We start from the raw sequence: 112,001 nt of genomic DNA on the forward strand, positions 1-112,001 counted from the left end.
CGGAGCCTGAGTACAGGAGCCGACCCAAAGATAAGCCCAGTTTGGGTGAGGGTTTGGGGTGGTACTTTTGACGGCCTCGTCAGAAGGAATGCCAGAGTTAGATTGTTTTGGCGGCAGCGTAGCGTAACGCCGTCGGGTCATTCGAGGTTGGCAGAGCGTAGACCTTCGGCCGGGTAGGCCGGATCAATAAAAGGTCAATAGGATAACGGCGACTTCTGTCGGCCGGGGATTTTATTTGTGCCCGAATTCGGGCGCAACGGCGAAGCGTTGCTTCTGGCGGAAAGCTGGCGCGATGCGAATTTGAACACTACTGCCGGGCTTTGCGGATCCGGCAGAACAACCATGGGGTCACGACCAATGATGCGACAGGCGACCGCGGGCAGGGATGACTTGGCTTTAGCTAGCGACCCCTCCTCTACTATTTTGAACAAAGGCGGCGATTCTGTTATGTCGGGCACCCAAGACTCTTCCGAAAATCAGCGCGAACTTTGGGTTCGTGTGCGTGCCCGTCTGAAGGCATCTGTCGGTGAAGACGTCTTTACCTCCTGGTTTGCGCGTCTCGAACTTGAAGAAATCGTCGAAGATCTGGTCCACTTGAGCGCGCCAACGCGTTTCTTGTGCTCGTGGGTTCAGTCCAATTATTCCGATCGTATCGTTGAGGCTTTCCGCAATGATCTGCCTGATGTTGCCCGCATCCAGGTGACCATGCGCGTCAACGGTCAGGTCAAGCGCATCATGCCGGTCGTTGAAGCGCCTGCTCCAGAAGCGCCAGTGCTGGAAATCGCCCACAGCTCAAGCGCTGCCGCATCGCCTTCGGCATCCGCTGCTGCCCAGCCGCGTCTTGTGCCGCAGAGCACAGCAAAGAATGGTGACGCCCTTTCGGGGAGCGCGATCGATCCGCGCATGACCTTCGAGACGTTTGTCTCAGGCGAAGCCAATGACATGGCCTTCGGTGTGGCCAAGCAGATTGCCAACGCTGCGATCAACAATACCGTAACCTTCAATCCGGTCTTTATTCATTCCTCGGTCGGTCTGGGTAAATCGCACCTTCTCAATGCAATTGCGCATGCTGTTTCAGAAGCCGATCCGTCCAAGAACATCGTCTATCTGACCGCAGACCACTTCATGTACCACTTCATTACTGCCGTTCAGCGCCAGTCCGCGCTCGGCTTTAAGGAATGGTTGCGCCGTGTTGATCTGTTGCTGATCGATGACATGCAGTTCCTGCAGGGCAAGTCGGCGACCGAGTTCGGTCACACGTTGGGCACTCTGCTCACCGGCGCCAAGCAGGTTGTTGTGGCGGCCGACAGCCCGCCGCGCGATCTCGAAATGCTTGATGATCGCGTTAAGTCGCGTCTGTCGGGCGGCTTGGTCGTTCCAATCCAGAATTTTGATGTCGAGCTGCGCCGCGCCATCGTTCAGCGTCGTGCTGATCAGGTCAATTCGCGCTTTGGCATGCAGTTCCCAACGGCGGTCATCGACTACATCGCACGCGCTGTGAATAGCCATGGTCGTGACCTCGATGGCGCCGTGAACCGTCTCGTGGCTGCAAATCAGCTGACCGGTGAGTTGATCACCGTACCGCTGGCCGAAAAGACCCTCGCCGATCTCATTCGTGCTCGCGATGCCAAGCGCGTCCGTATCGAAGACATTCTCAAGATCGTCTCGCGCCACTACAAGGTGCCACGTAACGAGCTTTTGTCAGCCCGTCGTTCGCGTGACGTTGTGCGTCCGCGCCAGATCGCCATGTTCTTGGCCAAGGCGCTCACCCAGCGTTCGCTGCCAGAAATTGGCCGTCGCTTTGGCGGTCGTGATCACACCACCGTTCTTCACTCGGTTCGTAAGGTCGAGCAGATGATCAAGGACGATGTGGAATTGGGTCAGGAAATCGAGCTCTTGAAGCGCATGCTTGAGGAATAAGCCTCCTCGTCTGACACGCAATCAAAAGGCGGCCTTAGGGTCGCCTTTTTTCGTAAGTGCGGGTTGTGGATGGCGAGAAAATGAAGCCCTGATCCACAGCTTGCAGAGGAGTGGTCTTGCCAATTTGCGGCGAAACTGTAAACGTCCCAGACCCGGCCATCGGCCGGTGTTTGCAGCAGCGTACCGCCAGGATTAGCCGGATATGAAAGTTACCCTCGAACGCAATCACCTGCTCAAGTCGCTGAGCCATGTGCATCGGGTGGTCGAGCGCCGTAATACCTACCCAATTCTGGCCAACGTGCTGTTCAAGGCCAGTGAAGATCACATCGAGTTGCGGGCGACCGACCTTGATATCGAGGTCACCGAAAGCGTGCCTGCCATGGTCTCGACCCCAGGGTCGACCACCGTTCCGGCTCACACCCTATATGAAATCGTGCGCAAGCTCGCCGATGGTTCAGAAGTGAAGCTCGAAACCGACGGTGGGGACAATATGGTCCTGACCTCTGGTCGTTCGCGCTTTAACTTGGCGTGCCTTTCGCCTGACAGCTTCCCCGATCTCAAGTCGGGCACATTCGCGCATGAATTCGACATCGCAGCGTCCTCGCTGCGTGAATTGATCGAACGCACACAGTTTGCGATCTCAAACGAAGAAACCCGTTATTATCTCAACGGCATCTACTTCCATGCCATTGAAAACTCGGCGACCGGCAGCCTCTTCCGCGCTGTTGCTACGGACGGTCACCGCATGGCCCGTGCTGAAATCCCAGCGCCAAATGGCGCCGAAGGCATGAGCGGCATTATCGTCCCGAAGAAGACCGTTGGCGAAGTTCAAAAACTTCTCGATGGTGTTGATGGTGACATCCACGTTGAAGTGTCGGACACCAAGATCCGCTTCACGGTCGGTCCTGTGCTGCTGCTCTCCAAGCTCATCGAAGGCACCTTCCCGGACTACGATCGCGTCACGCCAAAAAACAACGACAAGCTGATGATCGTTGATAAGGCGGGCTTTGCGACTGCAGTTGACCGTGTGTCGACCATCGCTTCGGATCGCGGCGGTAAGGCTGTAAAGCTTCAGGCCTCTAATGGCCTTCTCGAACTCACTGTGACCAATCCGGATCACGGGACGGCAAGCGAAGAAGTGGCGGTTGAGTTCGACGTCGAAGGTTTTGAGATCGGCTTCAATGCCCGTTACCTTCTCGACATCATCACCCAGATCCGCTCTGAAAGCGCCGAGTTCCTGTTTAACGATGCGAACTCGCCAACGCTGGTGAAGGAAGAGGGCGAAGCCAATGCGCTTTATGTCCTCATGCCGATGCGCGTCTAAGAGGCTTCTGCGTTAGAGCCATCTCTTGACTAACAGGACCTCTCCCGTCGGGGGAGGTCTTCCGATTCAAAGGCCTAGTGGGAAAGGGGCTAGAATTTGATCCGCCATCTTTCTCGTATTCGCCTTACCGCCTTCCGGAATTATGCGAGCGCCGCGCTCGACATTGATGAGCGCCATGTTGTGCTCACAGGCGCAAACGGTTCGGGTAAAACCAATCTGTTGGAAGCGGTGTCTGTTTTATCGCCCGGTCGCGGATTGCGCGGGGCCAGCTTTGACACGCTCCAGGGTTACGGCTCAGATCTACCGTGGGCCGTCGCCGCGACGATTGAGACCGAGCTGGGTCCCACAGATATTGGCACCGGCGCCTTGGCCGACGGCGGTCGTCGCGTGCGGATCAATGGGGCCAATGCGCGCTCCATTGAGGCCATGAGTGACTATATGCGCGTGCTCTGGCTCACCCCGGCCATGGATGGGCTTTTCTCGGGGCCCGCAGGCGAACGGCGGCGGTTTCTCGATCGCCTGGTCACGACACTCATCCCTTCACACTCCTCCGCAGTAACTGACTTTGAAAAAGCCATGCGGCAGCGCAATAAGCTGCTTGAAGAGGGCGGGGACGCGCGTTGGCTTTCGGCGGTCGAGGCGCAGATGGCTCAGTTCGGCGCATCGGTCTATCTCAACCGAACTGACAGCCTACAGCATCTTCAGGCGCTGATCGTCGAAAGTGTTGAAGAGGGTAGTTTCCCCGCAGCCCAGTTGTCGCTGACGCCCTTGTTTGACGATGTGGCTGTGCCTGAGACGTCTGCTGACCTTGAAAGTCTTCTGGCGCAACGCTGGCATGATTTGCGGGGTCTAGATCGTGCTGCAGGACGCACCACATCAGGACCGCATAGGGTGGATCTCGAAGTCGTCCACAGCCAAAAGGCGATGCCTGCCGCCTTAGGGTCTACTGGAGAGCAAAAGGCGCTCCTGATCGGGCTTATTTTGGCTCACGCCCGTTTGGTGCGACTGCGCACCGGGATTGTCCCTTTCCTGCTTCTTGACGAAATTGCCGCTCATCTCGACCCAGATCGCCGCCGGGCCCTTTTTGCAGCCCTTGATGGGCTCGAAACGCAGTGTTTTTTGACGGGTACAGACCCTATTCTCTTCGAGGCGCTCGAAGATCGGGCACAAAGAATTACCGTGCGTGATGGGCGCTTGAGCCTTCATTCGCACTAAGCTGCGAGAGGGTGCGGCAATAACGGGCTCAATCCCCGGTCAAACACCGTCAAAGTGCCAATTTCCTTGGGGTTTGCGCCCCTTTGGGCTAGTACTAAAGATATCTGAAATCGAGCGATTCGGACCTCATGAGCGATAGCGAAAACCCGACCCCGAATGAGTATGGTGCCGACAGCATTCGCGTGCTGAAAGGCCTCGACGCGGTGCGTAAACGCCCCGGCATGTACATCGGGGACACGGACGACGGTTCAGGCCTGCACCACATGGTCTATGAGGTGGTTGATAACGCCATCGACGAAGCTCTGGCCGGGCACGCCGATCTTGTGACGGTAACGCTGAACGCAGACGGTTCTTGCACCGTGACCGACAATGGTCGTGGTATTCCTGTGGGCATCCACAAGGAAGAAGGCGTTTCGGCTGCCGAAGTGATCATGACCCAGCTGCACGCTGGCGGTAAGTTCGACCAGAACTCCTACAAGGTTTCCGGTGGCTTGCACGGCGTGGGCGTGTCGGTGGTGAACGCGCTGTCAGTGTTCCTGAAGCTGCGCATTCGTCGCGATGGTCAGATCCACGAGATGAGCTTCACCCATGGCGACGCGAACGAGCCGTTGGCGGTCGTGGGCGAATATGAAGGTCGCTCGGGCACTGAAGTCACCTTCTTGCCAAGCACCGACACCTTCACCATGGTGGAGTTTGATTACAAGACGCTGGAGCATCGCCTGCGCGAGCTCGCGTTCTTGAATTCTGGCGTTCGCATCAATTTGGCGGACAATCGTCCGTCCGAGCCGATCACCACCGAGCTTTTCTACGAAGGTGGTCTTGAGGCCTTCGTGTCCTATCTCGATAAGGGTAAGACGCCCGGCATCGACAAGCCCATCTACATGATCTCGGAAAAAGACGGGATCACAGTGGAAGTGGCGCTGCAGTGGAACGACAGCTACCACGAAAACGTGCTGTGTTTCACCAATAACATCCCCCAGCGCGATGGCGGCACCCACCTTGCAGGTCTGCGCGGTGCGCTGACCCGTCAGGTGACGGGCTATGCCGAAAGCTCTGGCATCACCAAGAAGGAAAAGGTCAATCTCACTGGTGATGACACCCGTGAAGGCTTGACCTGCGTTCTTTCGGTGAAAGTGCCAGATCCCAAGTTCTCGTCCCAGACCAAGGACAAGCTGGTTTCTTCCGAAGTTCGCCCGGTCGTTGAAAACATTGTCAACGAGAAGCTCGGCCAATGGTTTGAAGAGCACCCGGCGGAAGCCAAAGCCATCGTCATGAAGGTGGTGGAAGCGGCGTCGGCGCGTGAAGCGGCGCGCAAGGCACGCGAGTTGACCCGTCGTAAGGGCGCGCTCGAAATTTCCTCGCTCCCCGGCAAGCTTGCAGACTGCCAGGAGCGCGACCCGACAAAGTCTGAAATCTTCATCGTGGAAGGTGACTCCGCGGGTGGTTCCGCCAAGCAGGGGCGTGATCGCTCCAATCAGGCTGTGCTTCCCCTGCGTGGTAAAATCCTCAACGTCGAACGCGCACGCTTTGACCGTATGATCTCGTCTGATCAGGTCGGCACGCTGATCACGGCGCTGGGCACCGGTATTGGTCGCGAAGAGTTTGATCCTGATAAGCTGCGCTATCACAAGATCATCATCATGACCGACGCGGACGTCGACGGCGCGCATATTCGCACCCTGTTGTTGACCTTCTTCTACCGCCAGACCCCAGCTCTGCTGGAACGTGGTCATATCTATATCGCGCAGCCGCCGCTCTATAAGGCAACCCGTGGCCGTTCCGAGCTTTACCTCAAGAACGAACGCGCGCTTGAAGATTACCTGCTTGAAAATGGTATTGAAGACGCTGTCTTTAACACCCGCAACGGCTCAAGCCATGCTGGCGCTGACCTGCTTTCCATTCTGCAGCAGGCCCGTGACATCACCCACGCCATCAACAATCTCAACCTGCGCTACAACCGTAGTCTGGTTGAGCAGGCCGCAATTGTTGGCGGTTTGGATATGGAAGGGCTGACAGAACCTGCAAAGATGCAGGAGACGCTGACCCGCGTATCAAACCGTCTGGATCGCATTTCGGACGAGCTTGAGCGCGGTTGGACGGGTGCGGTCAATGACGAGGACGCCCTTGTCTTCTCGCGCACTGTTCGCGGCGTGACCGAGAACCATGCGATTGACCGGGCGCTGCTTCAGTCCGCCGATGCGCGCAAGCTGCGCCAGATGGCCGAGCGTCTCGATGATCTCTACGGCGGCGTTCCGACACTGACTCGTAAGGGCGATACCATTCCCGTCTATGGTCCCGGTTCGCTGTTTAAGGCTGTCACGGACTTTGGCCGTAAGGGCCTGTCGCTGCAGCGTTATAAAGGTCTTGGCGAGATGAACGCCGAGCAGCTATGGGAAACGACGCTCGATCCAAATGCTCGTACTCTGCTGCGCGTTCAGCTCAATGAAACAGCCGGTGAGGCCGATCAGATTTTCACTCAGTTGATGGGTGACCTGGTTGAACCTCGCCGTGAATTTATTCAGGAAAACGCACTGAACGTTTCTAACCTGGACGTGTAAGGCCGGGGATAAGTTTGACGATAAAAGCGGCTCCTTCGGGGGCCGCTTTTTTGTTTTGGGCGAGCCGAAATTGTTCAGGAAATCGAACATCACTGTTCCCTGCGCGGGGGTTATCTCGGGGGCCGACAGCGCCTAGATTGGCTGTCAATGTTGCGTCATAGCGCTGAAAGGTTTGCCATGAAAAAGATTGGCTTTTTGTCCTTTGGACATTGGAGTGCTGCACCCAATTCCCAAGCGCGGAGCGCTTCGGATGTTTTGCTGCAGTCGATTGATTTAGCTGTTGCCGCAGAAGAACTTGGCGCTGATGGCGCGTATTTCCGCGTGCACCATTTTGCCCGCCAACTGGCTTCGCCTTTCCCTCTTTTGGCGGCTATTGGCGCGAAAACCAAAAAGATCGAAATCGGCACGGCCGTTATCGATATGCGCTATGAGAACCCGCTCTATATGGCGGAGGACGCTGGCGCGGCAGATCTCATTTCGGGCGGCCGTTTGCAGCTTGGTATTAGCCGCGGCTCGCCGGAGCAGGTGATCGATGGCTATCGCTACTTCGGCTACAACCCGGAAGAGGGCAAAACAGATCAGGACATGGCGCGCCAAAACGCAGAGGTATTCTGGGAGGTGTTGAAGGGGCGCGGGTTCGCGCAGCCTAACCCACGGCCGATGTTCCCAAATCCGCCGGGCCTCCTGCGTCTCGAGCCACATTCTGAAGGTCTTCGTGACCGGATTTGGTGGGGTGCAGCGAGCGATGCGACGGCGATTTGGGCTGCGCAGCTCGGGATGAATTTGCAGTCTTCGACGCTCAAATTTGATGAGAGCGGCAAGCCCTTCCATGTCCAGCAAGCCGAACAAATTCGGGCTTATCGGGCTGCTTGGAAAGAAGCGGGACATGAGCGGGAGCCGCGTGTTTCGGTGAGCCGTTCGATCTTTGCGATCACCTCTGACGAGGACCGGGCCTACTTTGGCGCAGGTCAGCGTGAGGAAGATCAGTTCGGCTATATTGAGCCAGAAAAACGCGCTGTGTTTGGGCGCGGTTATACCGGCGCGCCGGAGCGCATTATTGAAGAGCTGCGGCAGGATGAGGCGATTGCCGAAGCCGACACCCTGCTCATCACGGTGCCGAACCAACTGGGCGTCGACTATAATGCTCACGTGATCGAGAACATTCTCAAGCACGTGGCTCCGGCGCTGGGCTGGCGCTAAGACGTGACGAGATGAAGGGGCTCCGAATATTTGTGGGGCCCTTTTTGCAGCATTGGCCCGCTATGGCATTTTATGGGCGGAGTGCTGGCATTTATTGGCCTCCCAATAGGCATCTACGCGCGAAAAAGAGCCTGAGGCCAAAAATTCTACCTGCGCAGCGAAGGCCATAGCGCGGCATTCGTCTGGTCCGGCGACGACGTGAACGAGTTCATGTAAAATGGTGAGGGTGCGTAGCCCATCTGAGCCTTGCCGCGAAAACTGCGGGCAGAGGGTTAGCGTGATTGTATCATCGCGGGGCGGGGTGGTGACAAATGCCGCAAACTTACCGCAGAGGCCGCTGGTGTCGGGCTGATCGAAAATGATGAGCTCGACGGTTTTGCCCCAATAGGGTGAGGCAAAGCGGCGGTGCTCGAGGGCGTCGCTATAGGCGCGCAGATCGATGTCGAAGGCAGCGCCGTTCAGTGCGGGCGCAGCAGAGCGAAAATAGGCTTTCGCATCATCGAGCGCGCGGCCAATAGGGTCTGCTTGCGTTGGGACAACGCAGGAGAACACGGCGAAAAGAACCAAAAGCCAAAGACGCATTTGGTTGTTCTCGCCGCAAATTGTGGCAGTGACAAGCCTAGGTTTTGAGGAAGCGGATCAGGTCTGCGACCAACTCGGTTTTGTGGGTCGCAAAGAGCCCGTGCGGGCCATCATATTCAATCAGCGTCGCGTTCTTGATCCCGTCGACAGCGGCATGCGCGGAGGCTTCAATCGGCACCGTCTTGTCCTTAGTGCCGTGAATAATGAGGGTTGGAACGTTAAAGGCTGCAAGATCGGGCCGGAAATCGGTCGTGGCGAACGCCGCCGCGCAGGCTAGAGTTGGTTTTAGCCCTGCCTGCATGGCAACGGCCCAAGCGTGGTGAACTTCTTCGTCAGAGGTGGCGTTGCCGAAGAGGCCAATCCCGAAAAAGTCCTGAAAGAAGCTGGCAAAGAACTTGGCGCGGTCCTCTTTCATGCCTGCTGTCATGTCGTCGAAAACCGATTGCTGCGTGCCGTTGGGATTGTCCTCAGTCTTGAGCATATAGGGCACGACGGAGGCGACTAGCGCTGCGTGGCTGATTTTAGCGCCACCGTGGCGGGACATATAGCGGGCGACTTCGCCCCCGCCCATGGAAAAACCAACCAGGGCCGCATCATCTGCCCCGGTATGGGCAATGACATCGGCGAGATCATCAGCCAGCGTGTCATAATCATAGCCTTCCCAAGGCTGTTCGGATCGGCCAAATCCCCGGCGGTCATAGCTGATGGCGCGGAAGCCCGCCTCAGCGAGCGCCAAAGCGCCATCGTCCCAGCTGTCGGCTGAGAGGGGCCAGCCATGAAGCAGGATCACAGGGCGTCCTGTGCCCCAATCCTTGTAATAGAGCGCGGTGCCGTCACGGGTGTTGAGATAGGGCATATCAGCCTCCAGGGGTTTTCCTGAGAAGGGTGGTGGCCCCAAATTGTTCCCAAGTGTCGGCTCCTGCGCGCATGGGTTAAGCCTACTCCCTTGTTTCTACACGGATCGGTGAGCCGCTAAACGCTCTACAAAGTGCCACATTTTGGGGCGATAAGGCGCAATCGCGCTGCGAAGCAATGGGGAAGGGTGCGTTCATCTTCTCCATTCGCTCGGCCGTGGTTTCCCTCAGCTTGGGAAAGAGGTAGAAGCTGCGTAATCCACTTCTGGACAGGACTGCTTGATGGACTTCCGCATTTCGGCCGATGACCGCGTTGGTGCCCCAGCCAAATCGCAGGGTAAAGCTCAAAGCCGCACCGCGCCTAAGGGGCAGCGTCAAGAGCCGTCCCTGTCTGGTGCCAGCATGGGCGAGAGCATGAGCTTCTCGGTTGATGCCGAACCGCCGCGCGTCGGCGGTGGCTCAGGGCGCGGGGGCAATGGCGGTCGTGGCGGTTCGGGTGGCGGCAAGCCTCCGAGAGGCGAAAAGCCCGCGCGTCGCGGCAAAGCACAGCCAGCGCGTCAGAAAAAGCGTAAGAAGCGTTCAGGCGGTTTCCTGCTCGGCCTTGTGTGGTGGGGCTTTGTGGCCTGCCTATGGGGCGGCTTGGCTGTTATTGGCGTCATCGTTTATTACGGCGCGCAGCTGCCGTCGTCCGACACTTGGGCGATCCCAGAGCGTCCGCCCAATATTCGTATTCTTGCGGCAGATGGCAGCCTGATTTCAAACCGCGGTCAGACCGGTGGTGAAGCGATCACCTTCCGCGAATTGCCAAGCTATGTCCCGGCAGCGTTTATCGCTTCGGAAGACCGTCGCTTTATGAGCCATTTTGGTGTCGATCCGATCGGTCTGATGGCTGTGGCGGTGGAATCCATCCAAGCGCGCGGTGTGACCCGTGGTGCATCGACCCTGACCCAGCAGGTGGCAAAAAACCTATTCCTGACCCCAGACCAAACGCTTGGTCGTAAGGTGCAAGAAGCCATTTTGGCGGTCTGGCTTGAACAGAGCTTTACCAAGGAAGAAATTCTCGAACTCTATATGAACCGCGTCTATTTCGGCGCTGGTGCCTATGGGATCGAAGCGGCGGCACAGACCTATTTTGGTGTGTCAGCGCGCAATCTCTCGCTCGGACAGGCTGCGATGCTGGTGGGTATTCTACCTGCGCCGTCGGCCTATAATCCCAAGACAAACCCTGAAACGGCCAAGAACCGTCAACGCCTTGTGCTCAATGCCATGGCGCAAGAGGGCTATATCTCGACCGCTGAGGCCTCGGCGGCTCAGATCAACCCTGACCAGCAGGTTCGCACCGTCGTGGCTGGCGCAGAAAGCTATGTTGCGGACTGGGTTGAAAGCCTGATGACCGCCTATATTGGCGATATTTCTGGCGACGTGGTTGTGCAGACCACCATCGACTACAAGCTGCAGCGTGACGCCGAGTTTATCGTCAAGGAAGCTGTTGCCAGTGAAGGGCCAAAGCGTGGCTTTACGCAGGGCGCCTTGGTGGCCATGGATATTGATGGTTCGGTTCGCGCCATGGTGGGCGGTGTTGATTATCAGCAGAGCCAGTACAACCGTGCTGTGACGGCCAAGCGCCAACCTGGTTCGGCCTTTAAGCCATTCGTGTTCCTCGCGGCTATGGAAAAGGGCTACACGCCTGAGACTTTGGCTGAGGATGCCCAGTTTGACTACAATGGCTGGAGCCCACGCAATGCGACTGGCAAATATTCTGGCACGGTGACGCTGCGTCAGGGGCTGGCTTACTCGCTCAACACGATTGCAGCGCGTCTGGCGATTGACGTGACCCCAGAAAAGGTCGTGGAAGTGGCGATGCGTTTGGGCATCTCGTCCAATCTCACGGCCGTGCCGTCGATCGCGCTTGGCACGCAGGAAGTGAACCTGCTTGAGTTGACCAATGCCTATGTGCCGTTTGCTAACGGCGGCAATGGCGTTATTCCAAACGTGATCACCAAGATTTCCGATATGGAAGGCAAGGTGCTCTATGAAGCCTCCACTGCTGGTCCGGGCCGTGTGATCGACCCAACAACGCTCGCCTATATGAACGACATGATGGAAACCGCTGTTGAAGTGGGCACCGGTCGTGGAGCGAACCTTGGTGGCTGGCAGGTTGGCGGCAAGACCGGCACATCGCAGGAAAGCCGAGACGCGCTCTTTGTGGGCTACACCTCGGCCATGATCACCGGCGTGTGGTTGGGCAATGACGACAATAAGGGCACCAAGCTTTCGGGCGGCAATGTTCCGGCGACCATCTGGCGTGATTTCATGACCAAAGCGCTGGAAGGCAAATCGCCAAATCCAATTCCCGGTGGCAGCTACGCCGGCCAATTGGTGGCCCAGCAGATGATCGATCCAAACACCGGACAGGTCGCGATTGACCCCAATACCGGCATGCCGATGGTTCAATATGTCGATGGTGGTACAGGCCAGCCGGTTCAGACCGTGCAGGACCCGAACACCGGGCAGATTTTTGGCGTTGATCCGAACACCGGACTGCCGATTGAAGGTCTGCAGCCCTTGGCGAACCCGCAAGCGGGCGGCGGCATGATGCAGCCGGGCGTGGGTACGGATCCGGCATCAGGCATGCAGATTGATCCCAACACCGGCCTACCTTTGTCGAACCAGATTGACCCCAACACCGGCATGCCTATGGGCCAGCAGGGTGTTGATCAGGGGTTCGGCCAAGCGCCGATTGATCAGGGGTTTGGGCAGGCGCCGATCGATCCGGAAACCGGGATGCCGATGACGCTGATCGTTGACCCTCAGACGGGGCAGCAGGTTTGGGTGCCAAGTGCACCAGTGTCACAGAACCAGCCGATCCAACAACAGCAGCCCACAACCATTTGGGGTGATCAGGTGATCCAGCAAGTGCCCAATGGTGGTCAGCAATTTGCGCCACCGGCCGATCTGGGACAGCAGCCTGTCTATCAGAACGAGAACAGCCAGCGTACGCTGATGGACATGATCTTCGGCAACTGAGGATCACACACATCGTCATGCAAAAGGCCCCGGACACGTGTCCGGGGCCTTTTGTTTGGTGGCATGGGCCGATTAGATCACGACGATCTTCGAGCCCGGAATGACGCGATCATGCAGATCGATGACATCGTGGAAGAGCAAGCGCACGCAACCGCTCGATACGGCCTTGCCAATGGTGGGAACGTCCATTGTGCCGTGGATACGGTAGAGCGTGTCCTTCTGACCCTGATGGATATAGAGCGCGCGTGCACCCAGAGCGTTGTCGAGGCCAGGCGGCTGACCGTGACGGTACTTTTCGATCTCGGGCTGGCGCAGGATCATTTCGGCAGGTGGTGTCCACACCGGCCATTTGCGCTTGTAAGCAATGTGACCTTCGCCGGACCACTCGAAGCCAGCGCGGCCGAGGCCGACGCCATAGCGCATGGCGCGGCCGTTAGGCATGGTCCAGTAGAGAACGAAATTGGCCGTATCGACGACAACAGTATGCTGTGGCTGACCGGTGATGTTTTCGACTTCCTGACGCCAGAAGCGCGGGGCCATGAGGGACACATCGGCCGCCGGAATGGGGAAGTCTTCGAGCGGCAATGGGCCGTACATCATCGCCACGTCTGGCGGCACGATGGGGCGCAGTGGCTCAACGGGAGCGCTTGGGCGCGCGGTGGTGGCGCAGCCGGCCAAAAGCAAAGCGCTGGTGCTGGCGAGGCCTGCCAGCAAGGTGCGGCGCGACAGCGTCGCGTCGAGAGCGATAGTCATATGAAATCCTTGGGCCCAAGGGGCCGAGAGTATGTGCGGGAAGAAAGCGTGACGGCGAACTAGCCGTGCCGCGGTGGCCGCAAAATACTCAAACGCGTGCCTGCAGGGGCGGTCTCATCAACCATCAGAACATGATGGTCTTCGCCTTCGGTCTTAGGCAATTGCGGGACATCGGGCGCGATCGCGAGGTGCGAACCACAGGAGAGAACCAAGCCATTGCCAAGGTCGATATGCCCACAGGGCTGGATTTTGACCACGACGGGGACCGGGCGATTGTCCTCATCGACGTGGTTGAGAACCACGAGCGGCTGCACGACATCGACCACGTAGCGGTGCGAATGCGCCAAGACACTCCCCGCCATATTGGCGAAGGTGAACAGCATGGCGATGAGCACGAGCAGGCGTTTCATAGCTCGCTCCTAACCGAGACAATGAGGCGCAAACAAGACCGAACGCGGAAAGACCTGGTTTTTAAGGAGCTTGCCATGACATGAGTTGGCGGCCGTGTGTTTTTAGCCACGCCCGTCCGCGCTCCATATCGGGCAGGGTGCGCTCCACTGTCGCCCAAAAGGCTGGCGAGTGGTTCATCTCAACGAGATGGGCAACCTCATGGGCGGCCACATAATCGAGCACGTGGGGCGGCGCTAGGATCAGCCGCCAATTGTAATTGATCGAGCCGGTTGAGGAGCACGAGCCCCAGCGGCTGGCTTGGCTGCGCAGTCGGACGCTTTCCACTTTGACCCCGAGCCGCTGGGCGTGAAAGGCACTTTGGGCCGTGAGGTCGTGGAGGGCTTCGGCTTTGAGCCAATCATAGAGACGGCGCGGCAGGTGTTCGGGCGCACCGGGCACGCTGATCCGCCGGTCTGGGAGGACTTCTACCCGCCCGCGCACTTGGCCCGAGGCGATGATCTGATAGGCGAGCCCACGCACCGGCAGCTCAACCCCGGGCGCCAAGATTTGTGGCCCAGCGCCAATGGGCAGGCGTTCGGCCAGCCAATTGGTGTGGCGATGGAGAAAGGCTTCAGCGTCCGCCCAGCGCGATTTAACCGGAATGGTCAGCAGCGGCCCGGCGGGCGGCAGCGAGAGGCGAAAGCTTTTGGCGCGCGCGCTGGTTTTTACGCTCACAGTGACAACCCGCCCTGCAAACTCGACCTTGGTTTCGCTGGGAGGCTTGTTGGCACGAGCACGCAGGAACGACAGCATGGGCACTTTCAGGAGGGGTGAGTCGGTGCCGCCAGTTTAGCCAAACAGAGTGGGCAAAAGGCAAAGAAAAAGCGCCCCCAAGGGCGCTAGTGGGGAGGGATGATGATGGGGCTTAGGTGTTGTCGCTATAACCTTGGCGGGAGCCGCGGTGCTCAGACATGAAGCGATCGAACTCTTCACGGTCGCGCGCCTTATGCAGGTTCGCCATATATTCCTGGAACGCTCCAACTTCGGCGTCGAGACGGGCGCGCTCTTCGTCGAGGCGACGGAGCTGTTCTGCGCGGTAGTCGTCAAATGCGGCGTTGCCCGAGCCGCCAGCGGTGAATACTGGGCCCGAGGATTTCTTGGTCATATTGCGCACGAAGTCTGTTCCCTTGTTCACATAGCGCTGTGCCTTTTCGGCAGAGCCGCCAAAGTTTTCGCCCCACAAAATATAGGCCAGCATGGCCAAGCCGGCGGGGAAGAAGAAGATAAAGCCCAGCACCATCAACGTGATGGTGAGGGGCGACCATTGCGGTTTGATAATTGCTGTGCTCATGTTGTTGCACTCTCCTGTGTCACTGCACAGGAGGTGGTTCTGTTTTGGGACAGGATCAAGCGTGTGCCTACCGGTATTTTACTCTTGAAATCGCCACGGCACGTCCCTAAGCGCGGAAGCGAACGAGGACATTAGATGAGCGAATTCACGAGTGTTTCCCCATTAGCGCCAGAGCCTTGGCGCCCATTGCGGATGCAGACCCTAGTGCTGTTGCGCTGGCTCGCTGTGGCGGGTCAGACCGGGGCAGTGCTGTTTGTGCATTGGGGGCTGGGCTTCCCATTGCCCTTGTGGAGCTGCCTAGGGCTAATCGCTTTTTCGGCGCTCCTCAACATCTTGATGGTGCTGCGCTTCGGCTCCATGGGCCGGTTGACGGCCCGCGCCGCTGGTTGGCTGCTGGCTTTTGACGTCTGCCAATTGGCGGGATTGCTGGCGCTCACCGGGGGGCTAACCAATCCCTTCTGTATTCTTCTTCTCGCGCCGGTTTCGGTTGCAGCGACGACGCTCCCGGCCAAGCAGGCCTTTCTCATCGCCTTTATGGTTTCGGCCTGTGCTTCGGTGATTTCGATCGTTCACCTGCCCCTGCCGTGGATGCCGGGGGAGAATTTGGTCTTTGATCGCATATTTGTGATCGGGATTTGGGTGTCGATCGTCTGCGGGGCGGTTTTCATCACCGCCTATACCAATCGGGTTGCTTATGACGCGCGCCAAATTGGCGATGCGCTGGCGGCGACGGAACTGGCTTTGTCCCGTCGCGAGCAGCTTTCCGCGCTCGATGGTTTGGCGGCGGCTGCGGCCCATGAGCTTGGGACACCGCTTTCAACAATTGTTTTGGCTGCCAAAGAGATGCGTGCCGACGTCGAGCCCAAGACGCAACTGGCCGAAGATATCGAACTGATCATTGAACAGGCCGCGCGCTGTCGGGCAATCTTGGCCAAGTTGCGCAATCTTGGGTCCGAACCTGCTGAGATGTTCGCAGAGGCGCCACTGCTCGAAATCCTAGATGAAGTGGCCCGTCCGCATGAAAGCCGGGGCAAGGTCATCCTCTTTTACTCAGAGGATGTTACCGGCGACATTCCAGTGTTCCCGCGCAGTGTCGGATTGCTCTACGGCCTTGGTAACCTTATTGAAAACGCTACGGACTTCGCCAAGCAAACGGTTCGGATCGAGACCAAGTGGGATGACGAAAGAATTAGCGTCAGCATTATTGACGATGGTCCCGGTTTTGCTCCAGAACTTGCCGCACGGCTCGGAGAGCCTTATCTAACCACCAGACCGCGCGACCCCGCCGGTAGCGATGCGCATAAACCCGGCGGACTTGGGCTGGGTATTTTCATCGCGAAGACGCTTCTGGAACGAACGGGGGCTCGCCTCACGTTCGATAATGCTGAACTACATGGTCATGCGCGCGTACATATCGTGTGGCAGCGGAATGGCCAGTCGTCGCGTTAGTAGCTCCGGCTTTTTGACGGAAAGGCTGCGAGCGCCTAAGGAAGAACAATGGATACGATAGAAGATCTTTTGGCAGGAGACCCGAGCTTATTGCTTGTGGATGACGATGCCGCCTTTCTGACCCGCCTCGAACGTGCCATGGCGCGCCGTGGTTTTGAAGTACGTGTTGCCAATTCGGTTGCTGAGGGCCTTGCGGCCGTCAACGAGCGCGCGCCGGCCTATGCGGTCGTGGATATGCGCCTTGAAGACGGCAATGGCCTGGAAGTGGTTTCGGCTCTGCATCAGAAGCGCGCCGATGCGCGGGCTGTTGTGCTGACCGGCTACGGCAATATCGCCACGGCTGTGACCGCTGTTAAGCTCGGCGCGACGGACTATTTGTCTAAGCCCGCCGACGCAGACGACGTGATCAACGCACTGCTGGCGACCGGCGAAGAAAAGCCAGAGCCACCGGAAAACCCAATGTCGGCCGATCGCGTCCGTTGGGAACATATCCAGCGCGTTTATGAGCTGTGTGATCGCAATGTGTCGGAAACCGCACGTCGCCTCAACATGCACCGCCGGACACTCCAGCGCATTCTGGCCAAGCGCGCTCCGCGCTAAGCGACGCGCAAACTGAACAAGAAAATGGCGGGCCTTGGCCCGCCATTTTTATTTTAGACAGCTGCAACGCTGGCCCGGCGTGATCCGATCATGGCGACGATAAACACGACGCTCATCAGCAAGACGATTGTCGGGGCTGGAGCGCTGTCGAGAAAGAAGCTGATATAGACGCCAAGTAGGCTGCACACCGTGCCCACCACCACGGAGATGATCAGCATTGTCCCGAAGCGCTTGGTGATGATAAACGCGATAGCGCCCGGGGCAATCAGCAGGGCAATGACGAGCACAATGCCAACGGCCTGCAACGCACCCACCACCGTCAGCGAAATCAGCGCCAGAAGGCCATAGTGCAGCACTCTCGTCCGCAGACCGATGGCACCGGCCTGCTGAGGGTCGAAGATGAAGAGCATCAAGTCGCGCCATTTCGCGCCGATGATCAGGGCGACGACCAAAGCAATGACCCCTGACTGGACGAGATCAAAGGTGCTGGTCCCCAAAATATTGCCGAAGAGAATATGGGTCAGGTGAACATCGGTCTCGATGGCGGTGAAAAGAACGATGCCGAGGCCAAAGAGGCCAGCAAAGACCACGCCCATGACCGTGTCTTCCTTTATCCGGCTGTTTTCCTTGAGAAAACCAACCGAAAGCGCGCAAACCATGCCCGCGATAAAGGCGCCGACACCCAGGGGTAGGCCCACGACATAGGCCAAAACCACGCCCGGAAGCACAGCGTGAGAGATCGCGTCACCCATGAGCGACCAGCCCTTGAGCACCAGAAAGCACGAGAGCAGTGCCGCTGGAATGGCCACCAGAACCGCGATGACCATCGCTTGAACCATGAAGGGCAGTTGGAACGGCCACAGGGCTAATTCATACCAAGCCATCAGGCGTTCTCCTCGGCTATGCGGCGGCGCGCGGCGAGATAGCCATGCTTTGGTGCGAAGACAAAGGCTGTGAGGAAGACCAGCGTTTGCAGCACAACAATGATGCCGCCCGTGGCGCCATCGAGGAAATAACTCAAATACGCGCCCAAAAAGCTCGTGAGCACGCCGAGTGTAATGGCGATGAGGATCAACCGAGGGAAGCGATCTGCAAGCAGATAGGCCGTTGCGCCGGGCGTGACGACCATGGCGATGACGAGAAACGCACCAACCGTTTGCATGGCAGCAACGGTTGCAGCGCTCAGCAGCGCAAAGAACACCAGCTTCAAAAGCGTGGTGCGAATGCCGATGGATCGCGCATGGTTTTCATCAAAGAAGGTGACCATGAGGTCTTTCCAGATGACGGCCATGACCAGAAGTGTAATGGCGCAAATGACGACCAGCTGCAGCGTGTCGCTCGGGGTGATGGCCAAGATATTGCCCAGCACAATCGACTGTACGTCAACCGCGGTGGGTGAGACCGAAACCATGAACAGCCCCAAGCCGAAAAAGCTCGAAAAAATGAGCCCGATCACCGCGTCTTCGCGCAGCTTGGTGCGCTGCGTGAGAAACAGCATGGCGCCAGCGGCCAGACCTCCGGAGAGAAAAGCCCCGAGCGAGAACGGCAGGCCCAGCATATAAGCGCCAGCAACGCCGGGCACGATGGAGTGCGAAAGGGCGTCGCCAATCAGCGACCAGCCCTTGAGCATGAGATAGGCCGAGAGAAAGGCGCAGACCCCGCCGACGAGGGCGGAAACCCACATGGCATTGACCATGTAATTGTAGCCAAACGGCTCAAGCAGCACTTCGATCATTGCTTGTCGCTCGATTGCTGGTGCGTTTCATTGCCCTTCTCGCCGTAGAGAACGAGCGGGCGCTCGTCGTCCGTCAGCACCGAGAGGTGGCGCGGATCATCATCGTCATGAAGGCCTGCGCCAGACAGAACGAAATGGCGCAAGACGCCGCCAAAAGCGACTTCGAGCTTTTCGCGGGTGAAAATTTCTGGCGTGGGGCCATAGGCGAGGACAGTGCCTTTGACCAATACTGTGCGGTCGCAGAACTCGGGCACAGAGCCCAGATTATGGGTGGAGACAAGGATCACCTTGCCCTCGTCACGAAGGTCGCGCAGCAGGGCAATAATGGCATCCTCGGTTTTGACATCGACGCCGGTGAAGGGTTCGTCGAGGAGGATGACTTCGCCTTCCTGTGCGAGGGCGCGGGCCAGAAACACACGCTTCTTTTGGCCGCCGGAAAGTTCACCGATCTGCCGCTTGGCATAGGCGGTCATATCCACGCGCGCCAAAGCGGACGCGACTTTTTCCCGGTCCACAGGGCGCGGTATGCGCAGCATGTTCATGTGACCAAAGCGGCCCATCATCACCACGTCTTCAACGAGCACTGGGAAATTCCAGTCAACGTCTTCGGACTGAGGCACATAGGCGACCTTGTTTTGGCGCTGGGCGTTTTTGCCATCAATGCCCAAAATCGAAATGCGGCCGGAGACCACGGGCACGAAGCCCATGATCGCCTTAAAAATGGTCGACTTGCCCGCGCCATTGACGCCAACCAAAGCGGTGATGGAGCCGCGCGGGCTAGAGAAACTGGCCTGTTTGAGCGCCGTTGTGCCGTTGCGATAGGCTACGGTGATATTGTCGACCAGAATCCCATCAGCGTCGGTCATTTCGTCAAGCCTTGTGCGATCGTTGTCGTCGTCACGCGCAGAAGGTCCAAATAGGTCGGCACTGGACCATCAGGTTCTGAGAGTGAATCGACATAGAGAACGCCGCCATAGGCTATTCCGGTCTCGCGCGCCACTTGTTCCGCAGGGCTCGAGGAAATGGTCGATTCGGAGAAGATCACCGGAATAGAATTTTCGCGGACGGCATCGATCACATCGCGCACCTGACGCGGCGAGCCTTGCTGATCGGAATTCATAGGCCAGAGATAAAGCTCTTTGAGACCAAAGTCGCGCGTCAGATAAGAAAACGCACCTTCCGAGCTGACGAGCCAGCGCTTGTCTCCTGGCACGCCAGCGAGGGCTTGGCGGATGGGTTCGGCAGTGGCTGTGATCTGCGCGCTATAGGCTTGTGCGTTGGCGGCGTAGATTTCCGCATTGGCAGGGTCCACCTCAGCGAAGGCCTTGCGAATGTTTTCGACATAAATGAGCGCGTCGGTCGGCGACATCCACGCATGGGGGTTGGGCTTGCCTTCGTAGGGGCCTTTGCCAATGCCGATAGGCGCGATGCCATCGGTCAGCACATAGCTTGGGACATCAGGAAGATTGCCCAGGAATTGCTCGAACCATTGTTCGAGATTGAGGCCGTTCCACAAGACGACATCGGCGTCCTGCGCTGCCAAGAGGTCGCCGGGGGTTGGCTGGTAGTTGTGGATTTCCGCGCCGGGCTTGGTGATCGAGACGACGTCGGCGGCGTCACCCGCAACATTGCGCGCCATATCCGCGAGAATGGTGAAGCTCGTGACGGCCTTTATACGCTCCTGGGCAATGGCAGGCATGGTGAAGGCAGCAGTGGCGAGCAGGGTGGCGACAAGAAAACTTCGACGAAGCATGAATGTTCCTAGGATGAGACGAATAGGTTGCAGTTGCAAATCATTTGCAAGAAGCGACTTGTATGTCAACACACGTGTGGAAAGTTTTTTGAGAATGAAAAAAGGCACTTGCTCAAAGCGGAAGGGATGGGGCATATGCGGGTCAACGAACTGATGCGCCCTTCGTCTATCGGTTAGGACGGCACCCTTTCACGGTGCAGAGAGGGGTTCGATTCCCCTAGGGCGTACCAATCGTGCTTCACGAAACACGTGAAGCGAAGGCTTATGATGATCTTCGGATCACGGTATGCGCCCTTCGTCTATCGGTTAGGACGGCACCCTTTCACGGTGCAGAGAGGGGTTCGATTCCCCTAGGGCGTACCATTTTCTAAGCCTGAGATCAGCAAATCCAACTACATTGCTGAACGCTTCATTCAAGAAATGTAGCGTGTGCGTAAGAAATTGGACGCCGCCAGTTTACCGGTTTTCACGCAGTCCCGTCTCATCTAGTTTGCGCGCGTCCGGGCATTGTTGGAGCAGGGTTTGTCTTTTCATAGTCTCACGGCACGCGTTGCCACTGTCATGGCAGTCCTTGCTTGCCTCAGCATTTTTGTAGCTTGGGCGATTGTTGGAAACTACGCTGCCTACATAGGTGCGATCTTCGTTGTCCTTGCGTTCATTCCCACCGCGTTCGGGGCGCAGTGGAAGCAAGTTATGCTTGCGCCTTGGGTTTTGGCATTCGTGAGTGCGTTTTTCCTCGTAACGCTGGCTTTCAGTCTGCAGTCCGCCCACGGGAGTACGAACTTTATTGGTGACTTTGCACTTTTCGCACTCGCACCTGTCTTTGCAGTGGCCGCGCTGCCACTGGCGAAAAAGCGTTTTACGGTGATCCATCTCGGATGGATATTTTGGTCAGGCTCGGTAGTTGCGGCTGGCTGGGCCTTGTTCCGTCAATCCCAGGGAGTTTATCGCGGCACGGCCATAGAGTTGAGCCCGATTCATTTTGCGGACCTTGCAATGATTTGTGGCTTCTTGGGGTTGGTGGTGCTGTTTGACACAGCCTCGCGTTGGCGCTGGCTTGCTCTGAGCGGCCCGGTCTTCGCAATTATTGCGGTGCTGATCGCCGAGACACGGTCTGCCGTATTGGTGGGCATTTGCCTCTCTGGGGTATGCGGCGTGTTCTTGTGGCGCGCGTGGTCGATCGAAACCTGGAAAAAACTGGTCGTATTGGCTTGCGTGCCCTTGTGCATGGTTGCGGCCTTCTATTTGGCAAGCCTGCTGGGTTTCGACAGGGCATTTCAGGTGTTCGACGCCGTGGGGAAGACGCTGACTGGAGACGAAGGCCTAGATTCTTCCTCTTATGCCCGGGTTGAAATGTACCGCGCGGCGCTGATTGCTATCGCTGATTCACCCTGGATTGGGCACGGTTGGCATGAACAGATTTCCGTAACGCTCGAGTACATGTCCGAGTATGCTCAACAGCGGTATGAATTGGAGAAATGGGGTTACATCCATAACGACTTCCTGAGCTTAACAGTATCTGCGGGCCTTGCGGGTGCACTTGCATATTTCCTTGCCCTTGCGGCTCCGTTGTTGGCCGTGCGCTGGCGCTCTGGTCGTGATGAACGCCTTGTATTCGTTGCTGTGACGGCTTCTAGCGGCATTTTTCTATGTGGTATGACCGACGTGCTTTTCATGGTTGAGATCCCCAAGATCTTTTTGGTCATGACTGCGGCAGTGCTGTTTGTGTTGAGCGCCTCGAACCGGACATCAATCGCCCATGACTGACGTGATTCATATTGGCCTTTCATTCGACGATAATTTTTGGGCGCCGGCCTATGCGACGATGCGGTCAATCTGTATCTCGACGCAGCGACGGAAAGATTTGGTTTTTCATCTGCTCCATTTCCCACTCAGCGATGAGCACCGTGCGGACTTGGAAAAGATCACCTCTGAATATGGCGCCAAGCTCAACTTCTATCCACTGGAGAGCCAACCAGATTTTCTGGCTCTGGTTCAGAACTTGCCCACCAGTGCGCGATGGCCTGCCATCGTTTATGCGCGTCTCGCGCTGACAAAGCTGCTGCCAGCGGATATCAGCCGGGTCATATATCTTGATACTGACGTTCTCGTCCGCTGGCCGATCGAGAAGTTGTATGAGACGGATCTGGCCGGCGCTGACTTAGGCGCCGTGAAGGAGGCTTTGTCTCCTTTCATTCCTTTGCGTGCTGACATGCGCCAAAACGCTGATATCTTTGACGGGGCTGAGCCTTACTTTAATTCTGGGGTTCTGCTGATTGACCTGGATGCTTGGCGCAGAATTGACTTTCCTGCGGAGATCGCCGCGCTAGCCTCGAGCGGCGTACTGTCTCGCCTCTATTTTGATCAGGATATGCTCAACCTGATCTTCCGTGGTCGCTGGGCACAGCTTGAATGGCGCTGGAACACGATCGACGCTCACCCGGCACACGAGGCCCTCGATCCGGCAATTTTGCATTTCACTTACGCGACGAAGCCTTGGGCACTGCGAGCGGGCATTATGCGCTCGACGGCTTATGCGCGTTGGTATCGCCACGTCATGACCAATGAGCTTTTCTATCGTTTCGCGCGCCATCGCTGGAAGCGTTGGTGGCTAAAGCGATTGGGTATTGGGCGTTAAGGCGCAGTTGACAGCGGAATACCTATTGGTGAACAGCCATAGGCAAGCGCAAAAGCGGATGGAATGAACGATGGCTATGCACATTGCCCTGACATTTGACGAGAATTTCTGGGCCCCAGCCTTCGCAACCATGCGGTCGGTTTGTTTATTTACACAGACACCTGAAGAGCTGGTTTTTCACCTCTGCCACCGTACGCTGAGCCCGAGCCATAAGGCCGACCTTGAGGCAATACGAAAAGAGTTTGCCGTCGAGTTGCGCTGGTATGATCTCGATCAATCCGACCTTTTCCGAGACATTGCGACCCGCATGCCGGAGAACAAGCGTCTCTCCAACATCGTCTATGCTCGATTGATGATCGATAAGCTCGTTGGCCCGGACGTCGAGCGCATTCTGTATCTCGATTGCGATATGATGGTACGCGATGACGTACGCTACCTTTTTGATCTCGATCTAGAGGGTAATTCCATCGCTGCAGTACGCGATACCGCGGGTGCACTGATCACCGGCGGTCGCGATCTCTTGGGCAATCGCGACATTTTTAATCCGGCGGATTACTACTTCAACGCGGGCATGGTCCTGATCGACATTACCAAATGGCGTGAGGCGGACATTCTTGCTCGGATGGAAGAGGCTTACGCCACAGGGGTTATGCAGCGCATTTACTACGACCAGGATCTGCTCAACCTCATTTTTAAGGGCAAGTGGCAGCGCCTCAATTGGCGCTGGAACCTTATTGACGCGCGCGTGGTCCACGAAAGCTTTGATCCTGCCATTGTTCACTACACGGGCGATATGAAGCCGTGGGGCACGCTTGCGGGTCTAGTCCGCACTGTCGCCTTTGCCCGCCTCTATCGCCATGTCATGACCAATGAGCTGTTTTATCGCTTTGCCAAGCACCGTTGGAAGCGGTGGTGGAAGAAGACGCTGCGGATTGGCTGAGGCCTAGACGCTGCTGGGGTCGAAGTTCTCGGCCGCGCAAAGCTGCGCAAGGGCGCTTCCTGCTTCAGGAAGAGGCATGTCGCCGCGACCGCGATTGGTCAGCTGACTGCGCCAGATATGAATGCCCAAGGTTTCGGGGGTTACTGACGATGCGAGGCTCGACCCCGCCTTGATCAGCTCGGGAATGCCTTCATAGGGCACGGGATAGAAAGTTGCGGCAGAGCGTACCTGATCCTTAAAGCCATGCTTTTGGACGTAATAGGTCAGGGCCATCGGGCCGGTCGCGCCATATTGCATGTGCTCAGGGGTGACCCGATCGCCTAAAAGGCGGCGAATGGCCACTTCGTAGCGGCGCAGGGGCGGCAGGTGAGGCTCCAAGAGTGGACGCTTTTCCTGCGTAAAGATGGTCATCAGATCGGCCAGCAGCGGCGCGTCGGCTGGGATGTGCAACACCGCGCCATTGATCGAGCCCGGGCGCTCCCAGGCGAAGAGATAGTCTGGCGGCCCCTCGATGGCGCGGACGCAATAGATGTCGAGATCTGAATAGATGCCGAGGCCCGCTTTGAGAGCGGCGTAGCGGAAATGATCGGAGAAGACGCCCGGCGTGCCGCGGCCTTTGTAGAACACCAGCTTTTCTTGCGGCAGGACTTCATTGGCATCGTGCCACACCGCGCCTTCGGGCAGGTTCTCGACCCGTTCATAGGAATAGACCGAAACCGGATGGCCGCGGCGGCGGAAGGAGATGATGGAGAGGTGCTCCAGCCAGCTGAGCGGGCCATGCCAAAAACTGACGATCGTGGGCAGGGTCATAGCGCCTCAGCAAGTTTGTTTGCCGCGCTCTAGCATGTTTGATGGAGCGGTTGAACCGGGCAGATGGTCTCCGCCCGGTGATGCTGGTTTAGTTCGCTGCAGAGCGTCGGCGATATTCGGACGCCGCCACCATGAGAACGATGGCAACAACGACACCAATGCCCGCTTGCAGCCAATCATAGGTGGAGAGGAAGTGGGTGGTGAATTCACCCGTGTTCCAATTGGATGCGCCATCTAGCACCGAGCCGACATAGTCGGTGTCGATAGGCAATTGCGAGCGCGCGTTGAGGAACTCCCAAGTGCGGGTCGCAAAGGGATGGGGCCCGCCCAAGGCGACCCACTCAACCGATGAGATGAGGGCCGGCACAAAGAACGACAGAGGGATCGCCCAGCGTCCCACAGCGGTGGCCATAGACCCAACGAGAGCCATATAGGGCAGATACCAAAGGAGGCCCGCTGCGACGACGGCAAGGAAGAGGAGGCTCATCTGGCCAAAACTGCCGACAATCGCGCTCAGCAATTCCCCAGAGCCCAAGCCTGCGGCCATGCTGGCGACATAGGCGACGCCGTAGAGCAGCGCGAGGCTGATGAGCGCGACCGCAAAAACCGTACCGGGCAAGAGCGTGATGGCTGCGGTCAGCTTGGACATCAAAACCTTGAAGTCCGATACCGGCATGGACTTCCAAAACAACATGGCATTGTTGCGCTTGTCGGCCGCAAAGCCATCAGCGCAATAGAAGAACAGCACGAAGGCGAGGTACAGCAGCCAAGCGCCAGCCAGGCCCGCATAGCTGGCTTCAAACACCCAAGTGGGCACGACCGTGGCCAATTGGCCAGTTGTGGTAAAGTCGACGCGATTAACGCCAAAGGCAAAAAGCGCGAGTGCCAAAACAACGGCAACGAGCCCGAGCGGGGCGTAGAAGAACGCGCCCTTGTGTTCGAGAAACTCGCGGCGGATGAGGGCTACAAAACTCTTCATTTTGCGCCTCCCACACTGGTGGTGGGTCGTTCCATCATGGCAACGAAGAGATCGGAAATGGTTGGGGCGGACAGTCGGCCATAGGGTTCAAGACGATCGGCACCGATGCCATCAAAAATCATGACAGTCTGGCCAAAGCGGGTTTCCTCATACACAGGATTGAGCGCGCGGGCGGCGTCTTGATGGGCAGGATCGCTGAGCACCAGTTGGGCGAAACGGGTTGAGACCGCATCCATGGGCGCATCCAAAATAATGGAGCCGTCTCGGATAAAAATGAGGTCGGTGAGCATGAATTCGATCTCATCCACCTGATGGGTGGTGATGATCAACGTGCGTTCGCCGGTCATATAGTCTTCCAGCAGGCGCTTGTAGAACCGCTTGCGGTAGGTGATGTCGAGGCCAAGGGTTGGTTCATCGAGCACCAAGAGCTTGGCATCAATCGCCATAACGACAGCTAGGTGGAGCTGCGCCAGCATGCCCTTTGAGAGGGCTTTGATTTTTGCGTCCGGTTTGACGTCCGTGCCCTCAAGAAAGCTCTTGGCCTTCTCAACGCTGAATTTGGGGTGGATGTCGCTGAGCATGGTGAAGAGCTCGCGCACGCGCAAGAAGCGCGGCAGGCTCGCCACATCGGAAATAAAGGCAACGTCCTGCATCAGACGCGCGCGGTGAGCGAAGGGGGCCTGACCCAAGACGGTCATCTTGCCCTGATAGCTGGTCAGGCCCAGCATGGCGTTGAGCGTCGTGGTCTTGCCCGCGCCATTGTGCCCGATCAAGCCATAGATGCGGCCCGGCGGGATGTCGAAATCTAGACCGTGCAGAATTTCTCGCCCACCGAAGGATTTCTTCAGGCCGCGTGCCGACACGATTGGCACAGGGGCGACGCTCGTCGTTGTCATCAAGAATTGTCTTTCGGCTCAGAGCTGCGCCATGCAGCGGTCCAGTTATGTATCGAACGCGACACCATCGTCATGTGATGAGGGGGCGATTGCTTAGAGGATGAGGAAAGCCTAGGCGTTTAGAGGATCAGGGTTGGGGCGGCACACCGCACGCCGAGCACTTTGACATCTGCCTCGCCCAGTTTGACACCGAGCAAAGATAAAAGCCCATCTATGGTCATGTCCAGTGTTGGGGCTAAGGGCATGATAAGCGTTCTCACAAGGCCTGTTACTACGTCTACAACCCCCAAGAGCGGGAGTTGATCCACACGTAATTCTAAGCCCGTCAGAATGGCTGTGCCCAGTGAGCCGACGATGGTGCTGGTCTTGGCGGATTTAATCGTGCCGTTGGCAATCTCGGAGGACGAAAAACTCAGCGGTATGGACTTGGTTTGGCCCACGGCGAGATCGATCCTTCCACTGACACTCAGCAGCAAAACGTCGATCATCTTCGTCCACTTCGCCACGGGCTTTTTGGTGAGGTCCAATATCTGGCTTTGCGGCAGGTCAGACATGCCAACATGGGCGATGCCGGGTGTCACATGAAGCACAGCGGCACCCTTGGGGGCGGCGGAGCTGGGGCAGGAGAGCGAGCTCAATTGGGCTTCGGCGTAAGCGACGTCGATCCAAAGCGGTAGACTAACGGTGGCCCCTAAAAGGCCCAAGCCCCCCAAAAGCTCGGCTTTGAGGTAGAGTCGGATTTGCGCTGTGCGCGCAATAGTCGAGGCGGGGCCGAACTGGAACCACGGCACTGTGTTGGGTGGGTCTCCAACCGCCAAGGCGAGATGCAATGAGGCAAGACCGGGAACGCCGGCATTGAGCCCAAGGTCGATCATGCGCGCGCCATTGCTCACCGAGGCAGCGGCCCCCAGCAGCTCCATCGCGGACAGCTGTAGTCCCGCCACGCCGCGCGCATCGCCCAACGCCATATTGGCCATGCGCCCGACAGAGATGAGTTTGTTTAAAGGCACAGTGCTGCCGTCCTCGCCAGAAGCGCGAGGCTGTTTGTTCAGAACATCTAACGCCGATTTGGTGAGGCCATTGGCGGTCTGCGTCAGCGCTCGGGACAATTGCCCGGCGGTCGCGTTCATTTTTAGGAGGTCGGAATAGGTGCCGACATCGGCGTCCATCTCTTGGGCGAGCTGATCAAGGAAGTTCAGGAGTTCTATGCGCGCGCCGATCAGCGAATTGTAGTCGGCAACTTTGAGCGATACATTGGTGCCGAGCAGTGCGCCGAGCAGCGCGTTGGCAAGGCCATCATTAAGGCTCGCCAGTCGGGAGCCGACATAGAACGAGGCTTCAGGAATGCGCGTCGCGGCTCCGGAAACTTTTAGCTCCGGGGGCGCAATCAGGCTCTGACCGAAGAAGAGCGTCCCCTTTTTCGCAAAGGAGACATCGACAGCATTATAGGGCTGAGTGTCAGCAACGAAGCGTTTGGCGGGGTCGGTGATGGTGGTGTCATAGCGCCCGAGAGTGACGGTCAGCCCCGCCGTGGAGCCGGGTGCCAGCTGGCCGGAGTCGACGAGGGTCTGGTGCGCGAGAAACTGCGCTTTGGAGACGTCGGAGGCCGCAGCGATTGCGGCCAGATCGACCGCCGATTGCATCTGGCGACGCTCATAATAAAGCGACCCGGCATCGACCACTAAGGTGGAGGCCAAGAGCCCTAGGGTAATGGCGACAGCAAACATAATGCCCATGTTTGCCGAAGTGTCGCGCCAAAACCGGGACAGCATTTAGATGCCGCCGTTACGAATGGTCGCCTGATGCTCGATTATTTTGCTCGGCAAGGGGAGCGGAACGTAGAGGTTCCAGATCGGTAGATCGGAAGCGTCATAGGTCAGGGTGACGGCAAACTGGTTGGCGTCCTTGCGGGTGATCTCAAAATCATGCGCGATTGTGGAGGTGTTCAGAAGGATATAGGCCCCAGCATTTTTGATCAAAAAGCGCTCAACCAGATTGCGCCGCTCGGTATCGTTGATCCCTGCAATTGAGGTGCGTGCCGCGTCGGCTGCCAATTGTTGCAGGCTCAGCGATGCGCCGAAGTAAATTCCGTAGGCGAGCATGCCAGTGAGCAGTAGTAAAAACACCGGCGTGAGGATGGCGAACTCAACCGCCGCCGCGCCATCAGAGTTTCTACGTAGTTTTGCATAGGCTCTAAACACGCATGCCTCCGCAGCTAACACCCTAAAAACATTAGGTTGATCCGCTCACGCTACTGAACCGTTAAAGCAAACGTCCAAATACTATTGGGATTTCTACGTATTAAAATTCGCGCACAACGTGCCTTTCCAAGGCCACCATCAAAGGCTAGGTAGAGCCAACAGGAGAGTCTGACTTGACGCGCAACTTTCTTTTTGCCCCCTCCGCCGATGATATTGCGCTGACGCGCTTTATCTCGACCGCTGATACCGTCTCGGGATTTTTAAAAGGCGCACCGGGTGGCCCTTTACCGAATTGGTATCAGATGGGCGGCAATAACGTAGATTTCCTCCAGCATATGAACGCGCAATTGGCGCTTTCGTTCCCGAACGCCGGACAGCCCTTCTACGCGGTGCGGCTTTGGACCAATGTCATGTGGCAACCCGCCTATCTCGCTGTGCTGGGCGCTCATGTGGTGGGCTCGGTGCCCAATATGGCTCTGCTGTCGCAGGCGCGCCAAAACAACGACATCAATGGCTATCGCTTGGTGCCAGCGCCACAATTCTCGGGTGGTCTTGAAGAAATGATCGAGCACGCCGGGCGACAGCTGCGCGGCTTAGCCGATGTCGCCTTGGCTGAGATCAATACGGTGACCAAGCTTAAGCGCGTGCCCGCGCTGCGCCTCTTGGCCGATCGCATGCTCTCCCTGATGATCCGGCTCGGCGACTATCGGCCCGAAACCAACATTGCCGAGCAGTATCGCTATTGCGCGTTATGGTTTGAGGCCATGGGGCTCAAGGGCCAGGGCGGGCTGGAAACGCTCGATCTGGCTGACGGGCGGCAGGTGGTGATTACCGCCCGCAAGGGCTGCTGCCTTGATTATCTCGCCTTCCCAGACGCCTATTGTGCCTCTTGCCCCAAACAGGACGACGCCTTGCGCCTAAAGCGGCAGCGCGACGATGCGGTGGCAGAGCTTGATGCGCGGGATTAGTCGAAGACTTCGTTGGGATAAACGCCCCAAAGTTCTTCCTGCTTGACCCAACCATTATAGCTGGCGCGTTCGCCGGGATGGCCGGCCGACACCTGACACCATTGCCCATCACACTCACTGACCGAGACGCGCACGCCCGCCTTGAGGTGAGCGCGCGGAGCCGATTCGGCTGAGCGATTGGCGCGCATCAGCACGTCGCCATTGGCAAGCAGAGGCTGCGCGTAGCCCGCACGATTGCCGGACAAAAGGTTCTGGTGAATCCAGCCCTCTTCGCCATCGGCATCGCGGATTTTACGCCAAGTGTCGAACTCTTGGATGATCTCGACCGGAACGCCCGATACCAGATAGTTCCACGCGACTTCGTATTTGGTGCCGGGGCCAACGCGCACGTTGATCGGGTTGGAGCGCGTGGTGACGAAACGGGGCAGTGGTAGACCGCTCGGATTGTCCTGCGCCAAGCTTGGGACAGGGGACAATACGGGGACTGCACACAGCGATAGGACGGTAAAAAGAATAGGGCGCAGGCGACCCGCGAGGGCTGACACTAACAACATCACTTTGCAGACAGTTCGGAATTGCCCTATCACTAGCCCATGATCCTTAATGGTCACTGAACCTTGGCTCAATCCAAGCAGACGTGATCGGGCCCGACTGGTACGAATGACATCAACAAAACCCAAGATTTTGGTCACTCGGCGGCTGCCTGCGACGATTGAAGCGCGCATGGCCACCTTGTTTGAGACCGATGTCAACGAAGCGGATGACGCCTTGAGCGGGGCGGACATCGTGTTCGGCCTCGCGGGTAAGGATGTGTTGGTGTCCACCATCACCGACCGGATTGACGCGTCGCTCATTGCCCAACTCCCAACCAGCGTTCGGTTGATCGCCCAGTTTGGCAATGGAGTTGACAATATTGACCTTGAGGCCGCTTGGGCCGCTGGTATTACGGTGACCAATACGCCCAGCGTGCTCACTGAAGATACGGCTGATATGGCGATGGCGTTGATGCTGGCCCTGCCGCGGCGCTTGGTCGAGGGCACTCAAATCCTTCTGCGCGACCGCGCCTGGGCGGGCTGGTCCCCAACATCCATGCTTGGCCATCGCTTGCGCGGCAAAGCCTTGGGTATTGTCGGCATGGGGCGCATTGGCACGGCGGTGGCGCAGCGGGCCAAGGCCTTTGGGCTTTCGATCCATTACTATTCCCGCAATCGGCGTCCTCCAGCGGTGGAAGCGCCGCTCGATGCGACCTATTGGGATGATCTCGATGCCATGTTGGCCGAGGTGGACATTGTCTCCCTGCACACGCCATTAACCCGGGACACCAATGGGATTTTGTCCGAGCAACGTCTCGCGGCGATGAAGCCGGGGGCCTATGTGGTCAATGTCAGCCGCCCCGAATTGATTGAAGAAACCGCGCTGATCGAGCGGCTGGAGGCCGGGCATTTGGCAGGCGCGGCGCTCGATGTTTTCGACAACCGTTTTGGCATCAACCCGCGACTGCTGGAGTTGGCGCAGGACAATCGCGTTGTGCTCACCGGGCACATGGCGTCAGCAACGCTCGAAGCCCGTGTCGAAATGGGCGAGGCCGTGATCGTCAATATCCGCACCTTTATGGATGGTCATCAGCCTCCCCATCGCCTTTTGCCCGAAAGCTTAGGCCCGCGATTGTCGCGGGGCGCTTGAAAACTGTTGCGCATCGGACGCAGCACTAACGTTGCGTCAATCAGAATTTGTTCTGCTGCTTGCATGCAAGTTCGCGGGGCCATAACTCTGCAACGACTACGCTAGTGGCTCGTTGACTACTCAAGAGCCGCGCTTGGAACTGCTGCGTAGGCGAGGAGTATGCCGTTGAGACGCCCCTTAATTGCCGTGTGTTTGCTGTTTGTTGCGCCCGTTTATGCGCAGGGTCTGGGTGATGCCCCTCTCAGCGAAGTCGACGGCCAGCTGGCGCTGGATGCCTTGGGGCAACGCTTGGTCATGCCTATGCCGGATTGGGCGGCGGATACCAAAAGCCTCGTCGAATTGAGCGATAAGGCCCTCGCACGCTATTCCGAGGACGACAGCCAAGCGCATTTGGAACTCTATCGCGCGGGCGAGAATGAAAAATTCTGGACCACCATGTATGGGGCGCGTCTGAGCACGCGCGCCAGCATGAGCCTGCAAGATTTTCGCACCTCGGTGATCAATGTGTATGCGCAGGGGTGCGATCCGGACACGATCGCGCTGTTCCAGCTGGAGCCGGACGAAGGCGATGTTCTGCCGCCCCTGGGCTATGTCTGCGGCGCCTATGCCGATCACATCATCGACTTTGTCGGCGAAGGCGAAGTGATGATCATGGGCTTTTATCGCTCTGAAGTGGGCATCGGCATGGTCTATCAAGAGTGGCGCACGCCGCGCTTTGATGCGAGCAAGAGCGACACTTGGCCGATCTCGCCCGACGAGATCGAAGCGCGAATTGCCCAGCTCAAGGAACAGGTATCGCTGCTGCGAGCGGATTGACGAGAAGCCCGCAAGGGCCTATCGCAACGCTTATGAAGAAAGACAACAAGCCCTCAGGCCCGAGCCAGCGCCAGCTGCGCGTTGGGGAACTGGTGCGCCACGCAATGGCGGACGTGCTCGCGCGCGGCGAGATTGAAGACGAAGCTCTGGTTGGCACAGTCGTGACCGTGCCAGAAGTGCGTATGTCGAACGATCTCAAGCTCGCGAACGCCTATGTCATGCCGCTCGGTGGCTTGCACGCGCAAGAAATCGTTGACGCACTGAACCGCCACAAGAAATTTGTCCGCGGACGCATCGCGCCGCAGCTGAACCTCAAGTTCGCTCCGGACATTCGTTTCCACGTGGACGAGACCTTCGAAGAAGCCGGGCGCATCGATGCGCTGCTGCGCTCTGACCGCGTAAAGCGCGATCTCGAAGACAATTCTGACGACAGCGAAGACTAAGCCTTGACGCAAGCCAAGTCGAAGAAGCGTGCCATCTCCGGGTGGATCGTGCTCAACAAGCCATATGACTTCACCTCCACCCAGGCCGTTGGCAAGGTGCGTTGGTTATTGTCTGCAGCCAAGGGCGGCCACGCCGGTACCCTTGATCCGCTCGCGACCGGCATTCTGCCGATTGCCTTGGGTGAAGCCACCAAGGCTGTGCCGCAGGTGCAGGACGGGACCAAGGTCTATCGGTTCACCATCGGTTGGGGCAAAGCCACAACCACGGATGACACTGAAGGCGAAGTGATCGCCACCTCGGACGTGCGCGCTGATCAGGCTGCGCTTGAAGCGGTGCTGCCACAGTTCACCGGCCTCATCATGCAGCGCCCGCCGATATTTTCGGCGATTAAGGTCGATGGCGAGCGTGCCTATGATCTTGCGCGCGCAGGTGAAGAGGTCGAACTGGCGGCTCGCCCAATTGAAGTGGACGCGATCAACATCGTGTCGCATGGCGATAGCGAAACGGTTCTGGAAGTCACCTGCGGCAAGGGTACTTATGTGCGCTCTTTGGCGCGTGACATTGCCGAAGCACTCGGCACCGTCGGCCATGTGACAACGCTTCATCGTGCGCAGGTTGGTCCTTTCACCGACGCTGACGCAGTGACGCTCGAAGAGCTGGAAGCAGCGGAAGCGGGCGAGGTGCGCGATGCGCTGCTCAAGCCCGTACATGCGGCGCTGGTTGATGTTCCCGAGATCCGTCTCGACGCTTTGCAAGCAACAGCTGTGCAGCATGGCAATGCGGTTCTGCTGACGGGCGCTAATGCGCCGGTAAACATGGACGAATGCTGGGTCAGCTTTAAGGGCAAGGTTATCGCTACGGGCGGAGTGGCCTTTGGTCAGTTCCAGCCCCGGCGCGTCTTTAACCTCTAGACCCCATCCAATCGCGGACCCGGGTCCATCAAGGCATGGATCCGGTTCGCGCCCAAGCGCGCCAGTTTGAGCATCATTGCCTTACGGCGTGCGGGCGGAAGCGGGGTATCCGGGCTGTCCCGCAGAATTGCGCCATCATGGCCATCGGCCACGATGAGACCTTCGCTCTCCGGAAAAATCTCGCTGTCGAGTTCCGGTGGCTTGGCGAAGAAGAATTTATCAGAAAATTCGCGGTACTCGGGCCATTTCCGGTCGACCTGAAAATCGATCAGGCTCGATTTGATCTCGATGATCCAAATCTCGCCTTTGGGACCGACGGCGAGCACATCGGCACGCCGCCCATTGTTGAGAGCGACCTCAGCATAACACGCCATATCATGTCGCTCCCGCAGCATCCGCATAACCCCGCGCTGAACGCGCAGGGCTGTTGCGGATTGCCGGAGGTCAACAATGGCGGGCAGCTCGTCACTCATGCCCTGCGCTTACCCTGCCGGTTTGGCAGAACTGTGTTTGCCGCCGAGCGCAAAGCTCGACGCCCAAAGACCTGCAATGAGGAGCGGTAGGCAGACCATGTAGGAGGCGCGAATGCCGAAGAATTCCGCAACAAAGCCGAGCAGCGGCGGCGCGAGGAAGAACACCACAAAGCTCACCTGACCAAGCGCCGCCACGTTGACGGCCGCCGGACGATCGGTGCGCTGCGCGGCAGCGGACACAGCGAGTGGATAAACAGACGAGCAGCCTGCACCCATGAGCGCAAAGCCAAGAAGGGCGAGCTCGGAGTTTGGTGCGAGCCAAACCAAAGTTGCGCCAAGGCTTGCGACTGCCAGCATGACCATGGCGACATTGCGTGGACCATAACGCGCGACGACGGGGTCAGCGGTAAGGCGGACGAGGGCCATAAAGAATGCGAAGATGGTGAGGCTCATGCCGCCGACGAATGGCTCAACAGCAAAGACGTCGCGCATATAGATCGCCGACCAATCGATGCCCGCGCCTTCAACCAAGAAGGCGGCAAAGCCGATGAGGCAAAGGGGCAGCAGGCCAAGGGTTGGGAAGGCGAACTTGTGGGTGTCGCCATCGGTAGCGCGGACCGGCTTTGGGGCGTTTGTTGCGCCGTAGATCAACCAGCCAGCAATGGCGACAACGATGATGGCAATCGCCAGCAGGTGCCAATTGGTGGTGAGACCCGATTGACGGATCATCGCACCAAACAGTGCGGTGACGAAAAACCCGACGCTCCAAAAGCCGTGGGCCCGGTTCATAAATCGCCCGCCGGTTTGCGTTTCGAGGCGGTCGATTTCGACGTTGAGGTTTATCTCCAACGCGCCTGAACAAATGCCGGCCAAGAACAGAACCGCAAACATGAAGGGTGCGGAGGGCAACCAAGGAATGGTTGCGAACAGCAATGATGGTCCCAAAACCGTGATGAAGGCCGTGGTGCGGAAGCCCATTTTCTCGATGATCGGCGCGCCAAAGGTCAAGGACAGGAGCGAGCCGATTGCCATGCCGATCATGGTCAAGCCGAGCTGGCCCTCGGAAAGGCCAAACTGGGTTTGAAGGTCTGGCAGGCGCGCCATCAGCGCGCCCGTTGTCAGCGCAAAGAAGAAGAAGCTGGCGTAGATGCGGTGTTGTGGAGCGATCATCGGGGAACAGTCGTAGAAACGGGCTTAGGCGCCAGAACGTGAGAGGTGAGGAGGCTGATCAGGATTAGGGGCAGGCCCACACCGAACGTCCACTGAATGCCCCAATGCTCGGCGATGAAGCCAAGAAGCGGTGGGCCAAGCAAGAAGGCTGTAAAGGAGAACTGGGCGAGAGCTGCAACATTGATCGCCGCGGGGCGGTCGGTTTGCTGCGCGGCGGCCGACATGGCCAGTGGGAACAGTGCTGAGGAGCCGACACCAATCAGAGCAAAGCCGAGATAGGAGGCGATTGCCGATGGAGCCCAGAAGACGATGAGGGTGCCGATGAGCAATATGGTCAGCAGAACGCGGGCGACCCGAACCGGGCTATAGCGTTCAACAAAGCTATCGGCGACGAAACGGGTCGCAGCCTGGCTGCCCGCCACAAAGGCAACGGCTATGCCGGCCCAGAACGGCTCAACACCAAACAGGTCCTTCATATAGATCGCAGACCAATCAATGCCCGCGCCTTCCATCAGCATGGCCGAAAGGCAGACGCCGACCAGAGCCATAATGGTCATCGTCGGGCGTGCAAACTTTGGTCCGCTCTCCGCGCTGGTCTGGCGATGGGGAGCAGCCTTGAATTGACCCAAGAGCAGCAAGGTCGCGACCAGCACCACGGGAACCATCAGCATCAGATGTAGCTGAGGCGATAGGCCGGTTTGCGCAACGGTGGCTCCGACAATGCCAGCGGCAAAGAACCCAAGGCTCCAGAAGCCGTGGGCGCGGTTCATAATCCGACGGCCGATCAGATGCTCGACGCGATCGGCCTCGATATTGATGATAATCTCAATGGCGCCAATGGTGAGGCCCACCGGCACGAGCAACAAGAAGAACGCCAGTGGTGTCTGGGCCCACATGGAGGCGGCGTAGAGCACCGAAAGTAGGGGAATGGCGATCAAGAGCACGCGCTTATGGCCATATTTTTCGATGACCGGGCCTGCGAAGGTCAGTGAGATCAGCGTGCCAACAGCGGAGCCGATAAGGGCCAAGCCGAGCATGCCCTCAGCGACATTCATGGCAGAGCGAATATCGGGCAGTCGGGGAAACATGCTGCCCATGCAAAAGGAATATACAAAAAATGCCCCGAAGACGGAAATCTGGGGCGGCAGGCTTAGGCCGAATCGCATGGTCAAAGTGCTCGAACTCGAAGTTGAGCTAAGCTAGGCCAAGCAGATCACTGAGAGAATAGTTGGCGGCCGAAATTATATCGATTTCGAGGCGCGCAAGAAAAAGGCCGCCCGGAGGCGGCCTGAACGTCTCAGCCCTCAGAGACGGTCATTTTTGCGCGATGCAAACCGAAGTAACACCAGCGTTCTTAAAGCCAAGAGCGCTTGCTGCAGCCTTGGACAGATCGATGATGCGCTTGCCATGGAACGGACCACGGTCGTTGATGGTGACTTCGATTGATTTGCCGGTGCGTTGATCTTCAACTTCCACGACGGTTCCAAATGGAAGCGTGCGGTGCGCAGCGGTCATTGCATTTTCGTTGAACACTTGGCCAGAAGCAGCAGTTTTGCCGTGGAAGCCAGGTCCGTACCAAGAGGCGCCGCCGCATTGGGCGTAGGCTGCTGGGACGAAGGCGAAGAGTGCCGCAGCCGAGGCAGCAACAATGAGGACTTTCTTAGTCAATGATCTAGAGCTCGCAGTAGTTGTCGTTGCCGACTAACTACCCCGTGGCGCGGACAAGATTGTGGGCAAGTTGCCACACTTGGGTAATTGGGGGTCCTGAATGGGCGAATTTGGCGCATTCACGCGGGTTTCACGCAAAGTTGCGAGTCTAGCGATCGGCTGATTTAGAGATTCAGAATCTCAGCTTTTTTCTCGATTGCTGATCTGGAGCAAGTTGAAGAACTGAATCCGGATTCATTTTCTCCCTGTGGGAAATGTGCAACGGTTCCCGATAAGGTGGCATTTTTCTCCGGATATAGCCCGTGGAGAATGTGGAAAAAGCCCTTGCAGGCGCCAAAGCCCCTGCATTTGTGGCGTGATTTGGGCGGGAGAGGCCGAATTTCGCGGCCTTACGCGCAAGAAAAAGGGCGATGACAAGGTCACCACCCGAAGGTCAGTCAGGGAGAAAACAGGGTGCCGTTAGTTCTTCGGCTGAGGAACAATGCGCAGATATGGCTTTAGTTCCGTCCAGCCCTCAGGATATTTGGTTTTGGCTTGTTCGTTGGAGACAGCAGGTACGATGATCACGTCATCGCCGCTCTTCCAATTGACCGGCGTCGCCACCTGATGCTTGGCGGTGAGCTGGAGACTGTCGATGACGCGGATGACTTCATCAAAGTTCCGGCCGGTTGACGCTGGGTATTCAATTTTCAGCTTCACCTTCTTGTCCGGGCCGATGACGAAGACCGAACGCACGGTGAGGGTGTTGTCCGCATTGGGGTGGATCATATCGTACTTGCGTGCGACTTCACCCTTGGTGTCAGCCAGAAGCGGGAAGTTAAGAGCCGCGCCCTGAGTTTCCTCAATGTCGCTGGCCCAGCCTGCGTGATCTTCGAGCTTATCGACCGAGAGGCCCAAAACTTTGACGCCGCGCTTTTCAAACTCAGGCTTGAGCTTGGCGGTGTAGCCCAGTTCGGTGGTGCAGACCGGTGTGAAATTCTTCGGGTGGCTGAAGAGAACGGCCCACGATCCTTCGATGAAGTCGTGGAAGTGGATGGTGCCCTCAGTGCTTTCGAGGGTGAAATCTGGTGCGGTATCGCCGATCAGGATCGCCATTGTCTATTCCTTCGCCCAAGCAATGGGCTCTGTGCTTGTTTGTAGAATATCGTGCCCGTGATTGCCGATTGAAGTGGGGGCGCGGGGAACGCTTTTGCCAATGCGGGGCGGTTTGGATGCGTTCCTTGCGCAAACCAAACTGAAAAGGAAATGAGCGTTCTAGTCGCCCGAAATCATGACGGAGCCCTGCATCGGCGTGGTGGCTGGAGCGCCATTTTCCCAAGTGACATCAAGCCCGTTAAGGGGAACCACCGAGAGGCTCATTTTGCCAGAGCCCTGGTTCACTTCGCGCGCGTGGGCGAGATAAATGAGGGCGTTATTGGCGCTGTCGTAAATGCGGGTGACGCGGAGCGACTTCCAAATCAGAGAGCGGTTCTGTTTGAAAATCTCTTCTCCACCCGAGCTGGTGCGGATGTTGCCGATGTTGATTGGGCCCACAGCGTTGCAGTCGAGGGCGGAATGGGAGGGGTCTTCAAACCAATTGCCCTGACTCACGCGGTCAATGAACGAGCGGTTGAAATAGGAGAGGTGGCAGACAATGCCTTGCACATTGGGATCGGCGACAGCCTCAATCGAGATGTCATTGCCTGTCCAGTCGACGCCAACACTGCCCACTTCGGATTGACGCCCACAGGCGACCAGGGCAAGCGCAGCAGTGGCGAGAACGGCAACTCGGGCAATAGCGTTCATCAACTTCTCCATTCGTGTCTCTATGAGATTGGGAACGATCTGCCGCGCTACAAGGTTTCGCGGAGCCTTAGCGCAAGTTTTGTCGGTCCATGACTTTTTCGAGCCATCGCACCAGCAGCGAAAGCGACAGCGTCATGGTCAGATAGAGAAAGGCCACAACGTTATAGGTCTCGAAGAATAGGAAGCTGTTCGAGGCGGACAGCTTGCCCAGCTGGGTAATGTCCTGAACGCCGAGGGCCGAGACCAGCGCGGAATCTTTGACCATAGAGACAAAGTCATTGCCGAGCGGTGGCAGGACTGTGCGGAACGCCTGCGGGAAGATGATGTGTCGGAAGCAATTCCAACGCGACAGACCAAGCGCGCGCGCGGCTTCGATCTGGCCCTTGTCGACGGACTCGATACCGGCGCGGAAAATCTCGGCGATGAAGGCCGAGTAGCAGACCGTGAGCGCGAAGATGGCGCGCCAGACGAAATCAAAGCCGCGCACAGTGGCCGGAGCGAGCCAGCCCTGCTCGATCACAGGCGAGAAGAGCCAATTAAAGCCGGACACCATAGCTGGGGCGGCAACGAAGGCGATGTAAAAGAGGAAGACGAGGATGGGAATGCCGCGGATCAACTCGACGTAAAATGTTGCGATCTCGCTCAAGACCCGAATGCCCGAGGTGCGCGCTAAGGCCACCAAAAGGCCGAGCACGATTGCTGCGGCAAAGGCGAGCAGCGTTACCCAGAGCGTCGTGACCACGCCACCCGACACCGTGTCGAAGATTTTCGAATAGGTTTGATCGGCCGATATCGCCCAGAAGCCAAGAACGAAGATCAGGGCAAGGGTTACCAGCCACCAAGGCGTGCGGCTCATAAGAGAGGGGCGGCGGGGTTCATAAGTCATCAGACGCCAGTATTTTCTTTCGCCCTATAGGGCATAGCAAAGGCCCACTCGGCAAGCCGGAGTGGGCCTTTTTCAGTCAAAGCTCGCTCGGGAGCGTGCAGACTATTCGGCGGCGTATTCGAAGAACCAATAGTTGATGCGCTCATCGAGCCAGCCATCCTCGCGCATGCTGTCGAGGGCGGCATTGAACGGCTCAACCAGATCGGAGCGTGGGGTCAAAATGAAGCCCAGAGGGTCGGATTTGAGCGTTTCATCAATCTGCTTAAAGGCGCCGGGATCAGCGCCCATATAGCCGGTCGCCGCCGCCTGATCGGCGATAATGGCGTCGACGTCGCCAGCCTTTACGGCTTGAACGGCAGCGCCAAAGCTATCGAAGGTTTTGACGCGCGGATTGGCTTCGTCGCCGTCAAGCACGTCATAGATCGCGGTATAGAAGGAAGAAGTGCCTGCCTGCGCGCCAAAGAGGAGATCGGCGTTTTCGGCAAAGCTCTCAGCGCCCGTGATGCGCTCTTCATCAGCGCGGACGAGCAGATATTGCTCAACGGTGATGAATGGATCGGTGAAGTCGATCACCTCATCACGCTCTTCGGTGATGGTGATGCCATCGGCACCGATGTCAAACTGGCCGGAGCGGACCGCTTCGATCATCACGTCCCAAGCCGACAGATCCCACTCGATCTTGGCATTGAGGCGCTTGGCCACTTCGTTGATGACATCATATTCAAGGCCAATGCCGTCGCCGGTCTTCGGATCAGCAAAGTTCAGCGGGTAATAGGCGTTCTCGGTCACCGCATGGATGGTGCGGCCATCAAGGTTCGGCAGCTCGGCCGCAAAGCTCTGCGCGCTCAGCGCCAAAGCCAGTGCAGATACCGCTGCGCCGGTCAAAATCGTCTTCATGGAATTGTGTCTCCCAAGTCTCTGGGAGAGAGACTAGCTGAGTGCGCGAAATCTGCAAATATGTGGCGAGGAAACGCTTGGCTCAGGAGCCGCTTGAATTCAGAAAATTCGCTCGCCCTCAGTGGGTTTGAGCAGAGGCGTGGCGCTAGCGCACCGGTCCCATCTCATGCAGGAGCCATTGGCGGAAGGCGCGAATTTTGCGTGTTTCGCGACGCCCTTTGGCGGTGACCAGATAATAGGCATTATTGCCGGTGGCCGCACGGTGGAAGGGGCGAACCAAGCGCCCCATTTCCACCAACTCATCCGTCATCATGTCGACGGCGAGCAATAATCCTTGACCCGATAGGGCGGCATCGAAGGCTAGCGAGGCGTCGGAAATGACCGGGCCGTGCCCATGCGCGAGCGGAGATTTGCCCGCAGCTTTGGACCAGCTGGGCCAATCGAGCATGCTGGTCGTATCGATAATGACCGGTAGTTCGGCGTAGGGCCGATCTTTATGTGTTGCCCAGAAGTCCGTGGAACAGACCGGCTGGAAACTCTGGCCGCCGATTTTGGTGGCGTTGACACCAGGCCATTGTCCCGATCCAAACCGCACCCCGCAATCAATGTCGCGTCGGTTGAGATCGGTCATCGCGGCAGTGACGCACAAGCGCAGCTCGATGTCAGAATGCGCTTGCGCAAAATTGCCCATGTGCCAGATGAGCCAGCGAGACGCAAAAACGCTGCCGACTGTGAGATTGAGCACGCTATCGTCGTCGCCCGTGACTTGCGCCAAAGCATCGCCGAGCGCAGCAAAGCCCGAGCTTAGTTGCGGCATGATCTCCATCAAGACTGGCAATGGGCGCAGGCCGTCACTGGTGCGTGCAAAGAGCGTCACGCCCAATCGCTCTTCTGCGCGGCGAATATGCTGGCTCACCGCCCCGACGGTGACGCCCAACTCATTTGCTGCGGGCGCGAGCGCACCGAGACGGGCCACGATCTCAATGGCCCGTAGCGCGTTCAGCGGAATAGGAAATTGCGCAATCATATAGTTTTTCTATACTCGGCGGCAGGTCTTGTCGATTGGATAGGTGCAGTCGTTGGCGCAAAATGAAGGTCATTCATTTTGTGAAAGGATACAAAATGTCTATTCTTGTTCCCGCGCTGCGCCGTCTCAAACTGCTTTTCAAAAAGCTTGTGACGCCGCTTAATTGCGATGAGCCTGAACCACGCGACTGGGCCGATCTGCCGCCGCACCACCCCAAGTGCGAGTGATTTACTGACAATATCTCCCCGCGCAATCGTCGCCACGGCATTTCGCGTCGACGTGGAAGTGATTGGCGTGGGCGGCATTGGCATCGGGGCCAAGAACGGTGTTGAAGCGTTCGCAGGCTGCTTGCTGCGCAAACCTCAGGAACTGGCCCTCAAGCGCATCGCTCGGGCGCCAATCTTTTAAAACGTCTATCACCCGGCCATCGCCGAGGATAAAGCCGTGGATGTCGAGCGCATTGGCAAAGCTGTGCTCCGATACGCCGCCAGAGCGTGTGCCAATGCGGGCTCGGCACACCATGGACCCGCCTGAGGTGACGCTGGCGAGCGGGCTGTCCGTGAGTTCTTGGGCTTGTGCGTCCAGCACTGCGACCCAATCGGCGACGGCGGTGGCGACGCCGCAGGTCACGGTTGCTGGCATGGCCAGCGGAATATCGCGCCGTCCCACTTTCACCCCTGTCATCAGAATGGGCGAGGCGGTGCCGCAGCGGCCTTCGGAGATCGGGGCGATCATCTCGCCGATCACCGTGCCATTTTTCAAAGCGGGGCAGGAGGCCCGTTCGGCCACGGGGGCGGGCTCTGTTTCTTCGGGCTTTTCAGTGGGCTGGTCGCTGGTCGGCGCGACGGGCCGAACCTCTGGCCTTGGCGTCGGCATTGCGAGTGCCGTCGGTTCGCTCTTGCCGTTGTTGAGAATAGTGATTTGGGACGCGAAGGGGGCCGGCGCAGTTTGCGCATTGTCTTGAGCCGGACTGGCGGCGGAGAGAAGAATGAGCGTTACAAGGGCGAGACTGGGGCTTTGCATCGCTCGCTAACGTCGACTTAACGAAAGAGTTGCCGCAAAACCCACCTTTACTGCGCTGAAACCATCTTCTCGCCCTTGTTTGCATCTGCTATCAGCGCGCTCATGACAACGCCGCTCAAAAACATCCGCAATTTCTCCATCGTCGCGCACATCGACCATGGGAAGTCGACTCTTGCTGATCGCCTGATCCAGTTCACCGGGGGCCTAGAAGCCCGCGAGATGAAGGAGCAGGTGCTTGACAATATGGAGATTGAGCGCGAGCGCGGGATCACCATCAAGGCACAGACCGTGCGCCTCAACTATAAGGCGCAGGATGGTGAGGACTATGTTCTCAACCTTATCGACACGCCCGGACACGTTGACTTTGCTTATGAAGTCTCGCGCTCCATGTCGGCGGTTGAAGGTTCGCTGCTCGTCGTTGACGCCTCCCAAGGTGTGGAAGCGCAGACGCTCGCCAACGTCTATCATGCGTTAGAAGCCAACCACGAAATCGTCCCTGTCCTGAACAAGGTCGATCTGCCCGCAGCGGATATTCCGCGCGTAAAGACGCAGATTGAAGACGTTATCGGCATTGATGCTTCGGACGCGATTGAAATTTCGGCAAAGACCGGCCTCAACATTGAGGGCGTTCTGGAAGCCATCGTTACCCGTCTGCCAGCGCCGAAGGGCGATATCGACGCGCCGCTGAAGGCACTGTTGGTTGATAGTTGGTACGACACCTATCTCGGCGTTGTCGTTCTGGTTCGCATCATTGATGGTGTGATGAAGAAGGGCCAGCGCATCCGCATGATGGCCTCTGGCGCCGTCTATGATCTCGACCGCGTTGGCGTGAACACGCCTAAGCTGGTTGAAGTTAAAGAACTGACCCCAGGCGAGCTTGGCGTTTTCACCGCTTCCATCAAGGAAGTTGCGGACACCAACGTTGGCGATACCATCACCGACGACCGTAAGCCGACCGCTGAGCCGCTGCCAGACTTCCGTCCGGCGCAGCCCGTGGTGTTCTGCGGTCTCTTCCCGGTTGATGCCTCGGACTTTGACGAGCTGCGCTCTGCCATGGGCAAGCTGCGCCTCAACGATGCGTCCTTCTCGTTTGAAATGGAAACCTCGGCCGCGCTCGGTTTCGGCTTCCGCTGTGGTTTCCTTGGGCTTTTGCACCTCGAAATCATTCAGGAACGCCTGAGCCGCGAGTTCGATCTCGATCTGATCGCGACGGCGCCATCCGTGGTTTACGAGATGGAGCTGACCGACGGCACCTCCATGCTGCTGCACAACCCGGCAGACATGCCGGACGTGATGAAGATCACCGAAATCCGCGAGCCATGGATCAAGGCGACCATTCTCACGCCTGACGAATACCTCGGCTCGATCCTCAAGCTTTGCCAGGATCGACGCGGCATTCAGACCAATCTGTCCTACGTTGGTTCGCGCGCCATGGTCGAATATGACCTGCCGCTCAACGAAGTGGTGTTCGACTTCTACGATCGCCTCAAGTCGATCTCGAAGGGCTATGCGAGCTTCGATTACCACCTCGACAACCATCGCGAAGGTGATCTGGTAAAGCTTTCGATCCTCGTCAATTCTGAACCGGTAGATGCACTGTCCATGCTCGTTCACCGCACGGTGGCTGAATCGCGCGGTCGTCAGATGTGCGAAAAGCTCAAGGAACTGATCCCGCAGCACCTGTTCGTTATCCCGATCCAGGCGGCCATCGGCGGCAAGGTTATTGCCCGCGAAACCGTTCGCGCCATGCGTAAGGACGTGACGGCGAAGTGCTATGGCGGTGACGCGACTCGTAAGCGCAAACTGCTGGATAAGCAGAAAAAGGGTAAGGCCAAGATGCGCCAATACGGCAACGTCAACATCCCGCAGGAAGCCTTCATCAAGGCCCTCAAGATGGGCGACGAATAGTTATTTGGGGCCTTTGGCTCCGTGAAGACAAAGACCCCGGTGCGGACGCGCCGGGGTCTTTTTGTTCGGGGATTAGCTGCCAGGCCGTTTTACGAGGGGCGCTGTGAGGATGTCTGGATTGACGAGCGGCCGAGCGATGACGCGATCTCGGGTAAATCCCACCATGGCCACCCAACCTTGCAAGCCATCGGCCGTGGTTGAGAAGCAATAGTCGTCCATGCAATCGCCCAGCTCAAACCGTGTTCCTTTCGGCATGAGGTAGACTTTAGGGGCCAGGCTCGTTGGCAGCATGCGGACGTTGAGGTCCGTATGTGCGGTCGCGACGCCTGCCGTTGGCTGGTTGGGCACACTGTGCCTTACGGGCCAGACGCGCAGGTCATTGAGGACATAGCCAGTCAGGCGCGTGCGCAAATGCACGACGCGACAGAAATTGCCAGCGCAGCCCATGTTGTAAACCGCGTCACCAGCAAGGATCGTGACGAACTCAGCGCTTGTACCGTTTGGTTCCAGGCTGAGCCTTTCGTGATGGTCGGTAAATTGGAAAACGACCGGCAGTTCTTCCGCGCTATTGGGAGATACTGCTAGTAATGCAAATAAAGGAGCCACTAGCGCGGCTTTGATATTTTGAAACGCCATCATACCCTCCTCGATATGACGTTGCGCTAAGACGATCTTCCTGAATGAGGAATGATTAGTGCTGTGGAACTAGCAAATGTGATGCGGTGTGTGGAATAAGTGCTTTGACCAACTGAGGACTAGTCTCTGCGCGGTAAAAGCCTGCGGAGAACCCCGGCAGGGTTGCCGGGGTACAATGTTGAGCGCGGTCAGCTAGGCCGCGACGCGCCAGCTGCTGGTGTTATTCATGTCGAGATAGAACATGGTGCGGTAGCCGTTGGAGAAGCCATTGAGGCTGTCGAGCGTGATGATGCCATTGTCGGTCTTAACGCCGAGCACCGCATGCCATTCGCCCGAGCGCAGCTGGCCAATCTTGATGCGCATTGCCGAAACCGGATATCCCGCTTCGCTCAGTGCCATGATCTTGGCGAGCACATAGTCTTCGCAATCGGCGACGCCTCGCATCGGTACAGTCCAGTGGTCGCTCACCCCATAGGCGCGGCTATCGGACGAAAAGCGGTAGCGGGAATTGATCTGCTGGCTGATGCTCTGCAGCGTCGCTTCGAGCTCGCGCGAATAGGCGATAGACGAAGGGCCCGCAAAAGAGCTGCAAAAGTTCATGGGCTGGTCGCCGCGCATGCACATGTCCTCCCAACCGGCCTGCCGAACGGAGGAATAATCTACGGCATAAGCGGACAGTGGCTGAGCGAAGGTTAGAGCAGCCAATGCGATGCCAGCGACGCGGCGAAGCGAAGTAAAAATCTGCATGGTTCATCACCGAAAACGAGCGGACGCGTGGCCTCGCCAAGCAGCCGATTCCGCGGGTCACAACATGGATCTAGGGTTGCGTTGACCGCTCACATAGAGGGTGATGTTGGCTGGGTTAATACCGCTCACGAGAACGTAAATAACCAAGTTGTTATAAGTGGTTAGCTGCGATTGTGCTCGTGGCGGCGCAAATCTCGGCGCAATTAAACTTGCCGTTATCCCGATCAAACTTTTGAATATAGCGCTAAGCTAGTGGTTTAGAATTGCCTGTAATTGGCAATTTGAACGCATTGGGGCGCAATAATCGATTGGCCAGATTGAAGTCTAAAGCGATCATTGAGTGACATGTCGCTGTCGGCTTTGTGATCGCTGACTGCGTCCGGTGCGCTGTGAACGAGCGGTAGATTTTGCATTTCAACGGCGCAGGCTTGGGTTGAGGTAGAAGAACTGTGTTCTAGTAAAGCCAGTTGCTGATAGAACTGCGTCTTCCTCTGCGGGTGAGAGGCATGGGTTTGCGCCATAGCACCGGAGGATGGCCTTGCTGATGGTTCAGGCAAGGCGATCCTCCGGTGGCTTATCGCCGGCTTTTCTTATGGACGCGGATGGTGCTGCAACTGCCCACCCTTGGTGGCATCATCAATGGCCGCGATCTCTTCGGCGCTCAGGTCGATATTATTGAGCACACCAAGATTGTCCTTGAGCTGCTCAAGCGAACGCACGCCGATGAGGGCCGAGGTCATCTCCTTGCGGCGCAATACCCAGCTGAGCGCAAGCTGCACCATGGTCTGACCGCGGGACTTGGCAATTTCACCCAGTTTCTCGACGGCATCCAAAACGCGCGGTTCAATCTGATTGGCGCGCAACGACCCATTGGGGTTTTCTGCGCGCGTGCCCGCCACACCGCCCGAATTATATTTGCCGGAGAGCACGCCCTGCGCAAGCGGCGAGAAGGCGATAACGCCAATGCCCAACTCGCCGCAAGCGTCGATGGTTTTGTCGTTTTCAATCCAGCGATTGATCATCGAATAGCTGGGTTGGTGAATAGTGGTGGCGACGCCCATGTCCTTGAGGATGCGATGGGCTTCTCGGGTTTCTTTCTCCGGATAGGAGGAGATGCCGACGTAAAGCGCCTTGCCGGATTTCACAGCATGCGCCAGCGCGCCCATGGTTTCTTCAAGTGGCGTTTCGGGATCGAAGCGGTGCGAATAGAAGATGTCGACATAATCGAGCCCCATGCGCTTAAGGCTCTGATCAAGGCTGGCGAGCATATATTTGCGGCTTCCCAATTCGCCGTAAGGGCCTGGCCACATATTGTAGCCAGCCTTGGTCGAGATGATCATTTCATCGCGATAAGGGCGGAAGTCACGGGTCATGACCTGCCCAAAGAGCTCTTCTGACGAGCCTGCTGGCGGGCCATAATTATTGGCTAGGTCGAAGTGGGTAATGCCCTGGTCAAAAGCGTAGCCCAAAATCTCCATGGCGCTCGGATAGTCGCGTGTGCCGCCAAAATTTTGCCAAAGGCCGAGACTGACGACAGGGAGTTTCAGACCCGAATGGCCCGAACGACGATAATGCATCGTGTCATATCGAGCAGGGTCGGCGCGGTAGGTCATCTCAGTCTCCCAAACAAATCTTGCCTGCCCGTGACGCCGGGCTTTTGTGGTGCTATGAGCGGGTCAACGAAGACGTCCGCACCCAGCTCAGATAGTACAGTGTCCCAGCAAGATCATCCATACAAGGTATTGGCCATCTACAAGTTTGCCTCTCTGCCCGACGCGGCGGAGATCAAGGCGCAACTTGCGGAATTTTGTTGCGCGCGCGGTATTAAGGGGACGCTGATCCTCGCGCCTGAGGGCATCAATGGCACTGTCGCCGGTACGCCGGACGCGATCGACGCGCTATCCGATTATTTGTTTGTTTCCGGGCCTTTCGGCACACGTTTGGCTGGTGCGGAAGCAAAGTATTCTTTTGCCGATAGCGAGCCGTTCCTGCGCATGAAAGTGCGGCTCAAGCCCGAGATCGTCACCCTTCGCGCGCCGCAGGTCGATCCCAACCGTGAGGTTGGCACCTATGTTGAGCCAGAAGACTGGAATGCGCTGATCGAGCGTAATGACGTCATCCTGATCGATACGCGCAACGATTACGAAGTCGATATCGGCACCTTCCAGAGGGCCATCGATCCCAAGACCGAGAGCTTTGTCGAGTTCAAGGACTATGTCGCCAATAACCTCGACCCCAAGCAGCACAAGAAAGTCGCCATGTTCTGCACCGGCGGTATCCGGTGTGAAAAGGCGTCGAGCTATATGCTCAGCCAGGGTTTTGAAGAGGTGTTCCACCTCAAGGGCGGGATCCTCAAATATCTTGAGAAAGTGCCGGAAGAGAACAGCCGCTTTAACGGGGAGTGCTTCGTGTTCGACGAGCGCGTGTCGGTTGGTCATCGACTTGAAATCGGTACGGCAACGCTCTGCCGTTCATGCCGTCATCCGCTGACCGAACAGGACCGCGCTCATGAGCACTATGTTGAAGGCGTAAGCTGTTCTCATTGCATCAACGATGAAGGTAAGCGCAAGGCCGCGGCTGAGCGTCAGCACCAGATCGATCTCGCTGCAAAGCGTGGCTTGGCGCATATGGGTGACGCGGCAGTTGAAGCTGCACGCAAGGCCCGTGAGGCGAAAAAACAACGGGCTGAGCAATCGCGAGCGCTCAATGCAAAGGCGGCTGCCAAAGCGGGTCACTAAGGCCGTCGCACTAATTTGAATTCAGGAGGGGGCCACTTGGCCCCCTTTTGCGATTTAGAGCGTGAGGCCTGCCGCTTTGACAGCGTCAGTATAGCTCCGGCTAACCGGCACGCGCTTCCCTGTCTCAAGTTCGAGCAGCAGCTTACCATTTTCCCGGACACACCCGCGGACAGCATCCAACGCTACCCAATGGGAGCGGTGTACCTGTAGCCCGGCGATTTGGGCAGTTTCCCGCATGGCATCGGACAGGCGCAACAGCAGCAAGGCTGTGCCGCGATCGGTGGAGACCTCAACATAGTGGTCAGCCACAGCCAAGTGAAGCAACCGACCTCTCTGGTGCAGCGGCATGCGGCTGAGTAGGGCTGGCGTCGCATCGGCCAAGGCAGTGGGCGCTTCGCGCGGTGTGAATACTGCACTCAGCACTGTGACAGCGGCCGAAATTGCTATGCAATAGAGCGTTAAACTCGCAGCTTCTCTGGTCGGGAAGGACCAGCCAAAAGCGAGTTGATTGACACCGATGACGCAGGCGACGACCGGCAGCCCGGCAATGCTTCCAGCGACAAGGGCTCGCGGCACGGGCGGCAAGCGGGTGCCGAGCAATAGCTCAAAAAAACTTGCGGTCGCGGTGCCAATGATTGCGGTGACGACGACCACTGCCGCCCAATAGGGCAGGCGAATATGAAGCGGTAAATCGAAGGAGCCGAAAGGCCCAATCATCCCCACCAGTAAGGCGATGATCGTGAGCGTTATCCAACTGCGCGCATCACCCGCAAGGGTGCGCATTTCACGAAGCGTAGACTGCAGGATGGTGTGGTTCACGTAGGGGAGCGGCCATTGGCGAAATGGAGGTTGTACGGGGCGAGCTTATAGAGCCATGGCGAAGAGGCAAGCAAGATCAAGGTCTCCCATGTCGCTCACTCCTCTGCTCAATGCTGGTCTCGTGATCCAAATTCATGTCATTGCAGCCATTGCCGCATTCCTGCTGGGCGCCTTGGTGCTGTGGCGTCGCAAGGGGACGCGCCTGCACAAGGCCTTGGGCAAGGTCTGGGTTGTGCTGATGCTGGTGGTGGCCACCAGTTCGTTGTTCATCCATGAGGGCCGGTTGTTCGGGCCGTTCAGCCCGATCCACATTCTGACGCTTGTTACCTATATCGGGATTGGCCAAGCCCTATGGGCGATCAAGGTGCAGCGCGACGTGGTGGCACACCGTGCTGGCATGCAGGGCACCTATATTGGCGCGCTGTTGCTTGCGGGCGCATTCACCTTCTTGCCGGGTCGTCGCATGCACGCGGTCTTGTTTGGCGCAGAGGCGGGGTGGACCCCGTCTCTCGTGATTATCGCTCTGGCGCTGAGTGTGGCCGCGTTGTCGTGGTGGCGACTGCTGCGCGGCGCACATTCTGTCCAGCGCTAGGCGTTGCCGATGAGAATACCGGCGGCGAAAACCAAGGCGCCGCCGAGCACCACCTGCAATACCGCGCGCCAGAACGGGGTCTGCATATAGCGCTTTTGAATGTAAGCGATGGCCCAGAGCTCGAGAATAACGACGGCTGCTGCCACCCAGGTCGCAACCCAAAAGTCAGCGATGAGATAGGGCAGAGCATGGCCCAGGCCGCCTACAGCAGTCATGATCCCTGCAGCAAAGCCGCGCTTGATCGGCGAGCCACGCCCGGTCAGCTTACCGTCGTCAGACGCTGCCTCGGTAAAGCCCATGGAAATGCCCGCGCCAACGGCTGCGGCAAGACCAACCAAAAATGTCTGATGCGTGTCGCCCGTGGCGAAGGCGGCGGCAAAGACCGGGGCCAGGGTCGAGACCGAACCATCCATCAGGCCAGCAAGGCCGGGCTGGACATAGGTGAGCAGGAACTGACGATGGGTTTCATTCTTCTCGCTCTCGTGCCCGTCGGCGCCGAGATGGGTCTCGTCAAGGTCAGTGGCGCGTTTGGCGTGGCCCTTTTCTGCCTGTGCCAGATCGCCCAGCAGCTTGCGGGTCGACACATCGCTCACCTGCGCGGCAGCGGCGAGGTAGAAGCGGAAGGCGGCTTCTTCCATCTCCCAAACCTGCTGACGCGCCTGCTCAAGGGTCAGAGTTCTCAAAAGCCAGATCGGCTTGCGGGTGAGAAAGCCACGAACGTGTTCGCGGCGAATGGGCACCAGATGCTCGCCGAACTTGGTCAGGTACAGATCGAGCAGGCGACGCCTATGTTCGTTCTCCTCAGCGGCCATGCCTTCAAACAGCGCGCCAGAGCCTGGATAGGTCTCGCCCAGACGGCTGGCAAACTCCAGATAGATACGCCCATCTTCCTCTTCCGCAGCAATCGCTAGTGCGAGAATTTCGCGTTCGGAAAGGGATGAAAAATCGCGGCGGGCATCAGGCCAGAGCTTCAGCATCGTTGTTCACTGTTTAGAATGGTTCTAATCATTGTTTAGAATGTTTCTAAAGTTAGCGCAAGCGTGATCGCGTGTCGCGCTTGAGCCTAGCGCCAGTTCCGGCTATGGCTGACGCCATGGCAAACCGCAGACATACATTGGCGCGTGAAACTGGCATCGCTCTGGCGGTGTTGGCGATGTATGTGCTGACGCTGCTGCTGCCGCTGCACAGCGCCGCTGGTTTGCAGCGCGATCTCAATGCGCTCGGTTTTTCCAACCTCGCCAGTTGGTCGGTCTGCTCGTCCATCGCCAATGATCGGGACACTGATCCAACTGACCCGGCAGCGCTGACCTGTCCTGCAGCGGGCGTAGCCAAATCGCAGCTGACGGCCGTATTGCCGCCGGCAATCACGATCGTGGTGCGTGAAGCGCACGCGCTTGGCAATTTCGTTCCTTCAATCCTTGTTGCGGCGGGCTCCCTGCCAGCGCACTTCGGGCAATCGCGCGCGCCTCCAGCTCTGGTCTGACGTCTTGGGCCAAGTGCCCGACTAGACCCCTTTGATCTGGAGATTTCCATGTTCCGTTCCGCCCTCCGCGCGACCCTTTTTGCTTTGCCGCTTGTCGTTGCAGGCCCTGCCTTTGCTCATAATGGCGTTGACCACAGCAAGGACGCTGAAACGTCCACCCCGGCAGAAGCCCACGCTGAGACCAAAATTGGCGATCTGACTATCACCGGCGCATTTACCCGCGCGACCTTGCCCAAGGCACCAGTTGGTGGTGGCTACTTCACCGTCCAGAACTCTGGCGACGCCGATGACCGCCTGATTTCGGTCTCTTCGCCCGTTGCCAATGAAGGCCAGATCCACGAAATGGCTATGGTTGGCGATGTCATGAAAATGCAGCAGCTGTCCGATGGACTGGTTATTCCGGCAGGTGAAACTGTCGAGCTTAAGCCAGGTGGCTATCACCTGATGCTGATGGGCCTGAGTGAACAATTGGTGGAGGGCGAAACCATTCCACTGACCCTGACTTTTGAAACTGCTGGCGAGATCACCATTGATCTGCCGATCGCAGCGACTGCCGCCTCTGGCGCGCCTTGCCATATGAGCCACGAATAATGTCCCGCATGAAAAACATCCGCGTCCTCCTTTGGGCCTTGGTTGGCACCGCCGCTCTGACTGCGACCGGACTTTATGTTTACAACGCCAATCGGCCTGCCGTTACCGCGAGCTTTGGTGCCGGGGACTATACGCTCGAAGCCGGGAATGGAGATAAGTTCACTTATGCCTCCCTCAGCGGCAATCCATCCATGCTGTTCTTTGGCTTCACCCATTGTCCCGATGTTTGCCCGACAACTCTGGCGGAAATGACCAGCTGGTACGAAGTTCTTGGCCCTGAGGCGAAGGATTTGAAGGCCTATTTCGTGACCGTTGACCCAGAGCGGGATACGCCACAAGTGGTCGCTGACTATGTGTCGTGGGCAGAGCCTGTTGTCGGCTTGAGCGGTTCGCTCGAAGAGATCGACAAGTTCGCCAAGGCTTGGGGTGCATTCTACGAAAAGTCGCCGCTCGATAACGGCGACTACACGATGAACCACACCGCATCGGTGTATCTCATCAATGCCAATGGCGAGTTTGAAGGCACGATTGCCTATGAAGAGGGCGGCGCAACCGCTATCGGCAAGCTGAAAAAGCTGCTCGCAAAGGGCTAGAAATTTCGACTGTAAAAAGGGCGGCCAGTTGGTCGCCCTTTTGGTTTTCGATCGCTAGTGCAGGAAGCGCTCCATGCGGAATGGCGCGATGTTGATCGCAGTAGGCTCTCCGGTCATCGCCTGCGCCAGAAGTTCGCCCGTTGCTGGGCCGAGGGTGAACCCGTGGTGAGCGTGGCCAATGCCGACATAAAGCCCGTTATGACGTGGAGCTTTGCCAATGATCGGCATCATATCGGGCGTGCAGGGGCGCGCGCCCTTCCAGGGTTGCGGATCAACGCGCTCGCCGAGCGGGAAGATTTCACGCGCTTTGGCGTCGGCTTTGGCCAGCTGAACGGGCGTTGGTGCTGCATCGCGCAGCGCAAACTCCGCACCCGTCGTGATGCGCACGCCGCGCGCCATGGGCGCCATAGCGTAGCCGACCTCGGGGTCGAGCAGTGTGTGCCCAAGGGTGGCATTGCCCTCAAGCGTATAATGCATGTGGTAGCCGCGCTTAACAAAAAGCGGCAGGCGATAGCCTAAGGGTTCGAGCACATCGGGTGCCCATGGGCCGAGCGTGACGACAGCCTGCTTGCCGGTGACGGTCGTGCCGTTGACCTTGGTCGACCACACGCCTGCACTCTCGGAAAGGTCGGAGGCCGCGCCCTTGATGAAGGTGCCACCCATCGCGCGGAAGAGCTCAAAATAAGCTGTCACGAGGGCACCCGGGTCGCTCACCGTCCACGGGTCTGTCCAATGAATAGCGCCGACGATTTTGCTCGTGACATAAGGTTCGATGGCGCTGAGTGCGGCGTGATCGACGACTTTGTACCCGACACCAAACAGCTCGTTATCGCGCTTGGCTTTGGCCGCTTCTGCCTGAAGTTTTTCGGGCGTGCGGAAGGCCAAATACCAACCCTCGCGCTTGATGAGCTTTTCTGCATCGGGCCCGGCGGCGTTGATTAGATCGGAATGGGCGTCAATTGAGCGACCGATGAGCGGCGCATAATTTTCCACCACACGGCGATAGTGTTCGGGGGAGGATTCCCACCAATAGCGGAGCAATGGTGGCGCCAGCTTGGGCAAGGCAAGAGGGGCATAGCGAGCCGCAACGGAGAGATGAAGGCCCACTTGAGCCAATGTGTGCAGATCACGTGGGAAAGGGTGCGGGCGAACGCCCTCACGCTGGATGATGCCGGCATTGCCAAATGAGGTCTCGCGGCCCGGGTCATTTTTATCAATGATGGTGACGCTTCGGCCGCGACGCAGCAGATGGATCCCAGTTGAAATACCAACAATACCAGCACCAAGGATAATGACGTCGTTCATAATGCCCGCCTTTCAATAGCCCAAAGCTAGAGCAAATTTTTCTCTTCTGCCACTCGGAGGGCGTAGAAAAAGACTATCGCTCTGTGGCTGATCTTGCCGGGTTTGGAGAAGAATAAGGCGCGGGCTGAAGTTGACCAAAGGAAAAGCCCGTGGCGATTACCACGGGCTGAGAAGTGTTCCGTCCGTGACAGGTGTGAGCCTATGCTTCAGCCACGTCTGCGTCTGGGCCGCGTTCTTGCAGCGATTTGATCGCGTTTTTAGCAGAAGCTTTCGAGGTATAGGTCTCGGTGCGGACCATGGTCTCGCCATTGGAGGCGACGAAGCGCACGAAATGCTGGCCGTCCTTGGAGGCCACGATTTCAAAGCGATAGCCCGAGCCGGTCTCGTCTTTGGACAGATCGACCGTTGGTGCGGCTGGCGCGTTTTTCTTCAGGCTTTCAATGGCGCTCTTGGCCGAGGCCTTTTGCTTGTAGTTTTCGGACCAGAAGATTTTTTCCGAATTATAGGAGAAATCAAATTTGAACTGGTCGTTGGCTGCGCCGGTAATATTGAAACGATGTGGCATGACGAAATGTCCCCTCCGTGAGTCGGCCTCGTAAGACTAGCGCAGGCTAAGTTGTTGGTCAGCCCTCGATTGTGGGCGCGCGGACGCTGTCGGTATGGCCGAGGCTGCGTTCCGGATCAATCCGATCGCGCACCATTTGCTTGAGCACGCGACTATCGGGAAATCCGCCATTGGCCTTGCGCTCCCAGACGAGATCTTGCCCGAAGTGGATCTCAAATATGCCGCCGGTGCCGGGGATAAGCGTTACCGAGCCCAACGTGTCACTAAAGGTCGAGAGCAGTTCCTGCGCCATCCAGGCCGACCGCAGCATCCAATTGCATTGGGTGCAGTAGGTGATGGTGATCGCAAGTTTTTCAGACATGGTGTGCTCGGTGCTGTTTGGGTGAAACATGCCAAATCGGGGTCGGGCTGGGTAGGAGCAAATTCGGGTCGCAAAAATCTTGCTTGGTATGAATACTTAGGGTGTAGTGGACCTCGCGGGGAGGCGTGCATGGCATTTGGGGTGTTCATACATAGAGCTGACTCGGTATATGATGACCTGCCAGCGGAGAAGTATCAGTTTCCGGCTATCTATTTAAAGCGCGCGGCCCAATTTGAAGGCGATTGGATCGTCTATTATGAGCCGACCAAAGTGCGCAATTCGCGCGGCTATTTTGCTATTGCTCGAGTTAGTAAGATTGTCTCCGACCCGAGCGCAGAGGGAATGTATCTCGCACTGATTGAACCGGGGAGCTATTGGGAATTCCCAAACTCGGTCCCGTTTGCGGACGCTAATGGGGTGGTCGAGAGCGGGGTGCTCAATGATGCAGGACGTATTTCTGGTCGCGCGCAGTCTGCCGTCCGTCCAATATCAAAATCTGATTTCGACGCGATCCGAGAGCGCGGCCTCTGGGGCGTAGGCGATGAACTTCCGCGTAATGACGGAGATTACGCCAGTGTGGACGAGAACGAATTTGCAGAAGCGTACCAGGCGCCGTTTGCTGGAGAGTTTGACCGCGAGCAGGTCATTGTTTCAGGCAAAAAATGGCGCCGCGATAAGATCTTCAGGCAGTTGATCCTGAAAGCCTATGACAAGCGCTGCGCCATTACGGGAATGAAATTGATCAATGGCGGCGGTCGTGCGGAGGTGCAAGCTGCTCATATCAGGTCGGTCGATCAAAAAGGTCCCGACAGTGTCAATAACGGCATGGCACTATCTGGAACCGTCCACTGGATGTTCGACCGAGGGCTCATCGCGGTGGAAGATGACTTGTCGATTGTCATCTCCCGTCATGTGAATGACCGCGATAGTGTCGAAGGCCTTATCAATCGTACAGGTCGTTTGGTTGGCCCTGTGCTTGGCCGCGATAGGCCGCACCCCGCCTATCTCGCGTGGCACAGAGAGCATCGTTATAAGTGCTAGGCCCTTCCCCCTAAAACCCCTTGAGCATGGATTGTTGGAGCCCGATGGCGGCCATGGAGCCGGCGTGGGTGGAGATGGTCACTGAATGCATGCCGGTGGCGAGGTCGCCGGCTGCAAAGATGCCCGGGCGGGAGGTTTGCTGCATGCCTTCTACCGTGATCATTGAGCCGGTAAATGTTTCGCTGGTGACCAGACCCAGTTGCTCATGAAGATTGGCTGAAGGGCGGTTGCGCGGATGGGCGAAAAGCGCGTCGAGAGCGAGCGTTTTGCCATTGTCCAGCGTCACGGCTTTGACCGTGCCATTGACCTGATCGATAGCGCTCAACTTGCCATCTTCTATCGCAATTCCGGAGGCCAAAATTTTATCGCGTATTTCGGGCTCGATCTGATGCCCATCGAGAATGAGGGTCAACTGGTCAGTCCAATCGCGGTACAGCGCCAGAGCATGCAGCGCGGGCGCGCCAGCATAGAGTAGGGCCCAACGCTGCCCGGCCACTTCATAGCCGTGGCAGAAGGGGCAGTGGATGACAGTTTTGCCCCAAGCTTCGGCAAAGCCGGGAATGGCTGGGAATTCGTCGGTAATGCCATACGCGAGCAGCAGGCGACGGCTGGTGATTGTCTCGCCCGCGTCTGTGGTCACGGTGAATGCGTCGGGCGCGCCGGAAGCCGTTTGGGCCTTGGCCGCAATCAGTTTTACCGTGGGATAGGTGGCGAGCTGTGCCCGTGCTGTCGCGAGAATCTGCGACGGTGGCACGCCGTCGAAGCCAAAAATATTATGCGCCTCGTGGGCGTATCGATTGCGATTGAGACCAGTGTCGAGCACGGTGACTTGGCGGCGACCGCGACCCAGCTGCAAGGCGGCAGCAAGCCCCGCAAAGCTGCCCCCGATGATGGTGACATCTTCCATGATAAACTCCAGAGTTAAATGTGACAGCGCTAGAGGGTCTTGAACCCGGCGCTTATCGCTTCTGTCGCCAAATCGCTGAGACGAGTGCGGGCAAGCCGCGCTGACAGCAGCGTTTCGGCGTCTTCAAGAAATTCGTGCATGACCCGGTCAACGGAGCGCACAATCGCGCAAGAGCAGTCGCCCGGATCGCTTTCGGTGCGGACGAGAAGACGCTCGCCCAAAGCTTGATAAATGTCGCGCAAGGTGATCTCGCCTGCGGGGCGGGAGAGGCTCCAGCCACCGGTCGGTCCCTTGCTGGCCTTCACGATATCGGCGTCCCGCAGCTCTCCCAAAATGCGGCGCACTACCACCGGGTTGGTTTGTAGGCATGTCGCCAGATCCGCCGAGGAGACGGTTTTGTCTGGCTGCGCCTGCAAATGCACCAAGGCATGGAGGGCGGTGGAGAGACGACTGGAACGCTTCATGTAACTTTTATAGTTACATATAAGGGCTAGCGTCAAGGGTCAAAAAAAGACCCCGGGCGAACCCGGGGTTGAGGCTGGGAGAGATGGAGTGAAGTGACGAAAAGTCTGCCTACCCTAACCGTCCATTCGTCAAGCTGGACGCTAGAGGTTCCGGCCGCTCGACCGGCGTCTTGATGAAGACGGTACGGTTTTCACGAGCCGAAATTTCAAAGGCTTCCATGACTTCAAGAACATGGAGGGCCAGATCGCCATTGGCACGGTGTGGGCGATTGTCCAAAATGGCTTGCGCCATATCGGCGACGCCGAGCGAGCGATAATTGCCGTCGGCATAAGGTTGCTCGACAGCAACGTTGGTCCAGGTTTCGTCGCGACCGCGTTTGCGCAGTTCAACCTCGCCGCCGAAGAAATTCGGGTCTGGGACAATCAGTGTCTGTTCGGTGCCGTAGATTTCGAGCGGCACATGCTTTTGAGCGGCGACGTCAAAGGACATGGCGACCTGCACGATTGCGCCACTGGCAAAACCCAAAGAACCGGTGACGTGTGTGTCGACCAGTACGGGCATTTTTTGACCGTTCTTGGGAGCTGAGGTGATTGTGCGTTCGTTGCGGAGGCGCGAGCTCATGCCCACGACACGCTCGACCGGCCCCAAAAGATTGACGAGATCGGTGATGTAATAGGGGCCCATATCGAGCATGGGGCCGCCGCCGATGTCATAGTAAAAAGCCGGATCTGGATGCCAGCTTTCGTGGCCTGGGCATTGGAAATAGGCTGTGCCACCAATGATGGTGCCAAGCGCGCCGCTATCGATGACAGCACGCGCCTGCTGATGCGAACCGCCCAAGAAGGTATCCGGAGCAGAGCCGATACGAAGACCGGCCTTCTTGGCAGCGTTGAGAAGGGTTTGGCCTTCTTCAAAAGTGATGCCGAAGGGTTTTTCGGAATACACATGCTTGCCAGCGAAGAGGCATTTTAGCCCCAGATCGACATGGGCCCTTGGAATGGTGAGGTTAATGACGAGCTGGATCTCGGGATCGGCGAGCAGCGCTTCAATGCTTTTCGCTGCGAGCCCAAACTCGTTGGCGCGCGCTTGAGCCGCTTCCGGACGCACGTCAGCCAAGGCCTTCACGTTCAATACCGGAAAGCCGGATAGGCCATCTTTGCCCAAGATTGCCTTCAAATAGGCCGACGAAATATTGCCGGTACCGATAATTCCGATACCCAGGCTCTTGCCCGACATAAGCGCACTCCTCCCAGATGTACGTACGTCAACCTAACCAAGCGCAATGTGTTCGGGAAGGGGTATTGTATGATTTTTGTATCGTTTTCATCACCCGTTCGGGCAGCGAGAAAATGACGCCATGCTTTTGGCAGTTTACTGCCGGTGCGAACTGCGCGACGCTTGGATGAGGTGAGGGAGATGCCATGCAAGGGATCACATTATCGCGCCGGTTCTATGAGGACTTGGTGGCTCCGTTTCTGGCGGAGCGAGTGCCGAACATGCCCTATGCCGCAGCGTTGTTGGGATTTGGCTCCGACGTCTTGGGCTATGACGATGAGATGTCGCGCGACCACAATTGGGGCCCGCGGGTCCATATTATCGTCAGCGAGGCCGATTTTGACGCGCATGCGCGCGCGTTGGTCGTCGGTTTCATCGCCCACGCGCCGCAGAGCCTGCATGGCGAGCCTATCGCGTGGCGATCGCGCCCGCATCCGCCCGCCAACCGTCGTTGGGCTGCTGGTGATATGGGTCACGGGCTGGAGGTCCACACCCTAGCTGGGCGCTTGGAGGATCATTTTGCGCGCGGCGATATCAATTGGACCGCTAGCGACTGGTTGGGCGTTCCTGAACAAAAGCTCTTGGAGTTTTGTGGCGGCGCAGTGTTTCGGGACGACGCTGGCACGCTCACCGCTGCGCGCGACGCGTTGGCCTATTTGCCCGATGATGTGTGGCACTATAAAATCGCCGCGCAATGGGCGCGGATCGGGGAAGAACAGGCCTTTGTCGGGCGCACCGGGATGAATGGGGATGATCTTGGCTCGCGCATTATTGCGGCGCGTTTGGTGCGGGACGTGATGCGCTTGGCCTATCTGCTGGAACGGCAGTATGCGCCCTATGCCAAATGGTTCGGCACTGGCTTTGCCCAACTGACAGTTTCCGACAAGCTTAGACCTGTGCTGGAGCGCGTGTTGGGCGCAAAATACTGGGGCGAGCGCGAAAGTGCCTTGGCGGACGCGTATCTGCTGATGGCGCAATTGCAAAAATCCCTCAACATCGCCCCGTTTGACGGAAAGATTGGGCCCTATCACGAGCGTGGATTTCAAACGATCAATGTGGAAGCGGCCGTCGAGGCGGCGCTTGCCAAGATTGGCGATAGTACCCTTCTGGCGCGCTTTCCCTTTGGAGGGATCGATCAGCTCTCCGATGCCACCCCTGTGCTGGATCGTGCCGCTGTCTCACGGCGGGTGAACTCGGCAATCGAAAACTAAAACGGCCCTCTTTGGGGAGGGCCGTTAAATAGGCTAGGTCACGAGAAAAATAATAATGATCAGCCAAATCGGCACGCCGAGAAGCCAGAGAGCGAGACCTTTGAACATGGTGTTCTCCTTGTTTCTTTAAGCGCTAGAAGCGGCGGAAGACGCCAGCGTGAACGGTGTTTTCGTCGCGATGATTGCCGCCCTTCTGGGCCGCCCAGAACGCGCCAATGGCCGAAACCAAAGACGATGCTGCGATCAGGAAGGCGGCGAGAATGCCCGTGTTGCGGGCCACACGGGCCGCTTCAAGTGCGGTGGCGCGGGCCTCGGCAATCGTTGCGTTCACTTGATCAACGCGCGCTTCAGCTTCAGCTGGGGGCAGTGCGGTGGTCGAGGCGACAAGGCCAACAAGATAGCTGCGGTCTTCGGTGCTGATCTCACCATCGGTGAGGGCTGATTGCGCATAGATCCGTAGAGCTTCGTCACGGGCGACGCCGGGATCGACCGGAATGCTGGCACGGAACAGAGTGTCGACAAAATAATCATTGGGGGTTGAGTCATCGGCAGCCATTGCTGTGGCCGCAGTTGTTGCTGCACTGCCCACAGCGGAGCCAAGGGCCCCAATGCCGCCGACAGCCAGCGCTGCACCAAAAATCATCGCGCCGCCCCAGACCAAGAGGCCATGGGCACCATCGCGCAGGTCGGATTCATCGGCGGTGGCGTCGAATTTGCGGCGACGCAATCTGCCAGTGAGATAGCCTCCGGCCATAAAGCTGGAGATCTGGATCCAGAGAAACCAGAGGGCGGCTCCTATGCCGACGAGCCAGACTGGAGCGCCGTCGCGACCATGAAAGTCGACAAAGTTAAGTCCAATGGCAGAACCAAAGCTAATCAGGACCAGCGAGATAGCGGTGGCCAGAACGATCCCCGCAATAATCGCGGGCCAATCGACATAGCTGCTTTCTGCTACAGGCGCGGGAGCGGTGTCTATGACGGTAACACCGGGGGGCGTGTTGAGTGCCATGAGATGCTCCTCCCTTTCGCTCAAGCCAAGCCGATAAAGGAAAGAATGGCGAGGACGATTACGACCAGACCAACGAGGTAAATAATGGAGTTCATCGATAAGCCTCTCTTTGGATTTGTATCCAAGAGGTAATCCCTTGTCAGGCTGGATGGTTCCGGTGGTCGCCGCAAAGCTGCCGCAAGATAAACAAAAGCGGGAGCCCAAAGGCCCCCGCTCTGCAAAGCTGATTGGGTAGAAAACTTACTTCAGCGCGTCGGTGACGACAGTGGTGTAAGCGCCTTCTGGCAGAGCCTTGACGATCTTCTGGTCGAGGAGTGCTTTGACGGTACGATCATAGGTCGCCATGTCGAGCGCAGCGTCATCTGGGTCGACGAGCTTGGTCACTTCCTTGACCATGTAGAGCTGGTGCGCCAGTTCGGCGGCGCCGGTTTCGTCGGCGTCGACAACGATCTGGGCGGCCTCATCTGGGTTCTCGAGCGCATAGCCCCAGCCCTTCATCGAAGCGCGAACAAAGCGGGCATAGGCGTCAACCTTGGCCGGATCCTTCAGGCTGTCTTCCATGACGTAGAGACCATCTTCGAGAAGGTCATTACCCATTTCGGTGTAGTTGAAGATGGTGAGATTGTCTGGGCTGTAGCCAGCATCCAGCGCCTGACCGTATTCGTTATAGGTCATCACCGAGATACAATCTGCCTGACCCTGGATCATCGGCTGGACGTCAAAGCTTTGCTGCAGCACGGTGACGCCGCCTGCCGAACCATCGGTGGCCAGACCGAGCTTATTCATCCAAGCAAAGAACGGATATTCATTGCCGAAGAACCAAACGCCGAGCGTCTTCCCGGGGAAGTCGGCTTCGGTTTTGACGCCGGTTTCAGTCGGGCAGATCATCATCAGGCCAGCGCGCTTATAGGGCTGGGCGATGTTGACGAGCGGCACGCCGCTTTCGCGCGCGGCCATGCCTGCTGCCATCCAGGTGACGATAATGTCGGCGCCGCCGCCAGCGATCACCTGTTCTGGGGCGATGTTGGGGCCGCCGGGAAGAATGGTGATGTCGAGGTCTTCTTCGTCATAAAAGCCCTTGGCTTCTGCAACGAGATAGCCCGCAAACTGGGCTTGCGTGACCCACTTCAGCTGCAGGGTGAGTGCGTCTGCAGACAGTGCTGAACTTGCCGACATAACCATTGCGGTTGCGACAAGGCCTCCAAGAATTTTTTTCATTTTTGCGTTCCCGTTTCCCTTTTACGCCCGTCCACCACGGACAGACGGATGCCAGAAGGTGACACCTCTCTCGATGAGAGCGATGACACCGTAGAAGGCGGACCCCGCGACCGCCGCAACAGCGATCTCCGCCCAGACCAGATCAATGGCCAAACGGCCAACACCGGTCGAAATTCGGAAGCCCATTCCCACGACGGGCGTCCCGAAAAACTCCGCTACGATTGCGCCGATCAAGGCCAAGGTCGAATTGATCTTGAGGGCGTTGAATATGAAGGGGCCCGCAGCGGGGAGCCTGAGCTTCATAAGGGTTTGCCAATAGTTGGCGGCATAGGTGTGCATGAGATCGCGCTCGATGGACGAGGCTGCGTTGAGCCCGGCCACCGTGTTGATCAACATGGGGAAGAAGGTCATGGCGACCACGACCGCAGCTTTACTCTGCCAATCGAAACCGAACCACATGACCATAATCGGCGCGATCCCGATGATTGGAAGCGCCGACATGAAATTGCCAATCGGCATGATGCCCGCCTTCAAGAAGGGCGAGCGATCAACCGCAATGGCAACAAGGAGACCGGCAAGACAGCCAATGGCATAGCCGGGCAGCACGGATTTGATGAAAGTCTGAATGAAGTCCTGAGTTAGAATATAGGTCTCGGCCGCCATGCGGGCGGCAATGGCTGAAGGGGAAGGCAGAAGCACGGGCGGCACGCCTGCGCCGCGCGTGATGACTTCCCAAACGATGAGCAGGGCTAGGCCAAATATGGTTGGAATGACCAGCCCCGTGCCGGTGTGCGGCAGTTTTCCTAAGCGAATGGCGGTGGAGAGCTCTTCAACGAACAACCAAGAGAATGCCCAAGCCGAGATCAGCGCTAACCAATGATGGCCGGGCATCGTGCCTTCAGCAGGCAAGGAAGCGATGAGGGCATAGGCGCCAAACACCATCAGTACGCCGTCGACCCAGATCGGCAGTGGCTTTTTAAAGCGGATGAGCGTGAGTGCCCCCGCGATAAAGAAGATCAGCAGCAGTGGCGCGGCACTCAGACTGGTCAATGACAAGACCAAGCCAAGCGCGGCGCTGCCCCCTGCAACACTTGCGAGAAGCTTTTGCATGGGTGTGAAAGCGAGCGAAATCATGCGCGTGCTCCCATGCGAGCGTTGACGTATTTTTCAGCCGAACCGACCAGCGCCACCAAGACGGCGGCAATCCCTGCGGCCAAGAACAGCGCCGCCCAGATTTGCACGGTTTGACCATTGTAGGAGCCCGTGAGCAAACGCACGCCAAGGCCACCACCGGCGGCATTGGACAGCTCTGCCACCACGGCGCCGATCAGCGAAATGGCAATGCCAACCTTCATCGAGGCGAAGAGGAAAGGCATGGCCGCTGGCCAGCGCAGCTTCCAGAACACCTGCCAGGAATTGGCATCATAGGTGCGCATCAGATCGAGCTGAATATTCTCCGGCGAACGCAGCCCCTTCACCATGCCGACAACGACGGGGAAGAAGGAGAGATACATGGATATCAACGCCTTAGGGATCATGCCCGTGAGGCCGACGGCCCCCAACCCCACCACAATCATCGGCGCGACCGCCAAAATTGGAATGGTCTGGCTGGCAATGATCCACGGCATCAAAGAGCGGTCGGTGGCATCATTGTGAATGATTGCGACGGCCAACAGCACGCCCAAAACCGTGCCAAAGGCGAAGCCGAGAAGCGTCGCTGAGAGGGTGATCCAACTGTGATAGGCGAGCGAGCGCTTGGAGGTGAGATCCATAGCCACCGTTGCGCTCCAAATCTCGGAAAACACCTGATGGGGCGCTGGCAGCACAGGTTTGGCCTGCGCCCAAGTTTGCTGGGCAAACTCGGTGACGGGCACATTTTCGAGATTTGCGCGGGTGTTGAGCGTGTTCTGCCAGGGCGCGTTCATATGGATCGCCATCGCGTACCAAAAGGCGACAATGGCGATGAGAATGGTGAGAACGGGGAGGATGCGGTTCAGCATGGGGGCGATACCCCCACCCAACCTCCCCCTGTGAGGGGGAGGGGTTGAGCTGGTGATTTTAAACGCGGCGTACCCGAGACACCATCTGATCGCTCTCCCTCATCGGGGGAGGCTAGATGGAGGCCTTCATGATGAAGAGAAAGAAGCATGGCTATACATGCTCCTCGTCATAGGAATGACCGGCCCGCAGGCCGTCACGCACACGGGCGGCGATTTCCAAGAACTCAGGCGTTTCGCGAATGTCGAGCGGCCGCTCCTTGGGCAGCGTGCTCTCGATAATGTCGGTGACGCGGCCTGGACGCGGGGACATGACGACGATCTTAGTCGACAGATACACCGCCTCGGGAATGGAGTGGGTGACAAAGCAAATGGTTTTTTCGGTCCGCGCCCAAAGTTTTAAAAGCTCGGAATTGAGGTGGTCTCGGACGATCTCGTCGAGCGCACCAAAGGGCTCGTCCATCAGTAGAAGATCGGCATCAAAGCTGAGCGCGCGAGCGATGGAGGCACGTTGCTGCATGCCACCCGAGAGTTGCCATGGGTATTTCTTCTCAAAGCCGGAAAGGTTCACCAGCTCCATGGTGCGCTTGATGCGTTTGGCCTGTTCACTGGCGGAATGCCCCATAATCTCGAGCGGCAGGGCGACGTTTTTTTCAATGGTGCGCCACGGATAGAGCGCGGCGGCCTGAAACACATAGCCATAGGAGCGGTCTTTCCGCGCCTGCTCGGCAGTCTTTCCGTTGACGGTCAAAGTGCCGGATGTGGGGCGTTCAAGATCGGCAATGGTGCGCAAAAATGTCGTTTTTCCGCAGCCGGAGGGGCCAATAAAAGAAACAAACTCACCCTTGTTGATGGTCAAATTGACGTCAGAGAGCGCAACAACGTCGCCGTCGCCGGTGGGGAAGGTGAGGCCAAGATTTTGAGCGTGAACGACAGTGGTCATTGCGCAGAGGCCCCCTCACCCGACGCGTTGCGTCGACCTCTACCCCAGGGGGAGAGGTTAACCAGTGCACCCTCTTCACCTCTCCCTAGGGGGAAAGGTCGGCCCATTGGGCCGGGTGAGGGGGCCTTCGGTAGAAAACTAGTCAAAAAAGTCATCAAACCCCCGTCGCTGGGATGCCAGCGCGTTCGATCTTGCGAGGAGAGACGATGTCCTTCCACGTGCTGAGCGCGCGGTTGACCGGGTTCTTGGCTTCACGCGCCACAAACTTGCCGTGGCCGTGCTCGCCCTGGAACTTGTCTTCGATGACCGAGACATGGCCGCGGGTCAGCACAAAACGCGGCATCCCCTTGCATTCAAAGCCTTCAAACACGTTGTATTCGATGACCGATTGCTGGCTCTTGGCCGAAATGGTCTTGGTGCGTTCCGGGTCCCAGACGATGAGATCGGCATCGGCGCCAACCAGCACTGCGCCCTTCTTTGGGTACATGTTGAGGATTTTGGCGATATTGGTCGAGGTTACGGCGACGAATTCGTTCATGGTCAGACGACCGGTATTGACGCCAGCGGTCCACAGCACAGGCAGGCGATCTTCAAGACCGCCGGTGCCGTTTGGTATTTTTGAGAAATTTCCAATGCCATTGCGCTTCTGCTCGGAGGTAAAGGCGCAGTGGTCGGTGGCAACGCAGGAGAGCGAGCCGGATTGCAAGCCTGCCCAGAGCGAGTCCTGGTGCTGTTTATTGCGGAACGGAGGAGACATGACGCGGCGGGCGGCGTGGTCCCAATCGGGATTGAAATATTCACTTTCATCCAGCGTCAGGTGTTGGATCAGCGGCTCGCCATAAACGCGCATGCCCTTGGCGCGGGCGCGGCGGATGGCTTCGTGGGCCTGCTCGCAAGAAGTGTGAACGACATAGAGCGGCACACCCGCCATATCGGCCAGCATAATGGCGCGGTTGGTGGCTTCCCCTTCCACTTCTGGCGGGCGAGAATAGGCGTGGCCTTCAGGGCCGGTATTGCCTTCTGCGAGAAGCTTTGCCGTCATCGCAGCGACAATATCGCCGTTTTCAGCATGAACGAGGGGCAGTGCACCAAGGTCGGCGCAGCGCTGGAACGAGGAGAACATCTCATCGTCGTTCACCATCAGGCTGCCCTTATAGGCCATGAAATGCTTGAACGAGGTGATGCCCCGATCGACCACCTCGGCCATTTCGTCAAAAACCTGCTCGCCCCACCAGGTGACGGCCATGTGGAAGGAATAGTCGGCATAGGCTTTGCCGGTTTTATTGTCCCACATTTTGAGCGCTTCTAAGAGGCCCTGGTTGGGATTGGGCAGGCAAAAATCGATGACCATTGTGGTGCCGCCCATAAGGCCAGCGCGCGTACCACTTTCAAAATCATCGGCAGAATACGTGCCCATAAAGGGCATTTCGAGGTGGGTATGCGGATCAATTCCGCCGGGCATGATGTAACAGCCGGTCGCGTCCAAAACCTCATCGCCGGAGAGGTTGTCGCCGATCTCAACGATCACATCTCCTTCGATTTTCACGTCGGCTTTGTAGGTCAGGTCGGCCGTGACCACCGTGCCGTTCTTGATAACTTTACTCATTGTCGTTCCCTCTAAAGTCTGCCCGATCCGCGCTTTCCCCTCGCGCGGATCGGCGATGTCTATTTACACCCTCTCTTCACCTCTCCCTTTGGGGGAGAGGTCGGTCTTCGTGAAACGAAGTCCGGGTGAGGGGGCCTTGCTCAAATGCTCGGCAATGGCAGTGAGCACCCCTTCGGTGTTCTCCAAAACGTCGTCGTTCCAGAAGCGTAAGACCGAATAGCCGTGGGCAGCGAGATCCCTCGTTCTCGCTGCGTCTTTGGCATTCTCGGCGTGTTGGCCGCCATCAAGCTCCACAATAAGGTCAGCTTCTCGATAGGCGAAGTCGGCGATATAAGCGCCCACTGGCAGCTGCCGAACGAATTTGAACCCGTTTAATTGCCTTTCGGGGATGTGCTCCCAGAGTTTTATCTCCGCGTCAGTCAAATTGGCGCGGAGGCGTTTGGCGGCTTGGGCGGCAAACTTGGTTTTGAGCGTGCTCATACGGCCCCCTCACCCGACGCAACGCGTCGACCTCTCCCCCAAAGGGAGAGGTAAAGAGGGTGCTTATGCAGGAGCACTGTCTTCACCCCACGATCTCCGCTGTTTCAAGAACGGCGTGCAGCAACACGTCGGCTCCGGCTGCGGCCCATTCGGGGGAAATCTCTTCCGCTTCATTGTGCGATAGCCCACCGACACAGGGGCACATGATCATGGTCGATGGAGCGACCTTTGCCGCCCAGCACGCGTCATGGCCCGCGCCAGAGATGACATTCATATGGCTGTAGCCAAGGCGTTCGGCGGCTGCGCGCACACGGCCAACAAGCGTTGGGTCAAAGGTGACCGGATCAAAATGACCAATGGCTTCAACTGCGCATTTAACGCCGATTTCGTCGCAGATCGCGGCCGCACGCTTTTCGATTTCGCCGCGCATGCGATTGAGCTTGGCGAGGTCTGGCGTGCGGATGTCGACCGTGAAGATGACAGTGCTTGGGAGCACATTGCGCGAGTTTGGAGAGAATTTGACCTGCCCCACGCCGCCAACGGCGCCCGGCTGTTCGCCCATTGCCACGTCCTGCACCATCTCGAAAATGCGGGCCATGGCGAGCCCGGCATTGACGCGCATGTTCATGGGGGTGGAACCGGTGTGCGCCTCGCGACCGGTGAGAGTGAACTCGAGCCACCACAGGCCTTGGCAATGCGTGACGACGCCGATCTGCTTTTCTTCGGCTTCAAGAATAGGCCCTTGCTCAATGTGATACTCGAAATAGGCGTGCATTTTGCGCGCGCCTACCTCTTCGTCACCCAGCCAGCCGATGCGCTGGAGCTCATCGCCAAAGCTCTTGCCGTCCTGGTCTTTGCGGCCATAGGCGTGCTCCTGGCTAATGACACCGGCAAACACGGCTGAAGCCAGCATGGCGGGGGCAAAACGCGCGCCTTCTTCATTGGTCCAGTTGGTGACGACGATGGGATGCTTGGTTTGAATGCCGAGATCGTTCATCGAGCGCACAACTTCGAGGCCTGCGAGCACGCCCAAGACGCCGTCATATTTGCCGCCGGTTGGCTGGGTATCGAGGTGCGAGCCGATGTAGACGGGCAGGGCGCTCGGGTCCGTGCCCGCGCGGGTCATGAACATTGTGCCCATTTGATCGACGCCCATCGTGAGCCCGGCTTCGTCGCACCATCGCTTAAAAAGCTCGCGTCCAGCTTTGTCGCTGTCGGTGAGGGTTTGACGGTTATTGCCGCCAGCCACACCGGGGCCAATCTTGGCCATCTCCATCAGGCTATCCCAAAGCCGGTCGCCATTGATCTTGAGGTTTTCACCGGGTGCGGTCATGCGTGTGTCTCGTCATTCTTAAGGTCGAAATAAAAAGCCCTGCCGTCGCGGTGCGCGAGCGGCAGGGCTTACCTTCAATAGCATTATGTGCGGCGCTGGGCCGCCGGAGCGGGGTCGCAGAGATCAACTTATGTTCGATCCTGCTCCTCATCTTTGCCTACTTCACACTTGGGAAGCTAAATTCGGCACCACCCTTGATGCCGGCTGGCCAGCGGGTGGTGACGGTTTTGAGCCGCGTATAGAAGTGAATGCCTTCAGGCCCGTAGATGGAATGATCGCCAAATAGGCTGCGCTTCCATCCGCCGAAGGAGTGGTAGGCCACCGGCACGGGGAGGGGCACGTTAATGCCCACCATGCCCACTTCGATCTTGTCGGCAAATTCACGAGCGGCGTCGCCGTCTCGGGTGAAGATGGCCGTGCCATTGGCATATTCGTGCCCGTGGATGAGATCGACCGCGTCTTGGAAACTGTCCCGGCGCACAACCGAGAGCACCGGTCCAAAAATTTCTTCCTTATAAATCTTCATCTCGGGCTCGACATTGTCGAACAGAGTGCCGCCGACATAATAGCCATTTTCATAGCCCTGTAGGCTGAAACCGCGGCCATCAACGACGAGGTCAGCGCCGTCTTCAACGCCGCTATCGATATAGCCGACGATCTTATCGCGGTGCATTTTGGTGACGACCGGACCCATTTCGGCGTCCTTATCGGTCGCAGGGCCAATTTTCAGGGCTTCAACGCGTGGTTTCAGCTTTGCCACCAGCGCATCCGCTGTCTGCTTGCCAAGGGGCACAGCCACCGAGATCGCCATACAACGTTCGCCCGCTGAGCCATAGCCTGCGCCCATCAGCGCATCGGCGGCCTGATCGAGGTCCGCGTCTGGCATGATGATCATGTGGTTTTTGGCGCCGCCGAGGGCCTGCACGCGTTTGCCGGCTTTGGTGCCGCGCTGGTAGACATATTCGGCAATCGGGGTCGAGCCAACGAAGGACACAGCCTTGATGTCGGCATGGTCCAAAATCCCGTCGACCATTTCCTTATCGCCATGGACGATATTAAGAATGCCTTCGGGAAGGCCTGCTTCCATAAAGAGGTTCCAGGCCAGCATTGGAGCGGATGGATCGCGTTCCGACGGTTTTAGGATAAAGGCATTGCCGCAAGCGATAGCGGCTGGATACATCCACATCGGCACCATGGCCGGGAAGTTGAACGGGGTAATCCCGGCAACAACGCCCAGCGGCTGCCGATCCGAATAGCTGTCGATAGACGGGCCGACATTGCGGCTGAACTCGCCCTTCAAGAGATGCGGAATGCCACAAGCAAAGTCGACGCAGTCAATGCCACGGGCGACTTCGCCCAAGGCATCGTCATGCACCTTGCCGTGCTCTTTGGAGATTTCGCGGGCCAGATCATCAGAATATTGATCGAGCAGCGCCTTGAACTTGAACATGACGCGGGCGCGCTTCATCGGCGGGGTATTGCCCCAAGCCACTTGAGCGTGTTTGGCATTGGCGACAGCGGCGTTCAACTCATCGAGCGTCGAGAGCGGCAGCTCAGCCGATTGTTCGCCTGTTGCCGGATTAAAAACCGGGACGCGGCGAGAGGATGTGGAGACATAACGTTTGCCTGCGACGGCGTTCTCAATGACCTGCAATTTTCCCTCCTAGAGTAGGCGGGCAGTGCGGCCCCTCAGCCGCTCTGCGCCGTCCCGGTTTAGTCCAGCGTCTTGAGAATGTCGGACAGTGTGGTGACGATCTGATCGATCTGGCTTTCAGAAACGATCAGCGGTGGCGACAGCGCAATGATGTCGCCGGTGGTGCGAATGAGGACGCCCTGTTCATAGGCTTTTAGGAACGCCGAGAAGGCGCGCTTGGTCGGTGCGCCGTCGATGGGTTTCAGCTCGATAGCGCCAACGAGGCCGATATTGCGAATGTCTATGACATGCGGCAGCCCCTTAAGGCTGTGCAGACCATCTTCCCAAACTTTGGCCAGTTCGGCGCCGCGCGTGAGCAGACCTTCATCCTTGTAGGTTTCGAGCGTGGCGAGACCCGCCGCCGAGGCAATAGGATTGCCCGAGTAAGTATAGCCGTGGAAGAACTCGATCATGTTCTCCGGCCCGGTCATGAAGGCGTCGTGGATTTCCTTGGAGACCATGACAGCGCCCATTGGGATGACGCCATTGGTGAGACCCTTCGCCGTGACCATCATGTCAGGCACAACGCCAAAATAGTCGGCGGCAAATGGTGTGCCGAGACGGCCGTAGCCAGTGATGACCTCGTCGAAAATAAGAAGAATACCGTGCTTCTTGGTGATCTCGCGTAGGCGCTTCAAATAGCCTGGCGGTGGAATGAGCACGCCGGTGGACCCGGCCACGGGCTCAACAATAACCGCTGCGATGGTGGATGCGTCGTGCAGGGTCACGATGCGTTCGAGCTCGTCAGCCAGATCTAGGCCGTGTTCCGGTTCGCCGCGCGAGAAGGCATTTTTGGCGAGGTTATGGGTATGTGGCAGGTGGTCGACGCCGGTGAGCAGCGTGCCGAACATTTTGCGATTGGTGACAATGCCGCCAACGGAAATGCCGCCGAAATTGACCCCGTGATAGCCGCGTTCGCGACCGATCAGACGTGTTCGTGAGCCTTGGCCGATAACCTTCTGATAGGCGAGCGCAACTTTGAGCGCGGTCTCAACCGATTCAGAACCAGAGTTGGTGAAGAGAACATGGTCGAGCCCGGCAGGGGAGATGTCGACAAGGCGGTTTGCGAGCTCGAACGCCTTGGGATGCCCCATTTGGAAGGCAGGCGCGTAATCCATCTCAGCGGCCTGTTTGGCAATGGCCTCAACAATTTTTGGGCGCGCGTGGCCAGCATTGCAGCACCACAGGCCTGCGGTGCCATCGAGCACTTGGCGGCCATCAGCGGTGGTGTAGTGCATGTCTTTGGCAGCCACGAACATGCGTGGGTTCTGCTTAAACTGGCGATTTGCCGTAAACGGCATCCAGAACGCGCTGAGGTCGTTTGGCGCAACGGTGGATGATGGCGACACTATAGAACTCCCCCCTGAACTTAAGTCTTGCGTCAAACAGACTTGACGATGACGCCAGAAGTCAGGAAATTTTGACCAATTGGAAAAATGTTACCATCCCTATCCATTCCCGCAAGGCGAAAATGAGCACGAACAATACAAAGACGAGCGGGAAACTTGTGGGGTGAGTAAAAATTCAGCAATGACTGGTCAGGATGTGATCGCGACGCCTAGTAAAAAGCCTAAGGCGCTGACTCGAATACAGAAAGAAAAGCACGACCTTATCCTTGGTGCAGCGCTTGAGGTCTTTTCTGTCCATGGCTTCCGAGGGTCGACCATTGACCAAATCGCCGAAGTGGCGGGAATGAGTAAGCCCAACTTGCTCTATTACTTCCCACGCAAGGAGGAGATTCACCGCCGCCTGATTTCCGAGCTGCTGACCACTTGGCTGGCCCCGTTGCATGAAATGAAGGCCGATGGCGACCCAGCGAGCGAAATCCGCTCGTACATCCGGCGCAAACTGGAGATGGCGCGCGATTTCCCCCGCGAAAGCCGTCTCTTCGCCAATGAAATGCTGCGTGGGGCCGAGCATGTCATCGACATGATCGAGGTGGATTTGAAAAATCTCGTCGATGAAAAAGCGCAGATTTTGCTGCGCTGGATGGAGGAGGGCAAGCTGGCGCGCACCGACCCCTATCACCTAATTTTCGCCATCTGGGCGACCACCCAGCACTACGCCGATTTTGACGTGCAGGTTCGCGCTATTCTCGGGCCAGGCCGCAATGGAGAAGGCCGCTTTGAAGACGCCGCCCGCACGCTGGAGCATTTGTTCATGCAGGGCATCCTGCGGACGGCGAGTAGCCCATAACGACGGGCGCAGGGAAACCGCGGTGTCTCAGCGACTGAGGGGACGTGTCATCCCGCGTATAATCTTGCCAACGAGCGTCGATGGACTGTGCCGGAAAAAGCGCAGATCCCGATAGGCCTTCCGCAGTTTTGGGCCGATTGAACGTTCTGTTGGTCGCTGCCTGTCGGCCATCCACTCGTCGATATTGTGGTGGCGAACCGTGGCGTTGAGCGCGGCCATGAACGTGCTTGGAACGTCATACGGGGTGTGTTGTGTCAAAAACTGAAAATAGGCTAGAGCATGGGCCTGCAATCCGTGACGCCGAATGCGGGCTTGAAGCGCCACCCAGTCAATCGCGTTAGGCACAATGGCGAGTAGCGCATGGCCCTGAAGTATCGCTGTGAAACAGGCGATGTCGTCATGAATTGCGGGTTGCACGCAGGCACAAAAGAGTAGCTCGGTCGGAGATAGCAACCGCACATGCCTGTCTTGGAATTGGTGCATGTGAGACGCTGCGATGCACTCTTGTACGAAATGCCGATTGGTCAGACTGGGTAACGGGCTCGTTCTGAGAATGATCAAACAGTCGCTGCTCGGCGGGTGCCAAGAAGCGTTGTCTGGCGCGGGCCTTTCGCTCACGGGGCGATAGGCATTTGCTTTGAAGAGGTCTTTGGCCGCATGAAATTGAGCAGCCGGGATCAGCAGCTCCAGTGCGCCGAGAGCCATCCCATCCAAACGCACCGCCTTGTGCGCGTGCAAAGCCAAACCTGACAGCAGGATGGGCGCGATGGTCTGCTGGGCCATTAGATCCAGAACCTGCCGCAAGTGGTGCAGGTTCGCCGCGTTTCTAGTGAAGAGATTTCGGCTCACGCCGCGCAGGCGCTCGTATTCACGGTCTGCGATATTTTCTCGGGTCACGAAATCGGCAAGCATTGGAAATGCACGGTGTTGTGCAAAGGGAACGGCGCTCAAAGGGGTTAGCGCGCGCCATTCTGTGTATGCGTCTACTGAGGCCGCCCCGCTCTGCGCAATCGCTCGCAGCACGAGCGCATAGGAACGATCAAGGTGAGGAGCAAGCGCGGTCGCTTTAGGTGACGCGGTCATAGTTGTGGCTGAGTTCGCCTCAGTCCTTCTTTGCAAGCGGCCAACCGACTTCAGCGTCCACTTCATGCACGGGATCCAACAGCAAAAGGCTCTGCATGTCGCCAAAGGATTCCAATTCGGGCAGATCTACAGCATCTGTAAAGGCGGCGAAGCTGGGAGCTGTGCTCGGCACCGCGGCGCTATCGACGCGTCGCATCAAGCCATGATCCTGCAACTGCTGTATGAAGCTGTCTGTCGCGACCGCGAGATCGCCGCGCGCGCTGGCGAGCGCTCGGATCGTTTCGATCGAGTGACCGGCATTGAGGTCAGCCCAAATAGCAGCGCCGGAGGCCTTGATACTGAAATAGATGCCAGTTTCGAGATTGATGGCCACCAACTCGCCGTCAAATTCTTCGGCGCTGCAATTGGGTTCAGCTGTTTGAAGGAATGTCTCGGTCATCTCAAGGTCTCCATATAGTGGTGTTGGCGCAGGCCAGTTCGCGTCACGATCTGACTTTGTAGTCTGCGCCTTCGGCAATCGTCGCGAGCTCGAGCCCTGTCTCATCAATGAGATAGTCGTAGTTTTCGGTCTGAAAGCGGTTGGTCGGGTCTAGTTCTTTGTAGCGGTGATATCTGGCCAGACGATCCGCGGCATCGATCATACGCAGATGATAAATTGCGTAAGGCAATTGCCTGCCGACCGCATGGAGCCGCATGACGATCTCCAGCGGCATCCAATGGCGATGCAACTGGCGCGGATCAAACTTGTTGTGCGAAGGATTGTTCTTGAACAGGCGATAGCGTGCCTTCTGGCCCCAAATCCCGTCCACGCGATACGTGCGGTCGTCGTTCCACATTTCACGTAGGCGCAGGGAAAAGGCCTCAACGCCACGAACGTCTGCTTCTTTCAGTAGCGCTGGCAGCGACGCACCAAAATTGAGTTCGATACGTTCATCGGCATCGATGCATAAAAACCAGTCCGCCTGATGACGACGGCCTGCTTTGATGAGTTCAATATGGTTGTCGCGTTCTCGCCAGGGTTGACCAGGAGGACGTTTGATCAGCTCAGCAAGCTTTGGGTGAGCGGACAAAATATCCGCTGTCTTGTCCATTGACCCGTCGTCGATGGCTATAATCGCATCAACGACTGGGGCGATATTCTCAAGCCATTCGGCGAGGTAGCGCTCTTCATTGCGCGCTTGCAGCAGAGCGACAACTTTCATGATTTTCCCTGCAGCGCGCGGCGTCGATCGATAAGCGCCTTTAAAACAGGCGCATAGCTTTGATTTCGCAGCGTTTTCGTGCTGTGGTTAGAGCTGTGGACACGGCGCATCGATACTGTCGCGTCGAGCATAGTTGTAACGAGGCCCGCATCTTTTGCTCTGCCGTACCAGTCCATGAACTCGCCGACTTGAAAAGTCTCATTGAACGGCCCGACCGCTCGGATGTCCTCTACAGCGGCGAGCAGAGTGCCTGCCGAAAAAGCAGGCATTGGATCAGGAGGGCAGGCTAGGGTTCTAGTCAATTCCGGGGGCAGTTCAGGCGACAAAAAATGTTGCATGTGGCCAAAGACCAATGTCTTGTACTGGCCTGCGAGTGCGATATGCTGGAGTTCAAGCTTTTCGGGCGCCCACACGTCATCGGCACTGAGAAACGCAATAGTGTTGGTATTAGTCAGTCGCACGCCATGATTGAGAGCTGCAGCAACGCCGGCATTGGCCTGGTGCACATAGGTGACGCCCTGGTAGGACTGCGCAATCTCTGGGGTGCCGTCGGTTGAGCCATCGTCGACGATCATGATCGCGGCAGCAGGCCGCGTTTGCCGCACAACACTGTTGATGGCTTCGCGCAAGTATTTTTCCGCATTGTAAGCCGGTATGACGACGGTTGTGTCGGCGGGGGGCGTCTTATTCAAACCGAATTACCTGATGTCAAAGTCTCATGCGCACTACGCAGGCAGCGTAGTGCTTAAAAGCGGGTGTAGTTATCTGGGCACTGATACATTAGAGCTTGACCAATGCGAGTGCCATTAATCAAATCAACCAATTTCTTTGCGGTAAAATCAGTAGTGACCATCTTCTTGGCCGGCTTCAATAATCCAATTTTTAAGTCGTTATAGTCTTCTTGTGTCGCATTCGGCAAGACCGCGAGGAGCGGATACGCAGCGGTGTCTGCATGCTGATTTTGGTTGCCTGAAAGTTTTGAAAATATTTCACAGGCATAACACCGAACTGAATAGGCAAAGGCTAATTGCATGACCCAACTCAGCTGCGAGCAATTCAGCGGATCAACCGAAATGAACGGGTGAAGATCGAAGGCGACTTGATGGCCCGCCGCGTTCTGAGCCATCCAAAAATAGCCAATTTTGTTGTGGTGTTGAGCAAGCTCCAGAATGATCCGGCTGACGTTTATATTGACTAAGCGGTAGGTTTCCGTCTCGTCCGCGCCGATGTCGTGGTAGCCGGTCGGCCATTCATGTATCGAGAACCATGAGACATGCTCACCATGCGCGATACGCCCGTAGCCGACGCAGGCGACGACCTCTATGCTGAGCCTTGCAAATTCTTGCGCCATGAAAAACTCGGTGGCAGCCTGCTGAAACGATGCGCCTCCCACGAAAGCAGTGTTGTGGCCGCTGGCCACATCCACCATCATCCGTCCATCGAAATCAAAGCGCGGTGCGGTCGGTCCAGACGCTACGTGCGTCCCAAATTTTACACCACCGCCACGATAACCTGCCCCTTTGATCTTTAGCGAATAACCGCGTTTATCGGGGTGGGGTAGATGGATCGATCTGCCGCCATCAACCAAGGCAATCCGAGACGGTTTTTCGAACCAAGCCCGTACCCGTTGGGATATTGCCGGGGGTGCATGGCGAACTTCTATTGAACTGACAGTCATCGGAGTGAATAGCATTTCTGAGAAATGTATTTTATCAGACGGTTAAGCTAGCAAATCGTCCTTGTGCACAAGCAAAAAGAGCATGCAGATGGCAGGACTAACTGAATTTTCCACCTCCTGTCTAACAGTAGACGGCGCCACTGCAGTTCAATGGATGCGCCAGGTGATCAGCCATTTGGCTACGGCGCCGCAACCCGTTTGGCATCGTCGCAAAATTTTTCTCGCGGACCTTCAGCTTGAGCTTGTTTTTGATGATGCCTCGTTGGCCGATGATTATGTCGGCATCTTGTCGTCGCGCGCAGTGGAAGACCTCTGTGAGCACCGTATTTTCATTCTGACGGGAACACATACGCCGGAATTTGGGGTGCCGCGACTGGATCAGTCGACATGCTCCCCCGAGGCTTTTCAACACTTAGCTCGCGCGGCAGGATTGCGTGCGGCCTATCCGTTTCAGGAAGGGACTTGGAAGTTCTACGATACGGAGCGACGCATTGGCGTCCAGCTGACAGAACGCAGAGAAACTCTGCCGCTTTGGGACGCGACAGCGCCGTTGCGCCAGCACTTGCACTGGATATTCGATGAGCATGAGCAGCGGCTCGCCCATGCCGCAACCCTAGGGCTTAACGGCGCTGGCATAGTGATGTTCGGGGCCGGAGGCGCAGGAAAGTCTGGAACTACTCTTGCGGGCTTGTCTGTGGGTCTCAAGACCGTCGGCGATGACTATATTGCCTTAGACTTGGCAGGGTCTTGCCTTGCTCGTGCGCTGTACAGGGTTGTCAAACAAGATCGTTCAGGTTTGGCGCGCCTACCTCATTTGCAGCAGGGCACGGCCGATTTGGCCGACAATTGGCGCGGCAAGGTCATGTTTAACCCCGACCGGTATTTTCTTGAACCCTTTGTGAGTGAACTCCGGCTCGGTGCCGTGGTTTTGCCCCATATTGCGCACGCTGCGGTTCCGGCTTTGCGCCCGGCCAAAGCGCGCGAGGTCATGCTTGCATTGATGACGTCCAATCTCTTTCAATTCCCTGCAGAACAAGAACGCGGTATGTCGTTTTACGCCAAGCTTCTCAGACAGCTCCCGTGTTTTCATCTAGATCTCTCAGCTGACGCCGAACAGAATGGCCGCCTATTAAAGGCTTTTATCGAGGCGAATTTTCCGCACGACGGCATGCGGTTCTCGGCCGAACTTACGGGATAGGCTCTGCGCCGATTTGCCGTGCGAATGCGGGAAGGCAATAGCGCAGGCGTCTGTCAAAGGCATCCGCTTGTGCCACCAAATTGCGTTCTCGGAGCCAAGCCAACTGTCGTTCAGCATGGACATCGTGGAAGCATGAGAGTTCCATGGCCATGTTCAGATGAGCCTCGCTCTTGGCGTCGTCAACGTTGCGATACGCATCCGCGCACAGGAGGCGCAGCGCGATATTTTCGCCGTCCATGGACACGGCGCTTTCGAGCAGGCTGATGTTTTGGAGCGGGCTATCATGTTCTTCAGTGCTCGCCAGCCGATAAGTGCGCTCCAATTGGCGCGCTCCCCGCGCCGCACCGACACTATAGGCCCAGCTCCCAATGCTGAGAAAAGGTTTGACTGCAGCAAGAGCTGACTGATCCAGACCGATGAAATCGGTCGCTATCTTGTTGGCAGCGCGTCTGCGTTGGCGGGCATTTGCAGAGACGGTTTTGAATTGAGCCAATGGCGTAGGTGACGCTTTGTCGGAAGGCTTACCTCGTGCAGCTCGAAACCCTCGTGCATAGAGGTCTTGGGTGAGCGACCACCCTGTTTGAGGATTGGCATGCTCTGTCTGCACTTCGGGCGCCCAAGCGGCAAAGACCTGACGTCCAAGCCGTTGAGCAAAGGAACTGTCTTCAGCGATCCGGGCGGCTGTGTTGAAATACCCAAACTCAGCAAAGACATCGCGCTTATAGGAAGCGCCATACCGTAGTGCATATGCGGGATGGATCTGGGGGGAACGAAGGCCAAAGAGCAGCAAGTGGGCAGCGAGAGCGGGGGCATTTCGCAGGTCAGGCAAGGCGATGGCCGAAGCGACAGCGCGACTACCCTTTGCATGTCGTTGCAATCTCGCGCTGACCCAGCCTGGTCTGGCGATGCAGTCCCCGGCGAGAAAGCCAACATAGGGTGCTTGCGTCGCGTCAATGCCAATATTACGCGCTGCGCCGACGCGCAAAGGCCGCTCGATATCTATGACGCGGATGCGTCCACTAAATTCGCTTAGAAGCGCCCCCGCCCCTCCGCCTCCGGAATTCACCACTACAACTTCCGCAGCGCAATCCTGGCGGAGTAGGGACGCGACTGCTGCAACTAAACCCGGTTGCGCGAGGAAACCAATAACGACGACGGCCAAGTCTGCGCGGTGCAGGTTCGTCGGAGAGACATGTTCTGATGGCCCGGTGACCCAGCGCTTCCACGTCTCGGAGGCCATCGATAACACTTTCTTACATCATTGAACCGGCGGCGGAATCCTTAACACCACGTAGCCCAATGTGTATAGAATCTGTCTTTCACGAGGACTTATGAGTTCGTGGTGCTGACGTTCATACTGTGTGGACGTCAGCACGGTCGAGGCATGTCGGCTATGGGATCGCTTATGAAATGACACGTCTAGACCTGCGTACATTTGCTCAGATCGGTTTCAATGCGGCTAAGGGGCAATACCCACTCGCACAATTGCGTCACTTGCGGGCAGCTGGCGTGTCCGTCCAAAGCATCGAAACTTTAGCTACGCGGCACAGGCTTAAACCTATTTTTGCCTATCTGCTCTCGGAGGTGAACTGGGATACGGCCCTTCCCAAGCCAGCATATTACGTCGCGCGGCATCTCCATATGCGTCAACAATTATTGGAACTGGATCGTGCCCTCCAAAATGCTGGGGCGCGGGTGATTTTGCTCAAGGGCGCTATCCAGATTTTTCGGCCAATTTATCCGCGTCCCGGCCTTCGGCAGATGGCGGACTTGGATATATTGGTGAGCACCCCCCAAGCCCTGCAAGTCTTTGCAAAGCTCGGCTATATCACCGTGGATCCGGTAGACGAGTTTCCAACGACACTAGAGCTCAAAATCGGCGAGCATCACCTTGCGCCAATTGGGCGAGAAGGAGATGCGGCGCGGGTCGAGCCGCATGTGCTATGCGTACCTCCCGCATATGTAGGTTTCCTCGGCGATGTCGAGGGCAGTGCCATCGCAGCTTCGGGAGCCCCTGGCCTGCTTATGCCCTCGCGCGTCGATCAGATCGTTATCACTCTTATCCACGCGCTCCGAGCCGACAGAAACAGCATGCATGGTGGATTGTTTCTACGCTCCTTTATCGAGCTGGAACTGTTGTACGAGGGGCTGGAGGCCTCTGAGCGCATTGCGCTAGAGAGAGCAATGAGTACGAAGACTAATGCACGGTTGTGGGACGACTGGCGCGTCGTTGCTGACTGGGCGTTGCGCGGTGATAACAGCGCGCGCTGGCGGAGTGTCCGTGCAGCACAGCTGATTGCTGAAATCGAGTTAAGGCACCTCGGTAGCAGCGGAACGATGATCGCAGCGAGCCTCAATCTGCTCGCCGACATGACACGGCCGCAGTTCTGGAAACATGCACGGCCCCAGAAATTTTTCGGTAAATTGTTTGATCGTGCTTTTTGGCGACGCCTGACTGCCTCTTTTAGAGCCTGAGGAAGTCCAGAAGTGTTTTCGGCGCTTGCCGTCCGGTCGGCTGTTGTCACCATGGCGAACACAGCACACACCCGCTTTTAACCACTCTTGTTCCAGAACTAAGCCTCGCGTTGGAGGGCAGGGCGTGTCGGGGGACAGATCGAGTTTGGAGCGCCGCGAGTGGGCGCTGGTCGGCGCTGTCTGGCTAGGCGCAGTAGTCGTGATGCTCTATCGCGTTTTCGCGGCAGGCGAGGCGCAGCCCCTTTTTGCGGACACCGACGACGCGATGCGGCTGGTTTTTGCGCGCGACTTTCTGAACGGTCAGCCGTGGTTTAATTTTATTGCGTACCGGCTCAATACGCCTTTTGGCGCGGAGCTGCATTGGTCGCGCTTCGTCGATCTGCCAATCGCCGCCCTACTGGCCGTTTCGACTTGGGGTGTCGGCGCGAGCACGGCGGTGGTTGTCACCGGGGTGGTCTGGCCGCTGTTGCTCTTGGCCGTTTTGATTTATCTCACCGTGCGCATCACCAAAACCTTGGTGGGGCCAGAGGGTGTGCTTCCCGCTGCGCTTCTGCCCGTGCTGAACCCTGCGCTGATGGCCGAATTCTCACCGGGTCGGCTTGATCACCACAATGTCGTGGTCGTGCTGACCTTGGCGACGGTCTTGGCAACGCTTATCGGGCAGCGTCGCTCGGTCGGCGCATGGCTCGCGGGATTTTTCGCGGCCTTTTCTATCGCCGTGGCGATTGAGGCTCTGCCTCTTGTCGCCGGAGCAATCTTGGCCTTTGGCCTTGCCTATGTGCTCGACGGACAAAAGCGCCATGCGATGATGCGCTTTGGAATAAGCTTTGCGCTCAGCAGCGCCTTCTTTCTCGCCACCGCGCGTATGCCGGATCGGTGGTTGGAAGCGGCATGTGATATGATCTCGCCAGTCTATGTGCTCGCCGCCGCTTTGGTTGGGCTGAGCTATTGCGCAGTCGCGCTGCTGCCCCAACAAAACCACGCGTTCGGCCGTTTGGCTTTGTTAGCGCTGTTCGGGGCGGGAACACTGAGCATTCTCGCTTTTACCTATCCGCAGTGCGTGCAAGGCCCCTACAGCACGCTCGACCCCTGGCTGCAGGCCAATTGGCTGAATAATATTGTCGAGGCAAGACCATGGCATGTGAGCCTCGTCGACGGACCGGTTTATGCTTTCGTGGTGACTGTGCCCGTGGTGTCGGGGCTTATCATCGGTGTGGTAGCGCTCAGGCGTGGCGTAAACATCGACCTTTGGCTGGCTCTGGTGTGCTTTCTGGCACTGGCCTGTCTTGCCATGCTGTTTCAGATCCGCGGAGCGCGTCTTGCCACCAGCCTATCTGTCCCGATGGCAGCATGGTTGATTGTGGGGGCTCGGCAGAACTATCTTCGAAACACCAATATTTTGAGCACGCTGGGGCTGCTTGTAAGCTGGCTAGTCTCTGCAGGTGCAGTGCTGGGCCTTGGCGGCAATGCCGTATTGGCCCTGACAGGCAATGCGCCCTCGGCAGAGGCCTCTTTAGACATAGGCGCACGGCAAGAATGCCTACTGCCTGACGCGTTTGTCGATCTGGCAGGCTTGCCAGTTGAGCGGATCATGACGCCTATCGATCTGGGGGCGCATATGATGCTGTATACGCCGCACCATGTTGTGGCGGCGCCTTATCACCGTAACGAGCAGGGGGTGTTGGACGCCTTCCGCTTTTTCCAAAGCAGCGAAGCCGACGCTTTAGCGATTGCGCGCAAGCGCGGTCTGGGTTTGGTGGTCACATGCCCGTCCATGCCTGAAATGGGCGTCGAAAAATCCGGGGATGGTCGATCGCTTTTGAGCCTCATCGCCGCAGGGCAATTGCCCGAATGGTTGCATGAGGTGCCGTCTGCAGGCCCGCTCAAAGTCTACGCTATTGTGCCGGAATAAGCCCGAGCTCGGCTTGTAATCGTTTGGAGAGGTTTGCAGCAACCAGCCGGCGTGCTTCCACGATATAGGCGCAAATGTCTTGCTCGGTCAGTGGGCTGCGATGGGAGATCGCCACCCATCCGGCGCGGGCGAAGTAAGGCGCGGGGCGAATGCCTTCCACCTCAATCATCAGGGAAAAACTCATAGGCGACACTTTGAGCCAGATCTCGCCCGGGTCCTGGTCGAGCAAGCAAAACACCTTACCGCCAATCTTGGCGACAGAGTCGTCGCGCCATTGCCGGACCAGCGTTACGGCTGGAAGGCTTAAGACGAAGCTCTCAAACGGCTCCCGATGCATGATCGCTGGATAAGTCACGGCCGGTCCGGAAAGAAAAAAGCGCCCCGACGGATCGGAGCGCGAAATGCTTACCATGTGAGGGGACAGCGCCTCAACTAGGCCGAGACGCCCAAGCCTATTGGGCAGCTGACGCCTGTGCCCGCCAAGCCGCAATAGCCATTGGGGTTTTTGGCAAGATATTGCTGATGGTAGGTTTCTGCATAATAGAAGGGGCCGGCAGGGCCGACCTCCGTGGTGATAGGTCCCAAGCCACGCGCCAGCAGCGCCTCTTGATAGGCAGCGCGGCTTTTGTCGACCACTGCTGCTTGCTCGGGTGTCGTCGTGTAGATGGCGGACCGGTATTGCGTGCCCACATCATTGCCTTGGCGCATGCCTTGAGTTGGGTCGTGTTCTTCCCAGAAGGTCTTCAGCAGTGCCTCAAGCGAGATCTGCGTGGGGTCATAGACTACTTTAACAGCCTCGGTGTGACCGGTGAGGCCAGAGCAAGCTTCCTCATAGCTCGGGTTCGGCGTGTGCCCGCCTTGATACCCCACTGCAGTGACCAGAACGCCTGGTACTTGCCAGAAGAGGCGCTCGGCACCCCAGAAGCACCCGAGTGCGAGATAGATTGTCTGGCTCCCGTCGGCATAAGGCCCCTTCAGCTTCGTGCCATTGACGAAATGGTGTACGGCAATAGGCATCTCGGTAGCGCGGCCGGGCAGGGCTTCGCTGGCAGAAGGAAGAGTAGCTGGCTTGCGGAAAAACATGAACCGCTCCTGTGTCTGCGTTTGAGGCTGTGTACCCCATATGGGGATTGGAGCGGCGAAGCGCCAGAGCTGGAGGTTAGATGTACTCAGGCTGCAAAAAGCGTTCGCGGCGCGGGCGACGCCCCACCAGCGCAAGAACTATCCCCAGGATTCCGAACACCGCAAAAGCAGGGTAACCCAACAAAGCCGAGAGTCCGGTCTGCAGCATGTCTGCAAAGTAACGGCTTCCTACGAAAGAGAATGTCGCCTCGAGCGTGGACGGGTTCAGTTGGGTCCAGAAGTTTTCAAGGCTAGTCCAAGTAATTGACTTGGAGGCGAGGGATTTTGTACCGTCGATGATCAGCATAATCAGGCTGAGGGCGATAATCCATGTGCCCAAAAACCTCAAAACTGCGCGCATACTACCCTCTTCCGTTCGTGGGGCGGAGAAACACAGTTGTCGGCGCAACCCTTCCACCCCTCATGTCGGCCATCTTATCACCCTCGCTGGTAAGCTGAAACGGATGATGGTGATAAACTCAAGAATGTGGGTGAACGATCCCTTGCGTCCGAAACGATCCTGAGTATATTGCGCCTCGCTCGCAGGGATTTCCAACCCCTATCGGTTCGTCCGAAACAGCGATGCGGAGAGGTGGCCGAGTGGTCGAAGGCGCACGCCTGGAAAGTGTGTAGGCGGGGAACCGTCTCAAGGGTTCGAATCCCTTTCTCTCCGCCATTCACAACCCATTGATTTTATTGAATATTCGACATTTCGGGCGGGAATTGTACCCAGCAATGTACCCGAGGCGGTCGCATGCACCTTACGGCTCGTCCCAGCGGCTGGCGATTCCAGATCCGAATCCCGCGTTCCCTTGAGCCCGCTTTCGGCACCGTGCCGGTCAGGCTGAACCTTGGTCCCTTACCGAAACGTCCAGCATTACGGGTGGCGCGTTTACTGGCCGGTCACGCCGAGAGGCTATTCCGTTCGGTGGAAAACGGGGGAAGCATGGCCAATATGGACCGCGACGATTTGGTCGAAGAGCTGCAAGCATTGTTGGTGCAGGTGCTGGCCGATGCTGAAGCGACCATCGCAAACCTGCACAGGCAGCGGGAGATAGAGGTCAAGACGGTAACGCTGCGCTTGCAGACCGAGCGGTATCGGGACCAAATGGCTACTCAGGAACGACTCCAATTGCTGGGTGGTCGGCTCATCGGCTTGCGGGAAACCGTCCAGCAGCTTCCGGCCCTGCAACGCGACGGTATATTGGCGCAGTTGGGTGAGTTGAAAGACTTAGTCCAGATGTCGCTGGACGGCGGCGCAGTGCGTCCGCTGCTGCTGGACGAACTTGCAAAATGGACTCCGCTGCGGAAGGGACATGCCGCCGACAAGAAAGTCAAAACCGACGACAACCGTATCCGCGACTTCGTAACGTTCGCTGGTGACAGGCCCGTGAACAAGTACAAGTTCTCGGACCTCCAAGCCTTCACCAATCTTCTGGCGCGGGTTCCGGCCAATATGGTCAAGGACCCCAGGTTGAGGGCCATGAGTCGGGAGCAGGCCGCCGATTAGACGACCTGCCGGTGGCGCACCGCCTTGACACGCTGACCGGCAAGGCCATCGACGCCAACTACCTATCGCCGCTGCGCATGTTCTTCCGCGACATGGCGGCGAACCATGACTTCCGTTCACCTATGGCCGACATGAGCCCAAGGATTCCACCCAATGCCCGGGAATCGGTCGAGCGGGTACCGTTTACGGTGGACGAGTTGAATATCTGGTTCAAAGCCGCAGCTAAAGAGAAGCGGCCCGACCTCAAGTGGCTGCCATTACTGGCGACGTTGACCGGCGCGCGGGTGGGCGAGCTTATCAATTTGCAGGGCAAGGACGTCTACAAGGTGAACGATACGCTGTGGGTTGCTGATCTAACCACCGACTTGGTGATCGAGGGCGAGGACACGAAACGGCAGATCAAAAACAAGGGCAGCCGTCGCCTATTTGCCCTGCACTCCATTCTGGAGGAAACGGCGTTCCTCGATTATTGCACGAAGAGAAAGGGCGAGGACTGGCTGTTTCCTGCGGCCCATCGGCATGGGAAGGAGGCCGTGAAAGACCCGGCCAGCGCGGCGTCCAAGCGCCTCAACGCTCGTTTGGTGGCGGTGGGGATCCATCGCCCGTATGAGACGACATTCCACTCAAGCCGCCACACCGCCAAGGACATTATGCGTGTCGCCAAGATCGACCCGCGCACCGCAGATCGTCAGACCGGCCATGCCATGAAGACGGCAGGCGATGCCTACGGTTCGAAGACCTTGTTGATCGAGGAGGTCGAGGTGCTGGCGGCACTAGCGTTGCCGCAGGGGCTGGACCTGTCGCCTTATTTGATCAAAAAGATACTACGTTGACCGGAGAAATAACTTGGCCAATCATCTTAAAAAATCAGCCACGCCAAGCAGTGGTTTCGACATCGAACCGTAAACTGACTTCTGGATAACATAGCCAACAACAGTGCATCGTGACATCGTCACGTATTTCTCGTCCATGCCGGATCGAAGTTGCGCAACGCTGAACTGGTTCAATCCGTCTGTAATCTGATCGGCGGCTGATCCTGGTATCAAGCGATCAAGCCCTCCAGTCGTTACGTCATTGGAGAGCCCAGTTCTCTCCACAAAGCGTCGAACGTGCTCATCGTCACTCTGCCGAGCGGCATCGATTTCATAGGCGATGAAATCGTTCGACGCACCGTACTTCTTGCAAAGTACATCGGTGAAACGTGCTGCACACGTCATCAATGCAGCGTTGACCTGGCCTCTATTCGATTGCTCTGACGACATTTTCGCAAGGTTATCATATCCAAAACCACCACGATCCGCTGCCTCAAGCATCCATAGGCTGCTTTGCGCGGAAGGATGTCCAAGGCTGGCGCCTTTGTACCAGCAGTCCGCAGCGGCATCGAAACTCCACGGACTTATGAGACCTGAGCCGTGGATAATCGATAGGTTGTAAAGCGCCGACACATGTCCACCGCTGGCGGCAATCTGGAAATGTTGGCTGGCTTCTTCGAAGCGACTGGATTGAAGGCTCACAACCCCTTTGGTGTATTCGGCTTCTGTGTCGTTGCTATTGCTTTTGAAGAAGGGATTCTGAAATAGGGCCACTGATGTCTCGCTTCGAAAAAATGCAATGCCAAATGTTATCAAAGGGGTGTTGCCGCAGTGCTTACTGGTCCGATTATACCAGATTATACCAGATCAATCACCGTAACTGGTCTAGCGGAATGTTACGATGGTTGATCCGCAGTTCATGCCGAGGTCCGTCCGCTATTTAATTGCTCCCGGCCCTCGTCCCGCCGTCAGGATTGACCTGCCGAATGCGTGCTGGCGGACCGATCTGTCGATTTGTCCGTACCTGACTGTTGCGGTATTATGTTACCACATATATTGTAGTTCCAGATCAGGAACAGGGGAGCCAGCCATGCCGCCGGTCCGGCGGCAACTGGGCAGGGGGCAGGCCCCCGTGCACCCCCCAGAAAGACGAGGTGGATATGCGTTCGTGCAACAAGCGGTTCGAGATGCGTCTTCCCGAATGGGAAAAGCACACTGCCGAGACCATGGCCCAGAGCCGGGGCATCACCGTCTCTGAACTTCTTCGCCGTGCCCTGCGTGCACATGCCGGGTTGCCGGAGCCGTTGGGCGAGGAAGACCGTAATTCCATTGTGGCCCTTCGCCGTCGCATCAACGCCATCGAATCACGCCTCGAGGCCGGTGATGTTGCCGAGATTGCTGCTGACTTGATGCAGGCCCGTGCAGACGCACAAGCATTGCTGAGGCGATAGATGCTCATCAAGGCCACCAGGATCAGAGCTTCGGCAGGTGCCGGGGCTTTGGCACGACACCTCACCGATGGCGAGGATAACGAGTCAATCACTGTCATCCGTGGCACCATTGCGGACCTGCATGACGCCGTGGCTGACGCGAGACAGTTTAACAGGGTGTACGCCCTGCGCCATTTCATCATCGCCCCCGAGGTGGCCATAAACCGCCAACAGTTCGAGCGGGCTGCAAAGGCGTTGGGCGAGGAATTCGGCTTCAATCCGGATTTGGCGCTGGTGGTCGAACACCAGAAGTCCCGTGCTGTTGCAGGTGTGGCAGACCGTCACTGGCATCTCGTCGTCGCCGAGACCGACGCGGTGACTGGTAAGGTCCTGTCGAGCCGCTTCAGCCACCCCCGACATGAAAAAATCGCGAGGCTGCTCGAGCTTGGATTCGGCCATCCCATCAACGCCGGCGCTCACGACATCGCCGTCTTGGCCGCCCTTCGAGGCGAAGGCCATGGCGATCTTGCCGACCGTCTGGCTGGCGCCTTGGGCAATGGGACGAAGCCTGTTGCGGCATATAGCATCGAGGCTCATCAAGCCGGGAAACGTAATGGCGTCGATCTGGCTCAGGCCCGCCAACATATTCGCCTTGCATGGGCGGCGAGTACCGATGGCGACGACTTCCGTGCCCGCCTGGCCGGTCATGGCCTCGAAGTGGCGGCAGGTGACAAGGCCGGTATCGTCGTTATCCGCGACATGGCCACCGGCATCATTCTTGGTGCCGCCAATCGCATGGCCGGGGTTCGCCGCTCCGAATTTAATTCTCTTCTCGAAAGGACAGACAATGACCACCAGCAGCCTGCCAGCCGTTTCCAGCACAGCCCAGATGATCTTGCAGGACACGGCCATTATCAAGCGCGACCTGATCACCATTCTGGAACTGGCGAAGTCGACGGCCTTGCCGCTGGAGGGCGAGCAAGTGTCGGTGCTGGAAACGATGGTCAGGCTGCTCCAGATGATCGTGAACGGGGTCGAGCAGAACCGGAAGGCCATCGAGGTTCTGCACCAACGCCTGGACGAGCCGGGCATCGCCCAGACGCTTCGTCGGATGATCGAAGCGGACTGACCGAAGCCGTCGCCAAGGCAGGCACCGCCGTTATGGCTCTGTCGAAAACCGGCGTCGGCCAGTCTCAAATGGATCGGACGCGGCAGCATCTGTCGGCGTTGGAAACGCAGGTACGGGCGCGTATCGCCGCCACCGAGGCCCGGCCTGTCCAGGCCGTATCTAACCGGCTGCATGCCGCCCGGCTTTACCAGGACGCCACCCACACCCGGCATGCGGAGGTCCTCAGGAGGTATCGTGCGGCACAGGAACGCCTTGCCGCCCCCGAGCCACGTCGGAGCCTTACAGACCGCCTCCTGGGCCGGCAGCCTGCTGTTACCGTGATGGAAACGCTGGAACATGAAGTGGCTGCCGCCCGTGCGGACCTTATCGCAGCCGAGAAGGCGGCAGCGGGTGCCGATGGCAACCTCGCACGGGTGGAGAAGGTCGAGGCCGCCGAGCGCACCCAGCACATGGGGCAGATGGAAACCGAGCGCAGGGCTGCCTTGGAAATGCTGGCAGAGATCATCACGGCGCAACGCATGGTGCATGCGTTTCCAGCCTTTGCCTATGCTGGTCCCCCATTTGTCGCGTGGTCTGGCGGCAAGGTCGAGCGGAAACGTAGGCGATCATCGCGGAACCCATGGGCCACAAACATCTGGGGCATTCCTCTGGACTTCGGCTGACAACGCAGGAACAAATGCAAAAGACCGGTGTTGACGCAGGAACAAACGGAATGTAGACCTTTCTCCACCGAGAAGCCTATTGTTTGGAGGACTAAATGACAAACGTTTACGCAACGCCTGAAAGGCTCACCATGAAGGCCTACCTGTTCAAGATCGCCGTCGAAGCCTTGGAGGCAGACGGATGGCGCGTCGAGCGCGTGCCCGGCAGTGGGAAGTCGAGCGTGCGCCGCATCACCCGTGGTCAAGAAAGCAAGGTGGTTTCGATCCGCACCACCCAGGACACATGGATTGCGTTCCCCCGTCTCGATGGTGACAGCGGCTGGCGCACACTGGACGAAGTGGATGCCGTGGTGCCGGTATCGGTGGATGATCGGGACAGCCCGCGCTTTGCTAAGGTGCATCTGGTTGATGGCGATGAAATGCGCGATCGCTTCAACCGGGCCTATGAGGCTCGCAAGAACGCAGGCCATTCCATTCCTGTCGGACGCGGTGTCTGGGTCTCGCTTTACCTGCAAGATGCGAATGACCCGCCGACCCACGTGGGAGCAGGAGCTGGCCTTAAGCACAAGCCCATAGCCACCGTTGCCCTTTCACCCGACATGTTGGCGTCGGTGGATGAGCAGGACGATGACGTGCAAGGGTCAGCTCCCATCGCTGAAATCGGCGGTGGTGATGGCGAAGCGCCGTTGTCCATTGCCGAGGCCAAACGGCGTCTTGCCAAGACGTTTGGTGTCACCGAAGCTAGCATCAAGATCACCGTGGAAGCGTAATTAACCGTGCTCAAGGGCGAGTTGGTATCGCCACCGATTCGGGCAAACTGGCATTTCCAGCCTTTGGCATAGGTGGAAATGCACTTGCCGACTCGGGCAGACACAGAATCCATACTGCTGTTGCGGTACGGACACATGGGGCTGAGAGGCGGCAGAACGCCCGTACAACGCCTCTTCGGTTTCTGCGTCCCCCTGTACGATCCCCCCTTAAGGGGTGGCACCCACGTTCGTCCAGATCGGTGTCGCGGTCGATCACATGGGAGGGTGTCCTTCTCATTCCGGAAAATGTCGAATCGGGAACGATCCGGCAACCGGACCGGCTGTTGACCTCAACCCATTGAGCTTGCTCGGAATTCTGCGACCCTCGTTGGCATCGGAGGCACGTCCTCCAGTCCCCAGCGAGGTTTCGACATGGAAGAACTGCCGCCCCTTCTCGACTATATCCGCAAGGCCGAAGAGGCCGAAAAAGACGCTGCTCAGCCGCCCGAGCTTGCTCTGGCTGCCGTTTCGGATTTGCCGCCTCCCGATGAGCCTGCCCGTCCTGTGCCCGCCCCTGATGACGGTCAGCGCGTCGATCAGTTGGTTGCCGATGAGGCGCATGCCGATGGTGGTGAGGCTACCCGTGCCGCCGAGGGTTTCGACCCCGTGGAGCGGGAAGGCAAGGGCTCCTCTCTATACTCGGGTTTCAAGACCGTAGATTTCCAGAATAAAGATACCACCACGGTCTCGACGACATCGGTCCTGCGGACGGTGCAAGCCCTGCATGAACCTGGCAAGGACGAAACCGGCAAGGACAAGAAGAGGCCGCCTATCTGCTATTGCGGAGCACCTCGGCTCAAGGACGTTGATGTTCACCTGCGCGATGATGGCACTGGCAGGACGAAGGCTGGGGTATCAGGCATATGGCGTTGCCGGAACGGCGAGACCTGCCCCCTCTGCATAGAGGCTGCCACGGCCCGCCGCACGGATGCTTACGCCCGTGTTGGCAAGGCTGCCATCAAGAAGGGAGGCAGCGTCGTAAGCGTCGTGCTCTCTGTCTCCCACAGCCTTGAGGACAAACTGGCCGACCTCATGGCAGCGGTGAAGAAGGCGTCCACCGGCGCAAGGGCTGGTGGGCCGTGGCATCGCAACATCAAGGTGGCCCTTGGGGCGCTTGGCGTCCTTGTCGATCACCATGTTCGCTATGGCCAGCGCTTCGGTTGGCACTACCATCAGCACCTTACGATCTTCTGCCTCAACCGCGATGCGGAGGCGATCAAGGTGGCCGTCGACGCGCTAGTTGAACGCTATCTGCGTCTCCTGGCCCGCCAGGGATACCGTGCCGCCGCCGAAAGGCAGCATGTCAAGGTGCTGACGGAACACCCCGAGGGCAAAGCCTATACTTACCCCGCCAACCACAATCCCGGCGATGACGACGAGGCCGTGGAGGTCGCCGCTGTCGATCACGGTGAGGACGAAAGCCTATCGCCCATGCAGTTGGCCGAACGGGCTGCCCATGGCGATAACCGGGCTGCTGCATTGTTCATGGAGTTTTCAGCAGCCATCAAGAAAACCCGTGGCGTCATCGTGACTCCGGCCATGGCCATGGCCCTTGAGATTGAGCGGAAGGAAGAGGAACCGGCCTATACGGAGCAGACTCGCCTCGGCTCGATCCCCGGCAAAGTGTGGACGAAGCTCATCGATCAGAACCTGAACGGCACTTTCCTCACCCGAGTGGAATTGGCGGGTCGGGAGAACTGGCTCGCCGTACGCTGGTGGGCGCTGGAGCAGACCGGCGAGGCCCCTGAATATTCTAACGAACTGGCCGATGAGCTTGCCGAACTCTTTCAAGCCCAGCAGCGCCTTGTCGATCCCACGGCCAAGCAACTGGCGCAGGACCAGATCGGCATAATGCAGTGCGACTGGAACGAGAGCCATGGTGCCGATCTCGTCGTTGCGACCATGGACTATGTCAAAGCCCACTTCCGGCACATGCGGGTGGATAAGGCTGGTGTCGAATACTGGATGGCGACGCTCGATGATCTGGCTGGGAAGGTCCATCGTCGTCGGGCCGCCGCGTCTCACACGACCCTGCCCATGGGCGACAGCCCGCCTTCGGTCGAAACTGTCTCACACGGGTCAGTTCGTGACCGTGTGAGACAAAACTACCGGAATTCTCAGCATGCCTAAGCCCTAATTGGAACCGAGGACCATCACATGACCAAAACCATCGCCGGCCAGATTATCGGCTACGCCCGCACCTCCACCGTTGACCAGGTCGCTGGCCTTGAGGCCCAGCTTGCCGAACTCACCGCCCTTGGCGCGGATAAGATTTTCCATGAGCAGGTGAGCAGCGTGGCCGAACGCGCCCAGCTTGATATCGCCATGGCCTATGTCCGTGAGGGCGACACCTTCGCTGTCACCAAACTGGACAGGCTCGCAAGGTCCGTCTCCGGCCTCGTCACCATTGCCGACGAACTGAAGGCTAAGGGCGTGACCCTCCGCATCCTCTCTCTCGACATCGACACCTCGACGCCGATGGGGCAGTTGATGTTGAACCTGCTGGGGGCTATCGCGCAATTTGAGCGCGAAATCATGCTCGAACGGCAGCGGGAAGGCATTGAGAAGGCTAAGCGCGAGGGGCGGTACACTGGTCGCCAGAAAACTGCCCAGCGTCACACCGCCAAGATCAAGGAGCTTGCCGCCGCCGGCACCAAGCCCGCCAAAATCGCAGAGGACCTCGGCATCAGCAGGTCGAGCGTCTACCGTGTCCTTGATCTGGCTGCTGCGTCATGACAGGACGGTAGGACCATGATGAAAGAAGGAGTTTTAATGTCGATTATGAGAGGCCTGTCGTCCTGTTCCACCAAGTCGATGGGCGGTTCTTTCTTGGTCATGTTGATGTTGTCGGCCATTGTGACGGTTCCAGCCCAAGGCGATGGTATTCGCTGTCATTTCGGCACCGTGGACGCGAAGCCGCAGCGTACCATCCTCTACGAACGGACGGAATCGGGCCGGGAAATTTCAATCTGGACCGTCAGAGGGGGTGGCGGTCAGGTGCTGGACGACAAGTTTTCAGTTCCAGAGTCCCAGGTGAGTCCCTTTTACGCTGTCCGAGCGATGGAGGACGTTCCGACCAAAGAGGTGGTCACGACCATCGAAACATTCCGAGGCGTGCCGTATACGTACTGGGTGGACTGGAAAGATCAGAAACTCACCTACGCGACATTCGACCCTTTCGAAATGAAGGTGTGGCAGAATGCCCCCGACCTTTGTATCTTCGAACCGTAGGCGCGCGCCACCGAGCTACTTCGGGCGGTTTCGGTCTATGCCAAGATTTGATTGAAGGAGAGACAATGAGCGTCAACAGTGATCGGGATCGTGCGGCTACCATCGCCGGTATGCTGGGGATGTCCAGTGAGATGGAAGAGCATTTTTACAAGCTCATCAAGGCCGTCGAAAAGAGCGATGCAGAATGGCTCGCTGCCGTTAAAATGTTTCAGGCCGCTGAACCCTCCTTCACGGATGACCATGCTAACATGGTTCGGACGTTCTGGCAGGCTCAAGGTTAATCGCATAGCCCGTCTTAATGACAGGGTGAGCTAGTTGGCGTTGAAGTCGGCAGCGCTGATACCTGTTGGACGGACGTTGCCACCGGCTACCGTATAGAGGGTGAACGACAACTCCTGGGTGATGATCTGTGTGGCAGTCGTTTCTGTAGTGAAATTCTGTATCCCGTCGAACGCGCTCGCTGACGGCTCGACAAATGAGGTGCAGTCACGGGACATCGCATCACCGTAGGCGAACTGAACACGATACCCTCCATCCGGGATTCCGTCGAACGACGCCGTCATGTTCTTCTTCACAAAGAACGACGCAACCAGTTTTCCGATGGCGGCATCGCGGAGCTTGATGATGGCATCGCCCGAAGACCCATTGTTGATGGTCAGCCGGTGGCCGTTCTCTGCCAGTCGAATATTCTGGTCCAGCACCCGGCCATTCGCCGGACGTGTTTTGCACAAGTTCACCGGTGCCAAGGCGACCGGTGTGCTGCCGTTGGTTCCTGCCGAGATAGTGTTGGATGGCTTGGTCGGCGGCTGGTAGCTGCTCCGGTAATTCGTGCCGAAAGGGTTGACCAGTAGCACATAGGCAATGGCGGGGATCGCGCACCCCATTAAGACCTGACCGGCGGCGGCACCAGCGTTCATCTTCCACGGGGAACGTAGCCGCCCAACTTTCTGTCCGTTGGCAGCCAATATCTCCAACAGCTGTTTTGCCGCCCCTGCGATCTTAATGTCCGAGGCTGTTTTCAATTGGCTTGCGAGTGATCCGGCGAGGTCGTATTTCCCCCGATCCATAAAGGCGATGGCGTTCTGCCAGATCAACTGTTCCTCAATGTCCTTGTGGCGCTCACCGCCGCACGCGTTACGGAATATCTCTCGGACAGTATAGATCGGCCCCCACGGCAATCCCCACCAGCCAAAGGCAGCAGAAATCGCCGACGAACGGAACGCTTGTTTCGATGCGCAGTCGCTGCAGTATATGCCGGGCTTCGGCGAGGTCCTTGTCATGACGAGGAAGCTCACCACCTGCCGGAACACCAGGAAGCGAGGTTGTGCGGTGACCTTGCCGCACTTGGAGCATTGAATGGGCTCAACCGGTTCTCGCCGGGACTCCTGTTCAGCTGCTGCCGACCGTGCTGGGCGAGAGGACCGTTCCGGCTCGTCATATGTTGCACGCCTGGCCGGATCGCCAATGACCTCATAGGCTTCGGTGACCCGCCGGAATTTCTCGGCGGCTGCCCGGTCCTTATTTACGTCAGGATGGTAGATTTTCGCCAAGGCCCGATACACGGCCTTGATTTCATCCAACGACGCCGTGTGACTCACGCCAAGGTCAGCATAATACCCGCGAGGATCCGAAGTCATCGGGCGATCCGTTCCTCGGCAAACGCGCCGAATAGCGCCACCACGAATATGAAAATGTATCCGGCGACAACCGCGAGGCACATCTGGGTAAAGAGGTTGAAGAACACGCCATACCTCATCCAAGTGTCGAACGCCCAGTAGACCTCAGCGAAAGGCGGGGTGAAAAACGTCAGGATGGCTGGCAACAAGCCGCCAAGCTGGTAAGCGAACCATACAGTTGCGACATGCACGACCAGTGCACCAAGATGGACCACGAAACCGCCGATCATGGCAGTCGTAGTCAGCAGCATGTATACCGCTCGCATGTTTCCCCCTCCGGCCTCGATGGCATGGTGGCAGAAAGCCTAACTATTGGAAAGTTGTCGTGATCGTGGCCCCCAGAAATGTAGCCTGTACCTTAATTGTAGTGGCGGTGGCGACTGTGTATTCGCCCAATGCCTTTTCGCTGGAGTACAAGACGGAAGAATTTCTTAGCGGTACCAGCCATGTCGCAGTGGCCTATATGTGTGGCGTGTTGGGCCAGAAAACCGGCGTGGAGCCGATGGCTTTGTCCTTGGTAGCCAAGGCAATGGAGAGTACCGGCCAGATGAACCAGACACACAGCGGTCACCTACTCGATGACGCCCTGACGTGGTGGGAAACGGAAGGTCAATCGGTAGACACAAACGAGATGTGGGAAAAGTTTTGCGCCCAGCCCGTCTCCAATTTCAAACGTCTCTACGGGGAATAGGCTGCACGAACCTGCTGCCATCAATGCCAATACGCAGGTACGTCTTGCGGACACTCGCAATCCGTCCCTCTGGCAGGAAATGTGCCAGCGTCGTCAGTGCATAACCCGCCAAGATGCAGCGATACCGATGTGGCAGAACATGGTCATCTGAGGTAAGTCGATAAACTCCATTTCGACCTCAGTTGAATGGGTTGGGCATGGCGATGACGTTGCAGTCTTCTTCGTTGCGATACGTCCATTTCACCATTGCGGCCTGCTCGGAGGCATCACGCTCGCCATGCAGAGTAACCGAGACCCACTTTAGGTCTCCATCACCAAGCCAGAACCATGCGTCAAGTTGAGTGGCGTCCATGCTGATCGGCACGTTCGTATTCTCGCCATAGACCTCGTCAAGTTGGGATCGAATAGTCGCTATCGTCCTGGTGATGTCTTCGCGAGCGGCCATAGGCGCGTAACCCACCACCACACATACCCCTGCACTGGCGGTGGCAGTCGCGGAGTAGAGCGACAGGAGTGGGTGCGGATTCGGCACGGCTATGACCATCTCGGTTTCGCTGACCTTCCGATCAACCTCAAGATCGCTAATGGTCGTTCCCATGTCGATGCCGAAGGCCACGGTGGCCGCGTTTGTTGACTGCGAACAGCCCATGAGAATGATGGCGGCGGCAAACGTCGCTGACTTCAATGAATGCAAGATGTCCCCCAGGATGGCCGGAGCAAGTATTGGCCACAATGCCCAACAGGTGGCGAAGTGGCAACGCGCATTCGGGCAGGATACCCTCCGGCCTGTCTTTGTTGAAGAAGAGCGCTACAGCGCAGCTCGGTGCAGGGCAGATATATTGCTGTAGTAGGCTAGGGCCTCCCTGACATCGTCCAAATATTCGGGATCGGCATTTTTGGACCCCAAGTAAATCTTGGCATGCCGTATGATGCCCTCCACAGCCTCAGTGACCCCCTTGGAGAAGGCAGAGCCGGGTTGACCGCCAAGCAAAACATAAAGGTTATGGTACGACCCCATGGCTTGGTACGAGCGGTCGTCAAGACCTTTAGCAATCGCCATTTCACAAAAGCGAATACGCTCTTTAGATGCATGAACCTGAAGGGATACCTTCTCGGCTTCGCTCCGCGTCACATTGGGGGCGTTCTGATAGACTTGTTCGTTCAGCCAGATCATTTGTTTGATGGACGGGATGTCGCCTCGAAGTGCTTCAGTGCCAATGACCGACGCTACGCTGTCAAAATGGTCACTGGCAAACCATGCCTTAAGGAATTTATCATCACCAAGAACGTTCGCTATCTCGGTGCGATTTCCATAGATTAGTTGATGCGTGCCGTCCTTGGTCGCGAACGCCTTTTCGTACTTATTCTTAATCCACATCTCAAAATCCCTCTTGCCGCTTTCAGAACGAAATCCAGGTCAAGATGATCTACTTAGTGGACTTCGAGATGCCAGACAAATTTGGCAAGGCTGGACGTTGACGGCAGCCCCGGCGCTGTGTACCCAAGTACGTACCGGCTTGAACTGTCAATCCTCATGATTTCAACAGGTTATGGCGAATTTCGCGGAGAGTCCCTTTCTCTCCGCCATTATCTAAGTCATTGAAATTACTAAGCTAGAAACCGAATCGGAAGTCGGATTCTGTCACAGCACCCTGTCACAAAGATTGGGGTGTTTGTTCCTTGCATAGATCCATCGCATCTTTAGTGCACCGGCGAGGTCACGTCCTTTGGTTCCGCAAAGCGGTACCTGCGGATTTGGTTGATCGCCTTGGCTGTTCGGACATTCGCAGGTCATTGCGCACCAGCAATATGCGAATTGCCCGGCAACGTGCATGGGCGTTAATTGTGAGGATCGAAGAGGCATTTGCAGTGATGAGGAGCGCAGGCTTGCAGCCTGACGCCCGCACTGCGTTGCGCACGATCCTTTCCCGCATCATGGATGATGTTGATCCTGATAAGCACTCTTGGGCAGAGCGCGAGAAGTATTCTCGTTTGATCGAGACACTGGCGAACCCGACCGGGACAGATCCAGGGATTCGGGTGCCAATTTCGCTTGTGAAGCGAGTGCCAGAACCAGTCCCTGAGAAAATCATTTCTTTCCCTAACGGGGCTGACATTCAAACCTTAACCAGGTCGGCAGTTCAGGATGCCATGATTGACGATCGTGCTCGTAAGCCGTTCAGTGCATTCGTTGACGGATATCTGGCCTCAAAAGCCTTAAGCCGCTTGGCCTCAGATACTTCCAGGCCAGCATATTTGGCCCGCCATTTATAGAAAGTGGCATCGCTAACGTCTTACTTCCGGACAACTGCGCGCCTAAGCCCGTTTGATGCTCTTTTAAAATGCCAATGATCTGCTCTTCGCTAAAACGGCTCTTCCGCATCATCTGTCTCCTCACTTGGAAAACAGGCTAACTTGAAATCGAGGACATTTCAGGGGAGCAGGTCATATTCAGGGGGCAATGTTAGGTAAATTTAGTCCCCAAATTCGTGTGAGACTTCGCTCCACAAGTTGGCCGGCAGACCACGGTTTTTGAAAATCTCGATTTCGCGCTGTACGCCGGAGCTTTCCTTCCAGCCGGGCTCATCGATGACAATGATTTCCGTCATTGCATCCATAAATACGGCGTCGATTGGCGCCCACAGTTTGCCGATGCTGGCCTTGTCGAGGTCGCCCAGATAGGCGTTGATTGGATGTGACATAGAGACTTGGCTGAAGACCACCGAACCGCTGCGCGCGATCTTGGCCGCCACGGAATTGCAGAGTTGAAACCGGTGTTCGACGACAACGCGATCAGCGTGGCTATATGGGCAGGCTAGAAAGATTTTACGCAATTTTGGTTGTCCTTTATTGGCGTAGGCGTCATCGGGGCCAGTCCCGTGCATGCGCGATCGCCGTTTCGAATAGTTCGTGATGCGCCGCCGACACCGGATCATGTGGAGCAAAGCGTCGGCCACTGGCGCGCGCTGGAGTGACATTCACTCCGCACAGTTCGGCGAGGCCGATGCTGGTCATTTCGTGCGTGGCTGGGACGACGATGGTCTTGCCGCATGCCGAGGCGAGGAACTGTGCGAAATAGGTACTTTGGGACAGGCCGCCATCGATCGAAATGGTATCGCCCAACGACACAAGGTGATCGGCTCTCTTGACCAAAGTAGCCGTCAGTAAAGCGATGCCTTCAAGCACAGCGCGGATCATGTCTCGCCGATTGGTTGAGTGGCCCATGCCAATAAAAAGCGGCGCAGCGTGGCGGTCCCAATGTGGCGCTGCCAAGCCCGAAAACGCTGGGACGAAAACAAGGCCGCGGGACAGGGCAGACGGGCCATCGAAGGTATCGAGATCCTGGACGGCGCTGTATAGCCCGATTTGATGCGCCCAGGCGAGAGCCGCACCCGCATCATAGACCCCGCCCTCAATGGCATAGGTCAACCCGTCTTCACGATCCGCCCATGCAATAGTTGGTAGCAAATCTTGTGCTGTGGGCCTTTCAGAGCCGGCAACGGCGAGCAAGAACGCGCCAGTACCAAACGTAATCTTGCACGCGCCGGGATGGCGACATCCATGGCCAAATAGCGCTGCTTGTTGATCGACGACCGAGGCCAAGACCGGGACGCCGTCGATCGCTCCTAGTGGCTCACCAGCACTGGCAATTCTGGGCAGGCACTGCATGGGGACGCCATGGAGTGAACACAGAGCATTGCTCCAATGGCCGGTCTGCAAATCCAGCAGCCCGGTGCGCGACGCGGTGGTAAGATCGGTGACAAAATTGCCGGTAAGCCGATCAAGGAAGAACGCATCGGTCGTTCCTAGTCGCAGCGTTCCGGCTTCAAACGCCCGCGCTACGGCCGGTAGCGTTCCCAACAACCACGCAAGTTTGCTGGCAGAAAAATAGGGATCGAGGGGAAGGCCGCAGACGTTTCGGGACAGTGAATGCGCGTCTTGTGGCATCGAAGCCAAGTGCGCCGACGTGCGGGAATCTTTCCATACCACAACGGGAGAAAGGGGCTGGCCAGTGAGTGCGTCCCAAGCCAAGCAGCTCTCGCCTTGGTTGGCTATTGCAATCCCATCTACGCGACCTGCTGCGGCAAGCACAGTCTTGATATTGCCCAGCAATTCCTCTGCATCATGCTCAACCCAGCTCAAAGCTGGATAGTGTTCTTGATGCTTAAGGCTGGCCACTTGCCTCCATACGCCGCCATCTTCGACAACGAGGCAGCGTGTGGAGCTGGTGCCTTGGTCGATACAGGCGATAGATGTCATGCCAGCGCCTGGAAGCCGAAATGTACCTTTTCAGCCTTCAAAACACCGGCGGGCCTAGGGACCTGAATGCGTGTTTCCGGCATCCAGTTCGCCCGTCTCTGCCAAACGGTTACGCCATCGACCTCGAGCGTCAAGGTGCCCTTCGCGCGGCGTAAGAAGCGCAACTGGAAATTTTCCAACCCAACTGGAATTGTGCTGCCACTGCGAAGCAGGTTTGGTACGACCAGTTTGATCGGATCGTCGTAGGTGATGCGGACGGGGGTGTCGGCGGGTATAGCACCTGCGAGGTCTGCCGCAATTGTCCTGCCTATTGCCCGGCCCTCACGATAGGCCCAGCCGCCGGTTTCAACAGCGCGAAGCACGTTGCCTGCCGCAAAGTAGATCGGGTTGGCGCAGCGGCCGTTTTGGTCAACCGCGGGCCCAAGGGAACCACGGTCAGTTTCAACGCGCGACATTTGGAAGAGGCTTGCTTCCGGCGTGAACTGGCCCGAAAACAGCACCCCGTCACAATCCAGCGTCTCGATGACTGAGCCGCGCTGGATCTTGACTGCCTCGACACGCGCCCGACCGACAATGTCAACGATCCGGGCATTGAGATGAAACGGTATTCCGACCAAGGGTGGGAACCAGCTGAAAGGAGCGCTCACTAAGGCGTGGTCACGCGGCTCCAGCACAGCGACAGGGCGCGCCCCGTGGCTCAAGCACGTCATGATCGCCGACATGGTCACAAGTTCAGAGCCGACGATCACGGGCCTTTTGAAGGGCATGAGCTTGTGAAAGGCGACATAGGCCTGCAAGGCTCCTGTGGTCAAAACTCCCACCGGGCGGTCGCCGGACACCATTCGCGCCGAGCGCGGCAGTTCACGCGTGCCCGTCGTCACCAAAATACGTTTACCGGACAGCGATGACAGACCTGCGTCACTCGAGACCTGCAGTTCGCCATCTTCTCCAAGGCGGGTAACGGAGTGTCCGTAACGCAGATCAATGCCGTGGCGTGACACTTCCTGCTCGAGGCGTCGCCCATAGCTGGCGCCCAAATACACGCGCCCGAATTCGAGCATGCCGAACGGGGAGTGGCTGCAGTGCCGGGTGGCCCCGCCAAGATGCCGCTCGCGCTCTAAAAGGGTCACTTTTTCGACGCCGGCCTGTCGTAGCGCGATGGCCGCTGCCACTCCGGATGGCCCGCCACCAATAACGATTACATCGGAAGACTGCTGGCTCAAGTGTCGCGCTCCGCCTCGACTGCGAGTGGCGTGGCCAGCAGTCCTTTGGTCATGTCAGCAATTCGTGCATTGCAATAAAAGCCCTGACACCGACCCATGCCGGCGCGAGTGCGCCTTCTCAGACCACCATAATCGCCCGGTGGAAGCGCGCTGGTGAGCGCGGCCTCGATCTCGCGCCGGGTCACCATCTCACAATGACACACTATCTCGCCATGGTCGGGCCGTTGCCAATCCCGGGTAACGGTTTCGGTCAAGTTTGGTACGGTCACTTCGAGGGTCGAGGGTTCGGTGGGCATTCCAAGACCCGCGCCGCCATGCAGGTCTAAGGCATGTTGCGCAAGGCCAAGGGCTGCGCTGAGCCCGGTCGAACGAACGCCGCCCAAGGTGATGGCGTTCGGCCGCGCAATGATGCGATACTGCTTTTGTTCGGTTGCCGGGCGCAGGCCCGCGTATACAGCGGTGATCGCAACGCCATCCAGCGCGGGAACGAGCTTCTTGCCGTGGGCAAGCAGGGCTGCCAAGGTTTCTTCTTCGACCGTCGCACGTGTGCGATCAACCTGTTCCTCGGCAGTGGGGCCCACCAGAATATTACCAAAAGCGGTTGGGCAGATGACGATGCCTTTAGTGATCTCGTTGGGCACCGGCAGGATGATGGTCTTGAGATGGCGCGTGGCCGATTTGTCGAGCACGATGAACTGACCCTTGCGGGGCCGGATCTCGAACTCAGCTATGAACCCGAGGCGCTGATCCACTTCGTCGCCGAACAGGCCAGCGCAATTGATGACAAATTTTGACCGAATGTCACCCTGCGTTGTGAGCAGACGCCAAGCGCCGTCGAACTCCCCTTTGATAAGCTCGCAGCGCCGCACCACTTGCGCGCCGAGTGCAATCGCCTGATTGACATAAGCGAGGGGGGCAGACCAGGGATCTATGACGTGCTCGTCGGGCACATGCAAAGCGGCGACGATCCTGTCTGACAGACCAGGTTCGACGGCGCGCGCTTGAGCGCCCGAAAGCAGATGCAGGTTCTCAATGCCATTTTCGCGACCTTGAGTGGCGATGCCATCGAGCGCCAGTGCCTCTTCGGGTGTCCACGCGCAAACGAGCGCTCCTGTGTGCACGACTGACAAGTTCATGCTGGCAAGGATATCGAGATATTCTTGGCGGCCGCGTTTGACCAGGTCGAGTTCAAGACTGCCTGCAGGCGCATCAAAGCCAGTGTGCAAGATCGCGCTATTGGCCTTGGACGCGCCCGACAAGATGTCGCTGCCTTTTTCGATCAGAACAACGCGTGCTCCGGCCAATGCAAATCGACGGGCCACGGCACAACCGACCACCCCGGCACCAATGATTGCAATGTCGAACTCTTCCATCAGAGCGCTTGTCGCGGCCATCAGGGATTTCCTACCGTTCGGTCAAATTATGACTGAACGGTAGAGTTGTTTGCCTGTTGCGTAAAGAGAAAAACAAGAACCAAGATGAATATGGTCACGTTTTGTGTGTGGTGCCCACGCCGCATTGAGTCCGTCTCGCCGTGTGAGCTAGAATATTCGACTAGATCAGATGGCAGAGTCCAGCGTGGCAACCAGAGTTTGGGTGCCCGCGCCTGCCATGGCGTCGGCAATGGGCTTTGGTGGTGGGCAGTCAGAAATCAGCCTGCCGACTTTCGACCAAGGGGCGACTTCAAAGATGCCGCGCTTTGAAAATTTCGAGGAGTCCGCAAGAACATTAACGGTCTCGACGCGCTCGATTATCGCCTGGGCGATCTGCGTCTCACGCTCATCGAAGTCGAGCAGTCCCGATGGGGCGATAGCGCCCACTGTAAGGAAGGCATAGCGCGCACGGAAACGCTGTATTTGCTCAACGGCGAGCGTCCCCACCGTTTCCGACGCGTCATGGCTATAGGCGCCGCCGATTAGGAAAACCTTGTGATCGTGCCCGGCGGCAACGATTGCAGCGATACGGGAGCTGTTGGTAATGACGGTGAGGCGGCTCAAGTTAGCGATGGCTTCGGCAAACAAGAGTGTCGTTGTGCCTGTATCGAGAAACAGCGAGTCGCCCGGCACGAGCACGTTTACGGCTGCTCTGGCGATGAGCCGCTTCTGGTCTCTGTTCTCTAGCATTCGGGAGGCAAATGGCCCCTCTCCGAGGGGCTCGCTCACGCCGTTTGGCGTGGTACGGGCACCGCCATGAAACTTGTGAATACGCCCCGTCGCATCGAGATTGACGAGGTCGCGACGCACCGTCTCCTTGGACATGCCGAGCTTATCTGCAAGTTCATCGACGCTGACTTCGCCTAGCGCGTTGACTAACTTAACAATTTCCTCGTGGCGATCATGAGGCCGCATACTCAACCTCCCGGTCTGTTCTCTTAGCACTGTCATTGTGCACAGCGATGCCCGAATAGGCAATATTCGGTCGACATATCTGCCGCGCCTTAGTGTGTAAAGCGGCGCGACAATATCTTGTTTGCATACTATACGGCTCGCAATGCGGCCTCCCATCTTGGGCTAGAAATGCCGTATTGCGCCCGTGCCAACAGGAATTGGCCGTACTGGCGGAAGTCATAGCCCATCGTCGACAGGTGTGACTGCAGCAATGCCCAAAGGGACCACTTCATCATCGTTAGATTGCTGTACAGGTAGATGCGCGCGGCGGCGTCCGCACGCCAAGAACCATAATAGAGCTCGACCATCAGACGTTCTCGTTCTGGGGTCATAAAGGATTCGAACGCGATCCCCCCTAAATCCCAAGCAGAATCGTTATTGCCAGCGTATTCCCAGTCGATGATTTTGACCGTCTTACCTGAGCCGATCATATAGTTTGTAATGTGGGCATCGTTATAGCTACCTGTAAGGTCGATGCCGGAGGCCTCAATTGCGTCACGGGCTTGGGCGAACGCTGGCTCTAAACTGGTGAACTGGCTGGGAAGCGCGATGTTGAGCTGCGCCAAGTGGTGAAGATGCGCCTCGATCTGCTCAAATCCAGTCGCCGTCGAGAGGAAGCGTTGGCTGCGGTGCACCGTACGGTATCCTGCTAGGATGCCGGCAAGGATATCGCTATCGTGCAGGTCGATGAGGTTCGCCCCTCGGAAACCGTCGAGAAACTCATAGACTTCCACTCCAGACTGGGCGTCGACGTGCAAAAGCTGCGGCGCTACTCCCACCAGGCCAACTTTTCGTGACGCGTCGACTGCTGTCTGGCGTTCGATCAGGCCGTCTGTTTTTTCTCCGGGGCTTTTGACGAAATGGCTGGTCCGATCTGGCCAGATTACGCGCCAGTTATAATTGGTAAAGCCCAAGCCGATACGTTGGATCTCTGCACGCCCGTCGGGCCGGTCTGCCCAACGTCCAAGTGCCTCCACCACCCGGTTCCGAGAGCGTGAGACTGCATCGCGATCGGTCATAGCTGCGCTCCAGATTGTGCCGCGAGGCGGCCGCGGGCTCGCACGAGTCGAGTCTCGCCATATTTGAAAAATTCAATGTTGCTGCGCGGCGACAAGAAGTGCGCCAGCCGGCCCCAAAGTCCCCAACCGATATCTAGGAGCGCCATGCAAGCATGAAGGCGCGTCAAGGTGTGCGCCTCGGCAGCTATCCCATATTGCGTTAGCAATTCCGCATGTTCTGCGTCTGGGCAGTCAAAGGCTAGCGCAAGTGCGGCCAAATCCCAGAGGGGATCTCCGTTCGCTGCATGGTCGAAGTCCACCAAGAGAATCTGGTTTTCGGGTCCCACGAGCATGTTGCTCGCCAGGATTTGGCCATGCAGCGGAACCTGTGGTGCTGGCGATAAGGCGATGACTTTTAGTAAGTCTGCAGAGTGGCGCCGCAGGACCTCGAAATCCTCAGGAACGACCAACTGAGCCTGCTCGCTGGCCCCTCCCAAAATTGCATCTATTGCCGTCAATGTTGCATCAATGAAATGCCAAGCAGGTCGATCGATCGGCAGGGTGTCGGTTCCGTGCCAGCGCTTTATCGTCCGAAGAGCTGATGCCTTGACGTCTGGATTGTCGAAGTCAGGTCGCATGACCGTACGCCAGCCAGCGGGAGCGCGTTCAAAAAGTGTGGCACTCGAGTGAGGGGCGTGCTCGACAAAGCCGGGTGCGGCCCCTACGCGAGCCGCAGCCCGTGCGGCCATTGCTGCCAAATGAGAATCAGCTGCCCCGGGAAGTTCTTGGTGGTGAAGCTTGAGGAAATACTGGGCGCCATCGCACTCTATGAAGGCGCTATCAGCGTCAAGGCCTGTGTGCATCGACATTGCGTAGGGCGCAATCCATTCCAGAAGCGTGGCGCCCTGAAGATGGAACTCTGCCAGTGCAGCAGTCAGGCGGAAGTCAATCTCCGTCTTGTCGATTTCCATGCGAATTTGCCCGTTTTATCTCAGTCTCGGCCCATATTAGCTCAAATAATCGAAAAAACGTCAACCTTTCAAACCGAATATGTGTTTTTATGACCGAATAGACTTGACGACCTGCCCGAATAGTACAAATCTCAAAAACGGAGGGTCGCAATGCCAGTATTTCAGCGCTATAGCGAGAGGGAAGGGGAGTGCGCCAGTGTGGCGTCGTCCATCGCTCGCTCGCCCGTAGTTCTTCCTGGTCATGGCGCGCAGCAGTCGCTCGCATGTACTGAGATGACATTGCCCTATTGGCCGCGTGGCTCCGCCATTTCCGATTCAGATGCGCAACACGCCGCTAGCGGCGTTTCTAGTGCGCAAACCGCAATTCCCATTCCGTCCGGCGCTGCGCCAGCTTCGCCTTCAATTGCAATATTGAGATACGCATGACCGAAATCTGGAAAATGACCCTTGGGCAACTCACTGCGGGCTATGCCTCCGGTGCGCTGTCTCCTGTAGATGCTGCTAAGGCTGCGTTCGAACGTATCGATAAGGTCAATCCAGCGATCAACGCGATCTTTGCGCCAATGCCGGAGCGAGCGTTAGAAGCGGCTGTTGCATCGGAGAAGCGCTGGCGCGATGGCGCTGCATTGGGCCCGCTCGACGGTGTGCCGATGACCATCAAAGACAGTGTCGCGATGAAGGGGACGCCCTATGTTCGCGGTTGCGCTGCCAATCTTGGTAATCCGCTCTCAACCTCGGACTCGCCGCCTGTGGCGCGCATCCAGGAAGCTGGTGGCGTCATTCTGGCGAAGACCACTATGCCAGACTTTGGTATGTTCGCAGCGGGCGTCAGCTCTGCGCACGGCACCACCCGAAATCCCTTTAATCTTGCCTATAATACTGGCGGCTCCAGCAGCGGCGGTGCAGCATCCCTAGCTGCAGGCATTGGCGCATTGACTATCGGCACAGATATGGCGGGCTCGGTGCGCATGCCGGCTGCCATGTGTGGCCTTGCCGGCATGAAGCCGACACAGGGTCGTGTGCCGCATTTGCCACCGAGTGCTGTTCGCAGCGCCGGTCCTCTGGCTCGCAATGTCAAGGATATGGCCACCTTCCTGACAGTTCTGTCGGGCGAGGATCTTCGCGACTTCGGCTCTATTCCTCCCGAGCAGCGTCGATACGAGGATGCGGATCCGGCTCAACTTAAGGGCATGGAGATCGGCCTTTGTCTCGACGCGGGCTTTGGATGTGAAACGGAGCCTGAAATCCGTGAGGCAATCCTGCGAGTTGCGCGCGAGGTTGAAGCTGCGGGTGCCGTTATCGTGCCCGTTGATCGTTTGATCGAGTTCGACCCAAGCGAGGCCTTGAACAAGCTGTTCTTCCTGCGCAGTCGCCTTGAATACAACGCTATGCCTGCCGAAAAGCGCAGCCTCATGTTGCCCTATGCTCTGCAGGCTTGCGAGGCAGCGGGAGAGATTAGCGCAATCGACTACGCAAGCGCTCTCGAGGAGCTGGAAAAGGCCAAAGCGCAGATGTACCGCCATTTCGGTCGCCTGCAGTACATGCTGACGCCGGCATCGCCTGTACACGGTTTCCCCGCTGATGATGTCGGAGCAGACACTAAGTCCGCTCTCCGTCACACCAATTTCATGTCGCTGGTTAATCAGACAGGCCAGCCCGGTGCCGTTGTTAATTGCGGCATGACTGCTCAGAACCTGCCAATCGGCGTTCAAGTCATCGGTCGTCGTTTCGACGACTGGGGTGTGGTGCAGCTGCTTGCTGCACTGGAAACAATGTTGGGCGCGACGCCCGACATCGCAGAACCAAACTAGTCGTCGCCCGAGGGGGCAAAAGGAGGGATTTAACGAATGCAGATTGTTCCAAAGCTGGGCACGAAAGCTCGTGCACTGGCCATCGGCGGGGCTCTGTCCGCGCTTATGGCAGGCATAGCTCACGCAGATGACCGCCCTGTGATCACCATCGCGGTTCCGCAGGTGGTCAATGGTGGCGTGCTCGATTTCCTGGCCGACCAGAGCTTGGTTTCCCAGCGTATTGCAGACAGCATTGCTGAAACCATGATCGACTTCGATCGTCAGAATCCAGAGCTGACCACGCGCGCCGCGCTGGCTGAAAGCTGGACGCGGATCGACGAAGACACCATCGAGCTCAAGCTTCGCCCCAATGTGAAGTTCCATTCCGGTGCGACCCTGTCGGCAGACGACGTTGTCTTCAGCTTCTCCCCGGAACGCTTCGGTGCTGTTGAAGACGGCAGGGGCGTCCCGCCAGAATTGAAGGCAGCCGCAACACGCCTTTGGTCCGGCATTTCGGTGGAAAAAGTTGACGACCTCACAGTCCGCGTCAACTCGGAAAAGCCAGACCCAGTTCTCGAGCAGCGTATGCAGCGTCTCGGCGCCGAAATCGTGTCGAAGGCCGACTACGAAGCCACCGCAACCTATGGTGACTTTTTCAAGGCTCCGGTCGGCACTGGCCCATTCAAAGTCGCTGAGTTCCGCCACAACGAGCTTCTCGTTCTCGATGCTCACGACGAGTACTGGGGCGGTAAGCCTGCCGTTCAGCAGCTGCGCTTCGTCGTCGTGCCTGAAGGCTCCAGCCGTATCAACGGCCTGCTCGCTGGCGAATACGATTTCATCACTGACGTGATGCCTGATCAAATTCCGGCCATCGAGGCGGATGACAAGTTCGAGGTTGTTGGTGGCGGCGCTGCCAATCTGCGCCTGCTCGTGTTCGATAAGCACAATGGCCCGATGCAGGATCCGCGCGTCCGTTTGGCAATGGCCCATGCGATCGATCGCCAGGCTATCATCGACGCTCTCTATGCCGGCATGAGCCGCATCCCCGCAGGCCTTCAGTTCGAGGCCTATGGCGATATGTTCATCAGCGACTGGACCGCTCCGGAGTACAATCCAGAACTGGCCAAGAAGCTTCTGGCTGAGGCTGGTTACAACGGCGAGACCGTCACCTACCGTATCCTGAACAACTACTACGTGAACCAGGTCTCCACTGCGCAGATCTTGTCCTCGATGTGGGAAGCTGTCGGCGTCAAGACCCAGATCGAGATCAAGGAAAACTGGGCTCAGGTGAACGACAAGGCCGCTGCGCCAGGCTCCGGCGAGCGTATGATCCGCGACCTCGGCAATTCGCTGGTCTTCCCAGACCCAGTGGCAACCTTCGGTAATTTCTATTGCCACCAGGGTGCTATTGTTGGCACGGGCGAATGGGAGAGCGAAGTTCTCAATGAGCAGTGCGACATTCTATTGACGTCGATGGATCCCGCTGTCCGTAAGGCCGCGTTCCGCCGCATGCTCGAAATCGCCGAGCGTGAGGACCCGGTCTACACCGTACTCCATGAGAACATCATGCTCTACGGCAAGCGCAAGGATATCCAGTGGGACTGGTCCAGCCTGTTCTCGATGGATTTCCGCGCCGGTAATCTCGAAATCGTCCAATAAGCAACACAGTTCCGGGGCCTTCGGGCCTCGGAACCCCGGTTTGCGGAGACTTCCTCTATGACAATGACAGCTGCCCCCGCAGAATCCCCGGTGTTCTCACTACGTAATCTCACGGTCGATTTTCGCCACGGCGAAGGTTTTGTCCGAGCCCTACACGGCATTGATCTCGATCTGGCGCGAGGGGAAACGCTCGGCATTGTGGGCGAGTCGGGCTGTGGCAAATCGATTACTTGGCTTGCGGCCCTCGGCCTATTGCGCGGTGGCGCAAAAGTCGGCGGTTCGGCCAAAGTCATGGGCCAGGAACTGGTTCAAGCCTCTGACAAAACGCTCTCAAGCGTTCGCGGTGGGCGCGTCGCTATGATTTTTCAGGATCCTTCGAGCTCCCTCAATCCAGTTCACAGGATCGGCAAACAATTACTTGAAGCGCTTCGCTTACACCGTGGCCTCACCGGCGAAGCTGCACGTGCGGAGGCCGTTCGGCTACTCGACCGTGTCGGCATTTCAAATGCGCCACAGCGCATGCGTGAATATGCCCATGAGATGTCCGGCGGCATGAACCAGCGCATCATGATCGCAATGGCGCTGGCCGGCGAACCTGAAGTGCTGATTGCCGACGAGGCGACAACCGCACTCGATACGACAATTCAGGCCCAAGTTCTCGCGCTGCTGCAGGAGATCCAGAAGGATACCGGAAGCGCGCTTGTTATCATCTCGCACGATCTCGGCGTTGTCGCTGAGATGACTGATCGCGTCGCAGTGATGTATTGCGGGCGGGTCATTGAAACCGGCGATCGCGATGAAATTTTCGACAATCCGCAGCATCCGTACACGCGCGGCTTGATGGCCGCAGTTCCTGATTTGACCGGCCCGAGGCAGCGATTGATTGCTATTCCGGGCACCGTTCCTGCGCCTGATCGCCTACCACCGGGCTGCTTCTTTTCTCCCCGCTGCGAGCGTGCGGCGTCCGAATGCAGGTCCGGCGCTATATCCATGCAGTCCATCGGCCAATCGGCGACCCATCATGCGGCTTGTGTCCGCCTAGAGGCGATCTCTCAAGGAGTGGCGTCATGACACTGCTCGAAGTTGACAATATCAGCAGACACTACAAACTTCCGCCCGCCAAGTTCCGGGGGGAGGCTCGTACCCTCAAAGCTGTCGATGGCGTAAGCTTTTCCATCAATAAAGGTGAAACGCTTGGCCTCGTAGGCGAATCCGGATGTGGCAAGTCGACCACCGGCCGGTTGGTGCTGGGGCATATCCCCCGTAGTGGCGGCACGGTCACATTTGATGGCCGCACCGTTGGCACCAAGCGCGATGCCCACTGGCGCGAAATGCGTCGCCATTTGCAGATGGTCTATCAAGATCCACTGGGTGCACTTGACCGCCGATGGACGATCGCCAATCAGATCGGGGAGCCGCTCGATATCCATCAAAAATCCATGCCTAAGGCGGAGCGCTCCGAGCGCGTAGCCAGCCTTATGGCCGATGTCGGTCTGCGTCCGGATCACGCGCAGCGTTTCCCTCACGAGCTCTCCGGTGGCCAACGGCAACGCGTCGTGATCGCTCGCGCCCTAGCGCTGGAGCCAGAGCTCATCGTGTTCGATGAGCCGGTATCGGCGCTTGACGTTTCCGTTCAAGCCCAAATGCTGAACCTTCTTGATGACTTGCGAACGCGGACCGGGTTTGCGTCGCTGTTCATCAGCCATGATCTCAAAGTTGTGCGGCATATCTCGGACCGGGTCGCCGTAATGTATCTCGGCGAGATCGTCGAGCAGGGCCCGTCGGAAACCATCTTCAGGGCGCCACAGCACCCTTACACCTTGGCTCTCGCTGCTGCGATACCTTCGGCAAAGCGCGCTGAGAAATCGACGCGAACGCTGCTCACTGGTGCGCCGCCGAACCCAGTCAACAAGCCATCTGGCTGCACGTTCCATCCTCGCTGCCCAGTGGCGATGCCGATGTGCGCCCAGATTAAACCGCCCATGATCACCGACGGCCAGCATAGCGTCGCCTGTCATCTCGTGAAAAGTGGAAACACAAACTCGGTGATTACGCCTTGAGGTACTTTCTCGTCCGTTTGCTGCGCGCTCTGGTCACCATTCTGGCTGTTGTGAGTATGTGCTTCATCGTCCTGCGATTGGCAGGCGACCCCTCGGTTGCCATGCTTGGTCCCGACGTAAGCGCTGCCGAAATAGCAGCCTTCCGGGAACGCTGGGGCCTCGATCAGCCCCTGCATATCCAATTTTTCCAGTTCATCTGGGCTGTGATGCATGGCGACCTCGGCTATTCGATGCGTGGAGGTGAGCCTGCGCTGTCCATGGTCTTGCGCCACGTCCCCCAGACATTGGCAATCACGGTGCCGGCTCTGTTGGTGTCGATCGCTATCGGCGTCCCTGCGGGCATTGCAGCCGCACTGTACCGCAATACTTGGTTTGACCGTCTGATCATTCTGGTTTCGATCGTAGGGTATACTGTTCCCAGCTTTGTGCTGGCCCTTGTCCTGGCATTAGTGTTCTCAGTGACCCTTCGTTGGTTCCCAACAGGTGGCTCCGGCACCTTGGCACATCTGGTGCTGCCGGTGGCCACCATCGGGCTCATCGGCGCCGCGGTCATTGCTCGCTATACGCGTTCAGCGATGCTTGAAGTCGACGGGCAGCCCTTCATTCGTACAGCGTCTGCCAAAGGACTTCGCCGTGGTGCGGTGGTTAGTCGTCACGCCCTGCCAAATGCTGCCGTGCCCATCGTCACCATTCTCGGCTTCATGGTCGGCTCCACAGTGACCGGAGCCGTGGTGGTCGAGACCGTATTTTCGTGGCCGGGCATCGGTCGGCTGCTTGTGACCTCGGTCGCGGCGCGCGATCTGGCAGTAGTTCAGGTGATTACACTGCTGGTGAGTGCAGCAATGGTCCTCTCAAATCTGGTCGTCGACATGCTTTATGGCTTTTTGGATCCGCGCATGCGCGCAAGTAAGGGTGTCGGCGAATGAACAGCCCCACAGACCTATCATCTGCGACCCAAAAGGCTTCAGGCAGCGTTCTTACCGGTCGCGCACCCTTGCGCACCTTCCTTCGCAATTGGCCGCTGACGGTTCTGCTCTCGCTGGCATGGATGACTTTCGTCGTTTTAATCGTGGTGTTCCTGCCCCTGATCATCGGCGCTGACTTCCAAGCAATGGATCTCAAGAACCGCCTTTCGCCACCAGTTTTCTTCGGCGGCACTTGGCAACATGCGTTAGGCACAGACGAACTGGGGCGCGACGTTCTGGCTCGCCTACTTGCCTCGACCCAAACGTCGATGGCCCTGGCGCTGGCCGCGACCATACTGAGCACGGTCCTTGGCGTTGGCCTCGGTTTCCTCGCCAGCTACATGCGAGGCGTAGTTGAGCAGATCATTTTGATGTTCATCGACGCACAATCGGCCATCCCGTTCATGATCATCGCCCTAGCGGTGCTGGC

118 protein-coding genes, 3 tRNA genes and 2 pseudogenes (1 of these 123 running past the window's edge) are annotated in these 112,001 nt (G+C 57.7%); 51 read left to right on the forward strand and 72 right to left on the reverse strand.

The window, feature by feature from the left end:
• The first annotated feature begins 447 nt into the window (after positions 1-447).
• The 5 genes from dnaA (at position 448) to H4N61_RS00025 (ending at position 8,217) form a co-directional block, all read left to right on the forward strand.
• Entirely contained in the window at positions 448-1,920 is a 1,473-nt protein-coding gene (gene dnaA, locus H4N61_RS00005) for a chromosomal replication initiator protein DnaA (protein WP_169194279.1), read from the forward strand.
• 202 nt (positions 1,921-2,122) lie between these two features.
• Entirely contained in the window at positions 2,123-3,244 is a 1,122-nt protein-coding gene (gene dnaN, locus H4N61_RS00010) for a DNA polymerase III subunit beta (protein ID WP_182394633.1), read from the forward strand.
• A gap of 96 nt (positions 3,245-3,340) precedes the next feature.
• Positions 3,341-4,459 (forward strand): DNA replication/repair protein RecF, encoded by a 1,119-nt coding sequence (recF, locus tag H4N61_RS00015; protein WP_169194277.1) that lies wholly within the window; start codon positions 3,341-3,343, stop codon positions 4,457-4,459.
• Positions 4,460-4,587: 128 nt separating this feature from the next.
• The gene (gyrB, locus tag H4N61_RS00020; RefSeq protein ID WP_182394634.1) at positions 4,588-7,017 is read left to right on the forward strand and encodes a DNA topoisomerase (ATP-hydrolyzing) subunit B; all 2,430 of its coding nucleotides are present in this window, start codon (positions 4,588-4,590) and stop codon (positions 7,015-7,017) included.
• Positions 7,018-7,194: 177 nt separating this feature from the next.
• Complete coding sequence (locus H4N61_RS00025) at positions 7,195-8,217, forward strand: LLM class flavin-dependent oxidoreductase (protein WP_169194275.1); 1,023 nt, start codon at positions 7,195-7,197, stop codon at positions 8,215-8,217.
• A 60-nt stretch (positions 8,218-8,277) separates the two neighbouring features.
• On the opposite strand, the gene H4N61_RS00030 is transcribed toward H4N61_RS00025, so the two are convergent.
• Positions 8,278-8,799, reverse strand: coding sequence for a hypothetical protein (locus H4N61_RS00030; protein WP_182394635.1), 522 nt, complete (start codon positions 8,797-8,799; stop codon positions 8,278-8,280).
• A 37-nt stretch (positions 8,800-8,836) separates the two neighbouring features.
• Positions 8,837-9,655, reverse strand: a complete 819-nt coding sequence (locus H4N61_RS00035; protein WP_182394636.1) for an alpha/beta hydrolase — start codon at positions 9,653-9,655, stop codon at positions 8,837-8,839.
• 280 nt (positions 9,656-9,935) lie between these two features.
• Between H4N61_RS00035 and H4N61_RS00040 the strand changes: the two genes are divergently transcribed.
• Positions 9,936-12,680: a PBP1A family penicillin-binding protein gene (locus tag H4N61_RS00040; protein WP_182394637.1), complete on the forward strand. Its 2,745-nt coding sequence runs from the start codon at positions 9,936-9,938 to the stop codon at positions 12,678-12,680.
• A 72-nt stretch (positions 12,681-12,752) separates the two neighbouring features.
• Here the strand turns inward: H4N61_RS00040 and H4N61_RS00045 are convergent, their stop codons facing one another.
• The 4 genes from H4N61_RS00045 to H4N61_RS00060 all read right to left on the reverse strand — a co-directional run bounded on the left by H4N61_RS00045 (position 12,753) and on the right by H4N61_RS00060 (position 15,174).
• Positions 12,753-13,433 carry a L,D-transpeptidase gene (locus tag H4N61_RS00045; RefSeq protein ID WP_182394638.1) on the reverse strand — a complete coding sequence of 227 codons (681 nt, stop codon included), beginning with the start codon at positions 13,431-13,433 and terminating at the stop codon, positions 12,753-12,755.
• A 59-nt stretch (positions 13,434-13,492) separates the two neighbouring features.
• Entirely contained in the window at positions 13,493-13,843 is a 351-nt protein-coding gene (locus H4N61_RS00050) for a hypothetical protein (RefSeq protein WP_182394639.1), read from the reverse strand.
• A 61-nt stretch (positions 13,844-13,904) separates the two neighbouring features.
• Positions 13,905-14,636, reverse strand: coding sequence for a SprT family zinc-dependent metalloprotease (locus tag H4N61_RS00055; RefSeq protein ID WP_182394640.1), 732 nt, complete (start codon positions 14,634-14,636; stop codon positions 13,905-13,907).
• Positions 14,637-14,748: 112 nt separating this feature from the next.
• Positions 14,749-15,174, reverse strand: coding sequence for a DUF2852 domain-containing protein (locus tag H4N61_RS00060; RefSeq protein WP_169194268.1), 426 nt, complete (start codon positions 15,172-15,174; stop codon positions 14,749-14,751).
• Positions 15,175-15,309: 135 nt separating this feature from the next.
• Between H4N61_RS00060 and H4N61_RS00065 the strand changes: the two genes are divergently transcribed.
• Both H4N61_RS00065 and H4N61_RS00070 read left to right on the forward strand, forming a co-directional pair.
• Positions 15,310-16,623, forward strand: coding sequence for an ActS/PrrB/RegB family redox-sensitive histidine kinase (locus tag H4N61_RS00065; protein WP_182394641.1), 1,314 nt, complete (start codon positions 15,310-15,312; stop codon positions 16,621-16,623).
• A 48-nt stretch (positions 16,624-16,671) separates the two neighbouring features.
• Complete coding sequence (locus H4N61_RS00070; RefSeq protein WP_169194266.1) at positions 16,672-17,223, forward strand: ActR/PrrA/RegA family redox response regulator transcription factor; 552 nt, start codon at positions 16,672-16,674, stop codon at positions 17,221-17,223.
• 53 nt (positions 17,224-17,276) lie between these two features.
• Here the strand turns inward: H4N61_RS00070 and H4N61_RS00075 are convergent, their stop codons facing one another.
• Genes H4N61_RS00075 through H4N61_RS00090 form a run of 4 tightly spaced genes read right to left on the reverse strand, consistent with a single transcriptional unit; the run spans position 17,277 to position 20,711 of the window.
• Positions 17,277-18,107, reverse strand: coding sequence for a metal ABC transporter permease (locus H4N61_RS00075; protein WP_182394642.1), 831 nt, complete (start codon positions 18,105-18,107; stop codon positions 17,277-17,279).
• Positions 18,107-18,958 carry a metal ABC transporter permease gene (locus H4N61_RS00080; protein ID WP_182394643.1) on the reverse strand — a complete coding sequence of 284 codons (852 nt, stop codon included), beginning with the start codon at positions 18,956-18,958 and terminating at the stop codon, positions 18,107-18,109. Before H4N61_RS00080 ends, H4N61_RS00075 begins: the two co-directional genes overlap by 1 nt.
• Complete coding sequence (locus H4N61_RS00085) at positions 18,955-19,824, reverse strand: manganese/iron ABC transporter ATP-binding protein (RefSeq protein ID WP_169194263.1); 870 nt, start codon at positions 19,822-19,824, stop codon at positions 18,955-18,957. Before H4N61_RS00085 ends, H4N61_RS00080 begins: the two co-directional genes overlap by 4 nt.
• Entirely contained in the window at positions 19,821-20,711 is an 891-nt protein-coding gene (locus tag H4N61_RS00090; RefSeq protein WP_182394644.1) for a metal ABC transporter substrate-binding protein, read from the reverse strand. The genes H4N61_RS00085 and H4N61_RS00090 overlap by 4 nt, the downstream gene beginning before the upstream one ends.
• A gap of 155 nt (positions 20,712-20,866) precedes the next feature.
• Here H4N61_RS00090 and H4N61_RS00095 point away from each other — a divergent pair.
• The 5 genes from H4N61_RS00095 to H4N61_RS00115 all read left to right on the forward strand — a co-directional run bounded on the left by H4N61_RS00095 (position 20,867) and on the right by H4N61_RS00115 (position 24,289).
• A tRNA-Glu gene (locus H4N61_RS00095) sits at positions 20,867-20,941 on the forward strand.
• 58 nt (positions 20,942-20,999) lie between these two features.
• A tRNA-Glu gene (locus H4N61_RS00100) sits at positions 21,000-21,074 on the forward strand.
• Positions 21,075-21,272: 198 nt separating this feature from the next.
• A complete protein-coding gene (locus H4N61_RS00105) occupies positions 21,273-22,478 on the forward strand; it encodes an O-antigen ligase family protein (protein ID WP_182394645.1) in 1,206 nt (401 codons plus the stop codon).
• Entirely contained in the window at positions 22,471-23,349 is an 879-nt protein-coding gene (locus H4N61_RS00110; protein ID WP_169194260.1) for a glycosyltransferase family 8 protein, read from the forward strand. Before H4N61_RS00105 ends, H4N61_RS00110 begins: the two co-directional genes overlap by 8 nt.
• A gap of 70 nt (positions 23,350-23,419) precedes the next feature.
• Positions 23,420-24,289: a glycosyltransferase family 8 protein gene (locus tag H4N61_RS00115; protein ID WP_182394646.1), complete on the forward strand. Its 870-nt coding sequence runs from the start codon at positions 23,420-23,422 to the stop codon at positions 24,287-24,289.
• Positions 24,290-24,292: 3 nt separating this feature from the next.
• Here the strand turns inward: H4N61_RS00115 and H4N61_RS00120 are convergent, their stop codons facing one another.
• From H4N61_RS00120 to H4N61_RS00140, 5 genes are all read right to left on the reverse strand, one after another.
• Entirely contained in the window at positions 24,293-25,099 is an 807-nt protein-coding gene (locus tag H4N61_RS00120; protein WP_182394647.1) for a hypothetical protein, read from the reverse strand.
• Positions 25,100-25,187: 88 nt separating this feature from the next.
• Positions 25,188-26,078: a hypothetical protein gene (locus tag H4N61_RS00125; RefSeq protein ID WP_182394648.1), complete on the reverse strand. Its 891-nt coding sequence runs from the start codon at positions 26,076-26,078 to the stop codon at positions 25,188-25,190.
• Positions 26,075-26,974, reverse strand: coding sequence for an ABC transporter ATP-binding protein (locus H4N61_RS00130; RefSeq protein WP_182394649.1), 900 nt, complete (start codon positions 26,972-26,974; stop codon positions 26,075-26,077). The genes H4N61_RS00125 and H4N61_RS00130 overlap by 4 nt, the downstream gene beginning before the upstream one ends.
• A gap of 119 nt (positions 26,975-27,093) precedes the next feature.
• A complete protein-coding gene (locus H4N61_RS00135; protein ID WP_182394650.1) occupies positions 27,094-28,746 on the reverse strand; it encodes a pilus assembly protein TadG-related protein in 1,653 nt (550 codons plus the stop codon).
• Positions 28,747-29,175, reverse strand: coding sequence for a TadE/TadG family type IV pilus assembly protein (locus tag H4N61_RS00140; protein ID WP_169194254.1), 429 nt, complete (start codon positions 29,173-29,175; stop codon positions 28,747-28,749).
• 173 nt (positions 29,176-29,348) lie between these two features.
• On the opposite strand from H4N61_RS00140, the gene H4N61_RS00145 reads away from it, so the two are divergent.
• The gene (locus tag H4N61_RS00145) at positions 29,349-30,143 is read left to right on the forward strand and encodes a siderophore ferric iron reductase (protein ID WP_169194253.1); all 795 of its coding nucleotides are present in this window, start codon (positions 29,349-29,351) and stop codon (positions 30,141-30,143) included.
• On the opposite strand, the gene H4N61_RS00150 is transcribed toward H4N61_RS00145, so the two are convergent.
• Positions 30,140-30,619 (reverse strand): SH3 domain-containing protein, encoded by a 480-nt coding sequence (locus tag H4N61_RS00150; RefSeq protein WP_248305889.1) that lies wholly within the window; start codon positions 30,617-30,619, stop codon positions 30,140-30,142. The genes H4N61_RS00145 and H4N61_RS00150 overlap by 4 nt on opposite strands.
• 184 nt (positions 30,620-30,803) lie before the next feature.
• Between H4N61_RS00150 and H4N61_RS00155 the strand changes: the two genes are divergently transcribed.
• From H4N61_RS00155 to truB, 4 genes are all read left to right on the forward strand, one after another.
• Entirely contained in the window at positions 30,804-31,826 is a 1,023-nt protein-coding gene (locus H4N61_RS00155; RefSeq protein ID WP_169194252.1) for a D-glycerate dehydrogenase, read from the forward strand.
• A gap of 165 nt (positions 31,827-31,991) precedes the next feature.
• Positions 31,992-32,642: a hypothetical protein gene (locus H4N61_RS00160; protein WP_182394651.1), complete on the forward strand. Its 651-nt coding sequence runs from the start codon at positions 31,992-31,994 to the stop codon at positions 32,640-32,642.
• A gap of 32 nt (positions 32,643-32,674) precedes the next feature.
• Positions 32,675-33,085 carry a 30S ribosome-binding factor RbfA gene (gene rbfA / locus H4N61_RS00165; RefSeq protein WP_169194250.1) on the forward strand — a complete coding sequence of 137 codons (411 nt, stop codon included), beginning with the start codon at positions 32,675-32,677 and terminating at the stop codon, positions 33,083-33,085.
• A gap of 3 nt (positions 33,086-33,088) precedes the next feature.
• Positions 33,089-33,997 (forward strand): tRNA pseudouridine(55) synthase TruB, encoded by a 909-nt coding sequence (gene truB, locus H4N61_RS00170; RefSeq protein ID WP_169194249.1) that lies wholly within the window; start codon positions 33,089-33,091, stop codon positions 33,995-33,997.
• Here the strand turns inward: truB and H4N61_RS00175 are convergent.
• From H4N61_RS00175 to H4N61_RS00215, 9 genes are all read right to left on the reverse strand, one after another.
• On the reverse strand, positions 33,994-34,470 hold the full coding sequence (locus H4N61_RS00175) for an MmcB family DNA repair protein (protein ID WP_169194248.1): 477 nt from the start codon (positions 34,468-34,470) through the stop codon (positions 33,994-33,996). The genes truB and H4N61_RS00175 overlap by 4 nt on opposite strands.
• Positions 34,471-34,479: 9 nt before the next feature.
• Positions 34,480-35,640 (reverse strand): MFS transporter, encoded by a 1,161-nt coding sequence (locus H4N61_RS00180; RefSeq protein WP_182394652.1) that lies wholly within the window; start codon positions 35,638-35,640, stop codon positions 34,480-34,482.
• Positions 35,637-36,806, reverse strand: a complete 1,170-nt coding sequence (locus H4N61_RS00185) for an MFS transporter (RefSeq protein WP_169194510.1) — start codon at positions 36,804-36,806, stop codon at positions 35,637-35,639. The genes H4N61_RS00180 and H4N61_RS00185 overlap by 4 nt, the downstream gene beginning before the upstream one ends.
• Positions 36,807-36,954: 148 nt before the next feature.
• A complete protein-coding gene (locus H4N61_RS00190; protein ID WP_169194246.1) occupies positions 36,955-37,308 on the reverse strand; it encodes a septal ring lytic transglycosylase RlpA family protein in 354 nt (117 codons plus the stop codon).
• Positions 37,309-37,767: 459 nt separating this feature from the next.
• Positions 37,768-38,403, reverse strand: a complete 636-nt coding sequence (locus tag H4N61_RS00195) for a peroxiredoxin (RefSeq protein ID WP_169194245.1) — start codon at positions 38,401-38,403, stop codon at positions 37,768-37,770.
• Between the two features lie 159 nt (positions 38,404-38,562).
• Positions 38,563-39,084: a CreA family protein gene (locus tag H4N61_RS00200; RefSeq protein ID WP_248306620.1), complete on the reverse strand. Its 522-nt coding sequence runs from the start codon at positions 39,082-39,084 to the stop codon at positions 38,563-38,565.
• A gap of 76 nt (positions 39,085-39,160) precedes the next feature.
• Positions 39,161-39,979: an amino acid ABC transporter permease gene (locus H4N61_RS00205; RefSeq protein WP_169194244.1), complete on the reverse strand. Its 819-nt coding sequence runs from the start codon at positions 39,977-39,979 to the stop codon at positions 39,161-39,163.
• 102 nt (positions 39,980-40,081) lie between these two features.
• A complete protein-coding gene (locus H4N61_RS00210) occupies positions 40,082-40,876 on the reverse strand; it encodes a transporter substrate-binding domain-containing protein (RefSeq protein WP_182394654.1) in 795 nt (264 codons plus the stop codon).
• A 145-nt stretch (positions 40,877-41,021) separates the two neighbouring features.
• Entirely contained in the window at positions 41,022-41,903 is an 882-nt protein-coding gene (locus tag H4N61_RS00215; protein WP_169194242.1) for a LysR substrate-binding domain-containing protein, read from the reverse strand.
• A gap of 95 nt (positions 41,904-41,998) precedes the next feature.
• Between H4N61_RS00215 and H4N61_RS18420 the strand changes: the two genes are divergently transcribed.
• Positions 41,999-42,130 carry a hypothetical protein gene (locus H4N61_RS18420; RefSeq protein ID WP_282567607.1) on the forward strand — a complete coding sequence of 44 codons (132 nt, stop codon included), beginning with the start codon at positions 41,999-42,001 and terminating at the stop codon, positions 42,128-42,130.
• Position 42,131: 1 nt separating this feature from the next.
• On the opposite strand, the gene H4N61_RS00220 is transcribed toward H4N61_RS18420, so the two are convergent.
• Complete coding sequence (locus tag H4N61_RS00220) at positions 42,132-42,926, reverse strand: extensin family protein (RefSeq protein WP_182394655.1); 795 nt, start codon at positions 42,924-42,926, stop codon at positions 42,132-42,134.
• Positions 42,927-43,028: 102 nt separating this feature from the next.
• Here H4N61_RS00220 and lepA point away from each other — a divergent pair, with 102 nt between their 5' ends.
• Complete coding sequence (gene lepA / locus H4N61_RS00225; RefSeq protein WP_182394656.1) at positions 43,029-44,834, forward strand: translation elongation factor 4; 1,806 nt, start codon at positions 43,029-43,031, stop codon at positions 44,832-44,834.
• Positions 44,835-44,906: 72 nt separating this feature from the next.
• On the opposite strand, the gene H4N61_RS00230 is transcribed toward lepA, so the two are convergent.
• From H4N61_RS00230 to H4N61_RS00245, 4 genes are all read right to left on the reverse strand, one after another.
• Positions 44,907-45,473 carry a hypothetical protein gene (locus tag H4N61_RS00230; protein ID WP_182394657.1) on the reverse strand — a complete coding sequence of 189 codons (567 nt, stop codon included), beginning with the start codon at positions 45,471-45,473 and terminating at the stop codon, positions 44,907-44,909.
• Positions 45,474-45,662: 189 nt separating this feature from the next.
• Positions 45,663-46,217, reverse strand: coding sequence for a transglutaminase-like cysteine peptidase (locus H4N61_RS00235; RefSeq protein WP_182394658.1), 555 nt, complete (start codon positions 46,215-46,217; stop codon positions 45,663-45,665).
• Between the two features lie 257 nt (positions 46,218-46,474).
• A complete protein-coding gene (locus H4N61_RS00240) occupies positions 46,475-46,774 on the reverse strand; it encodes a hypothetical protein (RefSeq protein WP_182394659.1) in 300 nt (99 codons plus the stop codon).
• 33 nt (positions 46,775-46,807) lie between these two features.
• Positions 46,808-47,830, reverse strand: coding sequence for an aldo/keto reductase (locus H4N61_RS00245; RefSeq protein ID WP_182394660.1), 1,023 nt, complete (start codon positions 47,828-47,830; stop codon positions 46,808-46,810).
• A gap of 99 nt (positions 47,831-47,929) precedes the next feature.
• Between H4N61_RS00245 and H4N61_RS00250 the strand changes: the two genes are divergently transcribed.
• Positions 47,930-48,955, forward strand: coding sequence for a rhodanese-related sulfurtransferase (locus H4N61_RS00250; RefSeq protein ID WP_248306542.1), 1,026 nt, complete (start codon positions 47,930-47,932; stop codon positions 48,953-48,955).
• A gap of 54 nt (positions 48,956-49,009) precedes the next feature.
• Here H4N61_RS00250 and H4N61_RS00255 read toward each other — a convergent pair whose 3' ends face one another.
• Entirely contained in the window at positions 49,010-49,774 is a 765-nt protein-coding gene (locus H4N61_RS00255) for a LytTR family DNA-binding domain-containing protein (RefSeq protein ID WP_182394661.1), read from the reverse strand.
• Between the two features lie 88 nt (positions 49,775-49,862).
• On the opposite strand from H4N61_RS00255, the gene H4N61_RS00260 reads away from it, so the two are divergent.
• Positions 49,863-50,366 (forward strand): DUF2306 domain-containing protein, encoded by a 504-nt coding sequence (locus H4N61_RS00260; RefSeq protein WP_182394662.1) that lies wholly within the window; start codon positions 49,863-49,865, stop codon positions 50,364-50,366.
• Here the strand turns inward: H4N61_RS00260 and mbfA are convergent.
• Positions 50,363-51,343: an iron exporter MbfA gene (gene mbfA / locus H4N61_RS00265; RefSeq protein WP_169194232.1), complete on the reverse strand. Its 981-nt coding sequence runs from the start codon at positions 51,341-51,343 to the stop codon at positions 50,363-50,365. The two genes, H4N61_RS00260 and mbfA, sit on opposite strands and share 4 nt — an antisense overlap.
• 80 nt (positions 51,344-51,423) lie before the next feature.
• Here mbfA and H4N61_RS00270 point away from each other — a divergent pair, with 80 nt between their 5' ends.
• From H4N61_RS00270 to H4N61_RS00280, 3 genes are read left to right on the forward strand one after another with little or no spacing between them, the layout of a single operon-like run.
• Entirely contained in the window at positions 51,424-51,849 is a 426-nt protein-coding gene (locus tag H4N61_RS00270; RefSeq protein WP_182394663.1) for a hypothetical protein, read from the forward strand.
• A 48-nt stretch (positions 51,850-51,897) separates the two neighbouring features.
• Positions 51,898-52,440, forward strand: coding sequence for a copper chaperone PCu(A)C (locus tag H4N61_RS00275; protein ID WP_169194230.1), 543 nt, complete (start codon positions 51,898-51,900; stop codon positions 52,438-52,440).
• Complete coding sequence (locus tag H4N61_RS00280) at positions 52,440-53,033, forward strand: SCO family protein (protein ID WP_169194229.1); 594 nt, start codon at positions 52,440-52,442, stop codon at positions 53,031-53,033. The genes H4N61_RS00275 and H4N61_RS00280 overlap by 1 nt, the downstream gene beginning before the upstream one ends.
• Before the next feature lie 54 nt (positions 53,034-53,087).
• Here the strand turns inward: H4N61_RS00280 and H4N61_RS00285 are convergent, their stop codons facing one another.
• The 4 genes and pseudogenes from H4N61_RS00285 to H4N61_RS00295 all read right to left on the reverse strand — a co-directional run bounded on the left by H4N61_RS00285 (position 53,088) and on the right by H4N61_RS00295 (position 55,264).
• Entirely contained in the window at positions 53,088-54,341 is a 1,254-nt protein-coding gene (locus H4N61_RS00285) for an FAD-binding oxidoreductase (RefSeq protein WP_182395871.1), read from the reverse strand.
• Positions 54,342-54,537: 196 nt separating this feature from the next.
• Entirely contained in the window at positions 54,538-54,735 is a 198-nt protein-coding gene (locus H4N61_RS18285; RefSeq protein ID WP_248305898.1) for a DUF1508 domain-containing protein, read from the reverse strand.
• Positions 54,721-54,903 (reverse strand): annotated as a pseudogene (locus H4N61_RS18290) (DUF1508 domain-containing protein); the annotation flags it as partial. The gene H4N61_RS18285 and the pseudogene H4N61_RS18290, both read right to left, overlap by 15 nt.
• Before the next feature lie 58 nt (positions 54,904-54,961).
• Positions 54,962-55,264 carry a SelT/SelW/SelH family protein gene (locus H4N61_RS00295; RefSeq protein ID WP_169194227.1) on the reverse strand — a complete coding sequence of 101 codons (303 nt, stop codon included), beginning with the start codon at positions 55,262-55,264 and terminating at the stop codon, positions 54,962-54,964.
• 129 nt (positions 55,265-55,393) lie between these two features.
• On the opposite strand from H4N61_RS00295, the gene H4N61_RS00300 reads away from it, so the two are divergent.
• A complete protein-coding gene (locus H4N61_RS00300) occupies positions 55,394-56,305 on the forward strand; it encodes an HNH endonuclease (protein ID WP_169194226.1) in 912 nt (303 codons plus the stop codon).
• A gap of 10 nt (positions 56,306-56,315) precedes the next feature.
• On the opposite strand, the gene H4N61_RS00305 is transcribed toward H4N61_RS00300, so the two are convergent.
• From H4N61_RS00305 to H4N61_RS00315, 3 genes are all read right to left on the reverse strand, one after another.
• Positions 56,316-57,212, reverse strand: a complete 897-nt coding sequence (locus tag H4N61_RS00305; protein WP_169194225.1) for an NAD(P)/FAD-dependent oxidoreductase — start codon at positions 57,210-57,212, stop codon at positions 56,316-56,318.
• Between the two features lie 29 nt (positions 57,213-57,241).
• Positions 57,242-57,676, reverse strand: a complete 435-nt coding sequence (locus H4N61_RS00310) for an Rrf2 family transcriptional regulator (RefSeq protein ID WP_169194224.1) — start codon at positions 57,674-57,676, stop codon at positions 57,242-57,244.
• Positions 57,677-57,785: 109 nt separating this feature from the next.
• Positions 57,786-58,913, reverse strand: a complete 1,128-nt coding sequence (locus H4N61_RS00315) for a Gfo/Idh/MocA family oxidoreductase (protein WP_182394664.1) — start codon at positions 58,911-58,913, stop codon at positions 57,786-57,788.
• A gap of 185 nt (positions 58,914-59,098) precedes the next feature.
• Here H4N61_RS00315 and H4N61_RS00320 point away from each other — a divergent pair, with 185 nt between their 5' ends.
• Positions 59,099-60,163: a DUF4037 domain-containing protein gene (locus tag H4N61_RS00320; RefSeq protein WP_169194222.1), complete on the forward strand. Its 1,065-nt coding sequence runs from the start codon at positions 59,099-59,101 to the stop codon at positions 60,161-60,163.
• A 133-nt stretch (positions 60,164-60,296) separates the two neighbouring features.
• Here H4N61_RS00320 and H4N61_RS00325 read toward each other — a convergent pair whose 3' ends face one another.
• From H4N61_RS00325 to H4N61_RS00370, 10 genes are all read right to left on the reverse strand, one after another.
• Positions 60,297-61,172 carry a hypothetical protein gene (locus H4N61_RS00325; protein WP_182394665.1) on the reverse strand — a complete coding sequence of 292 codons (876 nt, stop codon included), beginning with the start codon at positions 61,170-61,172 and terminating at the stop codon, positions 60,297-60,299.
• A 240-nt stretch (positions 61,173-61,412) separates the two neighbouring features.
• Complete coding sequence (locus H4N61_RS00330; RefSeq protein ID WP_169194220.1) at positions 61,413-62,390, reverse strand: ABC transporter substrate-binding protein; 978 nt, start codon at positions 62,388-62,390, stop codon at positions 61,413-61,415.
• 21 nt (positions 62,391-62,411) lie between these two features.
• Positions 62,412-63,500: an ABC transporter permease gene (locus H4N61_RS00335; protein ID WP_169194507.1), complete on the reverse strand. Its 1,089-nt coding sequence runs from the start codon at positions 63,498-63,500 to the stop codon at positions 62,412-62,414.
• A gap of 20 nt (positions 63,501-63,520) precedes the next feature.
• Positions 63,521-64,390 carry an ABC transporter permease gene (locus H4N61_RS00340; protein ID WP_182394666.1) on the reverse strand — a complete coding sequence of 290 codons (870 nt, stop codon included), beginning with the start codon at positions 64,388-64,390 and terminating at the stop codon, positions 63,521-63,523.
• A 151-nt stretch (positions 64,391-64,541) separates the two neighbouring features.
• Positions 64,542-65,330 carry an ABC transporter ATP-binding protein gene (locus tag H4N61_RS00345; protein WP_169194219.1) on the reverse strand — a complete coding sequence of 263 codons (789 nt, stop codon included), beginning with the start codon at positions 65,328-65,330 and terminating at the stop codon, positions 64,542-64,544.
• 154 nt (positions 65,331-65,484) lie between these two features.
• Positions 65,485-66,936: a dihydropyrimidinase gene (gene hydA, locus H4N61_RS00350; RefSeq protein WP_182394667.1), complete on the reverse strand. Its 1,452-nt coding sequence runs from the start codon at positions 66,934-66,936 to the stop codon at positions 65,485-65,487.
• A gap of 63 nt (positions 66,937-66,999) precedes the next feature.
• A complete protein-coding gene (locus H4N61_RS00355; RefSeq protein ID WP_169194217.1) occupies positions 67,000-67,416 on the reverse strand; it encodes an endonuclease domain-containing protein in 417 nt (138 codons plus the stop codon).
• Positions 67,417-67,498: 82 nt separating this feature from the next.
• Positions 67,499-68,749, reverse strand: coding sequence for a Zn-dependent hydrolase (locus H4N61_RS00360; RefSeq protein WP_169194216.1), 1,251 nt, complete (start codon positions 68,747-68,749; stop codon positions 67,499-67,501).
• A gap of 157 nt (positions 68,750-68,906) precedes the next feature.
• Positions 68,907-70,403, reverse strand: coding sequence for a CoA-acylating methylmalonate-semialdehyde dehydrogenase (locus H4N61_RS00365; protein ID WP_182394668.1), 1,497 nt, complete (start codon positions 70,401-70,403; stop codon positions 68,907-68,909).
• 59 nt (positions 70,404-70,462) lie between these two features.
• Positions 70,463-71,743, reverse strand: coding sequence for an aspartate aminotransferase family protein (locus H4N61_RS00370; RefSeq protein WP_182395873.1), 1,281 nt, complete (start codon positions 71,741-71,743; stop codon positions 70,463-70,465).
• Positions 71,744-71,972: 229 nt separating this feature from the next.
• On the opposite strand from H4N61_RS00370, the gene H4N61_RS00375 reads away from it, so the two are divergent.
• Positions 71,973-72,638, forward strand: coding sequence for a TetR family transcriptional regulator C-terminal domain-containing protein (locus tag H4N61_RS00375; protein ID WP_169194504.1), 666 nt, complete (start codon positions 71,973-71,975; stop codon positions 72,636-72,638).
• A 27-nt stretch (positions 72,639-72,665) separates the two neighbouring features.
• Here the strand turns inward: H4N61_RS00375 and H4N61_RS00380 are convergent, their stop codons facing one another.
• The 5 genes from H4N61_RS00380 to H4N61_RS00400 are packed head-to-tail and all read right to left on the reverse strand — an operon-like array spanning position 72,666 to position 76,601.
• Positions 72,666-73,787, reverse strand: a complete 1,122-nt coding sequence (locus tag H4N61_RS00380) for a nucleotidyltransferase family protein (RefSeq protein WP_349236471.1) — start codon at positions 73,785-73,787, stop codon at positions 72,666-72,668.
• On the reverse strand, positions 73,741-74,160 hold the full coding sequence (locus tag H4N61_RS00385) for a PqqD family protein (RefSeq protein ID WP_169194213.1): 420 nt from the start codon (positions 74,158-74,160) through the stop codon (positions 73,741-73,743). The genes H4N61_RS00380 and H4N61_RS00385 overlap by 47 nt, the downstream gene beginning before the upstream one ends.
• Before the next feature lie 43 nt (positions 74,161-74,203).
• Complete coding sequence (locus H4N61_RS00390) at positions 74,204-74,923, reverse strand: glycosyltransferase family 2 protein (protein ID WP_169194212.1); 720 nt, start codon at positions 74,921-74,923, stop codon at positions 74,204-74,206.
• The gene (locus H4N61_RS00395) at positions 74,920-75,615 is read right to left on the reverse strand and encodes a glycosyltransferase (RefSeq protein WP_199368511.1); all 696 of its coding nucleotides are present in this window, start codon (positions 75,613-75,615) and stop codon (positions 74,920-74,922) included. The genes H4N61_RS00390 and H4N61_RS00395 overlap by 4 nt, the downstream gene beginning before the upstream one ends.
• A 53-nt stretch (positions 75,616-75,668) precedes the next feature.
• Positions 75,669-76,601 (reverse strand): hypothetical protein, encoded by a 933-nt coding sequence (locus H4N61_RS00400; protein WP_182394669.1) that lies wholly within the window; start codon positions 76,599-76,601, stop codon positions 75,669-75,671.
• A gap of 88 nt (positions 76,602-76,689) precedes the next feature.
• On the opposite strand from H4N61_RS00400, the gene H4N61_RS00405 reads away from it, so the two are divergent.
• A complete protein-coding gene (locus tag H4N61_RS00405) occupies positions 76,690-77,799 on the forward strand; it encodes a hypothetical protein (RefSeq protein WP_169194209.1) in 1,110 nt (369 codons plus the stop codon).
• Here the strand turns inward: H4N61_RS00405 and H4N61_RS00410 are convergent.
• On the reverse strand, positions 77,789-79,039 hold the full coding sequence (locus H4N61_RS00410; RefSeq protein ID WP_169194208.1) for a glycosyltransferase: 1,251 nt from the start codon (positions 79,037-79,039) through the stop codon (positions 77,789-77,791). The genes H4N61_RS00405 and H4N61_RS00410 overlap by 11 nt on opposite strands.
• 170 nt (positions 79,040-79,209) lie before the next feature.
• Here H4N61_RS00410 and H4N61_RS00415 point away from each other — a divergent pair, with 170 nt between their 5' ends.
• Both H4N61_RS00415 and H4N61_RS00420 read left to right on the forward strand, forming a co-directional pair.
• Positions 79,210-80,274, forward strand: a complete 1,065-nt coding sequence (locus tag H4N61_RS00415) for a nucleotidyltransferase family protein (RefSeq protein WP_182394670.1) — start codon at positions 79,210-79,212, stop codon at positions 80,272-80,274.
• A 124-nt stretch (positions 80,275-80,398) separates the two neighbouring features.
• A complete protein-coding gene (locus tag H4N61_RS00420) occupies positions 80,399-82,186 on the forward strand; it encodes a hypothetical protein (protein ID WP_182394671.1) in 1,788 nt (595 codons plus the stop codon).
• Here H4N61_RS00420 and H4N61_RS00425 read toward each other — a convergent pair.
• The 3 genes from H4N61_RS00425 to H4N61_RS00435 all read right to left on the reverse strand — a co-directional run bounded on the left by H4N61_RS00425 (position 82,170) and on the right by H4N61_RS00435 (position 83,669).
• Positions 82,170-82,541: an MmcQ/YjbR family DNA-binding protein gene (locus H4N61_RS00425; RefSeq protein WP_182394672.1), complete on the reverse strand. Its 372-nt coding sequence runs from the start codon at positions 82,539-82,541 to the stop codon at positions 82,170-82,172. The two genes, H4N61_RS00420 and H4N61_RS00425, sit on opposite strands and share 17 nt — an antisense overlap.
• A 77-nt stretch (positions 82,542-82,618) precedes the next feature.
• Entirely contained in the window at positions 82,619-83,269 is a 651-nt protein-coding gene (msrA, locus tag H4N61_RS00430) for a peptide-methionine (S)-S-oxide reductase MsrA (RefSeq protein WP_182394673.1), read from the reverse strand.
• Positions 83,270-83,345: 76 nt separating this feature from the next.
• Positions 83,346-83,669 carry a hypothetical protein gene (locus tag H4N61_RS00435; protein WP_169194203.1) on the reverse strand — a complete coding sequence of 108 codons (324 nt, stop codon included), beginning with the start codon at positions 83,667-83,669 and terminating at the stop codon, positions 83,346-83,348.
• A gap of 225 nt (positions 83,670-83,894) precedes the next feature.
• Between H4N61_RS00435 and H4N61_RS00440 the strand changes: the two genes are divergently transcribed.
• The 3 genes from H4N61_RS00440 to H4N61_RS00450 all read left to right on the forward strand — a co-directional run bounded on the left by H4N61_RS00440 (position 83,895) and on the right by H4N61_RS00450 (position 85,651).
• A tRNA-Ser gene (locus tag H4N61_RS00440) sits at positions 83,895-83,984 on the forward strand.
• Positions 83,985-84,254: 270 nt separating this feature from the next.
• Positions 84,255-84,818 (forward strand): hypothetical protein, encoded by a 564-nt coding sequence (locus H4N61_RS00445; RefSeq protein WP_182394674.1) that lies wholly within the window; start codon positions 84,255-84,257, stop codon positions 84,816-84,818.
• Positions 84,819-84,829: 11 nt separating this feature from the next.
• Positions 84,830-85,651: a site-specific integrase gene (locus H4N61_RS00450; RefSeq protein WP_182394675.1), complete on the forward strand. Its 822-nt coding sequence runs from the start codon at positions 84,830-84,832 to the stop codon at positions 85,649-85,651.
• A 21-nt stretch (positions 85,652-85,672) separates the two neighbouring features.
• Here the strand turns inward: H4N61_RS00450 and H4N61_RS00455 are convergent, their stop codons facing one another.
• A complete protein-coding gene (locus H4N61_RS00455) occupies positions 85,673-86,404 on the reverse strand; it encodes a sel1 repeat family protein (RefSeq protein WP_182394676.1) in 732 nt (243 codons plus the stop codon).
• 386 nt (positions 86,405-86,790) lie between these two features.
• On the opposite strand from H4N61_RS00455, the gene H4N61_RS00460 reads away from it, so the two are divergent.
• Positions 86,791-87,081: a hypothetical protein gene (locus H4N61_RS00460; protein ID WP_182394677.1), complete on the forward strand. Its 291-nt coding sequence runs from the start codon at positions 86,791-86,793 to the stop codon at positions 87,079-87,081.
• Positions 87,082-87,165: 84 nt separating this feature from the next.
• Here H4N61_RS00460 and H4N61_RS00465 read toward each other — a convergent pair whose 3' ends face one another.
• Positions 87,166-87,915: a hypothetical protein gene (locus tag H4N61_RS00465; RefSeq protein ID WP_182394678.1), complete on the reverse strand. Its 750-nt coding sequence runs from the start codon at positions 87,913-87,915 to the stop codon at positions 87,166-87,168.
• Here H4N61_RS00465 and H4N61_RS00470 point away from each other — a divergent pair.
• The 7 genes from H4N61_RS00470 (at position 87,908) to H4N61_RS00500 (ending at position 93,172) form a co-directional block, all read left to right on the forward strand.
• Positions 87,908-88,189 (forward strand): hypothetical protein, encoded by a 282-nt coding sequence (locus H4N61_RS00470; RefSeq protein ID WP_182394679.1) that lies wholly within the window; start codon positions 87,908-87,910, stop codon positions 88,187-88,189. The two genes, H4N61_RS00465 and H4N61_RS00470, sit on opposite strands and share 8 nt — an antisense overlap.
• Positions 88,190-88,221: 32 nt before the next feature.
• Entirely contained in the window at positions 88,222-88,851 is a 630-nt protein-coding gene (locus H4N61_RS00475) for a hypothetical protein (RefSeq protein WP_182394680.1), read from the forward strand.
• 95 nt (positions 88,852-88,946) lie between these two features.
• On the forward strand, positions 88,947-89,621 hold the full coding sequence (locus H4N61_RS00480) for a hypothetical protein (RefSeq protein ID WP_182394681.1): 675 nt from the start codon (positions 88,947-88,949) through the stop codon (positions 89,619-89,621).
• Between the two features lie 411 nt (positions 89,622-90,032).
• Entirely contained in the window at positions 90,033-91,790 is a 1,758-nt protein-coding gene (locus tag H4N61_RS00485; RefSeq protein WP_182394682.1) for a hypothetical protein, read from the forward strand.
• A 27-nt stretch (positions 91,791-91,817) separates the two neighbouring features.
• The gene (locus tag H4N61_RS00490; RefSeq protein ID WP_182394683.1) at positions 91,818-92,396 is read left to right on the forward strand and encodes a recombinase family protein; all 579 of its coding nucleotides are present in this window, start codon (positions 91,818-91,820) and stop codon (positions 92,394-92,396) included.
• 36 nt (positions 92,397-92,432) lie between these two features.
• Positions 92,433-92,891, forward strand: a complete 459-nt coding sequence (locus tag H4N61_RS00495) for a hypothetical protein (RefSeq protein WP_182394684.1) — start codon at positions 92,433-92,435, stop codon at positions 92,889-92,891.
• Positions 92,892-92,956: 65 nt separating this feature from the next.
• Positions 92,957-93,172: a hypothetical protein gene (locus H4N61_RS00500; RefSeq protein ID WP_182394685.1), complete on the forward strand. Its 216-nt coding sequence runs from the start codon at positions 92,957-92,959 to the stop codon at positions 93,170-93,172.
• A 30-nt stretch (positions 93,173-93,202) separates the two neighbouring features.
• On the opposite strand, the gene H4N61_RS00505 is transcribed toward H4N61_RS00500, so the two are convergent.
• Positions 93,203-94,528: a J domain-containing protein gene (locus H4N61_RS00505; protein ID WP_182394686.1), complete on the reverse strand. Its 1,326-nt coding sequence runs from the start codon at positions 94,526-94,528 to the stop codon at positions 93,203-93,205.
• Positions 94,525-94,818, reverse strand: coding sequence for a hypothetical protein (locus tag H4N61_RS00510; RefSeq protein WP_182394687.1), 294 nt, complete (start codon positions 94,816-94,818; stop codon positions 94,525-94,527). The genes H4N61_RS00505 and H4N61_RS00510 overlap by 4 nt, the downstream gene beginning before the upstream one ends.
• A 74-nt stretch (positions 94,819-94,892) precedes the next feature.
• On the opposite strand from H4N61_RS00510, the gene H4N61_RS00515 reads away from it, so the two are divergent.
• The gene (locus tag H4N61_RS00515; RefSeq protein WP_182394688.1) at positions 94,893-95,258 is read left to right on the forward strand and encodes a hypothetical protein; all 366 of its coding nucleotides are present in this window, start codon (positions 94,893-94,895) and stop codon (positions 95,256-95,258) included.
• 178 nt (positions 95,259-95,436) lie between these two features.
• Here the strand turns inward: H4N61_RS00515 and H4N61_RS00520 are convergent, their stop codons facing one another.
• Positions 95,437-95,952 carry a hypothetical protein gene (locus H4N61_RS00520; RefSeq protein WP_182394689.1) on the reverse strand — a complete coding sequence of 172 codons (516 nt, stop codon included), beginning with the start codon at positions 95,950-95,952 and terminating at the stop codon, positions 95,437-95,439.
• 114 nt (positions 95,953-96,066) lie between these two features.
• Positions 96,067-96,636 (reverse strand): hypothetical protein, encoded by a 570-nt coding sequence (locus H4N61_RS00525; RefSeq protein WP_182394690.1) that lies wholly within the window; start codon positions 96,634-96,636, stop codon positions 96,067-96,069.
• A gap of 509 nt (positions 96,637-97,145) precedes the next feature.
• Here H4N61_RS00525 and H4N61_RS00530 point away from each other — a divergent pair.
• Positions 97,146-97,532: a hypothetical protein gene (locus H4N61_RS00530; RefSeq protein ID WP_182396077.1), complete on the forward strand. Its 387-nt coding sequence runs from the start codon at positions 97,146-97,148 to the stop codon at positions 97,530-97,532.
• Here the strand turns inward: H4N61_RS00530 and H4N61_RS00535 are convergent.
• The 8 genes and pseudogenes from H4N61_RS00535 to H4N61_RS00570 form a co-directional block, all read right to left on the reverse strand.
• Positions 97,466-97,641: pseudogene (locus tag H4N61_RS00535) on the reverse strand (transposase); the annotation flags it as partial. The gene H4N61_RS00530 and the pseudogene H4N61_RS00535 overlap by 67 nt on opposite strands.
• A gap of 91 nt (positions 97,642-97,732) precedes the next feature.
• Positions 97,733-98,092, reverse strand: a complete 360-nt coding sequence (locus H4N61_RS00540) for a DUF1937 family protein (protein WP_182394691.1) — start codon at positions 98,090-98,092, stop codon at positions 97,733-97,735.
• A gap of 28 nt (positions 98,093-98,120) precedes the next feature.
• A complete protein-coding gene (locus tag H4N61_RS00545; RefSeq protein WP_182394692.1) occupies positions 98,121-99,518 on the reverse strand; it encodes an FGGY family carbohydrate kinase in 1,398 nt (465 codons plus the stop codon).
• Positions 99,515-100,741, reverse strand: a complete 1,227-nt coding sequence (locus H4N61_RS00550) for an FAD-dependent oxidoreductase (RefSeq protein WP_182394693.1) — start codon at positions 100,739-100,741, stop codon at positions 99,515-99,517. Before H4N61_RS00550 ends, H4N61_RS00545 begins: the two co-directional genes overlap by 4 nt.
• Positions 100,738-102,135, reverse strand: coding sequence for an NAD(P)/FAD-dependent oxidoreductase (locus H4N61_RS00555; RefSeq protein ID WP_182394694.1), 1,398 nt, complete (start codon positions 102,133-102,135; stop codon positions 100,738-100,740). Before H4N61_RS00555 ends, H4N61_RS00550 begins: the two co-directional genes overlap by 4 nt.
• Positions 102,136-102,300: 165 nt before the next feature.
• The gene (locus H4N61_RS00560; protein WP_182394695.1) at positions 102,301-103,089 is read right to left on the reverse strand and encodes a DeoR/GlpR family DNA-binding transcription regulator; all 789 of its coding nucleotides are present in this window, start codon (positions 103,087-103,089) and stop codon (positions 102,301-102,303) included.
• 128 nt (positions 103,090-103,217) lie between these two features.
• The gene (locus tag H4N61_RS00565) at positions 103,218-104,147 is read right to left on the reverse strand and encodes a choline/ethanolamine kinase family protein (protein WP_182394696.1); all 930 of its coding nucleotides are present in this window, start codon (positions 104,145-104,147) and stop codon (positions 103,218-103,220) included.
• Positions 104,144-104,995, reverse strand: a complete 852-nt coding sequence (locus tag H4N61_RS00570; protein ID WP_349236483.1) for a phosphotransferase — start codon at positions 104,993-104,995, stop codon at positions 104,144-104,146. The genes H4N61_RS00565 and H4N61_RS00570 overlap by 4 nt, the downstream gene beginning before the upstream one ends.
• Here H4N61_RS00570 and H4N61_RS18295 point away from each other — a divergent pair.
• The 7 genes from H4N61_RS18295 to H4N61_RS00600 all read left to right on the forward strand — a co-directional run.
• Positions 104,915-105,190: a hypothetical protein gene (locus H4N61_RS18295; protein WP_248306624.1), complete on the forward strand. Its 276-nt coding sequence runs from the start codon at positions 104,915-104,917 to the stop codon at positions 105,188-105,190. The two genes, H4N61_RS00570 and H4N61_RS18295, sit on opposite strands and share 81 nt — an antisense overlap.
• 329 nt (positions 105,191-105,519) lie before the next feature.
• The gene (locus H4N61_RS00575; protein ID WP_182394698.1) at positions 105,520-106,908 is read left to right on the forward strand and encodes an amidase; all 1,389 of its coding nucleotides are present in this window, start codon (positions 105,520-105,522) and stop codon (positions 106,906-106,908) included.
• Between the two features lie 36 nt (positions 106,909-106,944).
• On the forward strand, positions 106,945-108,546 hold the full coding sequence (locus tag H4N61_RS00580; protein WP_182394699.1) for an ABC transporter substrate-binding protein: 1,602 nt from the start codon (positions 106,945-106,947) through the stop codon (positions 108,544-108,546).
• Positions 108,547-108,603: 57 nt separating this feature from the next.
• Complete coding sequence (locus tag H4N61_RS00585; RefSeq protein WP_248306543.1) at positions 108,604-109,617, forward strand: ABC transporter ATP-binding protein; 1,014 nt, start codon at positions 108,604-108,606, stop codon at positions 109,615-109,617.
• Complete coding sequence (locus tag H4N61_RS00590; protein ID WP_182394700.1) at positions 109,614-110,606, forward strand: oligopeptide/dipeptide ABC transporter ATP-binding protein; 993 nt, start codon at positions 109,614-109,616, stop codon at positions 110,604-110,606. The genes H4N61_RS00585 and H4N61_RS00590 overlap by 4 nt, the downstream gene beginning before the upstream one ends.
• Before the next feature lie 56 nt (positions 110,607-110,662).
• A complete protein-coding gene (locus tag H4N61_RS00595; protein WP_169196886.1) occupies positions 110,663-111,532 on the forward strand; it encodes an ABC transporter permease in 870 nt (289 codons plus the stop codon).
• 122 nt (positions 111,533-111,654) lie between these two features.
• A protein-coding gene (locus tag H4N61_RS00600; protein WP_248306622.1) for an ABC transporter permease crosses the window boundary here: on the forward strand, positions 111,655-112,001 show its start. Its footprint extends 436 nt past the window's final position; 347 of the gene's 783 nt are visible here — the first part of the coding sequence; the start codon lies at positions 111,655-111,657; its stop codon lies off the right edge, out of view.

It is taken from the genome of Devosia sp. MC521 (genome assembly GCF_014127105.1).
Taxonomy (GTDB): Bacteria; Pseudomonadota; Alphaproteobacteria; order Rhizobiales; family Devosiaceae; genus Devosia.

Excerpts from the sequence above, each read along its gene's own strand:
- H4N61_RS00505 (WP_182394686.1), bottom strand. The coding sequence starts at position 94,528 with ATGACTTCGGATCCTCGCGGGTATTATGCTGACCTTGGCGTGAGTCAC.
- H4N61_RS00355 (WP_169194217.1), bottom strand. The coding sequence starts at position 67,416 with ATGAGCACGCTCAAAACCAAGTTTGCCGCCCAAGCCGCCAAACGCCTC.
- H4N61_RS00485 (WP_182394682.1), top strand. The coding sequence starts at position 90,033 with ATGGAAGAACTGCCGCCCCTTCTCGACTATATCCGCAAGGCCGAAGAG.
- H4N61_RS18420 (WP_282567607.1), top strand. The coding sequence starts at position 41,999 with ATGTCTATTCTTGTTCCCGCGCTGCGCCGTCTCAAACTGCTTTTCAAA.
- H4N61_RS00045 (WP_182394638.1), bottom strand. The coding sequence starts at position 13,433 with ATGACTATCGCTCTCGACGCGACGCTGTCGCGCCGCACCTTGCTGGCA.
- H4N61_RS00545 (WP_182394692.1), bottom strand. The coding sequence starts at position 99,518 with ATGACATCTATCGCCTGTATCGACCAAGGCACCAGCTCCACACGCTGC.
- H4N61_RS00585 (WP_248306543.1), top strand. The coding sequence starts at position 108,604 with ATGACAATGACAGCTGCCCCCGCAGAATCCCCGGTGTTCTCACTACGT.
- H4N61_RS00195 (WP_169194245.1), bottom strand. The coding sequence starts at position 38,403 with ATGGCGATCCTGATCGGCGATACCGCACCAGATTTCACCCTCGAAAGC.
- hydA (WP_182394667.1), bottom strand. The coding sequence starts at position 66,936 with ATGAGTAAAGTTATCAAGAACGGCACGGTGGTCACGGCCGACCTGACC.
- H4N61_RS00410 (WP_169194208.1), bottom strand. The coding sequence starts at position 79,039 with ATGGCCTCCGAGACGTGGAAGCGCTGGGTCACCGGGCCATCAGAACAT.
- H4N61_RS00570 (WP_349236483.1), bottom strand. The coding sequence starts at position 104,995 with ATGTCGATGCACACAGGCCTTGACGCTGATAGCGCCTTCATAGAGTGC.
- H4N61_RS00590 (WP_182394700.1), top strand. The coding sequence starts at position 109,614 with ATGACACTGCTCGAAGTTGACAATATCAGCAGACACTACAAACTTCCG.
- H4N61_RS00025 (WP_169194275.1), top strand. The coding sequence starts at position 7,195 with ATGAAAAAGATTGGCTTTTTGTCCTTTGGACATTGGAGTGCTGCACCC.
- H4N61_RS00335 (WP_169194507.1), bottom strand. The coding sequence starts at position 63,500 with ATGCAAAAGCTTCTCGCAAGTGTTGCAGGGGGCAGCGCCGCGCTTGGC.
- H4N61_RS00400 (WP_182394669.1), bottom strand. The coding sequence starts at position 76,601 with ATGACTGTCAGTTCAATAGAAGTTCGCCATGCACCCCCGGCAATATCC.
- H4N61_RS00415 (WP_182394670.1), top strand. The coding sequence starts at position 79,210 with ATGACACGTCTAGACCTGCGTACATTTGCTCAGATCGGTTTCAATGCG.
- H4N61_RS00405 (WP_169194209.1), top strand. The coding sequence starts at position 76,690 with ATGGCAGGACTAACTGAATTTTCCACCTCCTGTCTAACAGTAGACGGC.
- H4N61_RS00060 (WP_169194268.1), bottom strand. The coding sequence starts at position 15,174 with ATGAGCACAGCAATTATCAAACCGCAATGGTCGCCCCTCACCATCACG.
- H4N61_RS00500 (WP_182394685.1), top strand. The coding sequence starts at position 92,957 with ATGAGCGTCAACAGTGATCGGGATCGTGCGGCTACCATCGCCGGTATG.
- H4N61_RS00070 (WP_169194266.1), top strand. The coding sequence starts at position 16,672 with ATGGATACGATAGAAGATCTTTTGGCAGGAGACCCGAGCTTATTGCTT.
- H4N61_RS00110 (WP_169194260.1), top strand. The coding sequence starts at position 22,471 with ATGACTGACGTGATTCATATTGGCCTTTCATTCGACGATAATTTTTGG.
- mbfA (WP_169194232.1), bottom strand. The coding sequence starts at position 51,343 with ATGCTGAAGCTCTGGCCTGATGCCCGCCGCGATTTTTCATCCCTTTCC.
- H4N61_RS00580 (WP_182394699.1), top strand. The coding sequence starts at position 106,945 with ATGCAGATTGTTCCAAAGCTGGGCACGAAAGCTCGTGCACTGGCCATC.
- H4N61_RS00345 (WP_169194219.1), bottom strand. The coding sequence starts at position 65,330 with ATGACCACTGTCGTTCACGCTCAAAATCTTGGCCTCACCTTCCCCACC.
- H4N61_RS00495 (WP_182394684.1), top strand. The coding sequence starts at position 92,433 with ATGTCGATTATGAGAGGCCTGTCGTCCTGTTCCACCAAGTCGATGGGC.
- H4N61_RS00105 (WP_182394645.1), top strand. The coding sequence starts at position 21,273 with ATGGCAGTCCTTGCTTGCCTCAGCATTTTTGTAGCTTGGGCGATTGTT.
- H4N61_RS00300 (WP_169194226.1), top strand. The coding sequence starts at position 55,394 with ATGGCATTTGGGGTGTTCATACATAGAGCTGACTCGGTATATGATGAC.
- H4N61_RS00305 (WP_169194225.1), bottom strand. The coding sequence starts at position 57,212 with ATGGAAGATGTCACCATCATCGGGGGCAGCTTTGCGGGGCTTGCTGCC.
- H4N61_RS00185 (WP_169194510.1), bottom strand. The coding sequence starts at position 36,806 with ATGCGATTCGGCCTAAGCCTGCCGCCCCAGATTTCCGTCTTCGGGGCA.
- H4N61_RS00380 (WP_349236471.1), bottom strand. The coding sequence starts at position 73,787 with ATGAAGTGGACGCTGAAGTCGGTTGGCCGCTTGCAAAGAAGGACTGAG.
- H4N61_RS00050 (WP_182394639.1), bottom strand. The coding sequence starts at position 13,843 with ATGAAACGCCTGCTCGTGCTCATCGCCATGCTGTTCACCTTCGCCAAT.
- H4N61_RS00375 (WP_169194504.1), top strand. The coding sequence starts at position 71,973 with ATGACTGGTCAGGATGTGATCGCGACGCCTAGTAAAAAGCCTAAGGCG.
- H4N61_RS00210 (WP_182394654.1), bottom strand. The coding sequence starts at position 40,876 with ATGAAGACGATTTTGACCGGCGCAGCGGTATCTGCACTGGCTTTGGCG.
- H4N61_RS00120 (WP_182394647.1), bottom strand. The coding sequence starts at position 25,099 with ATGACCCTGCCCACGATCGTCAGTTTTTGGCATGGCCCGCTCAGCTGG.
- H4N61_RS00385 (WP_169194213.1), bottom strand. The coding sequence starts at position 74,160 with ATGACCGAGACATTCCTTCAAACAGCTGAACCCAATTGCAGCGCCGAA.
- H4N61_RS00125 (WP_182394648.1), bottom strand. The coding sequence starts at position 26,078 with ATGAAGAGTTTTGTAGCCCTCATCCGCCGCGAGTTTCTCGAACACAAG.
- H4N61_RS00035 (WP_182394636.1), bottom strand. The coding sequence starts at position 9,655 with ATGCCCTATCTCAACACCCGTGACGGCACCGCGCTCTATTACAAGGAT.
- H4N61_RS00310 (WP_169194224.1), bottom strand. The coding sequence starts at position 57,676 with ATGAAGCGTTCCAGTCGTCTCTCCACCGCCCTCCATGCCTTGGTGCAT.
- H4N61_RS00555 (WP_182394694.1), bottom strand. The coding sequence starts at position 102,135 with ATGGCCGCGACAAGCGCTCTGATGGAAGAGTTCGACATTGCAATCATT.
- H4N61_RS00245 (WP_182394660.1), bottom strand. The coding sequence starts at position 47,830 with ATGACCTACCGCGCCGACCCTGCTCGATATGACACGATGCATTATCGT.
- H4N61_RS00295 (WP_169194227.1), bottom strand. The coding sequence starts at position 55,264 with ATGTCTGAAAAACTTGCGATCACCATCACCTACTGCACCCAATGCAAT.
- gyrB (WP_182394634.1), top strand. The coding sequence starts at position 4,588 with ATGAGCGATAGCGAAAACCCGACCCCGAATGAGTATGGTGCCGACAGC.
- H4N61_RS00340 (WP_182394666.1), bottom strand. The coding sequence starts at position 64,390 with ATGCTGAACCGCATCCTCCCCGTTCTCACCATTCTCATCGCCATTGTC.
- H4N61_RS00470 (WP_182394679.1), top strand. The coding sequence starts at position 87,908 with ATGACCACCAGCAGCCTGCCAGCCGTTTCCAGCACAGCCCAGATGATC.
- H4N61_RS00595 (WP_169196886.1), top strand. The coding sequence starts at position 110,663 with ATGTGCTTCATCGTCCTGCGATTGGCAGGCGACCCCTCGGTTGCCATG.
- rbfA (WP_169194250.1), top strand. The coding sequence starts at position 32,675 with ATGAAGAAAGACAACAAGCCCTCAGGCCCGAGCCAGCGCCAGCTGCGC.
- H4N61_RS00320 (WP_169194222.1), top strand. The coding sequence starts at position 59,099 with ATGCAAGGGATCACATTATCGCGCCGGTTCTATGAGGACTTGGTGGCT.
- H4N61_RS00360 (WP_169194216.1), bottom strand. The coding sequence starts at position 68,749 with ATGACCGCACCCGGTGAAAACCTCAAGATCAATGGCGACCGGCTTTGG.
- dnaN (WP_182394633.1), top strand. The coding sequence starts at position 2,123 with ATGAAAGTTACCCTCGAACGCAATCACCTGCTCAAGTCGCTGAGCCAT.
- H4N61_RS00560 (WP_182394695.1), bottom strand. The coding sequence starts at position 103,089 with ATGCGGCCTCATGATCGCCACGAGGAAATTGTTAAGTTAGTCAACGCG.
- lepA (WP_182394656.1), top strand. The coding sequence starts at position 43,029 with ATGACAACGCCGCTCAAAAACATCCGCAATTTCTCCATCGTCGCGCAC.
- H4N61_RS00065 (WP_182394641.1), top strand. The coding sequence starts at position 15,310 with ATGAGCGAATTCACGAGTGTTTCCCCATTAGCGCCAGAGCCTTGGCGC.
- H4N61_RS00260 (WP_182394662.1), top strand. The coding sequence starts at position 49,863 with ATGTCGCTCACTCCTCTGCTCAATGCTGGTCTCGTGATCCAAATTCAT.
- H4N61_RS00180 (WP_182394652.1), bottom strand. The coding sequence starts at position 35,640 with ATGATCGCTCCACAACACCGCATCTACGCCAGCTTCTTCTTCTTTGCG.
- H4N61_RS00370 (WP_182395873.1), bottom strand. The coding sequence starts at position 71,743 with ATGCCGTTTACGGCAAATCGCCAGTTTAAGCAGAACCCACGCATGTTC.
- H4N61_RS00175 (WP_169194248.1), bottom strand. The coding sequence starts at position 34,470 with ATGAGTGACGAGCTGCCCGCCATTGTTGACCTCCGGCAATCCGCAACA.
- H4N61_RS00030 (WP_182394635.1), bottom strand. The coding sequence starts at position 8,799 with ATGCGTCTTTGGCTTTTGGTTCTTTTCGCCGTGTTCTCCTGCGTTGTC.
- H4N61_RS00220 (WP_182394655.1), bottom strand. The coding sequence starts at position 42,926 with ATGCAAAGCCCCAGTCTCGCCCTTGTAACGCTCATTCTTCTCTCCGCC.
- H4N61_RS00205 (WP_169194244.1), bottom strand. The coding sequence starts at position 39,979 with ATGACTTATGAACCCCGCCGCCCCTCTCTTATGAGCCGCACGCCTTGG.
- H4N61_RS00390 (WP_169194212.1), bottom strand. The coding sequence starts at position 74,923 with ATGAAAGTTGTCGCTCTGCTGCAAGCGCGCAATGAAGAGCGCTACCTC.
- H4N61_RS00510 (WP_182394687.1), bottom strand. The coding sequence starts at position 94,818 with ATGCTGCTGACTACGACTGCCATGATCGGCGGTTTCGTGGTCCATCTT.
- H4N61_RS00490 (WP_182394683.1), top strand. The coding sequence starts at position 91,818 with ATGACCAAAACCATCGCCGGCCAGATTATCGGCTACGCCCGCACCTCC.
- H4N61_RS00055 (WP_182394640.1), bottom strand. The coding sequence starts at position 14,636 with ATGCTGTCGTTCCTGCGTGCTCGTGCCAACAAGCCTCCCAGCGAAACC.
- H4N61_RS00280 (WP_169194229.1), top strand. The coding sequence starts at position 52,440 with ATGTCCCGCATGAAAAACATCCGCGTCCTCCTTTGGGCCTTGGTTGGC.
- H4N61_RS00435 (WP_169194203.1), bottom strand. The coding sequence starts at position 83,669 with ATGCGCGCAGTTTTGAGGTTTTTGGGCACATGGATTATCGCCCTCAGC.
- H4N61_RS00325 (WP_182394665.1), bottom strand. The coding sequence starts at position 61,172 with ATGGCACTCAACACGCCCCCCGGTGTTACCGTCATAGACACCGCTCCC.
- dnaA (WP_169194279.1), top strand. The coding sequence starts at position 448 with ATGTCGGGCACCCAAGACTCTTCCGAAAATCAGCGCGAACTTTGGGTT.
- msrA (WP_182394673.1), bottom strand. The coding sequence starts at position 83,269 with ATGTTTTTCCGCAAGCCAGCTACTCTTCCTTCTGCCAGCGAAGCCCTG.
- H4N61_RS00315 (WP_182394664.1), bottom strand. The coding sequence starts at position 58,913 with ATGTCGGGCAAGAGCCTGGGTATCGGAATTATCGGTACCGGCAATATT.
- H4N61_RS00075 (WP_182394642.1), bottom strand. The coding sequence starts at position 18,107 with ATGGCTTGGTATGAATTAGCCCTGTGGCCGTTCCAACTGCCCTTCATG.
- H4N61_RS00135 (WP_182394650.1), bottom strand. The coding sequence starts at position 28,746 with ATGCTGTCCCGGTTTTGGCGCGACACTTCGGCAAACATGGGCATTATG.
- H4N61_RS00525 (WP_182394690.1), bottom strand. The coding sequence starts at position 96,636 with ATGTGGATTAAGAATAAGTACGAAAAGGCGTTCGCGACCAAGGACGGC.
- H4N61_RS00155 (WP_169194252.1), top strand. The coding sequence starts at position 30,804 with ATGACATCAACAAAACCCAAGATTTTGGTCACTCGGCGGCTGCCTGCG.
- H4N61_RS00040 (WP_182394637.1), top strand. The coding sequence starts at position 9,936 with ATGGACTTCCGCATTTCGGCCGATGACCGCGTTGGTGCCCCAGCCAAA.
- H4N61_RS00445 (WP_182394674.1), top strand. The coding sequence starts at position 84,255 with ATGGCCAATATGGACCGCGACGATTTGGTCGAAGAGCTGCAAGCATTG.
- H4N61_RS00090 (WP_182394644.1), bottom strand. The coding sequence starts at position 20,711 with ATGCTTCGTCGAAGTTTTCTTGTCGCCACCCTGCTCGCCACTGCTGCC.
- H4N61_RS00565 (WP_182394696.1), bottom strand. The coding sequence starts at position 104,147 with ATGACCGATCGCGATGCAGTCTCACGCTCTCGGAACCGGGTGGTGGAG.
- H4N61_RS00230 (WP_182394657.1), bottom strand. The coding sequence starts at position 45,473 with ATGATGGCGTTTCAAAATATCAAAGCCGCGCTAGTGGCTCCTTTATTT.
- H4N61_RS00330 (WP_169194220.1), bottom strand. The coding sequence starts at position 62,390 with ATGAAAAAAATTCTTGGAGGCCTTGTCGCAACCGCAATGGTTATGTCG.
- H4N61_RS00115 (WP_182394646.1), top strand. The coding sequence starts at position 23,420 with ATGGCTATGCACATTGCCCTGACATTTGACGAGAATTTCTGGGCCCCA.
- H4N61_RS00460 (WP_182394677.1), top strand. The coding sequence starts at position 86,791 with ATGCGTTCGTGCAACAAGCGGTTCGAGATGCGTCTTCCCGAATGGGAA.
- H4N61_RS00215 (WP_169194242.1), bottom strand. The coding sequence starts at position 41,903 with ATGATTGCGCAATTTCCTATTCCGCTGAACGCGCTACGGGCCATTGAG.
- H4N61_RS00575 (WP_182394698.1), top strand. The coding sequence starts at position 105,520 with ATGACCGAAATCTGGAAAATGACCCTTGGGCAACTCACTGCGGGCTAT.
- H4N61_RS00275 (WP_169194230.1), top strand. The coding sequence starts at position 51,898 with ATGTTCCGTTCCGCCCTCCGCGCGACCCTTTTTGCTTTGCCGCTTGTC.
- H4N61_RS00080 (WP_182394643.1), bottom strand. The coding sequence starts at position 18,958 with ATGATCGAAGTGCTGCTTGAGCCGTTTGGCTACAATTACATGGTCAAT.
- H4N61_RS00235 (WP_182394658.1), bottom strand. The coding sequence starts at position 46,217 with ATGCAGATTTTTACTTCGCTTCGCCGCGTCGCTGGCATCGCATTGGCT.
- H4N61_RS00085 (WP_169194263.1), bottom strand. The coding sequence starts at position 19,824 with ATGACCGACGCTGATGGGATTCTGGTCGACAATATCACCGTAGCCTAT.
- H4N61_RS00480 (WP_182394681.1), top strand. The coding sequence starts at position 88,947 with ATGACAAACGTTTACGCAACGCCTGAAAGGCTCACCATGAAGGCCTAC.
- H4N61_RS00475 (WP_182394680.1), top strand. The coding sequence starts at position 88,222 with ATGGCTCTGTCGAAAACCGGCGTCGGCCAGTCTCAAATGGATCGGACG.
- H4N61_RS00130 (WP_182394649.1), bottom strand. The coding sequence starts at position 26,974 with ATGACAACGACGAGCGTCGCCCCTGTGCCAATCGTGTCGGCACGCGGC.